At 57.5% G+C, this 110499-nt stretch carries 121 protein-coding genes (2 of these 121 running past the window's edge); 58 read left to right on the forward strand and 63 right to left on the reverse strand.

Features of this window, described 5'->3' with window-relative positions:
* The 8 genes from ACR0DY_RS05840 to ACR0DY_RS05875 all read left to right on the forward strand — a co-directional run.
* Window positions 1–279, forward strand: the 3' portion of a protein-coding gene (locus tag ACR0DY_RS05840) for a GNAT family N-acetyltransferase (RefSeq protein ID WP_480545903.1). It extends 120 nt beyond the left edge of the window; 279 of the gene's 399 nt are visible here — the last part of the coding sequence; its start codon lies beyond the left edge, outside the window; the stop codon is at window positions 277–279.
* A 158-nt stretch (window positions 280–437) separates the two neighbouring features.
* The gene (locus tag ACR0DY_RS05845) at window positions 438–1436 is read left to right on the forward strand and encodes a BMP family lipoprotein (RefSeq protein WP_480483186.1); all 999 of its coding nucleotides are present in this window, start codon (window positions 438–440) and stop codon (window positions 1434–1436) included.
* 95 nt (window positions 1437–1531) lie between these two features.
* Entirely contained in the window at window positions 1532–3061 is a 1530-nt protein-coding gene (locus ACR0DY_RS05850; protein ID WP_480897942.1) for an ABC transporter ATP-binding protein, read from the forward strand.
* A 1-nt stretch (window position 3062) separates the two neighbouring features.
* Window positions 3063–4157 carry an ABC transporter permease gene (locus ACR0DY_RS05855; RefSeq protein ID WP_209506472.1) on the forward strand — a complete coding sequence of 365 codons (1095 nt, stop codon included), beginning with the start codon at window positions 3063–3065 and terminating at the stop codon, window positions 4155–4157.
* Complete coding sequence (locus tag ACR0DY_RS05860; RefSeq protein ID WP_480475132.1) at window positions 4157–5125, forward strand: ABC transporter permease; 969 nt, start codon at window positions 4157–4159, stop codon at window positions 5123–5125. Before ACR0DY_RS05855 ends, ACR0DY_RS05860 begins: the two co-directional genes overlap by 1 nt.
* 90 nt (window positions 5126–5215) lie before the next feature.
* Window positions 5216–6139 carry a sulfite exporter TauE/SafE family protein gene (locus tag ACR0DY_RS05865; RefSeq protein ID WP_480483182.1) on the forward strand — a complete coding sequence of 308 codons (924 nt, stop codon included), beginning with the start codon at window positions 5216–5218 and terminating at the stop codon, window positions 6137–6139.
* Window positions 6140–6230: 91 nt separating this feature from the next.
* The gene (locus tag ACR0DY_RS05870; RefSeq protein ID WP_480475128.1) at window positions 6231–7151 is read left to right on the forward strand and encodes a sulfite exporter TauE/SafE family protein; all 921 of its coding nucleotides are present in this window, start codon (window positions 6231–6233) and stop codon (window positions 7149–7151) included.
* 2 nt (window positions 7152–7153) lie between these two features.
* Window positions 7154–7921, forward strand: a complete 768-nt coding sequence (locus ACR0DY_RS05875; RefSeq protein ID WP_480483180.1) for a TIGR02186 family protein — start codon at window positions 7154–7156, stop codon at window positions 7919–7921.
* Window positions 7922–7924: 3 nt separating this feature from the next.
* Here ACR0DY_RS05875 and ACR0DY_RS05880 read toward each other — a convergent pair whose 3' ends face one another.
* The 6 genes from ACR0DY_RS05880 to ACR0DY_RS05905 all read right to left on the reverse strand — a co-directional run bounded on the left by ACR0DY_RS05880 (window position 7925) and on the right by ACR0DY_RS05905 (window position 14833).
* Complete coding sequence (locus tag ACR0DY_RS05880) at window positions 7925–8653, reverse strand: SDR family oxidoreductase (protein ID WP_480486666.1); 729 nt, start codon at window positions 8651–8653, stop codon at window positions 7925–7927.
* Complete coding sequence (locus ACR0DY_RS05885; protein WP_480486664.1) at window positions 8635–10182, reverse strand: ATP-dependent DNA helicase; 1548 nt, start codon at window positions 10180–10182, stop codon at window positions 8635–8637. The genes ACR0DY_RS05880 and ACR0DY_RS05885 overlap by 19 nt, the downstream gene beginning before the upstream one ends.
* Before the next feature lie 60 nt (window positions 10183–10242).
* On the reverse strand, window positions 10243–10881 hold the full coding sequence (locus tag ACR0DY_RS05890; RefSeq protein ID WP_480483174.1) for an acyl-homoserine-lactone synthase: 639 nt from the start codon (window positions 10879–10881) through the stop codon (window positions 10243–10245).
* An 82-nt stretch (window positions 10882–10963) separates the two neighbouring features.
* Window positions 10964–11683, reverse strand: coding sequence for a helix-turn-helix transcriptional regulator (locus ACR0DY_RS05895; RefSeq protein ID WP_209506490.1), 720 nt, complete (start codon window positions 11681–11683; stop codon window positions 10964–10966).
* 367 nt (window positions 11684–12050) lie between these two features.
* Entirely contained in the window at window positions 12051–13334 is a 1284-nt protein-coding gene (gene ccrA / locus ACR0DY_RS05900) for a crotonyl-CoA carboxylase/reductase (RefSeq protein WP_480475116.1), read from the reverse strand.
* Window positions 13335–13489: 155 nt separating this feature from the next.
* On the reverse strand, window positions 13490–14833 hold the full coding sequence (locus ACR0DY_RS05905) for a 1-acyl-sn-glycerol-3-phosphate acyltransferase (RefSeq protein WP_480897944.1): 1344 nt from the start codon (window positions 14831–14833) through the stop codon (window positions 13490–13492).
* A 51-nt stretch (window positions 14834–14884) separates the two neighbouring features.
* Here ACR0DY_RS05905 and ACR0DY_RS05910 point away from each other — a divergent pair, with 51 nt between their 5' ends.
* The 3 genes from ACR0DY_RS05910 (at window position 14885) to deoD (ending at window position 18116) form a co-directional block, all read left to right on the forward strand.
* Entirely contained in the window at window positions 14885–16945 is a 2061-nt protein-coding gene (locus tag ACR0DY_RS05910) for a methylmalonyl-CoA mutase family protein (protein ID WP_480897945.1), read from the forward strand.
* Between the two features lie 124 nt (window positions 16946–17069).
* The gene (locus ACR0DY_RS05915; RefSeq protein ID WP_480483168.1) at window positions 17070–17387 is read left to right on the forward strand and encodes an H-NS histone family protein; all 318 of its coding nucleotides are present in this window, start codon (window positions 17070–17072) and stop codon (window positions 17385–17387) included.
* An 18-nt stretch (window positions 17388–17405) separates the two neighbouring features.
* Window positions 17406–18116: a purine-nucleoside phosphorylase gene (gene deoD / locus ACR0DY_RS05920; RefSeq protein ID WP_480486656.1), complete on the forward strand. Its 711-nt coding sequence runs from the start codon at window positions 17406–17408 to the stop codon at window positions 18114–18116.
* A 24-nt stretch (window positions 18117–18140) separates the two neighbouring features.
* Here deoD and ACR0DY_RS05925 read toward each other — a convergent pair whose 3' ends face one another.
* The 12 genes from ACR0DY_RS05925 to ACR0DY_RS05980 all read right to left on the reverse strand — a co-directional run bounded on the left by ACR0DY_RS05925 (window position 18141) and on the right by ACR0DY_RS05980 (window position 27285).
* Window positions 18141–19004 carry an urea carboxylase-associated family protein gene (locus tag ACR0DY_RS05925; protein WP_480483164.1) on the reverse strand — a complete coding sequence of 288 codons (864 nt, stop codon included), beginning with the start codon at window positions 19002–19004 and terminating at the stop codon, window positions 18141–18143.
* A gap of 290 nt (window positions 19005–19294) precedes the next feature.
* A complete protein-coding gene (locus tag ACR0DY_RS05930; protein ID WP_480483162.1) occupies window positions 19295–19435 on the reverse strand; it encodes a hypothetical protein in 141 nt (46 codons plus the stop codon).
* A gap of 122 nt (window positions 19436–19557) precedes the next feature.
* Window positions 19558–20337 carry a succinate dehydrogenase iron-sulfur subunit gene (locus tag ACR0DY_RS05935; protein ID WP_152456842.1) on the reverse strand — a complete coding sequence of 260 codons (780 nt, stop codon included), beginning with the start codon at window positions 20335–20337 and terminating at the stop codon, window positions 19558–19560.
* 31 nt (window positions 20338–20368) lie between these two features.
* On the reverse strand, window positions 20369–20995 hold the full coding sequence (locus tag ACR0DY_RS05940) for a sulfotransferase (protein WP_480483160.1): 627 nt from the start codon (window positions 20993–20995) through the stop codon (window positions 20369–20371).
* Window positions 20996–21091: 96 nt separating this feature from the next.
* On the reverse strand, window positions 21092–22897 hold the full coding sequence (sdhA, locus tag ACR0DY_RS05945; RefSeq protein ID WP_480897946.1) for a succinate dehydrogenase flavoprotein subunit: 1806 nt from the start codon (window positions 22895–22897) through the stop codon (window positions 21092–21094).
* 18 nt (window positions 22898–22915) lie between these two features.
* Window positions 22916–23287 (reverse strand): succinate dehydrogenase, hydrophobic membrane anchor protein, encoded by a 372-nt coding sequence (gene sdhD, locus ACR0DY_RS05950; RefSeq protein ID WP_267363812.1) that lies wholly within the window; start codon window positions 23285–23287, stop codon window positions 22916–22918.
* A gap of 13 nt (window positions 23288–23300) precedes the next feature.
* Window positions 23301–23687 (reverse strand): succinate dehydrogenase, cytochrome b556 subunit, encoded by a 387-nt coding sequence (gene sdhC / locus ACR0DY_RS05955; RefSeq protein ID WP_267363810.1) that lies wholly within the window; start codon window positions 23685–23687, stop codon window positions 23301–23303.
* Window positions 23688–23902: 215 nt separating this feature from the next.
* On the reverse strand, window positions 23903–24565 hold the full coding sequence (locus ACR0DY_RS05960) for a DUF1194 domain-containing protein (RefSeq protein WP_480483156.1): 663 nt from the start codon (window positions 24563–24565) through the stop codon (window positions 23903–23905).
* 54 nt (window positions 24566–24619) lie between these two features.
* Complete coding sequence (locus tag ACR0DY_RS05965) at window positions 24620–25648, reverse strand: MaoC family dehydratase (RefSeq protein WP_480545897.1); 1029 nt, start codon at window positions 25646–25648, stop codon at window positions 24620–24622.
* Window positions 25648–25854 carry a DUF1737 domain-containing protein gene (locus ACR0DY_RS05970; protein WP_480483152.1) on the reverse strand — a complete coding sequence of 69 codons (207 nt, stop codon included), beginning with the start codon at window positions 25852–25854 and terminating at the stop codon, window positions 25648–25650. Before ACR0DY_RS05970 ends, ACR0DY_RS05965 begins: the two co-directional genes overlap by 1 nt.
* 12 nt (window positions 25855–25866) lie before the next feature.
* The gene (locus ACR0DY_RS05975) at window positions 25867–26421 is read right to left on the reverse strand and encodes an NnrU family protein (protein WP_209506524.1); all 555 of its coding nucleotides are present in this window, start codon (window positions 26419–26421) and stop codon (window positions 25867–25869) included.
* A gap of 6 nt (window positions 26422–26427) precedes the next feature.
* Window positions 26428–27285 carry an HpcH/HpaI aldolase/citrate lyase family protein gene (locus tag ACR0DY_RS05980; protein ID WP_480483150.1) on the reverse strand — a complete coding sequence of 286 codons (858 nt, stop codon included), beginning with the start codon at window positions 27283–27285 and terminating at the stop codon, window positions 26428–26430.
* Between the two features lie 169 nt (window positions 27286–27454).
* Here ACR0DY_RS05980 and ACR0DY_RS05985 point away from each other — a divergent pair, with 169 nt between their 5' ends.
* Complete coding sequence (locus ACR0DY_RS05985; RefSeq protein ID WP_480545896.1) at window positions 27455–27760, forward strand: hypothetical protein; 306 nt, start codon at window positions 27455–27457, stop codon at window positions 27758–27760.
* On the opposite strand, the gene ACR0DY_RS05990 is transcribed toward ACR0DY_RS05985, so the two are convergent.
* Window positions 27761–28516, reverse strand: a complete 756-nt coding sequence (locus ACR0DY_RS05990) for a sulfite exporter TauE/SafE family protein (protein ID WP_267363195.1) — start codon at window positions 28514–28516, stop codon at window positions 27761–27763. It lies immediately after the preceding gene.
* Between the two features lie 161 nt (window positions 28517–28677).
* Between ACR0DY_RS05990 and mdh the strand changes: the two genes are divergently transcribed.
* The 10 genes from mdh (at window position 28678) to lpdA (ending at window position 40387) form a co-directional block, all read left to right on the forward strand.
* Window positions 28678–29640 (forward strand): malate dehydrogenase, encoded by a 963-nt coding sequence (gene mdh, locus ACR0DY_RS05995; RefSeq protein ID WP_267363196.1) that lies wholly within the window; start codon window positions 28678–28680, stop codon window positions 29638–29640.
* A gap of 308 nt (window positions 29641–29948) precedes the next feature.
* Window positions 29949–31142, forward strand: a complete 1194-nt coding sequence (sucC, locus tag ACR0DY_RS06000; RefSeq protein ID WP_267363198.1) for an ADP-forming succinate--CoA ligase subunit beta — start codon at window positions 29949–29951, stop codon at window positions 31140–31142.
* Window positions 31143–31239: 97 nt separating this feature from the next.
* On the forward strand, window positions 31240–32067 hold the full coding sequence (locus tag ACR0DY_RS06005) for a glycosyltransferase family 25 protein (RefSeq protein ID WP_480545895.1): 828 nt from the start codon (window positions 31240–31242) through the stop codon (window positions 32065–32067).
* Window positions 32068–32080: 13 nt separating this feature from the next.
* On the forward strand, window positions 32081–32962 hold the full coding sequence (gene sucD / locus ACR0DY_RS06010; protein WP_209506539.1) for a succinate--CoA ligase subunit alpha: 882 nt from the start codon (window positions 32081–32083) through the stop codon (window positions 32960–32962).
* A 3-nt stretch (window positions 32963–32965) separates the two neighbouring features.
* Window positions 32966–33646 (forward strand): hypothetical protein, encoded by a 681-nt coding sequence (locus tag ACR0DY_RS06015; RefSeq protein ID WP_480483141.1) that lies wholly within the window; start codon window positions 32966–32968, stop codon window positions 33644–33646.
* Between the two features lie 2 nt (window positions 33647–33648).
* The gene (locus ACR0DY_RS06020; RefSeq protein ID WP_480483139.1) at window positions 33649–34191 is read left to right on the forward strand and encodes a DUF805 domain-containing protein; all 543 of its coding nucleotides are present in this window, start codon (window positions 33649–33651) and stop codon (window positions 34189–34191) included.
* Window positions 34188–37145 (forward strand): 2-oxoglutarate dehydrogenase E1 component, encoded by a 2958-nt coding sequence (locus ACR0DY_RS06025; RefSeq protein WP_480483137.1) that lies wholly within the window; start codon window positions 34188–34190, stop codon window positions 37143–37145. Before ACR0DY_RS06020 ends, ACR0DY_RS06025 begins: the two co-directional genes overlap by 4 nt.
* Before the next feature lie 3 nt (window positions 37146–37148).
* Window positions 37149–38654 carry a 2-oxoglutarate dehydrogenase complex dihydrolipoyllysine-residue succinyltransferase gene (gene odhB, locus ACR0DY_RS06030; RefSeq protein ID WP_480486645.1) on the forward strand — a complete coding sequence of 502 codons (1506 nt, stop codon included), beginning with the start codon at window positions 37149–37151 and terminating at the stop codon, window positions 38652–38654.
* A gap of 2 nt (window positions 38655–38656) precedes the next feature.
* Window positions 38657–38926, forward strand: coding sequence for a hypothetical protein (locus ACR0DY_RS06035; RefSeq protein WP_480483134.1), 270 nt, complete (start codon window positions 38657–38659; stop codon window positions 38924–38926).
* 72 nt (window positions 38927–38998) lie between these two features.
* Complete coding sequence (gene lpdA / locus ACR0DY_RS06040; protein ID WP_480483132.1) at window positions 38999–40387, forward strand: dihydrolipoyl dehydrogenase; 1389 nt, start codon at window positions 38999–39001, stop codon at window positions 40385–40387.
* Between the two features lie 21 nt (window positions 40388–40408).
* Here the strand turns inward: lpdA and ACR0DY_RS06045 are convergent, their stop codons facing one another.
* Window positions 40409–40987, reverse strand: a complete 579-nt coding sequence (locus ACR0DY_RS06045; RefSeq protein ID WP_480483131.1) for a TetR/AcrR family transcriptional regulator — start codon at window positions 40985–40987, stop codon at window positions 40409–40411.
* Between the two features lie 102 nt (window positions 40988–41089).
* Here ACR0DY_RS06045 and ACR0DY_RS06050 point away from each other — a divergent pair, with 102 nt between their 5' ends.
* Complete coding sequence (locus ACR0DY_RS06050; protein ID WP_480483129.1) at window positions 41090–41683, forward strand: NAD(P)H-dependent oxidoreductase; 594 nt, start codon at window positions 41090–41092, stop codon at window positions 41681–41683.
* 19 nt (window positions 41684–41702) lie between these two features.
* Here the strand turns inward: ACR0DY_RS06050 and ACR0DY_RS06055 are convergent, their stop codons facing one another.
* Genes ACR0DY_RS06055 through ACR0DY_RS06070 form a run of 4 tightly spaced genes read right to left on the reverse strand, consistent with a single transcriptional unit; the run spans window position 41703 to window position 44608 of the window.
* Window positions 41703–42308 carry a pyridoxamine 5'-phosphate oxidase family protein gene (locus ACR0DY_RS06055; protein WP_480483127.1) on the reverse strand — a complete coding sequence of 202 codons (606 nt, stop codon included), beginning with the start codon at window positions 42306–42308 and terminating at the stop codon, window positions 41703–41705.
* Window positions 42295–43035 carry a lysophospholipid acyltransferase family protein gene (locus ACR0DY_RS06060; RefSeq protein ID WP_480538989.1) on the reverse strand — a complete coding sequence of 247 codons (741 nt, stop codon included), beginning with the start codon at window positions 43033–43035 and terminating at the stop codon, window positions 42295–42297. Before ACR0DY_RS06060 ends, ACR0DY_RS06055 begins: the two co-directional genes overlap by 14 nt.
* Window positions 43035–43934, reverse strand: a complete 900-nt coding sequence (locus ACR0DY_RS06065; protein ID WP_480545891.1) for a cell division protein FtsX — start codon at window positions 43932–43934, stop codon at window positions 43035–43037. Before ACR0DY_RS06065 ends, ACR0DY_RS06060 begins: the two co-directional genes overlap by 1 nt.
* Window positions 43931–44608, reverse strand: a complete 678-nt coding sequence (locus tag ACR0DY_RS06070; protein ID WP_209506709.1) for a cell division ATP-binding protein FtsE — start codon at window positions 44606–44608, stop codon at window positions 43931–43933. Before ACR0DY_RS06070 ends, ACR0DY_RS06065 begins: the two co-directional genes overlap by 4 nt.
* A 182-nt stretch (window positions 44609–44790) precedes the next feature.
* On the opposite strand from ACR0DY_RS06070, the gene ACR0DY_RS06075 reads away from it, so the two are divergent.
* Window positions 44791–45513 (forward strand): zinc-ribbon domain-containing protein, encoded by a 723-nt coding sequence (locus tag ACR0DY_RS06075; protein ID WP_480486637.1) that lies wholly within the window; start codon window positions 44791–44793, stop codon window positions 45511–45513.
* A 3-nt stretch (window positions 45514–45516) separates the two neighbouring features.
* Here ACR0DY_RS06075 and ACR0DY_RS06080 read toward each other — a convergent pair whose 3' ends face one another.
* The 4 genes from ACR0DY_RS06080 to argH all read right to left on the reverse strand — a co-directional run bounded on the left by ACR0DY_RS06080 (window position 45517) and on the right by argH (window position 51252).
* Window positions 45517–48000, reverse strand: coding sequence for a TIGR02302 family protein (locus ACR0DY_RS06080; protein WP_480545989.1), 2484 nt, complete (start codon window positions 47998–48000; stop codon window positions 45517–45519).
* A 96-nt stretch (window positions 48001–48096) separates the two neighbouring features.
* Window positions 48097–49362, reverse strand: a complete 1266-nt coding sequence (gene lysA, locus ACR0DY_RS06085; protein WP_480545890.1) for a diaminopimelate decarboxylase — start codon at window positions 49360–49362, stop codon at window positions 48097–48099.
* A gap of 304 nt (window positions 49363–49666) precedes the next feature.
* Entirely contained in the window at window positions 49667–49867 is a 201-nt protein-coding gene (locus ACR0DY_RS06090; protein ID WP_480486634.1) for an argininosuccinate lyase, read from the reverse strand.
* Window positions 49864–51252, reverse strand: coding sequence for an argininosuccinate lyase (gene argH / locus ACR0DY_RS06095; protein ID WP_480486632.1), 1389 nt, complete (start codon window positions 51250–51252; stop codon window positions 49864–49866). Before argH ends, ACR0DY_RS06090 begins: the two co-directional genes overlap by 4 nt.
* Before the next feature lie 21 nt (window positions 51253–51273).
* On the opposite strand from argH, the gene ACR0DY_RS06100 reads away from it, so the two are divergent.
* The 10 genes from ACR0DY_RS06100 to yddG all read left to right on the forward strand — a co-directional run bounded on the left by ACR0DY_RS06100 (window position 51274) and on the right by yddG (window position 59359).
* A complete protein-coding gene (locus tag ACR0DY_RS06100; RefSeq protein WP_480545889.1) occupies window positions 51274–51840 on the forward strand; it encodes a TlpA disulfide reductase family protein in 567 nt (188 codons plus the stop codon).
* 65 nt (window positions 51841–51905) lie between these two features.
* A complete protein-coding gene (locus ACR0DY_RS06105; RefSeq protein WP_480897949.1) occupies window positions 51906–52268 on the forward strand; it encodes a hypothetical protein in 363 nt (120 codons plus the stop codon).
* A gap of 134 nt (window positions 52269–52402) precedes the next feature.
* Window positions 52403–52789 carry a hypothetical protein gene (locus ACR0DY_RS06110; RefSeq protein ID WP_480483112.1) on the forward strand — a complete coding sequence of 129 codons (387 nt, stop codon included), beginning with the start codon at window positions 52403–52405 and terminating at the stop codon, window positions 52787–52789.
* Window positions 52786–53757, forward strand: coding sequence for a sterol desaturase family protein (locus tag ACR0DY_RS06115; RefSeq protein ID WP_480483110.1), 972 nt, complete (start codon window positions 52786–52788; stop codon window positions 53755–53757). The genes ACR0DY_RS06110 and ACR0DY_RS06115 overlap by 4 nt, the downstream gene beginning before the upstream one ends.
* Before the next feature lie 90 nt (window positions 53758–53847).
* The gene (locus tag ACR0DY_RS06120) at window positions 53848–54036 is read left to right on the forward strand and encodes a hypothetical protein (protein WP_480483107.1); all 189 of its coding nucleotides are present in this window, start codon (window positions 53848–53850) and stop codon (window positions 54034–54036) included.
* Between the two features lie 104 nt (window positions 54037–54140).
* Window positions 54141–54974, forward strand: a complete 834-nt coding sequence (locus tag ACR0DY_RS06125) for an EAL domain-containing protein (RefSeq protein WP_480486626.1) — start codon at window positions 54141–54143, stop codon at window positions 54972–54974.
* A gap of 190 nt (window positions 54975–55164) precedes the next feature.
* Window positions 55165–56340, forward strand: coding sequence for an acetyl-CoA C-acetyltransferase (locus tag ACR0DY_RS06130; protein WP_209598663.1), 1176 nt, complete (start codon window positions 55165–55167; stop codon window positions 56338–56340).
* A gap of 187 nt (window positions 56341–56527) precedes the next feature.
* A complete protein-coding gene (gene phbB, locus ACR0DY_RS06135; RefSeq protein ID WP_209506587.1) occupies window positions 56528–57250 on the forward strand; it encodes an acetoacetyl-CoA reductase in 723 nt (240 codons plus the stop codon).
* A 298-nt stretch (window positions 57251–57548) separates the two neighbouring features.
* Window positions 57549–58496, forward strand: coding sequence for a transcriptional regulator GcvA (locus ACR0DY_RS06140; protein ID WP_480483103.1), 948 nt, complete (start codon window positions 57549–57551; stop codon window positions 58494–58496).
* Window positions 58493–59359: an aromatic amino acid exporter YddG gene (gene yddG / locus ACR0DY_RS06145; RefSeq protein WP_480483101.1), complete on the forward strand. Its 867-nt coding sequence runs from the start codon at window positions 58493–58495 to the stop codon at window positions 59357–59359. The genes ACR0DY_RS06140 and yddG overlap by 4 nt, the downstream gene beginning before the upstream one ends.
* Here the strand turns inward: yddG and ACR0DY_RS06150 are convergent.
* The 3 genes from ACR0DY_RS06150 to ACR0DY_RS06160 form a co-directional block, all read right to left on the reverse strand.
* Window positions 59356–59520: a YdcH family protein gene (locus ACR0DY_RS06150; protein WP_083445267.1), complete on the reverse strand. Its 165-nt coding sequence runs from the start codon at window positions 59518–59520 to the stop codon at window positions 59356–59358. The genes yddG and ACR0DY_RS06150 overlap by 4 nt on opposite strands.
* Before the next feature lie 131 nt (window positions 59521–59651).
* Window positions 59652–60416: a tRNA1(Val) (adenine(37)-N6)-methyltransferase gene (locus ACR0DY_RS06155; protein ID WP_480897951.1), complete on the reverse strand. Its 765-nt coding sequence runs from the start codon at window positions 60414–60416 to the stop codon at window positions 59652–59654.
* Window positions 60413–60628, reverse strand: a complete 216-nt coding sequence (locus ACR0DY_RS06160; protein WP_050604033.1) for a putative signal transducing protein — start codon at window positions 60626–60628, stop codon at window positions 60413–60415. Before ACR0DY_RS06160 ends, ACR0DY_RS06155 begins: the two co-directional genes overlap by 4 nt.
* Window positions 60629–60684: 56 nt before the next feature.
* Between ACR0DY_RS06160 and ACR0DY_RS06165 the strand changes: the two genes are divergently transcribed.
* Window positions 60685–61683, forward strand: coding sequence for a polyprenyl synthetase family protein (locus tag ACR0DY_RS06165; RefSeq protein ID WP_480545987.1), 999 nt, complete (start codon window positions 60685–60687; stop codon window positions 61681–61683).
* Here the strand turns inward: ACR0DY_RS06165 and ACR0DY_RS06170 are convergent.
* From ACR0DY_RS06170 to soxR, 4 genes are all read right to left on the reverse strand, one after another.
* Window positions 61676–62497 (reverse strand): 4-(cytidine 5'-diphospho)-2-C-methyl-D-erythritol kinase, encoded by an 822-nt coding sequence (locus ACR0DY_RS06170; protein WP_480545887.1) that lies wholly within the window; start codon window positions 62495–62497, stop codon window positions 61676–61678. The two genes, ACR0DY_RS06165 and ACR0DY_RS06170, sit on opposite strands and share 8 nt — an antisense overlap.
* Window positions 62487–64157, reverse strand: a complete 1671-nt coding sequence (locus ACR0DY_RS06175) for a tetratricopeptide repeat protein (RefSeq protein ID WP_480545985.1) — start codon at window positions 64155–64157, stop codon at window positions 62487–62489. The genes ACR0DY_RS06170 and ACR0DY_RS06175 overlap by 11 nt, the downstream gene beginning before the upstream one ends.
* Before the next feature lie 145 nt (window positions 64158–64302).
* Window positions 64303–65949 carry an electron transfer flavoprotein-ubiquinone oxidoreductase gene (locus ACR0DY_RS06180; protein WP_480483095.1) on the reverse strand — a complete coding sequence of 549 codons (1647 nt, stop codon included), beginning with the start codon at window positions 65947–65949 and terminating at the stop codon, window positions 64303–64305.
* Window positions 65950–66085: 136 nt separating this feature from the next.
* Window positions 66086–66541: a redox-sensitive transcriptional activator SoxR gene (gene soxR / locus ACR0DY_RS06185; protein WP_209598669.1), complete on the reverse strand. Its 456-nt coding sequence runs from the start codon at window positions 66539–66541 to the stop codon at window positions 66086–66088.
* Window positions 66542–66622: 81 nt separating this feature from the next.
* Between soxR and ACR0DY_RS06190 the strand changes: the two genes are divergently transcribed.
* From ACR0DY_RS06190 to ACR0DY_RS06200, 3 genes are all read left to right on the forward strand, one after another.
* Window positions 66623–67003 carry a VOC family protein gene (locus ACR0DY_RS06190; protein WP_209598670.1) on the forward strand — a complete coding sequence of 127 codons (381 nt, stop codon included), beginning with the start codon at window positions 66623–66625 and terminating at the stop codon, window positions 67001–67003.
* Between the two features lie 234 nt (window positions 67004–67237).
* Complete coding sequence (greA, locus tag ACR0DY_RS06195) at window positions 67238–67708, forward strand: transcription elongation factor GreA (protein WP_209506599.1); 471 nt, start codon at window positions 67238–67240, stop codon at window positions 67706–67708.
* A gap of 14 nt (window positions 67709–67722) precedes the next feature.
* Window positions 67723–68718, forward strand: coding sequence for a hypothetical protein (locus tag ACR0DY_RS06200; RefSeq protein ID WP_480483093.1), 996 nt, complete (start codon window positions 67723–67725; stop codon window positions 68716–68718).
* Here ACR0DY_RS06200 and ACR0DY_RS06205 read toward each other — a convergent pair.
* The 5 genes from ACR0DY_RS06205 to fdhD are packed head-to-tail and all read right to left on the reverse strand — an operon-like array spanning window position 68715 to window position 73450.
* Window positions 68715–69308: a GNAT family N-acetyltransferase gene (locus ACR0DY_RS06205; RefSeq protein ID WP_480483091.1), complete on the reverse strand. Its 594-nt coding sequence runs from the start codon at window positions 69306–69308 to the stop codon at window positions 68715–68717. The two genes, ACR0DY_RS06200 and ACR0DY_RS06205, sit on opposite strands and share 4 nt — an antisense overlap.
* Window positions 69305–71374 (reverse strand): molybdenum cofactor synthesis domain-containing protein, encoded by a 2070-nt coding sequence (locus tag ACR0DY_RS06210; protein ID WP_480539015.1) that lies wholly within the window; start codon window positions 71372–71374, stop codon window positions 69305–69307. Before ACR0DY_RS06210 ends, ACR0DY_RS06205 begins: the two co-directional genes overlap by 4 nt.
* A complete protein-coding gene (mobB, locus tag ACR0DY_RS06215) occupies window positions 71371–71862 on the reverse strand; it encodes a molybdopterin-guanine dinucleotide biosynthesis protein B (RefSeq protein WP_480483087.1) in 492 nt (163 codons plus the stop codon). Before mobB ends, ACR0DY_RS06210 begins: the two co-directional genes overlap by 4 nt.
* A complete protein-coding gene (gene mobA / locus ACR0DY_RS06220) occupies window positions 71859–72515 on the reverse strand; it encodes a molybdenum cofactor guanylyltransferase MobA (RefSeq protein ID WP_209506605.1) in 657 nt (218 codons plus the stop codon). The genes mobB and mobA overlap by 4 nt, the downstream gene beginning before the upstream one ends.
* Entirely contained in the window at window positions 72512–73450 is a 939-nt protein-coding gene (fdhD, locus tag ACR0DY_RS06225) for a formate dehydrogenase accessory sulfurtransferase FdhD (RefSeq protein WP_480483085.1), read from the reverse strand. Before fdhD ends, mobA begins: the two co-directional genes overlap by 4 nt.
* Here fdhD and ACR0DY_RS06230 point away from each other — a divergent pair.
* Together ACR0DY_RS06230 and ACR0DY_RS06235 are read left to right on the forward strand one after the other, a co-directional pair.
* Window positions 73449–74159 (forward strand): AzlC family ABC transporter permease, encoded by a 711-nt coding sequence (locus tag ACR0DY_RS06230; RefSeq protein WP_480483082.1) that lies wholly within the window; start codon window positions 73449–73451, stop codon window positions 74157–74159. The two genes, fdhD and ACR0DY_RS06230, sit on opposite strands and share 2 nt — an antisense overlap.
* Window positions 74156–74488, forward strand: coding sequence for an AzlD domain-containing protein (locus tag ACR0DY_RS06235; protein WP_267364537.1), 333 nt, complete (start codon window positions 74156–74158; stop codon window positions 74486–74488). Before ACR0DY_RS06230 ends, ACR0DY_RS06235 begins: the two co-directional genes overlap by 4 nt.
* Here the strand turns inward: ACR0DY_RS06235 and ACR0DY_RS06240 are convergent.
* The 7 genes from ACR0DY_RS06240 to ACR0DY_RS06270 form a co-directional block, all read right to left on the reverse strand.
* Complete coding sequence (locus ACR0DY_RS06240) at window positions 74477–75109, reverse strand: hypothetical protein (RefSeq protein ID WP_480475007.1); 633 nt, start codon at window positions 75107–75109, stop codon at window positions 74477–74479. The genes ACR0DY_RS06235 and ACR0DY_RS06240 overlap by 12 nt on opposite strands.
* A gap of 17 nt (window positions 75110–75126) precedes the next feature.
* Window positions 75127–75261: an aa3-type cytochrome c oxidase subunit IV gene (locus tag ACR0DY_RS06245; RefSeq protein WP_267364539.1), complete on the reverse strand. Its 135-nt coding sequence runs from the start codon at window positions 75259–75261 to the stop codon at window positions 75127–75129.
* An 89-nt stretch (window positions 75262–75350) separates the two neighbouring features.
* On the reverse strand, window positions 75351–75890 hold the full coding sequence (locus ACR0DY_RS06250) for a hypothetical protein (protein WP_480483080.1): 540 nt from the start codon (window positions 75888–75890) through the stop codon (window positions 75351–75353).
* Window positions 75877–77718, reverse strand: coding sequence for a glycerophosphodiester phosphodiesterase (locus tag ACR0DY_RS06255; RefSeq protein WP_480483078.1), 1842 nt, complete (start codon window positions 77716–77718; stop codon window positions 75877–75879). Before ACR0DY_RS06255 ends, ACR0DY_RS06250 begins: the two co-directional genes overlap by 14 nt.
* A 56-nt stretch (window positions 77719–77774) precedes the next feature.
* The gene (locus ACR0DY_RS06260; RefSeq protein ID WP_209598676.1) at window positions 77775–78227 is read right to left on the reverse strand and encodes a DUF6173 family protein; all 453 of its coding nucleotides are present in this window, start codon (window positions 78225–78227) and stop codon (window positions 77775–77777) included.
* Between the two features lie 4 nt (window positions 78228–78231).
* Entirely contained in the window at window positions 78232–79260 is a 1029-nt protein-coding gene (locus tag ACR0DY_RS06265; RefSeq protein ID WP_480897953.1) for an MBL fold metallo-hydrolase, read from the reverse strand.
* Between the two features lie 17 nt (window positions 79261–79277).
* On the reverse strand, window positions 79278–80981 hold the full coding sequence (locus tag ACR0DY_RS06270; protein ID WP_480545880.1) for an acyl-CoA dehydrogenase: 1704 nt from the start codon (window positions 80979–80981) through the stop codon (window positions 79278–79280).
* A 138-nt stretch (window positions 80982–81119) separates the two neighbouring features.
* Between ACR0DY_RS06270 and ACR0DY_RS06275 the strand changes: the two genes are divergently transcribed.
* The gene (locus tag ACR0DY_RS06275) at window positions 81120–82070 is read left to right on the forward strand and encodes an L-threonylcarbamoyladenylate synthase (RefSeq protein WP_480483071.1); all 951 of its coding nucleotides are present in this window, start codon (window positions 81120–81122) and stop codon (window positions 82068–82070) included.
* Here the strand turns inward: ACR0DY_RS06275 and ACR0DY_RS06280 are convergent, their stop codons facing one another.
* A complete protein-coding gene (locus tag ACR0DY_RS06280) occupies window positions 82071–82625 on the reverse strand; it encodes a YqgE/AlgH family protein (RefSeq protein ID WP_480483069.1) in 555 nt (184 codons plus the stop codon). It lies immediately after the preceding gene.
* 157 nt (window positions 82626–82782) lie between these two features.
* Here ACR0DY_RS06280 and ACR0DY_RS06285 point away from each other — a divergent pair, with 157 nt between their 5' ends.
* Both ACR0DY_RS06285 and ACR0DY_RS06290 read left to right on the forward strand, forming a co-directional pair.
* Window positions 82783–83583, forward strand: a complete 801-nt coding sequence (locus ACR0DY_RS06285) for a protein-disulfide reductase DsbD domain-containing protein (protein WP_480483067.1) — start codon at window positions 82783–82785, stop codon at window positions 83581–83583.
* A 4-nt stretch (window positions 83584–83587) separates the two neighbouring features.
* Window positions 83588–84007 (forward strand): NUDIX hydrolase, encoded by a 420-nt coding sequence (locus tag ACR0DY_RS06290; RefSeq protein WP_480483065.1) that lies wholly within the window; start codon window positions 83588–83590, stop codon window positions 84005–84007.
* Here ACR0DY_RS06290 and ACR0DY_RS06295 read toward each other — a convergent pair.
* The 6 genes from ACR0DY_RS06295 to ACR0DY_RS06320 form a co-directional block, all read right to left on the reverse strand.
* Entirely contained in the window at window positions 84004–87405 is a 3402-nt protein-coding gene (locus ACR0DY_RS06295; RefSeq protein ID WP_480539019.1) for an efflux RND transporter permease subunit, read from the reverse strand. The two genes, ACR0DY_RS06290 and ACR0DY_RS06295, sit on opposite strands and share 4 nt — an antisense overlap.
* A 5-nt stretch (window positions 87406–87410) precedes the next feature.
* Window positions 87411–88859 carry an efflux RND transporter periplasmic adaptor subunit gene (locus ACR0DY_RS06300; RefSeq protein WP_480545877.1) on the reverse strand — a complete coding sequence of 483 codons (1449 nt, stop codon included), beginning with the start codon at window positions 88857–88859 and terminating at the stop codon, window positions 87411–87413.
* A gap of 106 nt (window positions 88860–88965) precedes the next feature.
* Complete coding sequence (gene moaB, locus ACR0DY_RS06305) at window positions 88966–89508, reverse strand: molybdenum cofactor biosynthesis protein B (protein WP_480897955.1); 543 nt, start codon at window positions 89506–89508, stop codon at window positions 88966–88968.
* Window positions 89509–89514: 6 nt separating this feature from the next.
* Window positions 89515–90135 carry a LysE family translocator gene (locus ACR0DY_RS06310; protein WP_480545875.1) on the reverse strand — a complete coding sequence of 207 codons (621 nt, stop codon included), beginning with the start codon at window positions 90133–90135 and terminating at the stop codon, window positions 89515–89517.
* The gene (locus tag ACR0DY_RS06315) at window positions 90132–90731 is read right to left on the reverse strand and encodes a metallophosphoesterase family protein (protein ID WP_480474980.1); all 600 of its coding nucleotides are present in this window, start codon (window positions 90729–90731) and stop codon (window positions 90132–90134) included. Before ACR0DY_RS06315 ends, ACR0DY_RS06310 begins: the two co-directional genes overlap by 4 nt.
* Complete coding sequence (locus ACR0DY_RS06320; protein WP_480545873.1) at window positions 90728–91495, reverse strand: uracil-DNA glycosylase; 768 nt, start codon at window positions 91493–91495, stop codon at window positions 90728–90730. Before ACR0DY_RS06320 ends, ACR0DY_RS06315 begins: the two co-directional genes overlap by 4 nt.
* 83 nt (window positions 91496–91578) lie before the next feature.
* Here ACR0DY_RS06320 and ACR0DY_RS06325 point away from each other — a divergent pair, with 83 nt between their 5' ends.
* The 8 genes from ACR0DY_RS06325 (at window position 91579) to ACR0DY_RS06360 (ending at window position 96891) form a co-directional block, all read left to right on the forward strand.
* Entirely contained in the window at window positions 91579–92193 is a 615-nt protein-coding gene (locus ACR0DY_RS06325) for a scavenger receptor class F, member 2 (RefSeq protein ID WP_480826584.1), read from the forward strand.
* A 59-nt stretch (window positions 92194–92252) separates the two neighbouring features.
* A complete protein-coding gene (locus ACR0DY_RS06330) occupies window positions 92253–93188 on the forward strand; it encodes an aspartate carbamoyltransferase catalytic subunit (protein WP_209598687.1) in 936 nt (311 codons plus the stop codon).
* Window positions 93185–93703 (forward strand): hypothetical protein, encoded by a 519-nt coding sequence (locus tag ACR0DY_RS06335; protein WP_480539025.1) that lies wholly within the window; start codon window positions 93185–93187, stop codon window positions 93701–93703. The genes ACR0DY_RS06330 and ACR0DY_RS06335 overlap by 4 nt, the downstream gene beginning before the upstream one ends.
* A complete protein-coding gene (locus ACR0DY_RS06340) occupies window positions 93688–94074 on the forward strand; it encodes a hypothetical protein (RefSeq protein WP_480486583.1) in 387 nt (128 codons plus the stop codon). Before ACR0DY_RS06335 ends, ACR0DY_RS06340 begins: the two co-directional genes overlap by 16 nt.
* Window positions 94071–95351, forward strand: coding sequence for a dihydroorotase (gene pyrC, locus ACR0DY_RS06345; RefSeq protein ID WP_480486581.1), 1281 nt, complete (start codon window positions 94071–94073; stop codon window positions 95349–95351). Before ACR0DY_RS06340 ends, pyrC begins: the two co-directional genes overlap by 4 nt.
* Entirely contained in the window at window positions 95351–95956 is a 606-nt protein-coding gene (gene plsY, locus ACR0DY_RS06350; RefSeq protein ID WP_209506631.1) for a glycerol-3-phosphate 1-O-acyltransferase PlsY, read from the forward strand. Before pyrC ends, plsY begins: the two co-directional genes overlap by 1 nt.
* Window positions 95953–96222, forward strand: coding sequence for a hypothetical protein (locus tag ACR0DY_RS06355; RefSeq protein WP_209506632.1), 270 nt, complete (start codon window positions 95953–95955; stop codon window positions 96220–96222). The genes plsY and ACR0DY_RS06355 overlap by 4 nt, the downstream gene beginning before the upstream one ends.
* A gap of 192 nt (window positions 96223–96414) precedes the next feature.
* On the forward strand, window positions 96415–96891 hold the full coding sequence (locus tag ACR0DY_RS06360; protein WP_480773364.1) for a YHS domain-containing (seleno)protein: 477 nt from the start codon (window positions 96415–96417) through the stop codon (window positions 96889–96891).
* A 128-nt stretch (window positions 96892–97019) separates the two neighbouring features.
* On the opposite strand, the gene ACR0DY_RS06365 is transcribed toward ACR0DY_RS06360, so the two are convergent.
* Window positions 97020–98003 carry a quinone oxidoreductase family protein gene (locus ACR0DY_RS06365; protein ID WP_209506634.1) on the reverse strand — a complete coding sequence of 328 codons (984 nt, stop codon included), beginning with the start codon at window positions 98001–98003 and terminating at the stop codon, window positions 97020–97022.
* A 193-nt stretch (window positions 98004–98196) separates the two neighbouring features.
* Between ACR0DY_RS06365 and ACR0DY_RS06370 the strand changes: the two genes are divergently transcribed.
* On the forward strand, window positions 98197–99054 hold the full coding sequence (locus ACR0DY_RS06370) for a DUF2189 domain-containing protein (protein ID WP_480545864.1): 858 nt from the start codon (window positions 98197–98199) through the stop codon (window positions 99052–99054).
* Window positions 99055–99084: 30 nt separating this feature from the next.
* On the opposite strand, the gene ACR0DY_RS06375 is transcribed toward ACR0DY_RS06370, so the two are convergent.
* The gene (locus tag ACR0DY_RS06375; protein ID WP_480539034.1) at window positions 99085–100071 is read right to left on the reverse strand and encodes an NAD(P)H-quinone oxidoreductase; all 987 of its coding nucleotides are present in this window, start codon (window positions 100069–100071) and stop codon (window positions 99085–99087) included.
* Between the two features lie 61 nt (window positions 100072–100132).
* The gene (locus tag ACR0DY_RS06380) at window positions 100133–100825 is read right to left on the reverse strand and encodes a COQ9 family protein (RefSeq protein ID WP_480483033.1); all 693 of its coding nucleotides are present in this window, start codon (window positions 100823–100825) and stop codon (window positions 100133–100135) included.
* 111 nt (window positions 100826–100936) lie between these two features.
* Between ACR0DY_RS06380 and rpsU the strand changes: the two genes are divergently transcribed.
* Complete coding sequence (gene rpsU / locus ACR0DY_RS06385; RefSeq protein ID WP_005614280.1) at window positions 100937–101143, forward strand: 30S ribosomal protein S21; 207 nt, start codon at window positions 100937–100939, stop codon at window positions 101141–101143.
* Window positions 101144–101441: 298 nt separating this feature from the next.
* Complete coding sequence (locus tag ACR0DY_RS06390; RefSeq protein WP_480483031.1) at window positions 101442–102569, forward strand: CAP domain-containing protein; 1128 nt, start codon at window positions 101442–101444, stop codon at window positions 102567–102569.
* A gap of 48 nt (window positions 102570–102617) precedes the next feature.
* Here ACR0DY_RS06390 and ppk2 read toward each other — a convergent pair whose 3' ends face one another.
* Window positions 102618–103535 (reverse strand): polyphosphate kinase 2, encoded by a 918-nt coding sequence (gene ppk2, locus ACR0DY_RS06395; RefSeq protein ID WP_209506639.1) that lies wholly within the window; start codon window positions 103533–103535, stop codon window positions 102618–102620.
* Window positions 103536–103808: 273 nt separating this feature from the next.
* Here ppk2 and ACR0DY_RS06400 point away from each other — a divergent pair, with 273 nt between their 5' ends.
* Window positions 103809–104648, forward strand: a complete 840-nt coding sequence (locus ACR0DY_RS06400; protein ID WP_480486571.1) for a CPBP family intramembrane glutamic endopeptidase — start codon at window positions 103809–103811, stop codon at window positions 104646–104648.
* A gap of 3 nt (window positions 104649–104651) precedes the next feature.
* On the opposite strand, the gene ACR0DY_RS06405 is transcribed toward ACR0DY_RS06400, so the two are convergent.
* Window positions 104652–105110 (reverse strand): Lrp/AsnC family transcriptional regulator, encoded by a 459-nt coding sequence (locus ACR0DY_RS06405; protein WP_209506641.1) that lies wholly within the window; start codon window positions 105108–105110, stop codon window positions 104652–104654.
* Between the two features lie 135 nt (window positions 105111–105245).
* On the opposite strand from ACR0DY_RS06405, the gene ald reads away from it, so the two are divergent.
* The gene (gene ald, locus ACR0DY_RS06410; RefSeq protein ID WP_480545862.1) at window positions 105246–106364 is read left to right on the forward strand and encodes an alanine dehydrogenase; all 1119 of its coding nucleotides are present in this window, start codon (window positions 105246–105248) and stop codon (window positions 106362–106364) included.
* Window positions 106365–106525: 161 nt separating this feature from the next.
* Here ald and ACR0DY_RS06415 read toward each other — a convergent pair whose 3' ends face one another.
* Both ACR0DY_RS06415 and mscL read right to left on the reverse strand, forming a co-directional pair.
* On the reverse strand, window positions 106526–107314 hold the full coding sequence (locus tag ACR0DY_RS06415; protein WP_480545983.1) for a mechanosensitive ion channel family protein: 789 nt from the start codon (window positions 107312–107314) through the stop codon (window positions 106526–106528).
* A 130-nt stretch (window positions 107315–107444) separates the two neighbouring features.
* The gene (gene mscL, locus ACR0DY_RS06420) at window positions 107445–107873 is read right to left on the reverse strand and encodes a large conductance mechanosensitive channel protein MscL (RefSeq protein WP_480483027.1); all 429 of its coding nucleotides are present in this window, start codon (window positions 107871–107873) and stop codon (window positions 107445–107447) included.
* 142 nt (window positions 107874–108015) lie between these two features.
* Between mscL and ACR0DY_RS06425 the strand changes: the two genes are divergently transcribed.
* Window positions 108016–108714 (forward strand): glutathione S-transferase family protein, encoded by a 699-nt coding sequence (locus ACR0DY_RS06425; protein ID WP_480483025.1) that lies wholly within the window; start codon window positions 108016–108018, stop codon window positions 108712–108714.
* Between the two features lie 47 nt (window positions 108715–108761).
* Here ACR0DY_RS06425 and ACR0DY_RS06430 read toward each other — a convergent pair whose 3' ends face one another.
* Both ACR0DY_RS06430 and ACR0DY_RS06435 read right to left on the reverse strand, forming a co-directional pair.
* Window positions 108762–109211 (reverse strand): YtoQ family protein, encoded by a 450-nt coding sequence (locus ACR0DY_RS06430; protein ID WP_480545861.1) that lies wholly within the window; start codon window positions 109209–109211, stop codon window positions 108762–108764.
* A 74-nt stretch (window positions 109212–109285) separates the two neighbouring features.
* Complete coding sequence (locus tag ACR0DY_RS06435; protein ID WP_480545859.1) at window positions 109286–109918, reverse strand: methyltransferase domain-containing protein; 633 nt, start codon at window positions 109916–109918, stop codon at window positions 109286–109288.
* A gap of 86 nt (window positions 109919–110004) precedes the next feature.
* Between ACR0DY_RS06435 and ACR0DY_RS06440 the strand changes: the two genes are divergently transcribed.
* Window positions 110005–110499, forward strand: the 5' portion of a protein-coding gene (locus tag ACR0DY_RS06440; RefSeq protein ID WP_480545858.1) for a LysR family transcriptional regulator. 390 nt of this gene lie beyond the right edge of the window; 495 of the gene's 885 nt are visible here — the first part of the coding sequence; its start codon is at window positions 110005–110007; the stop codon falls past the right edge of the window.

The raw sequence follows: 110499 nt of genomic DNA on the forward strand, positions 1-110499 counted from the left end.
TTTCAGGTGATCGCGGGTGAGGCAGAGTTGCTGACGATTGCGACTCACCCCGCGTTTCAAAGACAAGGTCTCGGGTTTCAGACCATGCGCAACTGGCACGACCGGGCAGTCACTTTGCAGGCAAACCGCGCTTTTCTGGACGTGGCTGCCGACAATGTTGCAGCAATCGCGCTGTATGGGCAATGCGGGTATCGCCAGTGCGGTCGGCGCAAGGGGTATTATTCCAGAAAAACAGGCCCAAAAATTGATGCTCTTGTGATGGAACGCGCACTGCCCTAACGGCAACCAAAGATTTTTTAGACCATTTGGTCAGAAATCAATTGACCATGACGGTTGCAAACGTCCTTAATTCCCGCCATCACAACACTTATGCTCGCTAAAAGTGGGTAAACGGGGCTAATCTGACTTCGTGCCAACAAAAAAAATGGGAGACTTAAATGACCCTGATGAAATCCTTGATGGGTGCTGCCGCTGCTGTCGCTCTGACCGCAGGTGCAGCTTTCGCTGAACCGGCGCTGATCTTTGACCTGGGCGGCAAGTTCGACAAATCTTTCAACGAAGCCGCATATAATGGCGCGCAGCGTTGGGCCGATGAGACCGGCGGCGAATACCGCGAGATCGAGATCCAGTCGGAAGCACAGCGCGAACAGGCTCTGCGCCGTTTCGCAGAATCAGGTGCCAACCCGATCATCACCATGGGCTTTGGTATGGCTGATCCATTGTCGGCCGTTGCAGGTGATTATCCTGAAACCAAATTCGTGGCCGTCGACGTGAACTGGCTGGACATCCCCAACATCCGCCAGATCGGCTTTGCCGAGCATGAAGGATCGTACCTGGTTGGCATGATGGCAGCGATGGCATCGAAATCGGGCACCGTTGGCTTTATCGGCGGTATGGACATTCCGCTGATCCGCCACTTTGGCTGCGGATACGCACAAGGCGCCAAAGCCGTGAACCCGGACATCAATGTTGTCGCCAACATGACCGGCACCACCCCTGCGGCGTGGAACGACCCTGTAAAAGGTTCGGAACTTACAAAAGCACAGATCAGCCAGGGTGCTGACGTGATCTATGCCGCAGCTGGTGGTACAGGTGTAGGCGTTCTGCAAACGGCAGCTGACGAAGGCATCCTGTCGATCGGCGTGGACAGCAACCAGAACCACCTGCATCCGGGCAAGGTCCTGACGTCGATGCTGAAGCGTGTGGACGTCGCGGTGTATGACGCGATGAAAGCAGGTGACGCCGTAGAAACCGGCGTGTTCACAATGGGTCTGGCCGAGGAAGGTGTTGGCGTCGCCATGGACGATAACAACAAAGAACTTGTTTCGGCCCAAATGAACGATGCGGTGGAAGAAGCCCGCAAAGCCATCATCAACGGCGATATCACCGTTGTCAGCTATTACGAGAACGACAGCTGCCCCGCACTGCAGTTCTGATACCGCGCGGGGCGGAAGGAACCCTTCCGCCCTGCCATCCACTCTGCCATCCGTGCCACCTGCCGGATGGGCTTTTCGGCAGTTGAGGGTAAGACATGACCGTCCCCGCCATTGAGCTCAAAGGGATTTCCAAATCCTTTGGGCCGGTTCAGGCCAACAAAGACATCTCAATCAGCGTCGCCCCCGGTACGATCCATGGGATTATCGGTGAAAACGGTGCGGGCAAATCCACGCTGATGAGCATCCTCTACGGCTTTTACAAAGCCGACAAAGGTGAAATTTGGATCAACGGGACAAAGACCGAAATCCCTGACAGCCAGGCGGCTATCGCCTCGGGCATCGGGATGGTGTTTCAGCATTTCAAGCTGGTGGAGAATTTCACGGTTCTGGAAAACATCGTTCTGGGTGCTGAAGATGGCGGCCTTCTGGCTCCGTCTCTGGCCAAGGCGCGTAAAGAACTGAAAGAACTGGAAGAAGAATACGAACTGTTCGTTGACCCCGACAAACGCATTGATGAGATCGGTGTGGGGATGCAGCAGCGCGTCGAGATTTTGAAGGCTTTGTATCGCAAGGCCGAGATTCTGATTCTGGATGAACCGACTGGTGTTCTGACCCCGGCTGAGGCTGACCAACTGTTCCGTATCCTGGATCGTCTGCGGGCCGAAGGGAAAACGATCATCGTGATCACCCACAAGCTGCGCGAAATCATGGAAAACACCGATACCGTTTCGGTCATGCGCCGTGGGCAGATGACAGCTACGGTAAAAACTTCGAACACCAGCCCTGAAGAACTGGCCGAGCTGATGGTAGGCCGCAAGGTTTTGCTGCAAGTCGACAAGGTGCCTGCGACGCCGGGCAAACCCATTCTTGAGATCGAAAAGCTGAGCGTTTTTGATTCCGCCGGTGTTGAACGGGTCAAAGGTATCGACCTGACCGTTCGTGCAGGTGAGATCGTCGGTATTGCCGGTGTGGCGGGCAATGGGCAGTCGGAACTGCTGGAGGTTCTGGGCGGGATGCGTCCGGGACAAGGCTCGATCAAGCTGAACGGCGAACCGCTGGCCCTAAGCGGTGCCGGATCAGACGGTCAGGCGCGTCGTGCACAGCGCATCGCGCATGTGCCCGAAGACCGTCAGCGCGAAGGTTTGATTATGGATTTCCACGCGTGGGAAAACGTGGCCTTCGGCTATCACCGCGACCCGGCCTATAAACACGGCATCTTTATGGACAACTCCGCTCTGCGCGCTGACACCGAAGCCAAGATCGAGAAATTTGATGTCCGGCCACCAGACCCTTGGCTTGCCGCCAAAAGCTTTTCGGGTGGGAACCAACAGAAAATCGTCGTTGCCCGCGAAATCGAGCGAAACCCTGACCTGCTGCTGGTCGGCCAGCCGACACGTGGCGTTGATATCGGGGCAATCGAATTCATTCACAAGCAGATCGTGGCCCTGCGCGACCAAGGCAAGGCGATCCTTCTGGTTTCGGTCGAGTTGGAAGAGATCTTCTCGCTGTCCGACCGGATCGCAGTGATGTTTGACGGGCATATCATGGGTGAACGGCTGCCCAATGAAACAGATGAAAAAGAACTTGGCCTGCTGATGGCCGGTGTTGCAGGAGAGGCCGCGTAGGATGGAAAAAATGCCTAAATGGGCCGATGTCGTTCTGATCCCGCTGATCAGTCTGATGCTGGCCGCTATCCTGTCGGCGCTGGTCATTCTCGCCATCGGAGAAAACCCCGTCGAAGCTGTAAAGCTGATGGTTTCGGGCGCGCTGGGGTCAACCTATGGGTGGGGCTACACGCTCTATTACGCGACAAACTTCATGTTTACCGGCCTTGCGGTCGCCGTCGCATTCCACGCCCGCTTGTTCAACATCGGTGGCGAAGGTCAGGCGATGCTGGGCGGTCTTGGTGTGGCCATGGTTTGCCTTTACGTCGACTGGCCGCATTGGAGCGTTGCATTGCTTGCAGCTTGCGCCGCATCAATGCTGTTTGGCGCGCTTTGGGCCGCTATCCCGGCCTATCTTCAGGCCAAGCGCGGCAGCCATATCGTGATCACCACGATCATGTTCAATTTTATTGCCGCTGCCTTTCTGAACTACATGCTGGTCAATGTCATGCGCCCGCAAGGGTCGCAGGACCCGGCAACCGCACGGTTCCCCGAGTCCGTCCATCTGCCAACGTTCCAGTCAATGTTCTCGACCGCAGAGAACACGGTGTTCCGGGGGGCTCCGGTAAACATTACGTTCTTCATCGCTTTGCTGGCCTGTGTCGTCGTCTGGGCGCTGATCTGGCGGACCCGGCTGGGCTATGAAATCCGTGCGTACGGCCACTCTGAAACCGGAGCGGTCTATGCCGGCATCTCACCGGTTCGCATTACTATTGTTGCGATGCTGATCTCGGGTGCACTGGCAGGTTTGATGGCCATCAACAACGTCATGGGCGAGGCGGAGCGCCTTGTTCTGAACTCGACAGAAGGCGCTGGGTTCATCGGGATTGCCGTGGCCCTTATGGGGCGCTCACACCCGTTCGGGGTATTGCTGGCCGCGCTTTTGTTCGGGTTCCTGTATCAGGGCGGTGCGGAACTGGCGCTGTGGGCATCGATCCCGCGTGAACTGATCGTGGTCATTCAGGCGCTGGTGATCCTGTTCACTGGGGCGCTGGACAACATGGTGCGGATGCCGCTTGAGAAACTGTTCCTTGGTATGCGGAAGAGGGCAGAGTAATGGACTTCTTTGTAACCCTCATCCAGGTTCTGGATTCGACCATCCGCCTATCTACGCCTCTTTTGCTGGCCTGTTTGGCGGGTCTGTATTCGGAACGGGCTGGCATTTTCGACATCGGGCTGGAAGGCAAAATGCTGGTGGCCGCGTTCTTTTCTGCGGCTGTCGCGGCGGTTACGGGTTCAGTCTGGCTGGGCTTGCTGGCAGGCATCGGATCCTCATTGGCGCTGTCAGGGCTGCACGGGTTGGCATCGATAACCTTCCGGGGCAACCAGCTGATTTCGGGTGTCGCAATAAACTTTCTCGCCTCGGGCCTGACAGTGCTCGTCGCCCAAAGCTGGTTCCAGCAGGGCGGTCGCACGCCCTCGCTCTTTGGTGGCGGCCGGTTCGAGCCTATCAACTTTCCATTTGCCGATGCGCTTGGAGGGGTTCCGATTGTCGGCCCGATCTATTCCGAACTGCTCTCGGGCCATTCGATCCTTGTTTATGTGGCATTCCTGATGGTTCCAGCAACGTGGTGGGTGCTTTTCCGCACACGGTTCGGCCTGCGCCTGCGGGCTGTGGGTGAAAACCCGGCAGCCGTCGACACGGCAGGTGTATCCGTGGTTGGCCTGCGCTTCGCAGCCGTCGCGATCTGTGGCGTACTTTGTGGTATCGCGGGCGCTTATCTGGCGACGGCTTTGCAGGCGGGGTTCGTCAAGGAAATGACCGCTGGTCGTGGCTTTATTGCGCTGGCCGCCTTGATCTTTGCCAAATGGCGCCCGTGGCACGCCATGTGGGCCTGTTTGCTGTTTGGCCTGCTTCAGGCGGTAGCACTTCGGTTCCAAAACATCGATCTTGGTGGCGTAGTGATTCCGGTCCAGGTGATGGACGCCCTGCCCTATATCCTGACAGTTGTTATTCTGGCCGGTTTTGTCGGCAAGGCCGTGCCACCACGGGCAGGCGGAGAGCCCTACATCAAAGAGCGCTGATAAGGCCAGTTCCGAATGGAGTTTCAGTCCTGTTCGCTGCAAGGCGGCATGCAGAGTTGATTTTGCATGCCGCAACCGTTCTAAGAGGGTATGCACGTATACCTTCCCATAGCCGAAGTTTCTGTCAGCCCATTCCTGCTGTTGGGGATCGGTGGGGTCGTCGGTGTTTTATCTGGCATGTTCGGTGTCGGCGGAGGATTTTTGATCACTCCGCTGCTGTTTTTTATCGGCATTCCCCCGGCGGTTGCCGTTGCGACATCAGCCAATCAGGTTGTCGCTTCCTCCATTTCGGGATTGTTGGCCCATCTCAGGCGCAAGACCGTGGACCTGAAAATGGGAAGCGTTCTGCTGACCGGAGGGTTGTTTGGCGCGGCCCTGGGTATGGTGGTTTTCAATTTTCTCAAGCATCTCGGACAGGTCGATCTGGCTGTACAGATTTGTTATGTCGTGTTTCTGGGGGCCATCGGAACCCTGATGTTCATTGAAAGCCTTGCCGCCATCCGAAAAGCCAGAAAGTCCGGGTATCAACCTGCCCCCAAGCGACGCCAGCGTACATGGGTTCACGCACTGCCCTTCAAGATGCGGTTTCGGGCATCAAGCCTGTACATCTCGGTCATACCACCTGCACTGGTCGGGTTTGGTGTTGGCATCCTGTCGGCGATCATGGGTGTCGGCGGCGGGTTCATCATGGTACCCGCGATGATCTATGTTCTTGGCATTCCGACCAAAGTGGTTATCGGGACATCCCTGTTCCAGATCATTTTCGTCGCCGGTTTCACAACCATGATACATGCGTCGACAAATTTCAGCGTCGACATAGTGCTTGCCCTGTTCTTGTTGCTTGGCGGCGTTCTGGGCGCGCAATTGGGGACGCAGATCGGTGCACGTCTGAAAGCCGAACAGCTGCGCATTTTGTTGGCGTTGCTGGTCATGGGCGTTGCCGGAAAGATCGGATTTGACCTTCTATTGCCGCCGTTGGAGATCTTTTCTCTGGCAGAGCCTGGAGGGGTATGATGTTGTTTTCCCCGTACCACGCGACAATAACCGCTCTTGAATTCGAGTTTGATAGAAGGCAAGCCAAGACCCAGAGCAAAGTGACGGTATCATGCATATTTACCTGCCCATAGCCGAAGTCTCGGTAAATGCATTTCTACTCCTTGGTCTGGGTGGAATGGTTGGAATTCTGTCGGGGATGTTCGGGGTCGGCGGCGGGTTTCTCATGACGCCGCTGCTGTTTTTCATTGGCATACCACCGGCTGTTGCGGTTGCGACAGAGGCCAATCAGATTGTTGCATCGTCCTTTTCCGGGGTGCTGGCCCATTTTCGACGAAAGACCGTTGACCTCAAGATGGGTACGGTTTTGTTGACAGGCGGTCTAGTCGGGGCTGCATTGGGCGTTGTTGTCTTTAACTATCTAAAAAGCCTGGGCCAGGTCGACCTTCTGGTAACCCTTTGTTACGTGGTCTTCCTTGGTATCATTGGCAGCCTGATGTTCATCGAAAGCCTGAGGGCGCTGCGCAAAGCCAAGAAAGGCGGGGCAGCTCCAGCCAAGCGCCGCCAACGTGGCTGGGTTCATTCGATGCCCTTCAAGATGCGCTTTCGCACATCAGGTCTTTATATCTCGGTCATTCCACCGGTTGTAGTTGGTCTAAGCGTCGGGGTCTTGTCCGCGATTATGGGGGTCGGTGGCGGCTTCATCATGGTCCCAGCGATGATTTACCTGCTGGGAATGCCCACGAAAGTCGTTGTCGGCACATCGTTGTTTCAGATCATCTTCGTAACCGCATTTACCACGATGCTGCACGCGACCACCAACTATACAGTGGACATTGTCCTGGCGGTTTTGCTGCTGGTCGGGGGCGTCATTGGCGCCCAGATCGGAACCGTAATCGGTTCGCGCATGCCGGCAGAACAACTACGCGTTCTGTTGGCGGCGCTGGTTCTGGTCGTCTGCGGCAAGCTGGCCCTTGATTTGCTTCTTGAACCATCCGAGCTTTATTCGCTTGGCAACAGCGGGGGGCATTAAGAATGCTGCGCTATGTCTTTGCCGCTTTGTGCCTGTTCTGCCTGCCCGCCGCAGCCGATGAAGAGCAGGTCGTCCTGGGCCTCAGCCAGGATCGTGTTGCGATCACTGCCGACTTTGACGGGTCTGAGATCCTCATTTTCGGGGCCATCAAACGGGAATCACCCATTCCGCCAGGCCCACCAGTCGCGGTTATTGTAGCGGTTGCAGGCCCGTCCGAGCCCGTAACGGTTCGCCGCAAAGAGCGAAAGCTTGGGATTTGGGTAAACACCGATAGCGTTCTGGTCGACCTGGCACCAAGTTTCTACGCAGTTGCCACCAGCGAACCGTTGGATCAAATTCTGACCGATACCGAAGACCTGCGTCACCGCATTTCGATCGAACGCGCGATCCGGTCGGTCGGAGCGGCGATGCACATCCGTGGTGCTCAGGATTTTGCAGATGCCGTGATCCGTATCCGTGAATCTGAACAGCTGTATTCCATCCGCGAGAACACTGTGGCCGTGGACGAACAAACCTTGTTCCGGACGTCAATTGACATGCCTGCGGACCTGACCGAAGGGGATTACTCAGCTCGGATCTTCCTGACCCGCGGAGGAGAGGTTGTATCGCAATACGAAACCAAAATCGACGTCCGCAAAGTCGGGTTGGAGCGGTTTCTGTACAATATGTCCCGTCAGCAACCCGTTTGGTACGGGCTGATGTCATTGGTTATCGCAATTGCCGCGGGTTGGGGCGCGTCGACAGCGTTCCGACTGTTGCGGGAAAACTGACACTCACCCCCTGCCGATATAGGGCATGGTCGTGGCCATGACCGTCATGAACTGCACATTCGCCTCGGGCGGCAGGGTGGCCATATGCAGAACGGAACGCGCGGCATCTTCAACCGCCATGGTTGGGTCCGGCGTCTGGCCTGCCGCCTGCGCCGCATCCACCAGATCCTGAACCATCTGCGTGCGTGCATTGCCGATATCGATCTGACCACATGCAATTCCAAAGGATCGCCCATCCAGTGAAAGGCTGCGCGTCAGCCCGGTAATGGCATGTTTGGTCGCCGAATAATGTACAGAATTCGGGCGCGGAACATGCGCAGCAATCGAGCCGTTATTGATGATCCGCCCGCCCTGCGGGCTTTGATGACGCATGATCCCAAAGGCCTCGCGCGCGCATAGAAACATACCGTTCAGGTTGACGTTGACGGTTTGATACCAATCGTCCAGCGCGATTTCGTCGACTGTGCCGCCGCGGGCAAAAATACCAGCGTTGTTAAACAGAACATCAAGTCGCCCTGTCCGATCCATGAAGGCGTGGAACGCCTGTTTGACGGCGTCCGGGTCGGTCACATCTGCGGGTAATGCTATGGCCGCCGGGTATTCCTGCGCGAGGGCATTCAGCTTGTCCGCGCTGCGCGCCAGCAGCCCGACCGTCCAGCCCTGCACCAGAAAAAGCTCGGCGGTGGCCCGACCTATGCCAGAGCTTGCACCAGTTACGATGATGGAACCCATGTCTCTTCTGTCTCCAGTGTGAGTGAAACTGCGGGGACCGCGCGCAAATCATCAATCTGCAACGGGTGGGTGGGTTTCGACAGCCGGTTACGGACCACCCAGATCAAACGCTCTTGTGCGCGGGTAATCGCAACATAAGCCAAACGCTTCCACAAAGGTTGCCCGGCCTCGGAACGGCCCATACGGGCCGCGGCGTAAATGTCAGGGGCAAACACCTGAACCGTGTCCCACTGTGATCCTTGTGCCTTATGTATAGTCACCGCAGCCCCGTGCAAAAACGTCGCCCCCATGCGGGCAGCAAAAGGAATGAAGGGCTCTTCCTCATCCGGTTTTTCGATCTGGACAATCGATGCAGCACTGACCTGAGGGTCTTCGGCCCCCATCACATGCAAGCGCGAAAACCCAGGCTTACGACCGGGACCAAGATAAACAACCTGGGCGCCTTTGATCAGGCCGCGCGCCTCAAGATCCAACCGCTTCTTGCGGTGCTTCAACGGCAACTCGATCCCGTCGCAGATCAGCGGCTCGCCTTCCAAAAGCTCCGTATCCAGTGCGCCGTGAACTTGCCTGAACGCCTGTATCAAACGAATGCGCGTGGCGTTACGCCAGACCAGAACCGGGCTGCGCGCCATCAGATCAACTTCGACCCGCTGCCCCCAAACGACCCTGTCATCCCGCCGGGCAGTGTCTTCGACCAGACGTTCAAATTCTTCAAATCCCATCGACGGATCGGCAAGAGCGTGCGCCAGATCCAGGATCGGGTTATCTGCATCCTGCCGATGCACACGCTGAAGCGTCAGCTTTCGCGGTTCGGGCAAGGCTTCAAACACCATGCTGCCGGACTGATTGACCGGAGCCAGCTGTGCGGGATCACCGAACAGTAGAAGGGTCGGGAATATCTCTTTCAGGTCCTCGAACTGACGATCATCCAGCATCGACGCCTCATCGACAAACCCGATATCCAGCGGTTCCTCACGTCGTTTCCAACCAGTGATGAAATCCGATCCGCGCAATCCGGCTGCGGCCAGCGCTCCGGGGATCGATTTGTTGTTACGATAAAACGTAGCAGCACGGTCCAAAGCTTCGTCTGTCAGACCTTCGATCTCGGGGCGTTCATCATTTCCGGCCAGCCACTCGGCGATACGCTCGTATTCCGGGTCATAGACCGGCGTATAAAGGATGCGGTGAATAGTAGTTGCCGGAACACCGCGAAGGCGCAAAACACTTGCGGCTTTGTTCGTGGGGGCCAGAATGGCAAGGCTGCGCTTGTCTCTGGATTTCCGGCTTTCGTAATCGCCGGACACGACCTGAACGCCGGTCTCCGCCAGCGCTTTGTAAAGTTCGGCCAGTAGCAACGTTTTGCCGGACCCGGCCTTGCCGATGACAGCCATCACGCCAGACTTCCCTGCCCCCGGCAGTTTGAGAAGGGCATCGTCCTCCAGGTCGACACCGGCTGAGCGCAGCATCTCGGCGATGCTGTCATACGCGGCGGCCTGATCATCTGAGAAGGTCACGTTGGGCAAAGACATGGCGCGACCCTACAGGGCCGCGCCAACCATCACCAGATGCGGAATTGCGTTTTCCGGTCCTTAGGCAGACAAGGCAAATCGGTGCAGTTTGGATCGCCCGAAAGCCGCCTTGAACCACATGCGCGAAAGCTCACGCGGGATCCCTGCCCGTTCAGCCACGCGGTTGCAATCATCCGCTGAATAGGGCCACAACCCAACCGAGATCTGGTCACGCCCTTTGCCTTGGGTTCCAAGAACCTTGGGGGACGACCCGATCAGACGATAGATCCGGATCATACGGGCATCAAAAACACCGGCAATATGCGTCAGGCCAAAGCCTTCCATCATCTCGCCCCCGCTTAGCATGATGGCCCCGGCAGTGTGCGGGCTGGCTGTGCGGGACAGGCAGAACCGGGTCACCTCCCAGATCAGCGGGCTGCAAATCGGCTTGCCGCCGTTGAGATGCCCAAACACCTCATTGATCATTACCCGACCTGTTGTCGGCAATACCCGCATCGACCCGCCATGGCTGCCATCCGGTTCTTCCCAGATGACATAAAGCGGGTTGAAGTCGTCGTACTCATCCCGCTCTTCTCCTTTTTTGTTGACATGGACATCCCACCCCAACCGGGTTTTGAACTGATCTGCGCGATCCTTGAACATCCCCTCAGCCAGAGTCGGAAATCTGTGTAACTCATCGGCATATAGATAACGCAACATGACTTTTCCCCTTGTCGTCCTGTGCAGGAACGAAGGGGGTACAGAGTCGTGGTTAATATTGCGTTTTGAGGACGCTCTGGCCTTAAACGACTATTAATCCCCGGCTGAGTGCCGTTGCGATTGCGTGGGTCGTGTTAAGGGCTCCGAGTTTCGACCGGGCGCTTTCAATGTAAACGCGTAGCGTGTGTTCCGAAATCGACAGGGAATGCGCCACCTGAGCACGGCTGTAACCCAGTGCCAAAAGGGTAATGGCGTCGATTTCACGGGGCGACAGGCCGCGCGTGGCATCCGGTTGCCTGTCCTTTTCAAACTCCAGCGCTTTGCGGTTGATGTAGTGCGCAACAAGAATCAACTCACGCCCGTAGGTCGAGATGAAGGTCTGCCAGGTTTGATCGTCGCAGCTGTGGTTAACGGTAAAAAGAGCGAACTGACCGTTTGGCCCTCGGATCGGGATCGAGTATCCCTGATTGCCGACCCCATGGTCGTGGGCATCCTGAAGGAATGATTTGGCCACCTTGCTGGACCAGTCCAGAGACTTCCAGTCAACTGGGTGAAATCGCTGGAAACACCCCAGAATTACAGGGTCGATACGATGATAGTTTTTTTCCCTGTATCGTTCGTCCCAGGCGTCTGAGTAGGTCGTATAGCCGTATTGGTCCCCCGCGCCGTCAACCCAATGATATGTCAGATGTGCGACCTTCAAAGTGTCTCGCAGACACTCGGCAACGATGCTGAGCTCTTCAAGCGTGCTGGTGTTTTCCAAATCCTGTAGGATTTGCCCCAAATCGGTTTTCGTTCCCATCCGCGGGCGCCCGTGCCTCGTTCTTCAGGGACGCAATCTCGGCCGCGGCAATCAGTCTTGTATCATCAAGCTGTTCTGCAAGCGCGCTCAACCCATTCGCAACGGCGAACGCATTGAGGTCCGATAGTACGTCCAATATCCACTCATTTTGCGCCATCAGGGTCTCTCTGAAACAGTTAACGAAGCGTTAACACAACCATAACATGTATGATCTTTTTCGACCTATTCACCGGTTTCTACTCCCCAAAAATAGCGGGAGTAAGAATCGCAAGCATTTGAAACCATGAAAAAGGTCTGCAAACAGCAAACCACCCGCGAACCGGCAGTGCGATTCGCGGGTGGTTTTTGTCTAACGTCCTTAACTTTATCAGCCTGCGTCCAAAACTTCTTCGAGAGTGCGCAGCCCGGTACGCGGCGCCTGAACAAGCACAGACATGTTGCCCGGCTTGTGTTCATTCCGCAGCATTTTCATATGTGCTTCCGGTAGGTCGTTCCAGGCAAACACCTCGGACATACAGGGATCCAGGCGGCGCTCGACCATCAGCTTGTTCGCCGCCGCCGCCTGTTTCAGATGGGCAAAATGCGAACCCTGCAGGCGTTTCTGGTGCATCCACATGTAACGCACATCGAATGTGCAGTTGAACCCGGACGTCCCCGCACAAATCACAACCATGCCGCCTTTTTTCACCACGAAAGTCGAGACCGGGAAGGTGCTCTCGCCCGGATGCTCGAACACCATGTCGACATTGTTGCCCTTGCCGGTGATGTCCCAGATTGCCTTGCCGAATTTGCGGGCCTCTTTGAACCACTCGGCGTATTCGGGCGTATTGACCGTGGGCAGTTGACCCCAGCAATTAAAGTCGCGGCGGTTCAGAACCCCCTTTGCGCCCAGACCCATGACGAAATCACGCTTGCTTTCGTCCGAGATCACCCCGATCGCGTTTGCCCCGGCTGTGTTGATCAACTGGATTGCATAAGATCCCAGACCGCCCGAGGCACCCCAGACCAGAACGTTCTGACCCGGTTTCAGGTCATGCGGTTCGTGACCAAACAGCATACGATAAGCTGTCGCGAGTGTCAGCGTGTAGCAGGCCGCTTCTTCCCAAGTCAGGTGCTTGGGGCGCGGCATCAACTGCTGAGCCTGCACGCGTGTGAACTGGCTGAATGAGCCGTCAGGTGTTTCATAGCCCCAGATCCGCTGGCTGGTCGAATACATTGGGTCGCCGCCGTTGCATTCTTCGTCGTCGCCATCGTCCTGGTTGCAGTGGATGACAACTTCGTCGCCAACCTTCCACCGCTTGACCTTGTCACCAACGGCCCAGACGATACCCGATGCATCAGAGCCCGCGACATGGTACGGTGCCTTGTGGCCATCAAAGGGGCTGATCGGCTGGCCCAGTGCAGCCCAGACACCGTTGTAATTAACGCCTGCAGCCATCACCAGAACAAGCACCTCATTGCTGTCCAGCGTGGGTACATCGACCACTTCCTGCTGCATCGCAGTGTTTGGCTCGCCATGGCGTTCCTTTCGGATGGCCCAGGCGTACATTTGTTTCGGGACATATCCCATCGGAGGGATCTCACCCATTTCATAGAGGTCTTTTTCGGGTGCCTCATACGACGCGATACCGGTTTCGGTGTCCAAAGCCATGCTGGCCTCCTTTTTCAATGCTTTTGCCGCGACGCAGAATCGCGTGCTTTATCAGATGAAATATTGGCCGCTGCGAAATATTGCAACCTGTTTCGGTGAAAAATTGTAATTTTATGACCCAGCAGTTGCAGAAATTATTTTGCAGACGCAGAATATTAGGGGCGCGCGGAAACCGGTACAGATGCCGCATAATACTCCAGCAGATCACCGCGTTGCCCAGATGCAGAAAGAATATCTCCCTGCCGCTTGAGTATCCGTCGTTCAATCAACTGGTCCAAAGCGCTTGATATGGCCGGCGCATTGTCTTGGGTCTGCCTACCGTCGCGTTCCATCATCGTCTGAATACAGGACCGCAGATCCAGTTCCGCCATCGGCCCATTGTCACGTATCAGCAAACAGGCCGCAGGGGCCGGAACCAACGGGATCGCGTTCTGGATACGTTGCATCAATGTGCGCGCCAGATCGGTCATCATGTCGTCACTGCCTTCGGCCCGGAACTCTTTCAGGGAAATCGGCATTCCGTACCGGACCGATGCCAGCCCAAACCGCTTGTAGCGTCCGATCACTCGCCGCCAGAACTGCTTGAAAATCCATCGCGCGATGACCCCGATCCGCGCCCGAAAACGACGCTCTTTTCCCAGTGCCGCACGGGTAAGAATAGTGTCTTCAAGCACACGGTCATAATTCAAAGCGACGGGAACAAATACGACATCACGCCCCTGCGACGTCGTCCCATCCATTATGTATTTGAGCAACCCAAGCTTTGGGCGGGCGAGCGCTCCTGTCAGGCTTAATCCACCTTCTGGAAACATGGCTTGCGTCACACCGGCTTCGGTCGCATGGCGCACATAGGTGGACAGAACCTGCCGGTAGAGCTCGCTACCCGACTTGCGCCGGATAAAGTAAGCCCCCATTGCCCGGATCAACCGGCTCAGCGGCCAAACCCGCGCCCATTCCCCTACTGCATAGGACAAAGCAGAATGCGGGGCCGCCAGATATGTAACCAACACGTAGTCCATATTGCTTCTGTGGTTCATCACAAAAACAACGGTTGCATCAGGGTCAATAGTCCTGACCGCGTCTTCGTCTTCGTAGCTAAGCCGCACTTCGTAGAATGTGTTGCTTAGCAGCCGGGCCAGCCGGATCGCAAAACTGAAATAGGCGAAGGCGGAAAAGGACGGTACGATCTCGCGGGCATAGCGGCGTGCCTGCTCGGACGCAACGGCTTCGGGTATTCCGGCTTCAAGGGCGTGATGCTGGACCGCTTTTCCGACCTGTGGATCATAAATCAGCCGTTGAATCATGTCGTGCCGGCGGGCCAGCTTGAACGGTTGGATCGGACGTTGCAAGCGCTGGTTCAATCGCGCCACGGCACGTTCCAACCGGCGGCGGAAGAACCACCGGACTGACGGGAACAGGAAATGTGAAGCGAAAGTAACCATGGCAAAGACCACGATCAGCACAAAAAGCCAAAGCGGAAGTTCCACGGTTTGCATCATGGCCGCACCTTGCCACCAATCTCAGCTGCTCACAATCTGAACAATTGCAGGATGCCGCAACGCAGCGAATTGACATGTCCCGAAAATTGCGCTTTAGAACCCGTAGACGTAATTTTATTGCCCACCGAAACGCGAGGCCCCTTCATGACGCAGATGCAGAAAGATCGCCCCTGGCTCATCCGGACCTATGCCGGTCATTCTACCGCCAAGGCCTCGAACGCGCTTTATCGTGGCAACCTTGCCAAAGGGCAAACCGGTCTTTCGGTTGCCTTCGATCTGCCCACCCAGACCGGATATGACAGTGACCACACGTTGGCACGTGGCGAAGTTGGCAAGGTCGGGGTCCCCGTTTGCCATCTGGGCGATATGCGGGTTTTGTTCGATCAGATTCCATTGGAACAGATGAACACGTCTATGACGATCAACGCCACCGCCCCTTGGTTGCTTGCCCTTTACATCGCCGCAGCCGAGGAACAAGGCGCTGACATTTCCAAGTTGCAGGGCACAGTCCAGAACGACCTGATCAAGGAGTATCTGAGCCGGGGCACTTATGTCTGTCCGCCAAAACCGTCGCTGAAGATGATCGCGGACGTGGCCGAGTATTGCTATTCCAATGTCCCCAAGTGGAACCCGATGAATGTGTGTTCCTATCATTTGCAAGAGGCTGGCGCGACACCGGAACAAGAACTTGCTTATGCGCTGGCAACAGCCATCGCCGTGCTGGACGAATTGCGCCCACGAGTACCTGCCGAGGATTTCCCCGCGCTTTGCGGCCGGATTTCCTTTTTTGTGAATGCTGGTATCCGCTTTGTCACTGAAATGTGCAAAATGCGCGCATTTGTCGATCTTTGGGACGAAATCCTGCAACAGCGATATGGTGTCGAGAACCCAAAGTTCCGCCGCTTCCGCTATGGTGTGCAGGTGAACTCTCTGGGGCTGACCGAGCAACAACCTGAGAACAATGTCTACCGCATCCTGATCGAGATGCTGGCAGTAACCCTGTCGAAGAATGCACGCGCCCGTGCGGTGCAGTTGCCTGCCTGGAACGAGGCGCTTGGCCTGCCACGCCCCTGGGACCAGCAATGGTCCATGCGGATGCAGCAGATTCTGGCCTATGAAACTGACCTGTTGGAATTCGATGACCTGTTCGATGGCAACCCTGCCGTTGATGGCAAGGTCGAAGAATTGAAAGCAGGCGCGCGGGCAGAGCTTGCGAATCTGGATGCGATGGGCGGTGCGGTTGCATCAATCGAGTATATGAAATCCCGCCTTGTGGATTCCAACGCTGAACGTCTGAACCGGATCGAACGCAACGAAACTGTGGTCGTCGGCGTGAACAAATGGATGGAAGGCGAGGCTTCGCCCCTTCAGACCGAAGATGGCGGCATCATGGTCGTTGATCCTGCGGTAGAACAGGAACAGATCGACCGCCTGAACGCGTGGCGGGCTGAGCGCGACGAAGCGGCTGTTACAGCGACCTTGTCCGCGTTGCGCCAGGCGGCTCAGACAGGAGCGAACGTCATGGAGCCGTCCATTGCCGCTGCCAAGGCGGGTGTGACAACCGGGGAGTGGGCCGAAGAGATGCGCAAGGTTTTCGGCACTTATCGTGGCCCGACCGGCGTTTCCGGTTCGGTCTCGAACAAGACCGAAGGGTTGGAGGACCTGCGCGCGGCGGTTGATGCCGTCAGCGACAAACTGGGACGGCGCCTGAAATTCCTGGTTGGAAAACCGGGGTTGGACGGCCATTCCAACGGCGCCGAACAAATCGCGTTCCGTGCCCGCGACTGCGGCATGGATATCAGCTATGAGGGTATCCGGCTGACCCCGGAAGAAATTGTCACCTCAGCCCGCGATGATGACGCACATGTCATCGGGTTGTCGATCCTGTCCGGTAGCCATCTGCCTTTGGTCGAAGATGTAATGGATCGGCTGCAAAAGGCTGGCCTGTCTCACATTCCCGTGGTTGTCGGCGGAATTATTCCGGATGAAGATGCCGCAAAATTGAAAGCCATGGGTGTAGCCAAGGTTTACACCCCCAAAAACTTTGAACTTAATGCGATCATGAGCGATATTGTAACGCTGGTTGACCCCAAAAACCTCGCAGCCGAGTAACTGAGGTTTTAGAACCTTAATTCCCCGTTTCTTCGCTTTGGATATTTGGGATGGAATAAACCATTCGCTAGAATTACGGTGCGCGCTCAAGTGTACCGTAAAACATATCCTTTGGAGATGAATGATGGGGTTCAATCTTGAACAGATGTCGCGCAAAGACCTTTTGGCATTGCGCGACGATGTCGAAAAAGCCTTGGTAGGAGCGGAAAAACGCGAGCGCCGTGAGGCTTTGAAAGCCGCAGAAAAAGCTGCCGCAGAATTCGGGTATTCGCTGTCCGAACTTTCAGGCGATGCACCCCGCGCATCCAAGCAAAAGAAAACAAAAGAAAAATACCGCAATCCTGGCAATCCGGAACAAACCTGGACAGGTCGCGGCCGCAAGCCGAAATGGGTGCACGATGCGTTGCAGGCGGGTACCGATATCTCCGATCTTGAAATCTGATCAGGGCGGATCAAAACAATGACAATTCATATCGGCGCTGAAAAAGGCGAAATTGCAGACACTGTCCTATTACCCGGAGATCCTTATCGGGCGAAATGGGCAGCCGAGACGTTTTTGGACGATGTGAAACAGGTCAATAACGTCCGGGGAATGCTTGGGTTTACCGGAAATTGGAAGGGAAATCCTGTAACGATACAGGGTAGCGGCATGGGAATGCCCTCGCTCTCCATTTACGTAAACGAGTTAATTCGCGATTACGGTGCAAAAACCCTGATCCGAATTGGGTCGTGTGGCGGAATGCAGGACAGTGTCAAAATTCGAGACGTCATTCTGGCAATGACTTCGACGACGCTGAGTACGCCGTCACGCGGTATCATGAAAGAACTGAATTTTGCGCCCTGCGCCGATTGGAGCTTGTTGCAGGCGGCCGCGAAGGTGGCGGCTGCCAAAGGAACCCCTACCCATGTCGGTGGGATTTATTCTTCGGACGTTTTCTATGATGAGCGCCCGGACCTGAACGAACAGATGGTGCGTCACGGGATTCTCGGCGTCGAAATGGAGGCGGCCGAGCTCTATATCCTGGCAGCGCGCCACAAATGTCGTGCTCTGGCAGTTCTCACCGTTTCCGATCACCTTCTGACGGGAGAGGCTCTGCCATCCTCGGAACGTGAAAGCAGCTTTGGAGACATGGTGGAAATCGCGCTACAGGCCGCATTCCCGGGCAACTAGCAGTAAGGTGGGTGCCCGCCGATCCTAACGCCCGTGCGTGCGATCATAGCCATTGCGCGCCGGGCTTTCCCAGCCATCCAGGTCTGTGACCGTCGCGGCAAATGTTTCGACCAACAAGGGATAACACGCGGCGGTGTCCGAGGAATGCTCGGACGAGCAATCCCCACCCGGACAGGCGCTGAGATTGCCAAGCAGATCGATTTCGGCAAAGAATTCCAGATAGTCGCCGGGGCGAACGGGCGATGCTTTCATGAAATACTGACCAGTATCCCGAGTGAAACCAGTACACATGAAGACGTTCAGAACGTCGTGCACCGCGGGTTCGGCCTCATCCATCGGGATATTCAGATGATCCGCCAACGCGCGGGTCAGGTTGGAATGGCAGCAATGATGATACTGCGTGCCGGACAGCAAATTGCCCGTATATGGATCACAACGCGTGCCAATCACGTCATGAACCGACCCCCCATGGGTATCGATCCCGTACCATTCCAGTGTATCCGCTATGATCGTGGCCATCGGCCGCAGATGTGGGAAACTGGACCACATCCGCTCTCCGGTGGTCAGGTGCGTGCCATGCAGAGCCCGCGTTTTTCCGGAATAAAAGCGCTCGGACAAATCATTGCGGTTCCACAGGTTCAAATCGCCAACCTGCGGTCCTTCAACCGATGTGATACGAAAGAAATGCCCGGCAGGTACATCAAAACAGCGCGCCTCACGCGGAGGAACCAGGACTTCGCCGGTTTGGACTGCCCGTTGGCGTACAGATCTGATCCAGGGCAAATCTGGTCGCGGCAAGGCATCGTTCGGATAACAAATGACAGGGGCGACCGAACGACGGGCTTCGGCATCTTCTGGGGGGCGGGCAGTATTCTCAGAACCGGTCATGGCGTGCAGAGTGGCGGATTCTATGGCTCGCGAAAAGCCCTATTCTCAACCATCACTTGCCTTAAGACAGCGCATAGGTTGGTCCGGCGCAGCGACTGCCGCTCCACAAAAGCTACACCGCCAGATGCCATGGCGTCTGTCCTGTCGCCAACGACAATCCCGTGTCAGCGTGGAATGGCGCGACCGCCAGAAAAAATAGGCGAACACTCCGGCGGCCAACAAAAGCAGAAGAACAGGCATTCCTCTGCTTTGCCGATTGACCGAAGTTTTTCAAGGGCTGTCGTATTGGATCAGGCCGCGTTTGCGTATTCGAACAGCTCGGGCTCTTTGTCGGCTTTAACCGGTTCCGGCGTGTAGTAGGCCCATGCCTGCTCCAGCAGTTTCAGCGCTTCTTTAGTGTCGATTTTTTGTTTGGATGTGTTTGCATTCATTGGAGTGATCCTGACTTAAACTCATCACTCCTCCCTGAGCGAAAAATAAGGCAATGCAGCCGGGGCTACATCGCCTTATTTTGCAAGATCGACATGCGTTTGCCGCAATTCGGTGCAGGTGATTATACCGCGCGTTCGACCATCATCTTTTTAATCTCGGCAATCGCCTTGGCCGGGTTCAGACCTTTGGGACAGGTCTTGGCGCAATTCATGATGGTGTGGCAGCGATAAAGCTTGAACGGATCTTCCAACTCGTCCAGGCGCTCACCCGTGGCCTCATCCCGGCTGTCGATGATCCAGCGGTATGCGTGCAACAGAGCAGCGGGGCCAAGATACCGATCGCCATTCCACCAATAGCTCGGGCACGAGGTCGAGCAGCTGGCGCACATCACACACTCATAGAGACCATCCAGCTTTTTCCGGTCTTCGATCGACTGCTTCCACTCCTTTGCAGGGCGGTTGGTCTTGGTTTCCAGCCACGGCATGATCGACGCATGCTGGGCATAAAAATGGGTCAGATCAGGGATCAGATCTTTGACCACAGGCATATGCGGCAGCGGATAGATTTTCACGTCGCCCTTGATCTCATCCATGCCATAGATACAGGCCAGTGTGTTGATCCCGTCGATATTCATCGCGCACGAGCCGCAGATGCCTTCACGGCATGATCGGCGAAATGTCAGGGTCGGGTCGATTTCGTTCTTGATCTTGATCAGCGCGTCCAAAACCATTGGCCCGCACGTGTCCATATCGACAAAGTAGGTATCGACACGGGGGTTCTGACCATCATCCGGGTTCCAGCGATAGATCTGGAACTTGCGCACATTGGTCGCGCCATCCGGCTTGGGCCAGGTCTTGCCGGTCGTAATCCGGGAATTTTTGGGCAGGGTCAGTTGAACCATGTCAATTCTCCATTCAGCACAAGGCCGCCTTTCAGCCTGTCCGGGCGCGCTGGGACGCCCCTCGGTTATAATGCCCCCAATGGGCGATGTTCACGTCAAAATCCGGCGCGAGCCAGTCCGCAACGCACTGCGGATCATCACAGTCGATATCAAAGCGCAGGAATCGCGAGTTGCCGTCGAAATAGGTCTCTACCTCGGCATGGTGCACATCATACATATGCGCCCAGCCGTGTTTCACTTCATCCGCACTCTGCCCATTGGCTTTGCAGCACCGATCCAGATACCCGCCACCGGAATGGTTGGCGCGCGAAGCTATCCAGTCATCCCTGTCCCTCGTGTTCAGCAAGAAATAGGCATTCGGGTAAGCTGCATGCAATTCACGGAAGAAACGCGCCCCGTCCAACATGAAGCGCGAACTGACAAAAGCGATGTCAGTGAAGGCCCGCACCGCTCCGAACCCGTCCAGTGGTCGTCGCCCCATTGCAATGTTGGTCAGCATGCGGTGCGCAAGATTTCGACCCTGGTCATCTTCCCAATGAACCGACGGTATCCCGCTTTTCTGAAACAGCCTGTGAAACGAGGTCGTCGCACAGCGGTTCAGCCCGATCAGGATGATCTTGGGATCGCCTGAACCGGATTGCAGGACCTCGACCGTCATGACAAACACCGGACACGGACCGACCCTTGGCCAATGGCCGTTGCGGTCTTCGTGGGTATTTGGCGCTTGCTCACCATTGCCTGCTGTCCGAGCCTTTTAGAACGTACGTGCCTTGGGCGCGATTTTCTTCAGGCTGATGCCACCTTCGTCTTCGGTCGTCAGCGGATCGACGATCACGGGACGATAGCTAAGCTCGACCTGGTTGTCTTCGACCCGGCTAACCGTATGGACGCGCCAATTTTCGTCATCACGTGCAGAGAAATCCTCGTGCGCGTGGGCACCACGGGATTCCTTGCGCGCCTCTGCGCCGACGATCGTGGCCAGCGCGTTGGGCATCAGGTTGGTCAATTCCAGCGTTTCCATCAGGTCACTGTTCCAGACCAGCGACCGGTCGGTGACTTTCAGATCGTCCATCTTGGCAGCGATTGCCGTCATCTTCTCGACGCCTTCGGCCATGGTCTTGGCGGTACGGAATACGGCAGCATCCGCTTGCATGGTTTTCTGCATCTCAAGCCGCAACTCGGCGGTCGGGATGGAACCGCTGGCATTGCGCACCGCGTCGAACCGATCAAAGGCCTTGTCGACCGATGCCTGGTTCAGAACTGGGTTCGCAGCTTCCGCATCCACGACTTTGCCTGCCCGGATCGCCGCCGCGCGGCCAAAGACCACAAGGTCAATCAGCGAGTTCGAGCCCAAGCGGTTCGCGCCGTGGACCGAGGCGCAACCGGCCTCGCCCACTGCCATCAGGCCCGGCACCACAGCTGTCGGGTTCTCGGCCGTTGGGTTCAGAACTTCACCCCAATAGTTTGTGGGGATACCGCCCATGTTGTAATGCACGGTTGGCAGAACCGGGATCGGTTCCTTGGTGACATCCACGCCGGCAAAGATCTTGGCGCTTTCCGAGATGCCGGGCAGACGTTCTGCCAAAGCCTCGGCTGGCAGGTGACTGAGGTTCAGGTGAATATGATCCCCCTCCGCACCGACACCACGACCTTCGCGGATTTCCAAGGTCATCGAACGCGAGACGTAATCGCGCGGTGCCAGGTCCTTGTACTGGGGCGCATACCGCTCCATGAACCGTTCACCTTCCGAGTTGGTCAGGTAACCACCCTCACCACGCGCACCTTCGGTGATCAGGCAGCCCGAACCGTAGATGCCGGTCGGGTGGAACTGGACGAATTCCATATCCTGCAGCGCCAAGCCCGCGCGGGCCACCATACCGCCACCGTCACCGGTGCAGGTATGGGCCGAGGTCGCGCTGAAATAGGCGCGGCCATACCCGCCGGTCGCCAGCACAACCATCTTGGCATTGAAGACATGCATCGTGCCATCGTCCAGCTTCCAGCAGACAACACCCTGACACTGACCGTCATCGGACATGATCAGGTCGATAGCGAAGTACTCGATATAAAACTCAGCATTGTTCTTCAGCGACTGGCCATAGAGCGTATGAAGGATCGCGTGGCCGGTCCTGTCCGCAGCGGCACAGGTGCGCTGTACTGCCGGGCCTTCGCCGAATTCAGTGGTGTGACCACCAAACGGGCGTTGATAGATCTTACCCTCTTCGGTTCGGCTGAACGGAACGCCATAGTGCTCCAGTTCGTAAACTGCCTTGGGCGCTTCCCGCGCGAGGTATTCCATCGCATCGGTGTCGCCCAGCCAATCCGAGCCTTTCACAGTGTCGTACATATGCCACTGCCAATGGTCGGGGCCCATGTTTGACAACGACGCGGCGATACCGCCCTGAGCCGCCACGGTGTGCGAACGGGTTGGGAAAACCTTGGTTACGCAAGCCGTGCGCAGACCCTGTTCCGCCATACCCAGCGTCGCCCGCAGACCGGCCCCACCGGCGCCGACAACGACCACGTCATATTCATGCGTTTCGTATTCGTATGCAGCCATTTCTTTCAGCTCCGGGAATTAAAGGGCAATGCGCGCGATAGCGAAGATACCAGCCGCTGCTGCGCCGTAGGACAGGCAGGTCAACAGAATGATCAGGACCTTTTCAAGCGTGCCGTGAACATAATCTTCCAGCATCACCTGCGCACCGTCCGCGAAGTGTTTGAAGCCAACCGCCAGCGTCAGTGCTGCCACGATGGCAGGAAAAGGTCGCGAGTAGTAGTCAAGAACGACCTCGAATGGCTGGCCCAGGATCGGACCAAATGTAAATACAAACAACGGCACAAGGATCAGCAAAGCAACCGAGCTGACTTTCATCGCCCAGAAATGGGCAGTGCCGGATTTCGCCGAGCCAAGTCCAGCGGCGCGTTTGCGGTCGGTCAGATAACGCATGTCAGGCCTCCAATCACGCGACGAGGACAAGGGTCAGAAGGGTCAAGACGACCGATCCGATGACAACGGCCCAACCCAGCTTGGTCGCCGTCGGGAGGTCCAGACCAACCGCGTTGTCCCAGATCAGGTGCCGCACACCGGCCAACGTGTGATACCAAAGCCCCCAAACGGATAGCGCCATCACAAGGTCTCCAAGCATCGAGGTTATTACCCCATTCGCTACCGCAAACGCCTCGGGCGAAGTTGCTGCGGCCAGAAACCACCAGACGATCAACAGAGCTGCGAGCAGAAGGGCGTTGCCGGTGATGCGCGTCAGGATGGACGTGATCGACGTCAACTGCGGGCGATAAATCGACAGATGCGGCGAAAGTGGGCGATTGCCCCGATTTACATCGGCCATGGCGGCTCCTTTTCGGTTGGCTACCGAACGTTTTACTGGTTTTTGCGACACTGTCACGTGCTGCGAGTGCAAAAACCATCAAATTGCGCTCAATTACACGGATAATTCGAATATGTGATCACACAAAATAATCTCGTGATCACATATCACATTCCGCGCTGTCAATGTTAGCGTTTTCAAGGCCAAAGAGATGTGATCACGAATCTCTCAAGCCGTCATTTCAGGTCTGCTGTTTGCTGCGTCACTTCGCGCAGCAGTTTTCGGCGAATTCGTTCCGGGTAATCCGCGAACCCGGTGGCGGAAACGACAAAAGCACCTTCGCCCACGATGACATTCTCAAAGAAATACGCCGTCAGATCCGGTTCGCTTTCCTCAATAGCCAGCGCGTTGACAACGATCCCCTCGGCGCGCAGGGCCGCATGTACCCGCGTCGGCTCAATCCCTTCATTGGACACACCGTCCCCTGACAGGTCTATCAGGTGCCGTCGGCAGTCTGAAACCGAATCGAATGAACTCAGGGTCATTTGAAGCGCCTCGCCGATTGCCGTCGAAAAATTCCGCCAGATGCGCGGATCGGCGGCGACCTGGTCTGAAAACTGATCCAGCGTGGCAAAGCTATCGATACGGGTCCAAGGAATAGTGATCCGCTGGCGCGATGAGCCGGTCCACTGCACCAGCATCAGCCGCGCCTGCCCCCGCACCAGCGCCTCGGACACGATCGGGTCGCGCAAACCTGCGGCCAACCCATCCATCTGAATGCGATATTCGCTGCTATCGACTGAACCAGAAACATCCACGGCTAAAGCCAAGGCCAGATCGCAGGCCTGAGCCGCCGGTGCCAGAGTGACGCTGGCCAATATTGCGCGTAGCAGGTTCATTGTGCAAACCTATCACGCCTTGCAAGCCGTGGCGTCACATATCCGTCAGATCACCTATTTGGGCATCAAAGCCCAATAATCGAGATCCAGCAGAACGTCTGGCAGGTAACGCCCTTCTTCGTTCTTCAGCTTGAACGGATCACCGCCTTTGGTCGCGACCAGACGCAATCGCACAGCGCCTATGCCGGCAACCCCGGTTTCCGCTTTGTCCAGAACTTCGGACCATGCCTTGATCGTATCACCCGCAAAACACGGGTTAGCATGGGCACCACCATTCAAGCCGACAATCATCTGCGCATTTGCAAGGCCATTGAAGGACAAAGTCCGCGCCATCGAGATTACATGCCCACCATAAATGAGCCGCCCTTCGGGACGGAACGTCAGGTCGTAATGCACCTTGGCGGTGTTCTGCCACAGACGTGTGGCCAGCATATGTTCGGCCTCTTCGACGGTGACACCATCCACATGATCGATGGTTTCACCGATCTCATAATCGCCCCAGCGATGCACCTCGCCCGCGAGGGCAAAATCGTAGTTTGCAAAATCGAGCCCTTCCGGCACGGTCAGGTCCTGCGGATCAAGTACAGCCTTCAAATCAGGAACAACCGTCTCGGGCGCGGGTGCATCCATGTTTGCCTTACGCACCATGACCCAACGCACATATTCAAGAACCACCTCGTCCAATTGGTTCAACCCGCGGGTGCGAACCCAGACAACACCGGTTTTTCCGTTGGAATTCTGCTTCAGGCCGATAACCTCTGATACGGATCGCAGCGTATCGCCAGCATAAACGGGCTTCAGCCAACGGCCTTCGGCATAGCCAAGATTGGCAACCGCGTTCAAGGAAATGTCAGGCACGGTTTTGCCGAACACGATGTGGAACGCGGCCAGATCATCAATCGGGCTTTCCGGCAACCCACAGTCCCGAGCAAACTCATCCGAAGAGTAAAGCGCATGACGTGCGGGATAAAGCGCGTGATACAAGCCGCGCTCTCCCTCGGTCACGGTGCGAGGTACTGCATGCTGCAACACCTGCCCTACAGAATAGTCCTCGAAAAATCGGCCCGGATTTGTTTTCGCCATTACTGCTGTCCCAGTTTCATGTCGGGGGAATAGTCGGCCTCGACCTCTTTGGTCACGGCCTGCGCACAACGCATTACGTTGCCGTTGGCATCAAAGACGTAAGCCGGGTCGCCATACAGCTCCCATCCCTTTGACAGGGCGTCGGACACCTTGTGACAGAAGGCCGAAGTGTCTTCTTCGGTCAGCAAGCGATAAAGTTTCGACATCAAATCAAATCCTTATGAGCCGAACGGAGATGGGCCAACCAGCCCGTGGATGTATCCGATAATTCCCATCAGAACGATCGAAGCCACGAAGAACATCGCATCCTTGCCGTAAGTGCCAGGCTCTGCCGGGGTCCACTCGGGTTCAGACTTGTTGATTACAATGACTTCGACCACCGCCCAGGCCAGAAGGCCACCAAACAGAATGATCGAGGCCAGATCGCCGTTCACCAACAGGTGCGCAAAAGCCCACAGCTTGAACCCGCCCAGCATCGGGTGGCGCAGCTTGTTCAGCAGCCGGCCTTTTGTGCCCGCAGGGCTCATCATATAAATCGCGATCAAAACCAACAGGTTGTTGACGTGAACCAGAAAGGTTGGCGGCGCCCAAACATGGATGAAGTCGGTCATGCGATACCCGAAGATCATCAGTAGGATCGACGCGACCAAAGCCAGGGCAACAGCGCCTTTACCCGCGTCACCCATTGCGGCGCGGCGTTCAGGTGCCACACGTTTGAACAGATGCGCCCCCCACCACAGCGCCACACCCAAGATCAGAAGAACAAAGCCCATGCTGGCCTACCCCGCTTGCAAAGCTAATATCGCCTCTGCTTTTGCCAGAATTTCGCGGGCAGTTACAACGTGCAGATTTTCAACAATCTTGCCATCAACAACGGCGACCCCTTGGCCAAGGGCTTCGGTCTCTTCAAAAGCCGAGATCTGGCGGCGAGCCAGGTCGATCTCATCCTCCGATGGCGCGAAGGCGGTATTTGCCACTTCGACCTGGGCCGGGTGGATCAGCGTTTTACCATCAAAGCCCATATCGCGGCCTTGCGCACATTCGAAAGCCAGACCTTCGACATCCTTGAAAGCGTTGTAAACGCCGTCGATGATGATCAGCCCTTCGGCCTTGGCGGCCAGCAAGCACAGCCCTAACGAGGTCATCATCGGAAGGCGATCTGGGCGGAAGCGGGTTTGCAGCTCTTTCGCCAGATCATTTGTTCCCATTACGAATCCAGCCATCAGCGGATGCCCGGCTATTTCTGCCGCGTTCAGCATTCCACGCGGGGTTTCCATCATGGCCCAGATCGGCAAATCTCCGGTGATCGCAGCCAGCGCATCCACGTCAGCCGCCGAATTCACCTTAGGCAACAGGACCACGTCGGCGTCCATGTTACGCACAGCCTCGGCATCCGCACGGCCCCATTCAGTGTCCAACCCGTTGATCCGTACGATTTTGACCCGCCCCCCGTACCCTCCGGCAGCCAAAGCCGCCTTGAGCGTTTCGCGCGCATTGTCCTTTTCGTCGGCTGCGACCGCATCTTCCAGATCAAAGATGATTGCATCTACCGGCAGAGTGCGAGCCTTTTCCAAAGCCCGATCCCGGGACCCGGGGATATAGAGAACCGAACGATAGGGGCGCTGACGAGGATCCATGGACCACTCCCATTGTAATAAAGTTGCGCGGAATGGGGCATTTTTTACCGGAAAGTTCAAGCCAAAAATTGCCGCACCGCAGCAAACTGGATGCAACGTGCTTTGCCTTAACTGAATTTCGGCCCCTGCGCCGCACCCTGACCGGCAGAGAGAACCGAAAGGATTCGGGATGCGAAAGACAATGTTCAAGATGACGATGGGGCTTGGGATCATGGTTCTGGCGGCACAACAGGTACAGGCCCAGGGACAAAACTGCGCACCGCGAGAAGACGTGCTGACAAGATTGACTGACACTTATAACGAAACGCGCAGGGGCTATGGTCTGGCCCAGCAAGGCACGGTCATGGAGCTTTTCGCCTCAGCTCAAAGCGGCAGCTGGACCATCACGGTGACCTTGCCCAACGGGGTCACCTGCCTCGTCGCTTCGGGGCAAGCTTTTGAGGCTGTAGCCGAAGCGCTGCCCCCGAACGCCTGATCAGGTAAGTGCGTCCCAGATCAGTTTACTGCCTGTGAGGGTCAGCAGCACATAAGCAATTCCAAAGAACAGGCGTTCGGACAACATGAAATGTGCGCGGACGCCCAGCCACGCACCGAGAACAGCAAACGGTGTTAACAGCATATCGGCCCATGCCGTCTGCCACGTGAACATGCCCAGATAAGCGTAGGGTACAAACTTCGCGATATTAATCACCCAGAAAACCAATACCGTACTGGCTTGAAACTCGGTCTTTGTCAGCCGTTGGGACAACAGGTAAACGGCAGCTGGAGGGCCTCCGGCATGGCTGACGAAGCTGGTGAAGCCCGCGACCAGCCCTGCAAACAGGCCAGCGGAGGGTGGCAACCGTCTGGCAAACCCGCGCACCCAGCCTTTTGACTGTGCGATGTGCCAGATCACGAACCCGACCGAGATGCCGCCGATCAGCAGGCGCAGCAGGTCATCATCCGTTGAGCGGTAAAGCCATGCCCCCATTGCCACACCGGGTACAGCACCCAGGATCAGCAGGCGCGCATCCCTCCAGCTCCACCGCTTCCAATAAGGGCCCAAAGTGGCCACATCGATCACCATCAGAATCGGCAGCATCAGGGCCAGGGCCTGCCCGGGCGTTAGGATCAAGGCCAGAATCGATGATGACGCAAAAGCCACGCCCGAGCCGAAACCGCCCTTTGAGATACCCGCAAATATCACCGCTGGGATCGCCACTGCAAAAAACATCAGGTTTAATTCAAACATGCACCGGTCCCGGTTTTGGCTTGTCTCAAAGGCCCTTTAGCGCAACCACATGGGGTCTCGCAAACGGTATGCGGTTGTATGCCACGTCGCAGAACTCTTGCCTAATGCCGTTTTAGCGACTAGCACAGCCGCGATTTCAAAACCGACCGGAGATATTCCAAATGGCCAGACCCAAGATTGCGCTGATCGGCGCGGGGAACATCGGCGGCACGCTTGCGCATCTTGCAGCTGTCAAAGAACTGGGTGACGTTGTCCTGTTTGACATTGCTGACGGATTGCCACAGGGCAAGGCGCTCGACATCGCCGAATCCGGCCCGTCCGAAGGCTTTGACGCTTCGATGAAAGGCACCAGCGACTATGCCGATATCGCTGGCGCGGATGTCTGCATCGTGACCGCAGGCGTAGCCCGCAAACCGGGCATGAGCCGCGATGACCTGCTGGGCATCAACCTGAAAGTCATGAAGTCGGTCGGCGAAGGTATCGCAGCGCATGCGCCCGATGCGTTCGTGATCTGCATCACCAACCCTCTGGACGCCATGGTCTGGGCGCTGCGCGAATTCTCGGGCCTGCCGCACAACAAAGTCTGCGGCATGGCTGGCGTGCTGGACTCAGCACGTTTCGCGCATTTCCTGTCGGAAGAGTTCAACGTCTCGATGCGCGATGTAACCGCGTTCGTATTAGGCGGACATGGCGACACCATGGTGCCGTCGGTTCGTTATTCGACCGTTGCCGGTATCCCGCTGCCTGATCTGGTTGAAATGGGCTGGACCTCGCAAGAAAAGCTGGATGCCATCGTACAGCGCACCCGTGATGGTGGCGCGGAAATCGTAGGCCTGCTGAAAACCGGGTCGGCTTATTACGCGCCCGCCACTTCGGCGATCGAAATGGCCGAAGCCTATCTGAAAGACCAGAAGCGTGTTCTGCCTTGTGCGGCGTACTGCAGCGGTGAGTTGGGTGTTAACGGCCTTTATGTCGGGGTGCCGACTGTCATCGGCGCTGGTGGCGTCGAGCGCATCGTAAACATCAAGCTGAACGAAGACGAGCAAGCCGGTTTCGACAATTCGGTCAACGCCGTGAAAGGCCTGATCGAGGCATGCAAAGGCATCGACAGTTCACTGGCGTAAAACTGCCAGACAATTTGAATTTGAGGCCGGCCCAATTGTGGGCCGGTTTTCATTTGCCACCGCGGAACCCGGCCGCATATGTTGGCGCAAACGTCGCAAATCCCTTTTTTCGAATGTGATTTCAAAAAACTGTGCAGGATTATCGAATCAATTGATGACACTCGAGCTTTTGTGATCACACCCTAAAAACCCGTGATCACAAATGTTGAAAATCTTCGGCAATTTCCCGTCACAGATCAAAAAACCCTTTAAATTTACCCGCTAGACACGCCTATAACGGTTAAACGCAGTCAGACGGGACAATTTCGATGAACATTCACGAATATCAGGCCAAGGCTCTTCTTCGCAGCTACGGCGCTCCGGTCTCCGATGGTCGCGCCGTGCTGCGCGCCGAGGAAGCCAAAACCGCAGCCGGCGAACTGGATGGACCGCTTTGGGTCGTCAAGGCGCAGATACACGCGGGTGGCCGTGGCAAAGGATCCTTCAAAGAAGCCGACGCTGGTGAAAAAGGCGGTGTCCGTCTGACGAAATCGGTCGAGGAAGCGGCCGAAGAAGCCAAGAAGATGCTGGGTCGCACTCTGGTCACCCATCAGACGGGTCCGGCAGGCAAGCAGGTCAATCGCATCTATATCGAAGCCGGTTCCGGCATCGAGCGTGAACTGTACCTGGCCCTGCTGGTAGATCGTCAGACCAGCCGTATCTCGTTTGTCTGCTCGACGGAAGGCGGTATGGACATCGAAGAGGTTGCTGCCGCGACGCCCGAGAAAATCCTGTCCTTCTCGGTTGACCCGGCCACCGGTTACCAACCCTACCACGGCCGCCGCATTGCGTTTTCGCTGGGTTTGGAGGGCGCGCAGGTCAAGCAATGTGTCAGGCTTATGGGCATCCTCTACAAGGCCTTCGTCGAGAAGGATATGGAGATGCTGGAGATTAACCCACTGATCGTATCCGACAGTGGCGACCTGAAAGTGCTGGATGCCAAGGTTGGCTTTGACGGCAATGCGGTCTACCGCCACCCGGATATCGCCGAACTGCGCGACACGACCGAGGAAGATCCCAAGGAACTGGAAGCCAGCAAATACGACCTGAATTACATCGCACTGGATGGTGAGATCGGCTGCATGGTGAACGGTGCCGGTCTGGCGATGGCTACGATGGACATCATCAAACTGTATGGTGCCGAACCTGCCAACTTCCTCGACGTGGGTGGCGGTGCAACCAAAGAGAAGGTGACCGAGGCGTTCAAGATCATCACCTCGGACCCGCAGGTCAAAGGCATTCTGGTCAATATCTTCGGCGGCATCATGCGCTGTGACGTCATCGCCGAGGGCGTGGTGGCTGCGGTGAAAGAGGTCGGTCTGCAGGTTCCGCTTGTCGTGCGACTGGAAGGCACCAATGTCGAGAAAGGCAAAGAAATCATCAACAACTCGGGTCTGGACGTGATCGCGGCGGACAACCTGAAAGACGGTGCCGAGAAGATCGTCAAGGCGGTTAAGGGGTAAGCAAGTTGCTGTGGAGTGGGCTACAGGCCGACCCCACGGCAACTACAATCCAACTTTATCCATTTCACGCGGGAAATCGAAAGAAACAATCGATCTGATGTCCATCCCCATCTTCCTCATAGGTCTTGAACGCGCCACCGGGCGGGCGCGTTTGATGGCACAGGAGCTGCAAAAGGCAGGCCTGTCGGCGACGCGCGTCAACGCTGTTGATTGCGACGCCGCCACCCGTGAGGATTTTCTGCGTGAATGCCGGTCCGAGGGACCTTGGGGTTATTTCCATACCAAGGACATGGCCTGCACCCTAAGCCATGCCAGGGCGTGGGAGGCCGTTGTCGCCTCCGGTGCGGAACAGGCCTTGATACTTGAGGATGATGTTTTCCTGTCGCCAGAACTGGCGGATTGGTTGAACGATGCGTCCTGGTGGCCAGAGGATGCCGATATCGTGCGGTTCGAACGCTGGCGCAGTACAAAGCTTTACCTCGCTCTTGGGCGCAAGCGTGTGTCTCATCTGGGTCGGGAGCTGTGCCTGATGCGCTCGCGCCACCCTGGCGGTGCCGCATATGCGTTGACCCGGCAAGCGGCAGAACACTTTCTGGCGCAAAGGCCCTATGACATCACGCTGGATGGCCTGTTGTTCAACCCGTCAGCCTCGGCTGCGGCGCGTCGGGTCAATGTCTATCAGGTGGTTCCTGCGATGGTCGAGCAAGGCAACGAAGCGCCGGGCGAAATCCAGATGGGTTTCCCCCGCGCACGCCCTACGGGCTGGCCGCTGGTCCGACAAAATATCAGGCGCGGTATCGCCGAAATCAGCAGCGGCCTGCGCACGATGGCCAACCTGGTCCTTGGTCGCGCCACGCTTCAGAAAATTACCTATGCGCCGCAGGTTCTTCCAGCGGCAGAACCCCATCAATCCAACACCGCCTAGAGAAAGGGACAAAATGGCAGTCCTCATCGACGAAAACACTAAAGTGATCTGTCAGGGCTTTACCGGCTCGCAAGGTACATTCCACAGCGAACAGGCCATTGCCTATGGCACCAAGATGGTTGGCGGCGTAACCCCCGGCAAAGGCGGGATGGAGCATTTGGGCCTGCCCGTGTTCAACTCGGTCCACGAGGCCAAGCACGTGACCGAAGCCAACGCATCGGTGATCTACGTACCGCCCCCATTCGCGGCGGATTCGATCCTCGAAGCGATTGATGCCGAGATGGAAGTGATTGTCTGCATCACCGAAGGTATCCCGGTTCTGGACATGATGAAGGTGAAACGCGCGCTGGAAGGCAGCAAGTCGCGCCTGATTGGCCCGAACTGCCCCGGTGTCATCACGCCTGACGCCTGCAAGATCGGTATCATGCCCGGCCATATTCACAAACGCGGGAGCGTGGGTGTCGTTTCCCGCTCGGGTACGCTTACTTATGAAGCCGTGAAACAGACAACGGACGTAGGACTGGGCCAGTCCACCTGTGTGGGCATTGGCGGCGACCCGATCAAAGGGACTGAACATATCGACGTGCTGGAATGGTTCCTGGCAGATGACGAGACCACGTCGATCATCATGATTGGCGAGATCGGCGGCTCGGCCGAGGAAGAAGCCGCGCAGTTCCTGGCCGATGAGGCCAAGAAAGGCCGCAAGAAGCCGGTTGCAGGCTTCATCGCAGGCCGCACGGCCCCTCCGGGCCGCCGCATGGGCCACGCGGGCGCGATTGTCGCCGGTGGCAAAGGCGGTGCCGAGGACAAGATCGAAGCCATGCGCTCGGCCGGTATCGTCGTGGCCGAAAGCCCGGCGCAGTTGGGTGAGGCCGTGCTGGAAGCGATTGGGTAAATTGTGAACTGGGGCACAAAAATCCTTTTTGGCCTTGTGGCTGCCATCTCGGCAGCCACTACTGCCCCTGCTGTTGCCGACAGCTCGAGCTTCGCTTCTGATACCGTTGCGGCTTGCCAGTCCGCAATTGATCTAGCGACAGTGACCGATACCCTAATCGAGATTGGCTGGTCTCCGGTGGTCCCAGCGGAACTTGACGAACGCGCAATAAAGTCTTTTGCCGCAACGTTACTTGCAGAACAGTTTGGCTATGGTGACGTTGCCAATCCGCGCATAACAAGAACATGGGAACTTGCACTCAAGAATGCCGCCGGGACTCGTAATCTAAAGATTGTCGAAAGCACACAACAAAAAGATCGTTGGTTTGTTAAACTTCAAACCGGAAGCGTTTTGCGCATCGACAGTTATGTGCATGACACCTACGGCCATCTAAGTTGCGTGATTGCGCTCAAAAATGAAGAATCGCCAGTGACATTTGAGCGTTTGCTTGGGGACACAGGACGTGATCCTGCGACCTTGCCTCCAGTGCATCGTCTTCGATCGCAATCATATGAAAGAAACGGCCTAAAACGGGTTCTGAACGGTGCGGTCCTGAACACCGAGCGCATTTCCGCCGTGTCGGGCATTGACATTGATGTGTCCTCTGTTTTCTCAACTTATGTCACGAAACAGTCAGAGAACTAAGAATGACCTTCTCCGACGCCATACGCACCTGCTTCTCCAAGTTCTTCACTTTCTCGGGCCGTGCTTCGCGGCCCGAATACTGGTTCTTTTTCCTGTTCATCGTGATCTGGAACATCATTGCCGGGATCATCGACTGGCAGTTCTTCACGCAGGTCGCGGTGACGGAAACCGAAACCTCGAAATCCGTGTCGACCACGTCCTCGCAACCGGTGCAGGGCATCGTCAGCCTGATCGTCTTCTTTCCCCATCTGGCAGTTGCTTTCCGGCGGATGCATGATACCGGTCGCAGCGGGCTGTATGCTCTGCTGCCGATCCTGTTGATCCTTGGCGCCGGAGCCGTGCTCGTTTTCGGTATCGGCCTGGCCTCTCATTTCCAGCATGGTGGCAGGCTGGATATCCTGTTTACCCGCGCCACGTTGCTCATCGTTCTTCCGACACTACTGGTACTGGTCGTGTCGCCCCTCCTGGTTCTATGGTGGCTGACACGCCCCAGCCAGCCAGGCACCAATCAATACGGTCCCAACCCAACAGAGGTAGCCCTATGACCGAACATTCGCCCAATTCCGCCTTTCATGCCTCAAGCTTCATGCAGGGGCATAATGCCGAATATCTGGAGCAGCTTTATGCGCAATACACAAAGAACCCCGGTGCGGTGGATGCCGCATGGGGCGCGTTCTTTGATGCCATGGGCGATGATGCCCCCGATGTTCAACGCGAAGCCGAAGGTCCGTCCTGGGCGCGCACCGACTGGCCGCCGATGCCAGCAGACGACCTGACTGGTGCGCTGACTGGTGAATGGGCCGAGATTGACGCCAAAGCGGCGGGCAAGAAGATCAAGGACAAGGCGGCTGAAAAAGGGGCTGAGGTCAGCGACGATCAGATCAAACGCGCCGTGCTGGACAGTTTGCGAGCACTGATGCTGATCCGGGCCTACCGCATCCGGGGCCATCTGGCCGCGGATCTGGACCCGCTGGGTATGCGCGCTGCCAGCACCCATCCTGAGCTGGACCCGAAGACTTACGGTTTCACCGATGCCGACATGGATCGCCCGATCTTTATCGACAACGTGCTGGGATTACAGGTCGCTTCCATGCGGCAGATCGTTGAGATCGTGAAACGCACATATTGCGGCACCTTTGCGCTGCAGTACATGCATATCTCGAACCCGGAAGAGGCCGCGTGGCTGAAGGAGCGGATCGAGGGCTATGGCAAGGAAATCGCGTTCACCAAGGAAGGCCGCAAGGCGATCCTGAACAAGATGGTCGAGGCCGAGGGCTTTGAGAAGTTCCTGCACGTCAAGTACATGGGCACCAAGCGGTTCGGTCTGGACGGTGGCGAGGCGCTAATCCCGGCGATGGAACAGATCATCAAGCGTGGTGGCGCGCTTGGCCTCAGTGACATCGTCATCGGGATGCCGCACCGGGGTCGCCTGAACATTCTGGCCAACGTGATGGGCAAGCCTTATCGCGCGATTTTCAACGAATTCCAGGGCGGTAGCTTCAAGCCAGAGGACGTGGACGGCTCTGGCGATGTGAAATATCACCTCGGCGCCTCAAGCGATCGCGAATTCGATGGCAACAGTGTGCACCTGTCATTGACCGCCAACCCCTCTCACCTTGAGGCGGTAAACCCGGTAGTTCTGGGTAAGGTTCGCGCCAAGCAAGACCAACTGGGCGACACGGACCGTACCAGGGTCATGGCGATATTGCTGCACGGTGACGCGGCCTTTGCCGGTCAAGGTGTTGTGGCCGAGGGCTTTGGCCTATCCGGCCTGAAAGGGCACAGAACCGGCGGCACCATGCACATCGTGGTCAACAACCAGATCGGGTTCACTACCGCGCCGCATTTCAGCCGCTCGAGCCCCTATCCCACCGATATCGCGCTGATGGTCGAGGCCCCGATCTTCCATGTTAACGGCGACGACCCCGAGGCGGTAGTTCACGCCGCGAAGGTGGCGACCGAGTTCCGCCAGAAGTTCCATAAAGACGTGGTTCTGGACATCTTCTGCTATCGCCGGTTTGGCCATAACGAGGGCGATGAGCCCATGTTCACCAACCCGATCATGTACAAGAAGATCAAAACCCATAAGACAACGCTTTCCTTGTATACCGAGCGGCTGGTCAAGGACGGGCTGATCCCCGAGGGTGAGATCGAAGATATGAAGGCCGCTTTTCAGGCCCACCTGAACGACGAATTCGAGGCCGGGAAAGACTATAAACCCAACAAGGCCGACTGGCTGGATGGGCGCTGGTCGCATCTTGACAAGAACAAGGATGACTATGTCCGGGGTGAAACAGCGATCTCGGCAGAGACACTGGCAGAAATCGGAGCCGCGCTGACCAAGGCTCCTGGCGATTTCGCAATGCACAAAACCGTTGAGCGGTTGCTGGAACATAAGAAACAGATGTTCGAGACTGGTGCAGGCTTCGACTGGGCCACGGGCGAGGCACTGGCGTTTGGCTCGTTGCTGACCGAAGGATATCCCGTGCGTCTGGCCGGACAGGACGCAACACGGGGCACCTTCAGCCAGCGTCACTCTGGGTTTGTTCATCAGGAAACCGAAGAACGGTATTACCCGCTTAACAACATCCGTGCCGGGCAATCCCAATACGATGTCATCGACTCGATGCTGTCGGAATACGCGGTGCTGGGTTTCGAATACGGCTATTCGCTAGCAGAACCGAACGCTCTGGTTCTGTGGGAGGCGCAGTTCGGCGACTTTGCCAACGGTGCGCAGATCATGTTCGACCAGTTTATCAGCTCGGGCGAAAGCAAGTGGCTGCGGATGTCCGGTCTTGTCACATTGCTGCCGCATGGCTTTGAAGGGCAAGGCCCGGAACACTCGTCAGCGCGTCTGGAACGGTTCCTGCAAATGTGCGGTCAGGACAACTGGATCGTGGCGAACTGTACGACACCCGCGAACTATTTCCACATCCTGCGCCGTCAGTTGCACCGTACTTTCCGGAAACCGCTGATCCTGGTGACACCGAAGTCGCTGCTGCGTCACAAGCTGGCCGTCAGCACGGCGGACGACTTCACCACAGGCTCCAGCTTCCACCGGGTGCTGTGGGATGACGCGCAGAAGGGCAACTCTGACACCAAGCTGGTGGCCGATGACAAGATCAAGCGCGTCGTCATGTGTTCCGGCAAGGTCTATTTCGACCTGCTGGAGGAACGCGACGCGCGTGGCATCGATGACATCTACCTGATGCGGATCGAACAATTCTATCCGTTCCCGGCACATTCACTGATCAACGAACTCGAACGGTTCAAGAATGCCGAGATGGTCTGGTGTCAGGAAGAGCCCAAGAACCAGGGTGCGTGGACCTTTATCGAACCCAACATCGAATGGGTCCTGTCCCGTATCGATGCAAAACACACTCGCCCGACCTATGCCGGTCGCGCCACATCGGCCTCGCCCGCAACGGGGCTGGCCAGCCAACACAAAGCCCAACAAGAAGCGCTGGTTAACGAAGCGCTGAGCATTGAAGGAAAGTAAGCGATGACGATTGAAGTTCGTGTTCCCACGCTTGGCGAATCGGTCACCGAAGCCACAGTTGCAACCTGGTTCAAAAAGCCCGGTGATGCGGTCGCCATGGATGAGATGCTGTGTGAGCTGGAGACAGACAAGGTCACCGTCGAGGTTCCTTCTCCCGCAGCGGGTGTAATGGGTGAAATCGTGGCAGCCGAAGGCGAAACCGTCGGTGTTGACGCCTTGCTGGCAACGATTGCGGCGGGCGAAGGCGCAGCCCCGGCGCCAGCCGCAGCCCCGGCAGCGGCACCTGCCGCATCAGGTAGGTCGGTTGACGTGATGGTGCCGACACTTGGTGAGTCTGTGACGGAGGCAACCGTTTCGACCTGGTTCAAGAAGGTCGGCGACAACGTCGCGCAGGACGAGATGCTGTGCGAATTGGAAACCGATAAAGTCTCGGTTGAAGTTCCCGCACCGACTTCGGGTGTTCTTGCGGAAATCGTTGCTCCAGAAGGATCGACCGTGGATGCGGCTGCCAAGCTGGCCGTCATCTCCGGAGCTGCCGCTGGTGCAGCAGCCGCGCCGGCCCAGGCAGCGGCGGCGGCGCCCGCAGCAACAAGCACCGGAAAAGACGTCGCAAACGCACCGTCCGCCCAGAAAGCAATGGCCGAAGCCGGACTGTCGGCTGATCAGGTCACCGGAACAGGCCGCGACGGTCGCATCATGAAGGAAGACGTAGCCAAAGCCGTTGCAGCAGTTTCAGCCCCGGCACCTGCGGCGACTGCGCCCGCCCCTGTGGCCCAAGCCCCTCGCGCCCCTGTGGCTGCCGAGGACGAGGCCCGCGAAGAACGCGTGCGGATGACCCGCCTGCGCCAAACCATTGCCAAACGTCTCAAGGACGCACAAAACACCGCTGCGATCCTGACCACCTACAACGAGGTGGACATGACCGAGGTCATGGCCCTGCGCAATCAGTACAAAGACCAGTTCGAGAAGAAGCATGGCGTGCGTTTGGGCTTTATGTCCTTCTTCACCAAGGCATGCTGCCACGCGCTGAAAGAAGTGCCCGAGGTCAATGCCGAGATTGATGGAACCGACATCGTCTACAAGAACTTCGTGCATATGGGCGTCGCCGCCGGTACGCCGCAGGGTCTGGTCGTTCCCGTGATCCGTGATGCCGACAGCATGTCCTTTGCCGCGATCGAAAAAGCCATCGCCGAAAAGGGCAAGCGCGCCCGTGACGGCAAGCTGAGCATGGCTGAGATGCAGGGTGGCACCTTCACCATCTCGAATGGTGGTGTCTATGGTTCGCTGATGTCCTCGCCGATCCTGAACCCCCCTCAGTCGGGTATTCTGGGCATGCACAAGATCCAGGACCGCCCGATGGTCATCAATGGTGAGATCAAGATCCGCCCGATGATGTATCTGGCCCTGTCGTATGACCACCGGATCGTCGATGGCAAAGGTGCCGTTACCTTCCTCGTTCGTGTGAAAGAGGCGCTGGAAGACCCGCGCCGCCTGCTGATGGACCTGTAAGCATGGCAACACATGTACTTTGGCAAGCCGACGTGGCCGATTTCAACGCCTGGCTGAAAGTGTTCCGCGAGGACAAACCGATGCGCAAGGCCGCGGGTATCCGCGACCTGCACGTCTGGCGCGACCCCGACCAAAAAGACCACGCCATCGCGATGTTCGAGGTTACAAACCTGGACAAGGCCAAAGCCTTCTTTGGTTCTGAAGAATTGGCGATGCATCACGAGCGGGGCGGAATTGCCCATATCTCGATCAAGCTGCTGGAACCTGTTTGACAATGACTATTTCCGACCCGCCAAATCGGGTCGGGGAAGCGCCGGTACGTCCGGTCGATTTAGGAGAATGTAATGGCAAATTATGACGTCATCGTAATCGGCGCCGGACCCGGCGGCTATGTCTGCGCGATCCGCTGCGCTCAACTGGGTTTGAAAACAGCCGTGGTCGAAGGGCGCGAAACACTGGGCGGTACTTGCCTGAACGTGGGCTGCATTCCCTCCAAGGCGCTGCTGCATGCCAGCCATCAGCTGCACGAGGCCGAGCATAACTTTGCCAAGATGGGCCTGAAGGGCAAAGCGCCTTCAGTCGATTGGAAGCAGATGCAAGCCTACAAGGACGAGGTCATCGACGGCAACACCAAGGGCATCGAATTTCTGTTCAAGAAGAACAAGATTGACTGGCTGAAAGGCTGGGGATCAATCCCAGCCGCAGGTCAGGTCAAGGTGGGTGATGAGGTCCACGAGACCAAGAACATTATCATCGCCTCTGGATCGGAACCATCTTCCCTGCCCGGTGTTGAAGTTGATGAGAAGGTCGTCGTGACTTCGACCGGTGCTTTGTCGCTGAACAAGGTCCCGAAGAAAATGGTTGTGATCGGCGCGGGTGTGATCGGGCTGGAACTGGGATCGGTTTACAGCCGCCTGGGCGCCGAGGTGACGGTGATCGAGTTCCTCAAGGAGATCACGCCGGGCATGGACCCTGAGGTGCAAAAAACCTTCCAGCGCATTCTCAAGAAACAGGGCCTGACCTTTATCATGGGTGCAGCGGTGCAGAAAACCGAAGCGACCAAGACCAAGGCCAAAGTTACCTACAAGCTGCTCAAAGACGACAGTGAACATGTGATCGACGCCGACACTGTGCTGGTTGCCACAGGCCGCAAACCCTATTCGGATGGTCTGGGGCTGGACGCTTTGGGCGTCGAGATGACCCAACGTGGTCAGATCAAGGTTGGTGCCGACTGGCAGACCAACGTGCCGGGCATCTATGCAATTGGCGACGTGACCGAAGGCCCGATGCTGGCACACAAGGCCGAAGACGAAGGAATAGCCGCTGCCGAACAGGTTGCAGGCAAGCACGGTCATGTGAACTATGGCGTGATTCCGGGCGTGATCTACACTTGGCCAGAAGTCGCGAATGTTGGTGAAACCGAAGCGACGCTCAAGGAACAGGGTCGTGCCTATAAGGTCGGTAAGTTCATGTTCATGGGCAATGGGCGCGCCAAGGCGAATTTTGCGGCTGACGGGTTCGTCAAGATTCTGGCCGACAAGGAAACCGATCGCATCCTGGGTGCCCATATCATCGGCCCGGGCGCAGGTGATCTGATCCACGAGGTTTGTGTGGCGATGGAATTCGGTGCTTCTGCCGAGGATCTGGCGCTCACCTGCCACGCGCATCCGACGTATTCCGAAGCGGTTCGCGAGGCTGCCCTGGCCTGCGGAGACGGCCCGATCCACAGCTAACACCCCTGACCCCTGCGGCGATCAGCTTGCCGGGGTCAGCCATGCATCCAGATATGTTTCCAGTCTGTCTGTGAACGTTGTCGCTGAATGCAGCGCGCAATACTGTAAGGACATGGCCTGAATGGCAAAGGCCTGCACGCCTTCTGCCAACAGCTCGGATGGTACATCCTTGCGTACCTCTGCGGTTTCAAGCCACATCATCACGACCCGGAAATACCGTTCAAAACAATAGGCAATCGGCCCAATATCTGCGATTGCCGTTGCCCCCGAGTATCTGATCAACAGATCGAACACGTACCGTTCGGACGTCATGAATTCGTGGACCGGTTCCAGCGAAGCGATAATCTCTGGTACCGTTTTGGGTGGGGTACCGGATTGGGCCTGATCCAGGCAAGCATTCAGCTTGTCCGCTATCAAGATTTCCATCAGCGCATCCTTGTCGCGGAAGTGTGCAAAGAAGGTCCCCTTGGCAACACCCGCGGCCTTTACAACTTCATCCACCCGCAAGGCTTCATATCCGCCATGTCGGATAACCTCTTCCGCAGCTGACAGAAGCTTGGCGCGGGTCTTGATGGTACGTTTCTGGATCGTTTTTTGCATAACGCCCAATCGCACATTTTTTGACCGTGGTCAAATTTAATATTGACCGTGGTCATTTTTTGATTCTATAAACTGACCGTGGTCATTTTTAGGAGAACCCCGATGCACCCCAAGAAAATCCTCATCCTCGATGGACATCCGGCAGAAAGCAGCTTGTCACGCACATTCGCAGAAACCTATGGCGAGGCAGCCCGCAAAAACGGACATGATGTCCGAATAGTCCACCTGAGCGACCTGCAATTCGATTTTGATTTCGGTCAGGGCAACTATCACGACTTCAAGCCGCTTGAACCAGTTCTGGAACACGTGTTGCAGGACTTCGAATGGAGCGACCATCTGGTCCTGACCACACCTATGTGGTGGGGCGGGCTGCCTGCAAAACTCAAGGGATTGATTGACCGGATGTTCATACCGGGGCGGACATTCGACACCCGCAACACCACGATGGCTGGCCTGCCAGCCCCGATGCTGACCGGACGCACGGCACGCGTTATCCTGACCTCAGATACGCCGGGCTGGTTCATGCGCCTGATGTACAGGCAAGCGCTTATTCGACAGGTTCGGGGCCAGATCCTCGGTTTTGTTGGCTTCAAACCAACGCGATTCACTTACTTTGCAGGCGCAAGCTATCCCAAACCGGGCAGCGTTGATCGCTGGATCAAAAAAGTGTCCAGAATCGGAGCCGCCGCAGCTTGACTGAACAACCGTCCGCTACCTACCACATTGTCTTGGCGGCGCGTGCAGCCCAGTCTTTGTCATATTGCGCGCCGCCCTCTTCACCCTCTGACGCCTCCGACAAAAGCTGCCCAATCGTCGGAAGGTCCTTGCTTTCGTCGCCACAAGTCCAAGTGCGGGCGCGCATCAGTGCACGCGCGCACTGACTGTAAATCTCGTCAATCTGCACGACGATAACCGTCGCCGGAACCTTGCCAGCCTTTTCGAACTGGTTGCGCAATGCCGCGTCTGCGGTCAATCGGGCTGTTCCGTTTACCCGAACGACATTGTCAGAACCCGGCACAAAGAACATCAGCGAAACGCGCGGGTCCCGAACAATGTTGCGCAAGCTGTCCAGGCGGTTGTTTCCCCGCCAGTCAGGCAACGCCAGCGTTTTTGGGTTTAACTCACGCACAACAGCACCGTCGTCCCCACGTGGGCTTCCGTCCACACCCTCGGGACCAACTGTACTGAGAACACAAAGGCGCGCGGCTTCAATCCACTTGCGATAGAGCGGAGTTAAGTGTCGAACGACCTTTCGCAACGAAGCAGCACCCGGCGTTCCGTACAACGCCTCGAGATCTTCTACTTTTTCAATGAATTCCATCAGGATCAAACCCCACTTCGCGCATCAATTCGTTCGAACGTGTTTCGATCACTTCCTCCAACCGCGCGAGGAACTCATCGCGGGCAACACCCGGTTTGATCGGCTCCAGAAAATCTACAATGGCAAGGCCGGGTTTACGCATCACGCCTGTGCGGGGCCAGAACACGCCAGCATTCGTCGCAACCGGAACGCATGGAAAACCAAGGCCTTCATACAGGACCGCTGTACCAACCTTGTAGGGTTTCTTTGCACCCGGCGCCACACGCGTGCCCTGCGGATAGATCACCAGCTGTCCGGGTTCGGAGAATTCTTTTGAGACGTCCTTGACCATTTTTGCCACAGCCGCACCGCGTTTGCCGCGATTGACCGGGATACAACCAAGGCGTCGTGCATACATGCCAATGACGGGTGTGAACAACAGCTCGCGCTTCATGATAAATTTGCCGTGCGGAATGGCGTCGAAAATCATGATGATATCAAGGAACGACTGATGTTTAGCCCCGATGACCACTTCATTCGTTGGGGCATTGCCCCGCACCTCACAGCGGATACCAACCATCCACCGGGCCAGCCACATGGTGCTTTTGGCGTAGGTTTTGCACGCTTTCAGGGCACCGTTTTTGGAAAACAGCGCATAAGGTAGAAACGCGATGCCAAGGATCAGCATCCAAGCATAGATCACAATCATGAAGATGAGGGAACGAACCCACTGAATTGCCATCAACATCAGGAAAGCTCCTTCAACTTGCGTCGGGCCGCGGCCCATGTGGCAACAAAGGCAACGGCTGCCCCAAGGACGGGGATAAGAACCGGCAATACCCAGTCTTTGCCCTGAAATCCAACTCCGGTCAGAAACCCGCCCGCGTCCGAAGCTTCGGGCAAAAGCAAGACACCTGTCATTCCCAGCAGAGTCCCAACCGAAGCGCCGAAAAACGCGCGATAGGTAAACCGCCGTACAAAAGCCCCTGCGATGAAACCATCCTGCGCGCCAACCAATCGCAGAACCTCGATAATCTGCGCATTGGCCGCAAGTGAGGCGTTGGCTGCAAGGGTAATCATCGCAGCGGTCGCGCCACCGATCAGCAGGATTGATATCCATCCCAGACGACGCAGGGACATCGCTGCATCGACCAGCGGTTCGCGCCATCGCGTGTGATCATCCAGAACCGCGCCGGGCACCTCGGCCCCCAATCGCAATCGCAGCCCGATCGCATCCAGCCCCGGTTCGCCCTCGATAATCTCGATCAGCTGCGGGGTTGGCAAAGTATCCAGCGGCAGGTCCGGCCCGAACCAAGGCGCCAGCAATGCGGCCTGTTCTTCTGTGCTAAGCGCACGGGCGGAGGCGACACCTGGCGTCTGGCTGAGGACGGTCAATGCCGCTTCTGTCTGGGCAGCAAGCTGCTCGGCCGGTGCGTTGATGCGCAAGGTCGCAGCGCCCGCCAGTTCCGAGGCCCACCGATCCGCGATGCGGCCAGAGGCGAGGGACAAAGCCAAAGCAAAAACAGCAAGAAATGCCATGGCACCAGCGACAAACAGCGTCAGATGCGCGGTGTAGCCGGTTGGCGGAACAACGCGGTCAGCACGGGTATCGCCGCGCAGCAGGTTTCGGATATCAGCCCCAGTCACAGGTCTGCCCCCGCCAGATGCAGCTTTCGCTGCGAAATCCGCAAAACACGGGCCTGAACATGACTTTTTGCCGCGCGGATCAGGCTCAGGTCATGGGTGGCAATCAGAACGGTCTTTCCCATACGGTTCAGCTCGACCAGCAGGTGCAACAAACGTTGCGACATCTCCCAATCGACATTGCCCGTGGGCTCATCAGCCAATATGACATCGGGCGACAGGATGACGGCGCGCGCCAGAGCCGCCCGTTGACGTTCACCGCCGGACAATTCCGGTGGCCGCGCTTCGAGACGTGCACCAAGCCCCACCCAGCTGAGCAGTTCGGTCAGATTGTCTTGCCCGGACGATTCCCCGCGCCCAGAGACCATCAGTGGCAAGGCGACATTCTCGGCAAGCGTCATATGGTCAAGGAACTGGCAATCCTGATGAACAACGCCAACACGGCGACGCAGCACGGCCAGCTGATCCCGATCAAGGGCCGAGATATCCTGATCAAACACGCTGAGACGTCCCGAGGTTGGTAACAGTGCCCCGTAACACAGCTTGAGCAATGTCGTCTTTCCCGCCCCCGATGGCCCGGTCAGAAAATGGAACGACCCCGGCTGCAATTGAACCGAGACATCGCTCAGCAACTCGCCACCACCGTAGGTATAGCTGACATTTTCCAGCTCGATCACACGTGCCCCCAATATTTTGCCGCTCTTCTTGCCCGAGCATGGCGACGGTTTCAATGGCTCTACCGAGTCCAATTGGTGACACTTGGCCCATGAAACCGAAAACGCCCTTTGCTGTTGGGTCTTAACGGAATATCATCCCTGAAAAAACTATTATCGGCCCTTCATCCGGCCGAGGAGGCAGTATGCGTCTTACATGTCCGAATTGCACTGCGCAGTACGAAGTTCCTGACGAGGTCATCCCCGAGGAAGGCCGCGATGTGCAGTGTTCGAACTGCGATCAGACCTGGTTTCAGGCCAAGCATCCATCCGAGCCGACGGATGAACCGAACGCGCCCGAGGACAAGCCTGTTGAGGCAGACACATCGGACACCGAGGTCGAGGCCCAGAAGGACGCCGAGCCCGCAGATAAATCAGCGCCAGAGGTTGAAAAACCTGCTGCATCTACAGGAAATGTTGCCCCATCAGTCGCCAGTATCCTGAAAGAAGAAGCCGCACGAGAAGCGGAGTTACGTGCGCAGGAAGGCGGTGGTCTGGAAAGCCAGCCCGATCTGGGCCTGGAAGCACCGCCAGAACCTAAGGTCAGGCCCAAACGCCCTGCAACTTCGGAAACCGCCGTAGATGCCGGGCAAAAGGATGCACTGCCGGATGTCGATGCCATCAACTCGAGCATGCGGTCGGACCCGGCAGAAGATGAGGCGCAGGCGCCTCGCAAGTCCGGTGGGTTCTTGCGCGGTTTTGCGCTGATGCTGATCATCGGCGTGGTTCTGTACCTGATCTACGGGAATGCCCGCCAGATCAGCGAGGCTGTACCGCAGGCCGATCCGTTGCTCAGCTCATATGTGTCGCTGGTGGATCAGGCGCGCATCTGGCTCGAAACTCAGGCAGGATCCGGTGCGCAGAACTAAGGGCTAGAACCGCTCCAGCAACCGCTTGAGGTATTCCAGCTCGATCTGGGGACGATCTGTTTCACCGGTCCGACGGCGGATTTCATCCAGCAACTCGCGCGCCCGGCGATAGACGTCTTCGCCCTGCAACAGGTTTTCATCGGTTGAAATCGAACCGGCAGCGCCTGGGTTTCGGCCCAGCGGATCGCGGTTGTTGGCCTGCATATCGCCGTCCTGCGTTCCCTGCCCCGGTTGGTTCTGCTGTTCCTGCGCCATGGCTTCACCCAGCGACCGCATCCCTTCGCGCAACGCTTCCATCGCTTCGGATTGACGGTCGATAGCTTCGGCGAGATCATCGCCACGCAGAGCTTGCTCAGCCTCATCCATGGCACGCCCGGCCCGATCCAGCGCTTCGCGCGCGGCGTCACCTTCGGGTGTGCCGACACCGGGGAGACCTTGTTGCTGACGACCCAACTCGTCTCTCAACGCTTGCTGTCGGTCGGCGAGCGAGCCTTGCCCCTGCTCACCGTCTCCAGCCTGATCCGAACCTTCACCTTGTCCGCCCTGACCTTCGTGGCTTTGCCCCCGACCTTGCCCGCCGTTGCGGCCTTCGTTCCCTTGGCTTTCACCTGATTGCGCGCCGGGGTTGAATTGTTCCTGCAAATCACGAAAGGCCTGATCGCTAAGACCCTGTTGTTCGCGCAGGGTTTCGGCAAGACCTTCCATGGCCTGCTGGCCTTCGGATTGCTGCCCTTGGCCCTGACCCTGAGTTACACGCATGTTCTCCATCATCTGCTGGAATTCTTCCAACGCCTGCTGGGCTTCGGCCATGCGGCCTTGTTCCATCAGTTCCTGAATGCGGTCCATCATGCGCTGCAGGTCATCCTGCGTCATTTGCAAAGATTCACCATTCTGGCCGGGCTGACGCTCGCCGTCTTCGCCATCTTGCTGTGCAAGGCGTTGTAGTTGCTGAAGGTAATCTTGCGTCGCCTCGCGCAACTCCTGCATCAGTTCGGCTATTTCTTCATCGCTGGCCCCGTTCTTCATCGCTTCGGTCAGACGTTCCTGCGCGCGGCGCATTCGTTCCAATGCATCCGCCAGCGTCCCGTCCTCGATCAGCACGGCAAGGTCCCACAGGGCCTGCGCAATCTCTTCCTGTTGTTTGGGCTTCAACCCGTATCGGTGAAACGTTTCCAATCGCCGCAGAACAACCCGCAGACGCAGATAGGCTGTGTCAGAACGAAACAGATCCTCGGGGCGGTGCGACACAGCCCTCAGCAATTGCGAGACACGAGGCGCATTGGATCGCGACCAAAGCAGATCGCGCCTTTGCTCAATCACGGCTGCCGCCAGCGGATCAAAGAAGCGCCGTGCTGGCAATGCTGTCGCATAGGGATCCGAAAACGTTTGCTGATCCGCTGCATCCGTCGCCATCAAGGTTATTCTGACCGGCAGATGCGCCCACGGATGCTGCGAGAAATCCTCGATCAGGTCTTCGGTAAAGTCCGCCCTGTCACCGGTGATCGGCATAGGTAATTCGATTTCGATCACCTCGCGCGGCTCTGGCTCGGCCGCCAGTCCGTACCGACGGTCAATCGCCGCCAGATCCAGCTCGATCCGGGCCAGACCCGAGACCACTCCGTAATCGTCGCTGGCGGAAAATGGCAGCTTCATCTGCCCGCCCGCTTCAGACTCGGCGGTACCGGAAACTTCGATCTTCGGAGCCACGTCATCAATGACCTGCACCGACCACTCCCGCCCCGCCGGTCCATCAATGCGAAACTGACCCGAGCGTTCGGCGACAAACTCCTGTTCCGGGTCTGTTGCCGCCTCGGTTCCGCTAGCAGAACTGCTCTCGGACAGACTGTGTGCGCCAACTTCACCATAAAGTCGCAAGGTGATGCGACTGCCCTTGGGAACAGAAAGCGCCGCGCCTGTCTGATCAGCAAGATATAAGGTCGGTAAACCTGTGTATCTGGGGGGTTCTACCCATCCTTCCCAAGTTGGGCCCTGTCCAGCGACGGCTGTGCCCGGGGCCATGTCCGCCACTGAACCCACGCGCCACAATGAACCAAAGATCAGCGCCACAACAAATGCCAGCAGAGCGGCATAGCGCAGCGCATACGGGTCGCGCGACGCAAGCCGAAGATCTGGTTTCACAGCCTCAGCAGTGGCCGCACGCTGTGCCATGCGGGCTTTGTGCGCCTGCCACAAGGCAACCGAGTCCCCATCGTTGGCACCGATTGCCTGATCATCGAGCAAAGCCTGAATCGGTCGACCGGGCAGAGCCTCATCCAGCCGCGCCAGCGCATCAGCGCGGGACGGCAGTTTGAATTTCGTGACACCCCGGACAGATGCTGCACCAAAAGATATCAACGACAGCGCACCAGCACCCCAGACAATTTCAACGGGCAGATGATCCTGCAACCCCAGCATCAGAGCGGCGAGCAAAGCCAGAACAATCGAGAACGCAGGCCAGAACGCGCGCAGCACCTGTTCAGCCACCATACCGAGATGGGTTAGCCACAGGGACAGGCGCGGAATGGGCGGGTTCGTTCTGTTGGTCAAGACGGGCCTCCGGGACGGGCCCGCGCGGTTATCGCGTCAAAGCCACGATGGTATGGTATCGCGGTTTATGATTTCGTCAAAGCTTGGCCGTTCACGAATGACTGCAAATTGATCGCCATTCACCAGAACTTCGGGGATCAACGGGCGGGTGTTGTATTCGCTGGACATCACCGCACCGTATGCACCCGCGCTGCGAAATGCGACCAGATCACCCGATTTCAGCGGCGGCATATTGCGCTGCTTGGCAAAGGTATCCCCGGATTCGCAGACCGGGCCTACGATGTCATAGGCTTGCTGTTCCACGCCAGCCGCCGGTTCTTGCACCGCTATGATATCGTGGTACGCTTCGTACATTGCAGGCCGGATCAGGTCATTCATCGCCCCATCAAGGATCAAAAAGTCGCGACCTTCGCCTGATTTCACATAGATGACCTTGCTGACCATGATCCCGGCATTGCCCGCGATCAGGCGGCCCGGCTCAATCTCGATCTCACAGCCCAGATGGCCCAGTGTTTTCTTGACCAGCGCACCATATTCAATCGGCAAGGGCGGTGCGTCGTTCGACCGGGTGTATGGAATGCCCAAACCACCGCCCAGGTCAAGGCGCCTAATGTTGTGACCTTCAGAGCGGAGGCGCTCGGTCAACTCGGCCAACTTTGTGTAGGCCAACTCATACGGTTCAAGTTCGGTCAGTTGCGAGCCGATGTGAACGTCGATGCCGATCACCTCCAGCCCCGGCAGGTCGGCGGCGTGAGCATAAACTTCCGAGGCGCGGGCTATCGGAATGCCAAACTTGTTCTCGGACTTGCCCGTGGCAATCTTGGCATGCGTCCTGGCATCAACATCCGGGTTCACCCTGACGGTAATCGGCGCGATCACGCCAAGCTCAAGCGCAATGGCGTTGATCACTTCCATTTCGGGCTCGGATTCGACATTGAACTGGCGAATGCCGCCGCTCAGCGCCATGCGTATCTCGTCCGCTGTTTTCCCCACACCTGAGAACACGATCTTGTCACCGGGAACACCAGCCGCCTTCGCACGCAGATATTCTCCGCCCGAGACCACGTCCATCCCCGCACCTGCTTGGGCCAATGTCTTAAGGATCGCCTGATTGCTGGCCGCCTTCATCGCGTAGCAGACCAGATGATCGGTGCCGTCCAACGCGTCATCGAACAGCTTGAAATGCCGCAGCAATGTAGCCGTGGAATAGACGTAGAACGGTGTTCCAACCGCGGCTGCGATTTCGGAGACGGGGACATCCTCGGCGTAAAGCGCGCCGTCGCGGTACAAAAAGTGATCCATGCTTGCGCGCTTAGACCATAAAAGGACTTCGGATCAATGGATTCTGTATCCTTAGTCCCGGTTTAGTTTTGCGTTGAAACACCAACTCGGCCATAGCCCGAGATTGAAATGCCGGTGCCCGATTGTTTTGGTTCGGCCGCAGGTTCCGGACGTCGCGCTGACGAAGGCTCGCAAGCCGCCAAAACAGCAAGAGCACAAACCAATCCCAGAATTTTCATTTCAATACCATTTCTTTGTGTGACAGGTAATCGATACGTGGACCCAACATGAGGTGCCGGGACCATGGGCGCAACATTCAAAAGGATCAGAATCCAAGATAAATGCCCAGCGGTCCGCGGCTTAGGCCGACACCCCCGCCAACATACGCGCCGCTTGATCCAACCCCAATGGTGGCACTGACCGTGGGTTGAGGGGCAGTTGGTTGATCAGGCTCGCCATCAGCCCCGCACCCGGCCAGCACCAGACCGGAAACCGCAATCAGGATCGCACGTAGCGCGGTTGTCATACCATTGCCTTCCATCGTTCGATCTGGGCCCGCACCTGATCGGGGGCGGTACCACCGTAGGACTGCCGCGAGTTTACCGAATTGTCGACGCCAAGGACAGAGTAGACATCATCCGAGATATCACCATGGACCGATTGCATATCATCCAGCGTCAGGTCGGGCAGATCACAATCCTTGCCTTCGGCCATGGCCACCAGTGATCCGGTGACGTGATGCGCATCCCGGAACGGCAGGCCCAGCACCCGCACCAGCCAGTCGGCCAGATCCGTAGCGGTCGAGAAACCCGAGCCGGCGGCGGCGGCAAGGCTGTCGCGGTTGGCGGTCATGTCCTTGACCATCCCTTCCATCGCAGCCAGTGCCAGCATCCAGTTGTCGGCGGCATCAAAGACCTGTTCCTTGTCCTCCTGCATGTCCTTTGAATAGGTCAGCGGCAGGCCCTTCATCACCATCATCAGCGCGGTATTGGCCCCATAGATACGCCCAACCTTGGCGCGGATCAGTTCGGCTGCATCCGGGTTCTTTTTCTGCGGCATGATCGACGAGCCGGTCGAAAACCGGTCGGACAGGGACACGAAACGGAACTGGGCCGACGACCAAATCACCAGCTCCTCGGCAAAGCGCGACAGGTGCACAGCGCAGATCGAGGCGGTCGACAGGAACTCCAGCGCGAAATCGCGGTCGCTGACGGCATCCAGCGAGTTGGCGGCGGGGCGATCAAAGCCCAACGCCTGCGCCGTCATATGGCGATCAATGGGGAAAGATGTACCCGCCAGTGCGGCGGCCCCCAACGGGGATTCGTTCATTCGTGCACGGGCGTCGCGGACTCGGCTCAGGTCGCGGCCGAACATCTCGACATAGGCCATCATGTGGTGGCCCCATGTTACGGGTTGCGCAGTTTGCAGGTGGGTGAAGCCGGGCATGACCCAATCGGCGCCTGCTTCGGCCTGTGCCAAAAGCGCGCGAATCAGAGCCAGCAGACCAGTTTCAGCCGCGTCTAGCTGATCCCGGACCCACAGTTTGAAATCCGTCGCCACCTGATCATTGCGCGAACGCCCTGTGTGCAAACGGCCAGCAGGCTCGCCGATGATCTCTTTCAGCCGCGCCTCGACATTCATGTGTATGTCTTCCAACGCAGTTGAAAACTGAAACGTGCCGCTCTGGATTTCTGACAAAACGGTGAGCAGCCCTTCCCGAATGGCCTGCGCATCACTATCACTTATGACGCCTGTAGCAGCCAACATGGCCGCATGGGCGCGCGAGCCTTCGATGTCTTGGGCTGCCATCCGCTGATCGAACCCGATCGAGGCGTTGATCGCCTCCATGATCGCGTCTGGACCGGCGGCAAAGCGGCCGCCCCACATCTGGTTCGAGGATTGATCGGTCATGTAAGAAAACCCGGAGTTGATATGCGCCTATTTCGTTTGATCCCCCTTTATATGGCCCTTGCGCTAGGTGCAAATGCCGCTTTGGCAACCGATGCCACGACACTGGGCCCCTTACGGGAAGGCAGTCTGAAGCGCCTAATCCTGCATGAAGAACCCAAACCGGCAAAAGTGATCGAGTTTCAGCTGGAAGATGACGGAGGTGTCGGCACGCTGGCCGATTATGAGGGCAAGTATGTTCTGCTGAACTTCTGGGCCACCTGGTGCGCCCCCTGCCGCAAAGAAATGCCTCAGATCGCCGAGTTGCAGGACGAGTTCGGGGGGGACAAGTTTCAGGTTCTGACCCTTGCCACAGGCCGCAACTCACCAGCAGGAATCAAGAAGTTCTTCGAAGAAAATGGCATATCCAACCTGCCGCGTCACCAGGACCTCAGCTCGGCTGCTGCGCGCGAATTCGGTATCATCGCATTGCCCATCACGGTCATTCTGAATCCCGAAGGTCAGGAAATCGCGCGGTTGATCGGCGACGCCGAATGGAACTCGGACAGCGCGAAGGCGATTATCTCAACGCTTGTTGGCGCAGAAAGCTGAGGGAACTGGCCCATTAAGCCCCAGAATCATGATACTCTTTTGATGCTTTGATAAGGAGAGTATTTATGAAGAGTTTTGTTGCATTCACCGCCGCGGCCTGCCTGGTTCTGGGTTCTGCCGTTGTTTCCGAGGCCAAACACATTAAGAAAGAAGCCCAGTTCGTCGCAGGTGTCGCCGGCAAGAAACTTGTCTCCGGTGACACCTGGTTGATCATCACTCCGGATGGAAAAATCGAGGGCGTGGGTCGCAACAACGCCAAGATCACCGGTGCATGGGTTTGGAACAAACAGTTCTGGTGCAGAAATGTTGTCGCCGGAGGAAAGAAATTCCCCGAGGATTGCCAGAAGGTCAAAATGGAAGGCAATCAGGTCGAGTTCGTGCGTAGCAAAGGCAAAGGTGACGCAATCGTTTACACGATCGCTAATTAGGCTCGCCCATCGGGCGCGACTGCTTTGGGTACCGATCCGGGAAATGAGCGGCACGTTCTGTTCTGCAAAAGCTGACGTCACGCCACCTTTGACAGTTTCCATCCTCCTTTGCACTCTGCGCTCAGGAGGATGGAATGCCGCTGGAAATTCTATTGGTGTTGGTCGTTGGGGGCATAGCCGGGATTACGGTATTGTTGCATCTGACGGGCAAGTCGCGGTTGCACGTGCTGACGCCAGACACGGCGCCACGTCAGTGGCTGCGGCATTTCCCTGATGACACGGTGATCGACGTGACAATCGCCCATGACGGTCACGCGGCGCTGGTAAGAACCCAGAACGGGGCTGGGTTGATCTGGTCCTTCGGCGCCGACACAGTAGCGCGGCGTCTTCAGGATTTCGACTGGTTTGAGACCGCCAATGGCATCGAAGTTCGGTTTCACGACTTCAGCACCCCGCGCGCGACCGTTCACCTTGACCAGACCGAACGCCAGCACTGGCAACACTTGATGAGGCCCGCATGACAGACCAGGTAAGCTTTCCCGATGCGGTGCAATGGGCCGTCCCGTTTTTCATCGCTGCTATTCTGGCAGAATTCCTGTGGATCGCAGTCAAGGGCAAAGGCGGGCGGTATGAAACGCGCGACGCTGTGACCTCGCTGATCATGGGGGCCGGGAACATCGCGTCGGGCTTTTTGCTGGGCTTTATTGCCTATGCGTTTTTCATGTGGCTGTGGCAGATCACTCCTTTGGACCTTGGCACGTCAATTCCCGTTATCATTCTGTGCTTTGTTCTGGATGACCTTCGCTATTACTGGGTACACCGTTTTGGGCATCGTATTCGCTGGGTCTGGGCCAGCCATGTCAACCACCACAGTTCACAGCACTACAATCTGACCACAGCTCTGCGGCAGACTTGGACCTATACCTTTACGTTCATGATGGTCGTTCGCGCGCCGCTGATCCTGCTGGGTTTCCATCCCGCCATGGTTCTGTTCGTCGGTGGATTGAACCTGATCTATCAGTTCTGGATTCACACCGAGGCCATCGGCAAAATGCCCCGATGGTTCGAAGCGGTCATGAATACCCCCAGCCATCATCGCGCGCATCACGGCAGGAACGCGCGGTACCTGGATTGTAATTACGCCGGAGTTTTCATCATCTGGGACAAGCTGTTTGGGACCTTTGTGCCTGAACTGGAAAACGACCGTGTCGACTACGGGCTGGTTCACAATATCGGCACCTTCAACCCGTTGCGCGTTGCGTTTCACGAATGGGTCGGCATTTGGCACGATACCACGCAGCCAGGCCTGACACTGCGGCAACGTCTGGCCTATTGTTTTGCACCTCCTGGGTACAGCCACGACGGCAGCCGCGACAACTCGGAACAGATAAAAGCCAAGCACTTGGCTCGCCACCCCGAGGACCGGGGAACGCCCGGTTTTGAGCAGGTCGACAAGATCCTGCCCAAAGGACAGGCAGAACAGGCCTGATACAGCCGTCAGGCCCCGCTAAACTTGAACTCCGGTCTTTGCACGCCATATCGGTCATTGAATGTGGCGCATAGTTGAGCGAGGGGCGGCATGAAACGTTTGGCAACCATTTCAACCTTCGTGGGGTTGTTTGGCCTGTTGCTGGCCATGCTTGCCGCGCTCGGCAGCTTTGTTGGCACTCTGATCGCACTGGGTTTTGTCCTGATGTTTCTGGGTGCGACAGGAGCCCTTCTTGGAGCCGCGGCATCACTGGCCCGTGCCGGGGATTCCGCGCGCTGAAAACCGCAATAAGCAACTTCATCTGACGCTTTAACCGCAGATTCATCTGTTTGCCCCGAAACTGTGTCAAAACACCTGTTCCGGACACACGGGAATCTGCGCCTATGGGAAACAAAAAGCTCACCAATCTTCCCGAAGGGTTGGACACCCCTTTGAATGCAGCAGTGTCAACACGGGATCGTTCGGTGGTTCAGATGGCAACCGATGCTGTAAAGCACAAGCAATGTCGGTTGGCCTTTCAGCCGGTTGTTCAGGCGCACCCGCCGCATGACATCGCGTTTTACGAAGGCTTCATTCGTGTATTGGATGAAACAGGGCGCGTTATCCCCGCGCGCGAGTTCATGCCACAGGTTGAAAACACTCCGATCGGACGTGATCTCGACTGCGTCGCATTGGAACTTGGTCTGCGCACGTTGGTGAAGAACCCCCAGATCCGCCTGTCGATCAACATGTCCGCCCGCTCAATCGGTTACTCCAACTGGTCCGGTGTACTGGACCGGTTTCTGAAACGGGATCCGCAGCTGGGCGAACGTCTGATCCTAGAAATCTCCGAAAGTTCTGCCATGCAGGTGCCGGAATTGGTGGTCGACTTCATGGACCGCCTACAGGATCGCGGCATCGCGTTTGCGCTGGACGACTTTGGTGCCAGCAACTTCAGTTTCCGCCACTTTCGCGAGTTTCTGTTCGACGCCGCCAAGATCGATGGTCAGTTTATCAGGGGCATCAGCAACAGCCCCGACAACCAGGCTTTGGTGCGGGCCCTGATTGCCGTAGCGCGTGAGTTTGAAATTCTGGTCACTGCCGAATCGGTCGAAACTCAGAAGGATGCGGCATTTTTGCTTGAAAGTGGCGTGGATTGCATGCAGGGCTTTTTGTTTGGCGCGCCCAGTGTTTCGCCCCCGTGGAAACAGGAAAAAATTTCAAAAACAGCAAGTTGACCCGTGGGTGATCGACATTTTTCCGCCATTTCCCAAGCTGAGACAAGCTGCCCGTTGCTGCAAGTGCAGCATTACGCTATTGCAGAAGTACTTGAGCGGGGGAAAACGGGGCGCTCTTGTTTCGAGAGGGAAACTCTCGGCCTGCGCCGTCAGACATTCCGCCAGACAATGACGGTAAAGGACTGATCATATGACCAACGTAGTAATCGCATCCGCCGCACGAACAGGTGTCGGCAGCTTTAGTGGTTCGTTTGCGAACACCCCCGCACATGATCTGGGCGCGGCCGTCCTGGAAGCAGTTGTTGAGCGCGCCGGGATTGAAAAAGGCGAAGTCAGCGAAACCATCTTGGGTCAGGTGCTGACTGCGGCTCAGGGCCAGAACCCGGCTCGGCAGGCGCATATCAACGCCGGTTTGCCGCAGGAAAGTGCCGCCTGGGGAATCAACCAGGTTTGCGGCTCGGGCCTGCGTGCGGTCGCATTGGGCGCTCAGCACATCCAACTCGGCGATGCCGACATCGTCGCCGCTGGTGGCCAAGAGAACATGACCCTGTCGCCCCACGCAGCTGCCCTGCGCGCCGGTCACAAGATGGGTGATATGAAATATATCGACACCATGATCCGCGATGGTCTGTGGGATGCCTTCAACGGCTATCACATGGGCCAAACGGCGGAAAATGTTGCCGAAAAATGGCAGATCAGCCGCGACATGCAGGATGAATTCGCTGTCGCCTCGCAGAACAAGGCTGAGGCGGCGCAAAAAGCTGGCAAGTTTGTCGACGAAATCGTGCCCTTCACCATCAAGACCCGCAAGGGTGACATCGTGATGGACAAGGACGAATACATCCGCCACGGCGCTACAATGGAAGCCATGGCAAAGCTGCGCCCCGCCTTCACCAAGGACGGATCGGTCACAGCTGCAAACGCTTCGGGCCTGAACGACGGCGCGGCCGCAACCCTGCTGATGTCAGCTCAAAACGCAGAGAAGCGCGGAATCGAACCTTTGGCGCGCATCGCGTCCTACGCAACTGCCGGGCTGGACCCGTCGATCATGGGCGTTGGCCCGATCTACGCTTCGCGCAAGGCATTGGAAAAGGCGGGTTGGTCCGTCGACGATCTGGACCTTGTTGAAGCCAACGAAGCCTTTGCCGCGCAGGCCTGCGCAGTGAACAAAGATATGGGCTGGGATCCGTCGATTGTGAACGTGAACGGCGGCGCAATTGCCATCGGCCACCCAATCGGCGCATCAGGTTGCCGCGTTCTGAACACGCTGCTGTTCGAAATGAAGCGCCGCGACGCAAAGAAAGGTCTGGCCACCTTGTGCATCGGCGGCGGCATGGGTGTCGCCCTGTGTGTGGAGCGCGACTAAGTGCGCCAATAACCAAATAGAAAAGGGCGTCCATGGGACGCCCTTTTTTGTTACACTGGGGTCGTACCCCTTAGATGCGACGATATTGCCATCCGAAATAAACACCTTAACGACGAAACAATATTGCGCACAAACATCTCTCAAAGTAACAGCATTACCAAGGCGACTAAAATTGGAGGAGTCCTAAATGGCACGTACAGCACTCGTTACCGGCGGTTCCCGCGGCATTGGCGCAGCAATTTCCAAGGCGCTCAAAGCCGAAGGATACAACGTTGCGGCCACCTATGCAGGGAATGACGAAGCCGCCGCGAAATTCACCGAAGAAACCGGCATCAAGACCTACAAGTGGAACGTCGCCGATTATGACGAATCCAAAGCGGGCATCGAAAAGGTCGAGGCCGAGGTTGGCCCCATCGACATCGTTGTCGCCAACGCAGGCATCACCCGTGATGCACCTTTCCACAAAATGACACCCGATCAGTGGAAAGACGTGATCGACACCAACCTGACCGGCGTGTTCAACACTGTGCACCCTGTCTGGCCCGGCATGCGCGAGCGCAAATTTGGCCGTGTCATCGTCATCAGCTCGATCAACGGCCAGAAAGGTCAGTTCGCTCAGGTGAACTATGCTGCGACCAAGGCGGGCGATCTGGGTATCGTGAAATCTCTGGCGCAGGAAGGCGCGCGGGCAGGCATCACGGCCAACGCGATCTGCCCCGGTTATATTGCAACCGAGATGGTGATGGCGGTGCCCGAAAAGGTACGCGAATCGATTATTGGCCAGATCCCCGCCGGTCGTCTGGGCGAGCCCGAAGAGATTGCACGCTGTGTGACCTTCCTGGCCTCGGACGAATCTCAGTTCATCAACGGCTCGACCATCTCGGCCAATGGTGCCCAGTTCTTCGTCTGATCTGCAATCAGAATTGTGAAAACGGGCCGGTCCATCAGGGCCGGCCCATCCTTATCCCGTAAGATCGCGCGCGCTGCGATCAGCGGGAACCCAATACCCAATTCCACAACTGCCGGACCACCTTGCCACGCTCTTCATGCGCGCGCAGGATCGCCACTTGGGCGGCGGGATTTATTGTCATCTCGATCATGGCAGCCGCCTTTCAATTCAGTTTTGCTTGACCTGATGTGAATATGAAGGTCACCTAGGATCATGACAAACGAAGTTTCCTGAACCTTCAGTTAAGAATTTCTTGACCATGAGTGATTATCTGCCCCCACTTACCGCGCTTCGGGCTTTTGATGCCGCGGCCCGGCACATGTCGTTCGCGAAAGCGGCGGAAGAGCTGCACGTGACGCCAGCGGCCCTGTCCTTTCAGATCAAATCGCTTGAGGAGCATCTGGGTCGCCCTCTGTTCCGCCGTCTGAACCGTGCTGTGGAACTGACTGATGCGGGCCGCGCCCTGGCCCCCGGCGCGGCAGAGGGCTTTGCCACATTGCAAAGCGCGTGGCGTGCTGTACGCAGGCAGGAGGATGACACCGGATTGACCGTCACCGCAGGTCCGGCACTGACTGCAAAGTGGCTCGCACCTCGCCTTTACGAATTCGCCCGTGCACATCCGGAAATCGACCTGAAATTCTCGGCCACATTGCGCAACATGGATCTGGAGCGAGATGATGTGGATGTTGCCATCCGGTTTGGCAATTCCGCCGATGAGGGGCTGTATTCCGTACCTGTAAGAAAAGAGTGGCTGACCCCGGTCATGACCCCGGAGCTAGCGGAGCAATTCACCACGCCAGACAGCCTGCGCGACGCACCGTTGATCCACGACGATTCGATCAATTTTCTGACCCCGCCCTGCGACTGGCCTGCCTGGTTCCGCGCTGTGGGTATCGATTTTATCCCCACTCATGGGGCGCATTTTTCCAACGCAGATCACGCGATTGACGCCGCTGTCGCCGGCGTTGGTGTCGCCCTTGGACGGCGCGCCATGATCCTCAAGGACTTGACCGAGGGTCGGCTGGTTGCCCCCTTCAAGGTCGCGCTGGAAACGCAGGGCCGGTTCCGGTTCCTGTGCCTTCCGGGGGCCGAAAAACGTCCTCAGATCTCAGCATTTCGGGATTGGTTCCTGACCGAGATTGAAAAGACCGCGCATATTTCGGATGAATTCGACATTATTCCGATCGAAGAGGTTTCCGGATCATGACCAAAACGCGCGCAACAGCCATCGGCTTTGGGGCCGTACTATTATGGGCTTTGCTGGCGCTTTTGACCGTCGGCTCTGCACCCACACCGCCATTGCTGTTGAACACGATCTGCTTTTCGATTGGTGGGGCACTTGGGTTGATTTGGACAGCCGCAACCGGTGGGTTTAGCGGGTTGAAACAGGTCCCCTGGACGACCTACCTGTTCGGTTCATTGGGTCTGTTCGGGTATCACGCATTGTATTTTTCAGCCCTGCGTATGGCCCCCGCGGCCGAGGCCGGGTTGATTGCCTATCTCTGGCCCCTTCTTATCGTTCTGTTTTCCGGCCTGCTGCCGGGCGAGCAGCTTCGCACTGGTCACTTGATCGGGGCATGCCTTGGCTTTGTTGGGGCTGCTTTGATCATCACCGGAGGCGGGAGCGCCGGTTTTCAGGCACAACACCTGCCGGGATATGCATTGGCCCTGCTTTGCGCCCTGACATGGTCAGGCTATTCGGTTTTGTCGCGCAAATTGGGGGGTACACCGACCAGTTCGGTTGCGGTCTTTTGTCTGATGGCTGCGATGGCTTCGGGTCTGCTGCATCTGGCCATAGAAGACACCGTGCTGCCCGACACGACACTGGGGTGGTTATCGGTATTGGCACTTGGCCTCGGGCCCGTTGGACTGGCCTTTTATGTATGGGATATCGGGGTAAAGCAGGGTGATATTCAAATGCTCGGGACCTCATCTTATGCGGCCCCGCTTTTGTCGACACTTGCTTTGGTGATGGCCGGGATCGCTGCCCCATCCTGGGGGCTGGCGATCGCGGCCTTTCTGATTACCGGCGGGGCCTTGATCGCGGCCCGTTCCAGTTTGAAATCTTAAGCAGACAGTCGCTCGATCTCTTCCTTCAGCTTGAGCTTCTGTTTCTTCAGCTGGGCTATGTGGAGATCATCGATGCCTGGCGAGCGTTGGGCTTGTTCTACTTCTAGACCGAGAGATTCGTGCTTTTTCTTCAGTTCTGTCAGATGTGCGCTCACGCTCATTGCGATCCTCCTTTTATACGTGTCTGAATGTCACGTAAGAAGTTGATCACATCGTTTCCACCCTGTCACGCTGCAGACGCACAGAATCTGAAACAAATCCGACAAAATCGGCTGGACATTGCCGGTCGTCGTCAAAACCCGGGCAGGGCAGCGGCCTTCCGGAGCACGGCCGAAACTGCATCCGTATAGCTTTCGCCGTCTTTTTCGTGACGTTCACCCGCGTGCACAATCAAAGGTGAGTGGAGGCGAAATGCCGCACGCCCTCCTTTGCGGGCGCGCAGAATGATCAGCTCAGCCTCTCGCCCTGTCCGTGGGCTTAGCGGCAACAACTCTACCGATCCCAGCAACCCCTGGCACGCTGCCAGCATGTCGGGCAGTCGATCGGCTTTCTGGATCATGTGCAGGTACCCTTTTGGCGCAAGGCGTTTGGCAGCCACTGCAATCCAGTCGGCCAACTGGGTGTCTTCGCTCAGGGCCACACTTCGTCCAGCATCCTTTGCAGGGCTATGCGCCCCCGCCCGATAATAGGGCGGATTCGCAATTACGTGATCGAACTGGCGCTGCCGAAACGCCTCAGGCAAAGCAGTCAGATCAGCTTGGACAACTTCCAGCTCTATCCGGTTGATTTCCGCATTTCTGCGGGCCAATTCCGCATAGGAAGGCTGTAGCTCGATACCTGTCAGGTGCAGACCGGGCACTCGGGAGGACAAGCAAAGAATGGCAGCCCCTGCGCCGCACCCCAGTTCCAACACGGACTGACCTGCGCTGGCCGGAACGGATGCGGCAAGCAATACCGGGTCGACCCCGGCACGATAACCCGACCGAGGTTGCAGCAATCGAACCCTGCCCCCCAAGAAATCATTGCAGCTGAGTTCGCTATCGGAAAACCGGGTCATCGGCCCAGCGGAATTTCATTGTCGCGCATCACACGTTCAGCACGGGTCAGGTCTTCGGCGCGAACCATCAGTCGGCGGGGAAAGATTCCGATCCCACCTTCGAGGATGCTCATATTTACGTCCATCTGAAAGCAGTCTATATCCTCGCCTTCAAGGAGAGCGGATGCAAAGGCCAGGATCGTCGGATCGGTACTGCGCAATAGTTCTTTCATGGGGATGGATGTAAGGGCAAGGCGGGGCGGAAGTCGAGCCTTGTATCAGGAGAATGATGACCGTCGGCATGATCTCAAAACCGCATGAGCGCCTCGCTGATATATTGGCGGGTGAAATGGAGGCTGTGAACACGTTGATCCGCACCCGGATGGCGTCGGACCATGCCCCACGTATCCCCGAAGTGACCCAGCATCTGGTCGAGGCGGGCGGAAAGCGCCTGCGCCCGATGCTGACATTGGCAGCGGCGCGGCTGTTTGGCTATTCGGGCGAGCACCATGTACGCCTTGCTGCCACGGTCGAGTTCATCCATACCGCCACCCTTCTGCACGACGACGTTGTGGATGAGAGCGCGCAGCGGCGCGGACGCCCGACCGCAAATCTACTTTGGGATAACAAATCCAGCGTGCTGGTCGGTGATTACCTGTTTTCCCGCAGCTTCCAATTGATGGTCGAAACGGGTTCGCTGCGGGTTCTGGATATCTTGGCTAATGCCTCAGCAACCATCGCCGAAGGCGAGGTGCTGCAAATGACCGCGGCAACCGACCTGCGTACAGATGAAAGCGTTTACCTACAGGTTGTGCGCGGCAAGACAGCAGCTTTGTTTTCAGCTGCGACCGAGGTGGGCGGCGTGATCGCCGGTGCATCGGAAGAACAGATCAAAGCTCTGTTCGATTATGGTGACGCATTGGGGATCGCATTCCAGATTGCGGACGACCTGCTGGATTATCAGGGTGACAGCAAGACAACCGGCAAAAATGTGGGCGATGATTTCCGCGAACGAAAGCTGACCCTGCCTGTCATCAAGGCTGTTGCACAGGCCACGCCCGAAGAGCGCGCTTTCTGGGAGCGCACGATCGAAAAGGGCCGCCAACAGGATGGCGATCTGGATCATGCGCTGGGCCTGATGGACAAATACGCAACGCTGGAAGAAACTCGGCAGGACGCATTGGGCTGGGCGAACAAGGCAAAGGCATCTTTGGATGTTCTACCTGATCATGAAATTCGCAGCCTGCTGCGCGAACTGGCCGATTACGTAGTCTCGCGCCTTAGTTAAGCTGCGTCGCGCGGCACCACCATTCAGGATGCTCCGCACCGATCTCATAGGCCGCGAAATGCGCGTCTTTCATTGTGGGGTACAGCGCATAACAGGTCGAGCCGGAGCCCGACATACGCGTTACAAGGGCACGATTGGTCATGTTCAACTCGTCCAGAACCTGCTCGATCTCACGTGCAACGCCCATGGCAGGTACCTGCAGGTCATTGCGTTGATCACGCAACCACAGGGCACAGACTTCAGCGTCTACAAAATCTGGGACTAACTCAGGCATCGGCGGATTGTCTCTGGACGACAATGCGTTGAAAACGGCATTTGTCGGCACCGGCACATTCGGGTTGACCAAAAGGGCGGGTAAGTGCGGAAGGTTCACCGCCGCCAAACGATCGCCAATGCCTTGCATTCTGATCGCCCGGCTTTCCAGGCAAACGGGCACATCTGCCCCCAGTGACAACGGCAAGTCAGGCGGGACGTCACATCCCTGCCCTGCCAATGTCCAAAGCGTGGCGGCCGCATCCGATGACCCACCCCCTATACCTGCCCCGTGGGGCAACGACTTGATCAGGTCTACATGCCCGGTCCAGCCGACGCCTTCGGCCGCTTTCCAGACCAGATTACGGTTGTCCGTGGGCACGCCTTCAGCAAACTCCCCAATCACGTCCATAGACAGCTCGGGGCCGGGTGTGAATGTCAACTGATCTCCCAGATCAGCAAAAACCACTAACGAATCCAACAGGTGATAACCGTCCTTACGACGTCCGGTCACATGGAGGGTCAGGTTGATCTTGGCGGGCGCAAACGCCTTAATTTCCATTTGCGACTTTCAAAGGTTCCGCACCCTCTTCGGCCAGAACGGCGCTTAGTCCGATTTCGATCTTGCGTCGAATGCGATCCGGGTCAGCCTCGCCATCCGTGTCTTCGGGGTCAACGAAGGACAGAGCCCGTTTCCACTGGAACTCGGCCTCGCGCGCACGTCCAACAGCCCAATAGACGTCCCCCAGATGATCATTGACGACCGGATCAACGGGCATCAGCTCGACCGCGCGCTCCATATGCTCGACCGCTTCTTCGTAACGACCCAGACGGAACAAAACCCAACCCAGACTATCCACGATGTAGCCACTATCCGGGCGGGCTTCGACCGCGCGTTGGATCATGTCCAGCGCTTCATCCAGCTTTTCTTTCCGTTCTACCAAAGAATAGCCCAAGTAGTTCAGCACCTGCGGCTGATCCGGATTCAACTCCAGCGCCCGGCGGAAATCGGTTTCAGCCTGATCCCACTGCTTCAGCCGCTCGTGGCTTATGCCGCGCGCGTAGTGCAGGAACCAATTCCCACCTGCCTGACTGTCCGTCAAAGCAATCGCAGTGTCGTAAGAGGCAACCGCAGCCGCATAGTTTTCCTGACGACGCTGAAGATCTGCCAGAGAAACATGCACGCTAGGCAAATCAGGGTTTTGCAGCGCCAGGTTTTGCAGAACTTCAATGGCCGCATCGGTTTTTCCGGATTTATCCAGGATTTCGGCCCGTCCAAGTTCTGCGGCATGGTGGTCATTGCTGCCTGCCGGGACCATACGATAGGCGGCAACAGCCAGATCATACTGTTGCAGCTTGTCCAGCAATTCCGCGCTCAGCAGAATGGCGTCCACGTGGTCAGGGCGCAGAAAGCTCGCCAGTCGTGCGTACAGCAGGACGTAGTCAGCCGAAGCCTCGCTGTTCAATGCGGCACCAACGGTAAAGAATATTTCCGCCATGCCATCCAGCGCAGAGCCCGCATGGGTGAACGGAAGCGTCTCGCCCGCGGTCAATTGGCCGGTATAGGCTTCAATGGTCGGATCGCTACCGGAAACAAACACATCGTCCAGAAATCGAATGGCGTCTTCGTTGCGATCCAGCTGTGACAGCACCTCTGTACGGGCCAGCGCGGCCCGACGCGAGAACCGCGCAACCGCGTCGTTATTATCCGCAAATATCACCTCGGCACCTTCGAAATCGCCGATAGAGGCCAATGCCATGGCTTTGTGATACAGCGCAAATTCCCTGAGGCCTTCCTGCGTGGCCACGGCATCGAACTGCTCCATGGCCTTTGTCATTTCACCTTGCCCCAGATGGGCCCATGCGATCATCAGTCCATCAACTAAAGGACCGATCCCCTGCGTTTCAGGGTCACGCGCCAGAAGTTCGTCAAACTTGCCGTCAGCAATCAAATTGGCCGAAATCGCCATGCGCGCGGCCTGACTGGGAAGGTTGGCTTCCTCGATCTGCTTTGCAACAGGCAAAGCACGGGCAATTTCCCCCAGCGCAAGGCGGGCGACAACAACGCTTTCCAAGAGCAGCGCGTTTTCCGGATCAAACCTGAGAGCCTGGGCGTAGTATCTTTCCGCCGCAGAATAGTCGCTTTCGTAGATCGCCTGACGCCCGGCCAGATATGAACCGGCACCCGAATCCGAATAGGCCGGAACTGCGACCGACGACATGAGCAGCACGGACAATGCCGCGCGACGAACCAGGGAAACCACCGAAATCCTGCCTTACTATCGTTGACTGACGGTTAAGCTAGGGCTTCGGTCGGCAAGAGGCAATGGCAGAGCCTTCACGACCCTGCCATTGCCGGTTTTTTGCTTACATGTTCGGATAGTTTGGTCCGTCGCCCCCCTGCGGTGTGGTCCAAGTGATATTCTGGCTTGGATCCTTGATGTCGCAGGTTTTGCAGTGAACGCAGTTCTGGAAGTTGATGACGAATCGCGGACCGTTGTCATCCTCGACCATTTCGTACACGCCTGCCGGGCAATAGCGCTGCGCCGGTTCGTCGAACTTGGGCAGGTTGACCTTGACCGGGATATCCGGGTCCGTCAGGCGCAGGTGGCAGGGCTGGCTTTCCTCGTGATTGGTTGCCGCAAAGGACACGTTGGTCAGACGGTCAAAGGACAGCGTGCCATCGGGCTTGGGATAATTGATCGGCTTGTGCTTGCTGGCTTCCTCGGTCGACTGGGCATCGTTCTTGCCATGTCCCAGCGTACCAAAGAGCGAAAAGCCCAATGTGTTGGTCCACATGTCCAGACCACCCAGCACCAGCGAAGGGATCATGCCCCACTTGGACCACATCGGCTTGACGTTGCGCACCTTCTTCAGGTCCTTGCCAATTGCGCCATTGCGGACATCGGCCTCGTAAGCGGTCAGCTCATCGCCTGAACGGTCAGCCTTGATCGCGTCATAAGCAGCCTCAGCCGCGGCCTTACCAGACAGCATCGCATTGTGGTTGCCCTTGATGCGCGGCACGTTGACCATGCCCGCGGAACAGCCCAGCAGCGCCACGCCCGGCGCCACCAGCTTGGGCATCGATTGAAGGCCGCCTTCGGTGATCGCACGGGCACCGTAAGCCACGCGCTTGCCGCCTTTCAGCAGCTCGGCCACCATCGGGTGATGCTTGAAGCGCTGGAATTCCATGTAGGGGTACAGGTGCGGGTTTTTGTAGTTCAGGTGAACCACAAAGCCGACATAGACCTGATTGTTTTCAAGATGATAGATGAACGACCCGCCGCCTGCGTTGCCGCCCAGAGGCCAGCCCATTGTGTGCGTGACCGTACCTTCCTTGTGCTTTGCCGGATCGATCTCCCAGATCTCTTTCATGCCGACGCCGTATTTCTGCGGCTCTTTGCCGGCAGACAAGTCGTATTTGGCGATGACTTCCTTGGACAGTGAGCCGCGCACACCTTCCGACAGGAAGACGTATTTGCCGTGCAATTCCATACCCGGCTCGGTGTTGGGGCCATAAGAGCCGTCCGCTTCCAGACCAAAGACACCGGCCACTACGCCTTTGACTTCACCGTTATCGCCGTAAACCAGTTCGGAACAGGCCATGCCGGGGAAGATTTCCACGCCCAGTTCCTCGGCCTGCTCGGCCATCCAGCGGCAAACATTGCCCATCGAAACGATGTAGTTGCCATGGTTGTTCATCAGCGGCGGCATCGGGAAGTTGGGGATGCGGATCTTGCCTGCCTCGCCCAGCATGTAGAAATTGTCTTCATGCACCGGCACGTTCAGCGGAGCACCCTTAGCCTTCCAATCCGGGATCAAAGCATCCAGCCCGCAGGGATCGAGAACTGCGCCAGACAGGATATGAGCGCCCACTTCCGAGCCCTTTTCCAGAACGACAACGTTCAGATCCGCATCCAGCTGTTTCAGACGAATGGCCGCCGACAGGCCCGCAGGACCTGCGCCTACGATCACCACGTCATATTCCATTGCTTCGCGTTCAATCTCGGCCATCGCGGGCTCCCTAGCTTACTTTCCGAATTGGCGCTGTCACTGCAGGATCTGCGCAATTTTGTTTCACGGCTGATTACATGGTCAGTAAGACTTTGGTCAATCGAAACACGGCGTAACAAGGGCGCTATTCGACACATCAGTCCTCTGGTGCATCACCCATAAGGTATCTGGGACCGCTACCATGGGATTTTGCCCTGTCATCGGGGTTATAAAGCTTGCATTTCGGCAAGCTGAGGCACCCACACCCGATGCAGCCGTCCAGATTGTCGCGCAATCGCATCAGTGTATCGATTCGCTGATCCAGATGAGTGCGCAACCGCACGCTTATGGCTTTCCAATCCTGTGGTGTCGGTGTTCGCTTTCCCGGCAAGCCCGACAAGACCTCGCGAATTTCAGGCAAGGTCAGGCCGAACTGCTGTGCGATCATGACAAAGCTCAGCCGCCGGATATCTGCCCGCTGGTAACGTCGCTGCCCACCTGCATTGCGCCAGGGCGCGATCAAACCCTGTGCTTCGTAATACCGGATCGCCGAAACGGCCAACCCCGTACGTCGGGCCAATGCCCCGATTGCCAACCCTTCTGAAACAGCCATGTCGCCCTCGAAGAAATACCTTGACCTAAAGTTAGGTTTAGAAATTACGGTGAGTCGAAACAAGCCAAAAAAGGAGATCCCATGATGGCAACGCTTGAACATACCAATTTCACTGTCAGCGACCCACAGGCCTCGGCCGCCTGGATGCAGCAGGTCTTTGGCTGGAAAACACGGTGGGAAGGACCCGCAATATCAGGCGGATACACGGTGCATGTCGGATCGGCCCACACCTATCTTGCGCTTTACAAACCAGATGCGCCGAAACCATTGGTCGAAAGCAGCTACGATATCGTCGGCGGGCTGAATCATGTTGGTGTTCTGGTCGAAGATATCGATGCAACCGAGGCCAAGGTGCGCAAGGCCGGGTTCGAACCCCATAATCATGCCGATTACGAACCGGGTCGTCGGTTCTATTTCAGGGATGACAACGGCATCGAGTTTGAAGTGGTTCAATATGATTGAGATGCTGTGGCTCTGCACGCCTTCAAAGCGATGGTGCAAGGGTGGGCAACCGGACCATCGCCATAGGCCACACCCGAAACAATCCCGCCGGCGCAATGTTGCAAATTGATCGCTGCACCTGCTGACACCCCTTGCAATTCACGTGGTATTTGGGTCAGGTAATCGTCAACCTAGGACTCGCCCCGACGCTTCTGTGCGGCGGGGCGAGTCAGTTTATGCGTGGACGTAGAGAGTATGGAAAAGATCCCGATGACGCCTGCGGGCAATGCCGCACTCGCAGCTGAGCTGAAGAACCTCAAATCCGTCGAACGCCCTGCGATCATCGAAGCCATCGCATCGGCGCGAGAACTTGGCGACCTGAAAGAAAACGCCGAATATCATTCAGCCCGCGAAAAGCAGGGGTTTATCGAAGGTCGCATCAAGGAACTGGAAGGTATCCTGTCACTGGCGGATGTAATTGACCCTGCAAAACTGTCTGGCGCGATCAAGTTTGGCGCAAAGGTTACATTGGTTGACGAGGATACCGACGAAGAAAAGACGTGGCAGATCGTCGGTGAATATGAAGCCAATATCGAAGCTGGCCTTTTGAATATCAAATCCCCCATCGCCCGCGCCCTGATCGGCAAGGACGAAGGTGACAGTGTCGAGGTGCGCACCCCTGGCGGCGTGCGCTCTTATGAAATTCTGAGTATCAAGTACGCCTGACCGGAGCGCATGTAATGTCGGGGCCCAAACCTGACCCGGAAACTGAAAGACCGACTTCGCTGGGCATCTATGACCGCCCAAAGGCGCCGTCTGTCACCGAGATTGAGATTGCCGCACTGGTGCTCAGCCTGATTTGGCTGGTGGTGTCGGTTGTTTTTCTGGTGTTGCCAGATAAGGCGCAGAGCGGTGGTTTTGTTGTCACCTTTCTGGCCGTTTTCATGCCTGTGGCGATGATCTGGGTCGCGGCCACTGCCATGCGTGCCAGCCGCGTGATGCGCGAGGAAAGCGCGCGGCTGCAAACTGCGATTGATGCGATCCGCCAGGCTTATGTGGCGCAGCAGCAGCGCGCATCCAGCACCTACGAACCTGCGGTAGCAAAGAAACTGGATGAGATCGCAGCCGCGACGCGAAAAACCGAAAGCGCGCTGGCAACATTTTCGACCAAGCGCACAACGCCCCCTTATGCCCCTGCAAAACCACTCGTTGCGGGTGCTCAAACCTCGCTTGAACTGGGCACGTCTGCGGAAGAAATTGCGCCTCCGCTGAGCACCGATATCTTTATCCGCGCCTTGAACTTCCCGGAAACTCAGAATGACACCGAAGGGTTCAACGCCCTGCGCGTGGCGCTGAAAGACCGCAAGACGGCGCAGATCGTGCAAGCCTCGCAGGATGTTCTTACACTGCTCAGCCAGGAAGGCATCTATATGGACGACCTGCGCCCTGACATGGCCCGGCCCGAAATCTGGCGTCAGTTCGCGCAGGGCACGCGGGGTCGCGCCGTTGCCGCGCTGGGGGGTGTACGCGACAGGTCTTCGCTGGCGCTGACAGCTGCGCGGATGAAACAGGATCCCATTTTCCGCGACGCCGCCCACCATTTTCTTCGCCGCTTCGACAAGATGATGGCCGAGTTCGAGCCCACCGCAAGCGATGCAGAACTGAGCGCTTTGGGTGAGACCCGCACCGCGCGGGCGTTCATGTTGCTGGGGCGCGTGGCCGGGACGTTTGATTAATCAGGCAAAACGATCCAAGACATCTTGGTCGCGCTGCTGAAACCAAACAAGTAACTTAAAGGCCCGGTTTTTTCTTCACCCACAGGCCGAAATCCTTCGCGCTTGTATAAAGCGCGGGCGCGGGGATTTGTGTCGATAACGTCAAGCTGAACCACTGACATGTTTTGTTTCCGCGCCTCACGCTTAACGGCATCCAGCAAGGCCGTACCAACGCCTTTTCCACGCGAGCCCGCGGCCACAAATATGCCATCCATCTGAAACACACCGGGTTTCAGTTCGCGTTCCAAAATGCTGAGGATGAGGGCCCGCCAAATGGCCCCAAACCAGCCATAGACCTTTGCTAGGTCTGACATTCTGCCTCCGGCCAATGCACCATCGCGTGTCTTGAAACCTGCAAGCCCCAAAATCCGGTCTTCCTTGTCCCGTGCAACAAGCGCGAAATCCGGGTTCAACGAAGTTTCGAAGAAAGCCAGCCCCTTTTCATCCGGACCCATGACTTTGTTCAGTTTCGCCGAAAATGCCTGCCAGAACAGGGTCGCCACCAGTGGGCGTTCCGCATCAGAAAAACCGCGTGAGACCGTGATTTTCACAACCCAAAACTGCCATACGGGATAAACCGAACCATATCCCCGGGTTGGATATGCCGGGCACCATCTTCTATTTCGACCAGCCCTTCGGCCCAGCTGAGCCCGCTGATCCGGCCTGATCCTTCTGACTTGAAGACTACAACCCGGCCTTCCCGTATGCGCGCGCGCAGGTATTCGCGGCGGCCCGGTTTCTTGCGCTTTTCAAAGGCAGCGGGCACTTCGAACCCTTGCGGCTTGATCCAGCCTTCGCCAGACATCAGGCCCAGCGCCGGTCGCGCAAAGATCAAGGTGCAGACCAAGGCGGCAACGGGATTGCCGGGCAGTCCAAAGACCGGAGTTCCGGACCACAACCCCAAAGCCAGAGGGCGACCGGGTTTCAAGGCGATCCGCCAATGTTGCATCGCCCCCGCCTGGCGCAGCAAGGCAGATACGTGGTCTTCGTCACCAGCAGATGCGCCACCACTCGTCAGTATCACATCTGCCTGTTCCGCAGCCTGGTCCAGCCGTTCCCGCAGGGCATCCCGATCATCTGACACACGCCCCATATCCACAGGTACAAACCCCAATCTCTCGACCAGAGACAGAAGCATCGGGCGGTTGGCGTCGAATATCTGACCCGGTCCGGCGCACTCTCCGGCGTCGACCAGTTCATCACCGGTCGATACCACGGCGACACGCAGCGGTTTGCGCACCTTCACCTCGGCAATGCCCAAAGCGGTGAGCAGCGCAAGATCAGCCGGTGTCAATCGGCGCCCTGTAGGCAGGGCCAGATCGCCCGCGGCCACATCCTCGCCCACTTGCCTGGTATTCGCCCCCTGTTTCAGCGGACCATGGAATGCGATATGCCCGTCTTTTACTGTGACATCCTCTTCCAGAATAACCGTATCCACTCCGTCAGGCAGCGCGGCACCCGTCAGAACGCGCACTGCCTGACCCTCGGGAACATCACCGTCGAACGGGATACCGGCTGCAGCACGCCCATCGACCAGCGGCAGGACCTGTGGCCCATCTGAAACCGGACCAGCGAACCCGAACCCATCCACGGCTGTATTCGGCTGCGGCGGGTTGGAACGTTGGGCTATCACATCCTCTGCCAGAATGCGCCCACTCGCCTTGTTCAGCGCGACCACCTCGACCGAGGTAATCGGATGCAACCTGTCGCGCAAACAGGCCAAGGCGTCATCAACCGGCGTCCACTCCACACCCGCTGGCAGCGCAAAACAGTCGTTGCGCAACGGTGGCGGGGCTATGTTCGGCTTGTTCTGTGTAACACCCAAAATCCAGCCTTCCTCTGCCGCTGAAACATCTAATTGCGCATTCAACTCCTGCTCTGTCAAACGCGACAGAGTCAAGGCGACCTGTTCGACCTGCCAGGCATCCTTGATCCGCCCGTCCGGTGGCGCACCCAAGGTGAGCGACGGCCAGATTTCCACAAAGGCGACGGGTTTATCCAACGGCTCGAACGGCCAGACCGCGACTTGTCCGGCAAAGCGATGGCGGAGCCTGCTCAGAACTGGAAGCCCCATCATCACCTGCCCACCGACCGCGCCGGCACCCGCCATCTGCCAGCAGGTGAAACTGCCTTTTGCCAAGGCTTCAACCGCACGTCGGTCGGAAAACGGATTGGAATAGCCCGTTTTGGTTCTCGGCAAACCATCAATGTCACGCCCGAGGCCATTCATCCAAAATGGGCCTCTTCCTCCGAATTGTCGATTGATCCGGCCTGCCAAGTCGAAACGATTGTTCGTTTTCGAACTGTCCTCGACATGCTGTTTGAACCAGTCCCACAAGGTCAAGGGGTCATCCGTACCGGTCATCGCGCGGGCAAAACCCTTCGGGTATCCAAAAGGGAAATCAAACCCCAGAAACAGGCGGCGACCTGCCTTCAGTTCGGTGCAGATCAGGGCATCCAGCCACGCTTCGGCAAGCGCCCGGTTGCGCAGGTATTCGGGTTCCTGTGCCTGCCCTTCACGCACAATACAGACCCAGATCGCGTCTTTGCGCGGCGTTGGTCCTGTGTCATTTCCACCAGACCAGTCCACCATGGCAAAGGTCTGGAACAGGGTCACAAACCGACCTCATCTAATATGAAGTCCGCGATCCTGACTGTGTCGTTCAGGTCGAAAACCGGGCGATCCAGTTCCAGCGCCGTGTCGCTGGCAACGGCTCGAACGGTATCGTTTTCAATCGCGATCAGAGGGTTTCCTGCCTCGGCGCGAAACGCCTCGATCTTTGGGTGGCCTTCCCGTTTGAAGCCTTCAACCAGCACCAGATCAACCGGAGAAAGCCGCGCCAGCAGTTCGCCCAATGGCGGCTCGGGTGCGCCGCGCAGCTCCTGCATCAAAGCGATGCGCTGCCCCGACGCAAGCAACACCTCGCTCGCGCCAGCAACGCGGTGACGATGACTGTCCGTGCCCGGCTGGTCCACATCGACGCCGTGATGCGCGTGTTTGACGGTTGAGACGGTAAAGCCCCGCCCCATGATCTCGGCCACCAGCCGTTCCATCAGCCCTGTTTTGCCTGCGTTTTTCCAGCCAGTGACGCCGTAGACTCTCATACCTGCTCCAACAATGTCCGGGCGCGGTCCAGATCGTCAGGCGTATTTACATTGAAGAACGGATCAAACGGGTCAGCCTGAAACAAAGCCTCGCGCCCGTCATGTTTATCAGTCCACAGCACGACCTTGCGCAACCCGTCCGTCAGAGCCGCCCGCAGATCATCGCGCAACGCCACAGGCCAGAGCCCAAAGGTCGGGTGCCGGTTGACCCGCCTGCCCCCACCGGATTTCAGCGCCTCGTCGCCCGTTCGCGGAGTAGTGGCCAAGACCAGAGGATGCACCTGCCCCGCTGCCGCCTCTTGCAGGCGCGCCACCAGATCACGTGGGAAGAACGGTGTATCTGCGGCAGCCGTTACGATGCTGTCGGCCCCCTGGTCTGCCGCCCAATCGAGCCCCGCCAGAACACCGGCCAAAGGGCCAGCGAAGCCTTCGATCGAGTCAGGCAGAACGGGTAGCGTCAGATCGCTGAAACGCTCGGGGTCGCCATTTGCGTTCAGGGCCAAACCATCGACTTGCGGAGACAGCCGGTCAACGACATGGGACAGCAAGCTCTGCCCACCAATCTGCAATAGACCTTTGTCACCGCCGCCCATCCGGGTGGCCTGCCCGCCTGCGAGGATGACGCCGAGGGGTTTCCTGTTTTCATCACTCATTGGCTACTCTTCCGCCGGTGTTTCCTGTCTTCGGCCACAACCGTCGACGGGTCCACATCACGAACCAACCGTTCCTCACCAGAAAGACAAACAAAGCGCTGTCCTCGCATCCGACCGATCAGCGTAAGGCCTACCTCACGCGCGATCTCAACACCCCAGGCGGTGAAGCCGGAACGGGACGCCAATACGGGAATGCCCATCATCGCCGTTTTGATCACCATCTCGGATGTCAGGCGACCGGTGGTATAAAGGATTTTGTCCTCTGCCGTCGCCCCCTCGGACAGCATCCAGCCTGCGATCTTGTCGACAGCGTTATGGCGACCCACGTCTTCCATATAAACCAGCGGGCGGTTTTCCCGGCACAAGACAGTCCCATGAATTGCCCCGGCTTCAAGATACAGCGACGGGGTGCGGTTGATCTTGGCCACCAGTTCGTAAAGCCACGAGGTCCGCACCTGCACTTGCGGCAGCTGAACGCCCTCAAGGCCCTCCATCATGTCCCCAAACACCGTTCCGACAGCGCAGCCACTGGTGCGTGTCTTTTTCTTCAACTTGTCTTCGTACGAAGTCGCGCGTGCGGTGCGGACAACTACGGTTTCAAGATCATCATCGTAATCGACACGGGTAATCTCATCACTAGCCAGCAGCATGCCCTGATTTCGCAGAAAACCCAGCGCCAGATATTCGGGATAGTCGCCAATGGTCATCGCCGTCACAATTTCCTGCGCGTTGAGGAAGATCGTCAGTGGGCGCTCTTCAACCACTGAAATCTGACTGACCTCGCCATTCTGGTCCACCCCCTCGACCGCACGGGTCAGGCGGGCCGCGCCCGGATCAGGAGCGATTACATAGTCTGACACGTCGGTTTCGGTGACCAATTGCAACCCCTCCACAAGACCGATACTGCTGCTGGCGTCACCATAGGATTTAGCCATGGCCTCTGCCACATCCAAGTCATACTTCTGGAAAGGTTTTCGCGACGGCACACCGTTTGTCTTCGTGGCTGTGCCTTTTGGTCTGTTGTTCGGTGTCTTCTCGACAGAAGCCGGGTTGAATATCGTGCAGACCATCGCCTTTTCCATCACCGTTTTTGCAGGCGCTGCGCAGTTTACAGCTCTGCAACTTCTGCAGGATGAAACGCCGACAATCATCGTTTTGATCTCAGCCCTGGCAGTGAACCTGCGGGTTGCGATGTATTCTGCATCACTGACGCCGTTTCTGGGTGCCGCGCCCTTGTGGCAGAGAGCATGTGCGGCTTACCTGATCGTTGATCAGTCTTACGCCTGTTCAATCGCGCAGTTCGAAAAAGAGCCTGATCTGACGATCCCCCAGCGAATGGCCTATTTCCTGGGTTCGGTCACTCCGATCACACCGCTGTGGGTTTTGGGAACCTGTCTGGGTGCCGTGCTGGGTGCTCAAATACCGGAAAGTTGGGCGCTGGACTTTGCCCTGCCGATCACCTTTCTGGCGATGATTGGGCCAATGATGCGTACGCTGGCCCATGTCATCGCCGCCCTGGTCGCCATTGTTGTTGCCCTGCTGACCGTGAGTGTGCCGTTCAATCTGGGCCTGCTGATCGCGGGCGCAGCAGGGATGATGGCCGGTGCGCAGGCGGAATTGATGCTAAAGCGGAACACGCTATGAACCAGATCGATCAGACAACAATATGGATCATCATCGCGGGTCTTGCGGTGGGCAGCTATGCTTTGCGCTTTACCTTCATCGGTCTCGTCGGTGATCGCCCGATGCCGCCCTGGTTGTTACGTCACCTTCGATATACAGCCGTGGCCATCCTGCCCGCACTGATCGCGCCGCTGGTGGTTTGGCCTGCAGCCACCGAAGGACAACCGGATATACCCCGTATGTCGGCCGCAGCGGTTGCACTGTCTGTGGGCATTCTAACCAAGAATGTGCTGGCCGCCATCTTTACCGGGGCGGCAACACTTTACATATTGCTGTATTTAGTTGGATGAAGCCGCGTCCAGCTGGTTCAGGCGCGCATTGTTGAACGCCAGTCCCTTTTGCAGGTCCGCGTCGTCGTTTTCACGGTACTCCGCCGTTTGAACGCCTTGCAGCGCTCCAAACTGATCCGACAGTTTGACCGGATAGAATGTGGTCGTGATCTGTTCGAACCCCGGAACCTGCTGCAACAGCTGCGAGGTAGAGTTCGCACAGAATGCACCAGCCACTGGGCCCATCTGCTTGGCCAGTTGCAATGCAATTTCGGCCTGTTGCGGAGTGACCTCGATCGTCTGGATGCGCGCATAATGTGTTTCGCGGGCGTGGCTGCTGCGATACGCACGTTCGACATTCGGGGTAATACCGTACAGCACATCGTTCCTGATCGGTACAACATCCGCCCGGAACGACCCTGCCGGGTCGAAAATAACCCGCTCACTGCCGCTGATCATCAACGACGTATGCGCGCCCGAACCGGTCCGGGTGCTGATCATCGTGTACAAGGTCAGGGTCGATGGTCCCGGATCGCGATAGGAACGGGACGTTATTTCAGTCTGATCCGCTTGCGGGCGCTGTGATGCAGCGCAACCAGCCAGCGTTGCGGCCACAAGGCACGCAGTCAATATCCTGAGCAAAGCCGCCCCCGAATTGCTTACGAGGCGAAAACTGCCAGGAACAGGCACAACAAGGCGATCGCGACCACACACCAGGTGGTGGCTTTGATGAAACCGTTGAAAGTTTTGGTTTGAACGTCGATGTTCATTTCGCCGTGCTTGTATTCAGCCATGAGTCTCAGAATCCCAATTCGCGTGTTTGATTTGTTGGATAATGGAAAACAAAACGCCTGTCACCACGTCATTCGCGCGCAGGGCGCGCTTACTTGAGGACCGAGCATCCGGGATAACCGAACCCCCATCGCCAGGGCAGGCCGCTGCACGGCCCGCCACCGAAACGAACCGCCCCATACATGGCATCCGCGGTGATCGCGTGAATGGTGCGGATCTGGTCAGGTTCCATATCATAGCGATCCGCGTATTCGTCGGCATACAGATCTCCATGCGCCTTAACACAGGCATGCAGGGCATCATCCGCCGCCAAACGCGCGTCATAGCTTTCCTCGGCCGAATCCGCGCCGCCGGCATTGTGATATGCCCGGTCGTGGATCACACAACAGTTTTCCCAAGGCGGATGTTCTTCAAAAAGCTCGCCAACCTGCGGGAACTGCTTTGCCACCCAGCGCCAGCTTGCGGACAACCCACCCGAACACCCGTCTGTTTCGAATGGTTGCAGCTCGGCGCTTTCGCTCTGGTCCATCAAGGCGCGATGGGCAGGCATTTCGAACCGGCGCATCAAGTCCTGTGCCAAGGCGGCGTGCGGAATAACGAGCAACAGCAGCGAAAGATTAAGGGCTTTCATCGCGCATCGCCTTGGTGTCGACCTGCAATCCGAAAGTCGTGGCCAACCACAACATCAGCCGCTCTGCTGGTCCCATTTCGGCACGCACGCGCAGAACCTCATTGGCCATGGCCGGGCGGTCGGTGATCAGACCATCAACGCCCATAGACGCCATTTTGGACATTTGCAGCGGATCGTTCACTGTCCAGACATAGATATCCTTACCGGCATCGTGAACCTTTCGGATCAGGCCCGGAGTTGCCATCCCTGCATTGATTGCGACAAACTCGCCCTCCAACCCCGACAGATCACCAATGGCTGTGGCCGCCAATACACCCGAACGCCAGTCCGGGCGCAGTTTCTTCATCTTTTGGACGGCCGGATATTTCAACGACATGGTGGCGACCTCGTCCTGCATCTCCAACTCTTCCACCAGATTGATCACCCGGTTTTCCAGATCAATATCATGGCCATAGTATTTCAGTTCGATAAGAACCCTGGACTTGCCTTTGGCCGCCTCCAGCACATCACGCAGAGTTGGCGTTCGTTCCGAGGCGTATTCCGGATCAAACCAGCTGCCGATGTCGATATCTGCCACATCCGCCATCGTTGCATCCCAGACCTTCAGGTTAACACCCGCCAGCTTCATGAAATCGCTGTCATGGGCCACGATGATCACATCATCCGCAGATTCCTGAACGTCGATTTCAACCCAATCCGCGCCGTCCTCGATGGCTTTCAGAACCGAGGCCATCGTGTTTTCCGGCCGCAAGGCCGCTGCACCCCGGTGGCCAATGACCTCGGCATGATCCGGGGCCTGCACACGTTCCAGCAGACTTTGACCTGACCAAAGGCCAATAACCAACGCGGCAAGGGATGCGCCCACTGTCACAAATACAGGCGCCCGAATTTTCCGGGGTTCTGGGTGGGCGATCTTTTTTGCGTCAATATCGAAAAACCCGTCCAACAAGACGGCCAACGCGCCCAGCGCCGTTGCCGCCAGAACCAGCCCCGCCAATGACCACAGCCCTGCGACGACAAAACTGAAGGTCAGGGCCAGCTTGAGGTTGCTGCCGTCCTGCACGGGTACGAAAGTAAACAAAAGGCTGGCCACTGCGGCAATCAAAGCGGCGATGACAAGGCGCATCCCCAGCCAAAGGGCAAGTTCGATCTTCAACCGCCCGCGCCTGCCTTCGATCTTCTGCGCACTTTGGGCAAACGCCGTTCGGGGCGCAGTTCGTTCGAAAAGGACCAAATGCAGGGCCAGCGCCCAGGCGGACAGGCGACGGATCAAAAGCCACGCCAGTACAAGAACAACCACTCCGATCAGAAGAACCGCCACCTTGAAGGCGGGGGGGCGGAAGGTCAGGTAATAGTTGATGTCGTATTCAGTCAGCGTCCACCAAGCGATCAAGCCAGCGACAGCCACGAATGGCAGGGCAAGCAACAGGACACGCAGGATGAAACGCACGGCAAATCCGAACAACGCAGGGAAACGGGACAGGATCAATGCGAGCGCCGCACTGCCAGCACGCCAGGGATCTTGTTCGCCCATACGCAGCGACCCGGCCATAACCGAGAACACAAAGACCTCGGCCAGTAGAAACAGGCTCAAAACTACAACTGACGAGATAAATCCGACCGGAGACAGCAGGAACATGGCAATGTCCTGATCGGTCAAGGCCGTCTGGTCAGACAGGGAAACTGCCAGATTGACCGCCAGCGCCACCCCTGGCGCGATCAGCGCAACAAGCAGCAATCGCACAGCGAAATAGATTGGCACAAAAACCCGACGCCGGGCCCAAGCCCCCGCGTAGGCATGTGTTACGGCATGGAAATATCTGCTCACGCGGTCGCCTCCGAACTGATACAGTCATTCAAAGGCGCGCAAACGTGAATTGCAAGTCAGCTGTCTTTCAGGTCCGCAGCCAGGCGGAACCCGATGCGGTTGGCTGGCTTGTCCTCAACCGATTTGGGAAGCGCACGCAACATCACGTTCAACTGGCTGACATGTTGCACCAGTTGCGTGCGGGCTCCGGTCCCATCTGACCCGTAAAAGGTTATCATGTCAGGGTCGAAATAACCCATCCCCTCGATCCGCATCACGCCCGCGTCGCCACCGGTGAACCCCATGGCGACCTCATGATCACCGTCCAGCGTCTGTTCGAAATTCTGGATATACAGGATTAACCGCTCGTAGGCCCATTGTGCAGGGCTTTTGCTGGCCACCGGTTTCTTCAACGTCTCGGGCAGTTTTTTGCTTCCGGATTCGGCTTTTGGATCGGCGTGCACCTCGTAACACCTTGGCAACGCTGCAGCTTCTGCGGCCTCGGCCGAGGTTTCGATCTGGTCCTGCATTCGTCTACCCTTTGCGCTGATATAACCATGCCCCATCCGCGCGTTGCGTCCGGGTTACTGCACCAATGTGGTAGAGGTGATTTACATGTGCAACCGCCTCAACCAGCGCAAGGCCATACTCACCCTCGCGAATTGTGCGTTTGAACAACGGCATAAAGCAGTCAGCAGCAGATTTGGGCTGATCCAGATGATCCAGCAGCCGTTCCAGCGCGCCATGGTGGTTATCAATCAGCTGCTTCATACGCAACGGCAGACCCGTGAAGGGCAGTTTGTGCCCGCCCAAAACCAGATGATCGGGACGGGCGAGCGCCTGAAGCCTCTCGCAGGCCTCCATCCATCCTGACACCGGATCGGCCATGGGTTCGGTCGCATAGACACCCAGATTAGGACTGATCGAACTTAAGATCTGATCGCCGCTGAGTACCAGATTGTCATCGCGGCTCCAGAAGGTGGCGTGTTCCGGTGCATGGCCATTGCCCATATGAACGTCCCAGTCACGTCCGCCCATACGGATCACGTCACCCTGCTTGATCCCGGTAAAACCCAGCGGCATGGGATAGACTGTGTCTGCAAAATTAAAGGGCCGGTCCGCCATCCGTTTGTTCAAAACTTCGGATGCCATGCCCGCGCTGCGATAGAAATCCAGCGTTTCTTGCGGCCAGGTTTCCTGCACATCCAGCGTCAGCATCCGCGCAAACAGCCACGAGGTGCGGCTTGTCGCCAGCTCGGTGCCGTGTTCCGTCTGAAACCATCCGGCATTGCCAACATGATCGGGATGATGGTGAGTCACCACCACCCGCCTGATCGGCTTGCCTTTAAGTGGCCCGGCCATCAACGCTTCCCAGATGCGCCGCGTCTTGTTCGAGGACAGCCCTGTATCGATCACGGTCCAGCTGTCGCCATCGTCCAGCGCATAGATATTTACATGATCCAGCGCCATAGGCAGGGGCAGGCGCATCCAGAGAACACCTTGGGCAATCTCGGTGGCTTGGCCCTGCACGGGCGGTTCAGCCCACGGATATCTGATCCCCAAGACGTGATCCCCATCCATCAGGCTGCGAACTCGTCCGTGCTCAGCGCGAAAAGGTCGTCCGCCCCGTTCTGCGCCCGCGCCAAAAGGCCCGTATGTTCTGGCAACAGGGCGTTGATGTAATATTGCGCCAGTTTCACCCGCGGCCCATCCGGATCGGCAAGGGCTGCGGTCAGGTGATAGTGCCCGCCCAGCACCCGGGCAAAAGCCTGCAGATAAGCAACCGCGCCTGCAAAACGGTTATTCAAATCGTCCTGTGCCACCAGCCATTCTGTCGCCTCGCGCAGCGTTTCGGTGGCTTCCCATACTGGCCCCGCCAGATCGGGCAGCGTTGCACGGGCGCGTTCGGCCTGATCTTCGATCTCATCCAGCAGGTTCGAAGCAGCCTCGCCCCCGTCCATCATCTTCCGCGCCACAAGGTCCATCGCCTGAATGCCGTTGGTGCCCTCGTAGATCGCGGTGACACGCGCATCGCGATAGAACTGTGCCGCTCCGGTTTCCTCAATATATCCCATGCCACCATGCACCTGGACCCCGGTTTCAGCCACACGCATCCCAGTCTGAGTACCAAACGCCTTGCTGATCGGCGTCAACAGCGCGGCCCGCGCAGCCCAATCGGCGTCACCAGTGGCCTCTGCCATATCAATTGCAACCGCATTGGCCAACAGGATCGCGCGCGCGGCATAAACATCAGCACGCATATCCAAAAGCATACGGCGCACATCCGCATGGTCGATAATCGTCCCGGACGGCGTTTTGCCTTGTTTCCGTTCCAGCGCATAGGCCAACGCGTGCTGATATGCACCTTCGGCCACACCCACGCCCTGTCCGCCCACACCCAGACGCGCATTGTTCATCATGGTAAACATGGCCGCCATACCGCCATGTTCGGCGCCCACCAGCCAGCCTTTGGCTTTGTCATATTGCATCACGCAGGTGGGCGACCCGTGCAAACCCATCTTGTGTTCCAGCGAAACCACTTTCAGATCGTTGGCCGCGCCCGGATCACCATTTTCATCAGGCAGGAATTTGGGGACAAGGAATAACGAGATCCCTTTGGTGCCGGGCACCCCATCGGGAAGGCGGGCCAGTACCAGATGGCAGACATTCTCGGTGAAATCGGTATCGCCCCACGAGATGAAGATCTTTTGACCGGTGATCGAATATGTCCCGTCACCGTTCGGCTCAGCCTTCGTAGACAACGCGCCGACATCCGACCCGGCCTGAGCTTCGGTCAGGTTCATGGTGCCCGACCATTCCCCCGTCATCATCTTAGGCAGATACAGCGCTTTCAATTCGTCGCTGGCGTGATGGTCCAACGCCTCGATCTGGCCCTGAGACATAAGCGGCGCAAGTTGCAGCGACAGGCAAGCGGCACTCATCATCTCGTTGACCGCCGTGGTGATGGTCATAGGCAACCCCATCCCCCCGTATTCAGGATTACCACTGATCCCGATCCAGCCACCTTCAGCAATAGCCTTCCAGCCATCTGCATATCCCGGAGAAGTTCGCAGCACGCCATTTTCAAGTCGTGCAGGTTCCAGATCACCGGGGCGCTGCAAAGGGGCCATCACCTCTTCGCACATTTTTCCAGCTTCGGTCAGGATCGCATTGACCACATCCCCGCTGGCATCAGCAAATTTATCCGTCGCAGCGACCTGGTCGAACCCGACCACATGGTCCAGCAGGAACTGGTAATCTGAAATTGGGGTGCGGTAGGGCATGATCACTCTCGAAGGCTAACAATTCAGAACATATCGGCAGGCTTGGAATTGTGGGCAAGCGCCGGTAAGCGTATGAGCTTGGATCAATTACCTACTGTCCCTTATGTTTCAAGCAACCAAAACGCGGCGTCACCAGTTATGATCTCAACCGGCACTCAGGAATTGACGGCGGATCCCGGCGGTATCGCGCGGGCTGCAGATATGTTGCGACAGGGCCTTCTGGTCGCTTTCCCGACCGAGACGGTCTATGGCCTGGGCGGCGATGCCCGCAACGGGCAGGCGGTGGCATCGATCTACGAGGCCAAGGGGCGGCCCAGCTTCAATCCGCTGATCGCACATGTCGCTTCGGTCGCCGCGGCGCAACGGTATGTGCAATGGTCAGATCAGGCCGAGCATCTGGCGCAGGCCTTTTGGCCCGGTCCGCTTACCTTGGTTTTGCCCTTGCGCGAAGGGCACGGGATTTCATCGCTGGTGACGGCAGGTTTGGATACGTTGGCCGTGCGCGTTCCGGCACATCCGACAGCGCGCGCGCTGCTGGCCGAATTTGATGGCCCGGTTGCAGCGCCTTCGGCAAACCCGTCGGGTCAGATCAGTCCGACCACGGCAAATCATGTCTGGTCGGGTCTTGGCGGCAAGATTGCGGCTGTTCTGGATGACGGGCCGTGCGATGTCGGGCTTGAGTCCACCATCATCGGCCTGGCTGGGGAACCTGCACTTTTGCGTCCAGGTGGCATCGCGCTGGAGCAGGTCGAAGAGACGCTGAAAACGCGACTGCATTTGCATCAATCCGGTGATCTTCTGACCGCCCCCGGCCAGTTGCAATCACACTATGCGCCGGACGCTCCGGTCCGTTTGAATGCCAAAACCCGTCAGGGTGACGAGGTGTTTCTGGGATTTGGGCAGGTAGAGTGCGACCTGAACTTGTCCGCCACTGGCAACTTGACCGAAGCGGCGGCAAATCTGTTTGCGTTTCTGCATCAGCTGAACGAAACCGGGCGACCGATTGCCGTTTCTCCGATCCCTGACACGGGTTTGGGGGCGGCAATCAATGACCGGCTGCGGCGCGCGGCGGCACCCCGTGACAGCTGATCACGCCCGCCCCGCGCTGGCAGAAAGGGTCAGCGGGTCCACGCCCAAAGAAGCCAACGCTGCCTCCCATTTCGCATCATCGGGCACATCGAAAACAAGTTTCGACGTTGCTTCGGTGGTTAGCCAGCCGTTCATGGCAATTTCATCCTCAAGCTGACCGGGCCCCCAGCCGGAATAACCCAGCGCCAGCATCGAGTTCAGCGGCCCAGTGCCTGACGCCAAATCCTCGAGCACATCAAGTGTCGCCGTCATGCTGAAATCCTCGGAAATCTGCATTGAATGCAGGTTGGCCTCGTAATCGGCGCTGTGAAGGACAAAGCCGCGTGACATCTCGACCGGCCCACCGAAATGCACAAGGCGTTCGCCGACAATCGGAACACGGCAGGCGATGTTCAGTTGACCCAGCAAAGTCTTGATCCGCAGGTCCGAGGGCTTGTTCACAATCAAACCCATGGCACCGTCGTCACCATGACTGCACACATACACCACCGAATGGTCGAATCGCGGATCTCCCATACCGGGCATCGCAATCAACAGTTTTCCGGTCAGGTCCATGGGCCGCCATCTCTTTCTCAGAACACCTCAACAATGGCCCCGCAGCATGTCTATTGGCAAGAGAACAACAGGTATTTTAGCGGATTTCATCCCAGTGAACAGAACGTGACTTGGAATCCGGGTCAACGCCGCGCATTTAAGAGGGATGAAGATGTCGATGAAACACACTGCTGTCGCCGCACTCGTTTGCCTGCATCTATCCGCCCCGGTTGCCGCTCAGGGTCTGGACGGCGTGGTTCAGCTGGATGTTCTGGATGGCGGACGGACTGCAAACGGCACTTATCTTACCGCCTTGAAGCTGACGCTTGAGGATGGTTGGAAAACCTACTGGCGCGCGCCTGGAGATGCTGGCATCCCGCCGGAAATCAACTGGAAACGCTCAAGCAATGTCGGGCGTGTTGAAATCACATGGCCTGCCCCCGATGTCTTCGATCAGAACGGGTTGCAGTCGATCGGTTACAAGAACCAACTGGTCCTTCCGATTGAGATTACGCCGCGCAACCCTGCCAAGCCGGTCCGATTGCAGGGCGAAATGGATCTGGGCGTTTGCAAAGACGTTTGTATTCCGGAACGTCTGGGCTTTGACCACACACTCGACGCCAATGCCGGGCGCCATCCCGCGATTGCCGCCGCACTGGCGCAACGCCCTTATTCCGCGCAAGAAGCTCGCGTGTCCAGTGCCACCTGTCGTCTGACGCCGACTAAAGATGGTATGCGTATCGAAGCACGAGTGACCATGCCATCGGCAGGTGGTCATGAAGTGGCTGTGATCGAACCCGGCAATCCCTCCCTCTGGGCGTCGCAGCCGGTTGCGCAACGGCAAGGTGATACGTTGGTGGCCGAGGCCGAGATTATCAATGCATCGGGCACACCCTTTGCACTGGATCGGTCTGAAATCCGGATTACAGTTCTGGGCGCCAATCACGCAGTTGATATTCAGGGCTGCAGCGCAGGCTGAATTCATGACCCAATCACCAAAAATCGGTGCCCTGGCCGTTGTTCTGCATCAGGATCAGGTTCTTCTGGTTCAGCGCAGCAAGCAGCCCGACGCCGGGCTGTGGGGGTTTCCCGGTGGCCATGTCGAATGGGGTGAAACCGTATTGGAAGCGGCACAACGCGAATTGCTGGAAGAAACCTCGGTGATCGCGCAGTCGTCACATTATCTGAAAAATCTGGACCTTGTGCGCCGAACCCCAGATGGGCTGATCGTGTCCCATTACCTGCTGGTCGGGGTCGCCTGCCAGTATCGCTCGGGCACGCCAAAGGCCGGTGACGACGCATTGGATGCCCGGTGGTTTCCCGTCGATCAGATACGCCAGGGCAACCTGCCCATGAGCGCGCGGGTCATTGAGCTTATGGAATATGCCTTGCGTACGGTTTAAGCATCTGCCGATTTCGTGAGGCGACCATAAAGCATGCCTGAGGCAGCAATGCTCAGAATCACAATCGGCACAGCTCCGGCAACAAACGCGCCCAGCCCCATTTTCAATGCGGCAATGCCATCATCACCGGGATAAAGACCTTGTAATATGGCAAGCGGTGCACCGTTGATGGCAGGCCAGATCATCGTCAAGGCAAACCAGACCCCAAGCATCGCGCCGGTTCCGGCCAACGCGCCACGAACAACCTTGTCAGGGGCCCGCGCCGCGCGGCGCATGGCTGTCATCGGACGTGCCACGTCATTGAGAACTCCCAGCAAGGCAGGCACAAGTACCAACACCAGCAACATTCCGAAACCAAGCCCGTAGACCAGTGTGATTACTGTCGGTTTCAGGAACTGCGCCTGTTGAGAGCCTTCATATAGTAAGGGCGCAAGGCCAAGAACCGTGGTCAGCGTGGTCAGCATGACAGGTCGCAACCTGTCCGCCGTGCCATCCAGAATAGACGGAATCAATCCGCGATCCTGCTGGTATGCGTCAATCGTGGTCACCAAAACGATCGAGTCGTTGATGATGATGCCTGTCATGCCCAGCAACCCGACCACCGTGAACATGCTAAGCGGCACCTCCCAGATGTAATGGCCCCAAATCGCCCCGACCAGGCCAAAGGGAATAATCGCCATAACCACAAGGGGCCGTGTCCAGCTGGCAAACACCCAGGCCAGTACAAGATAAATACCGGTCAGGCACAGGATCAGACCATTGCGGGCCTCGGACAGGAATTCGTTTTCCTGTTCGCTCAGACCCGACATGCGCCACTCAACCTGCCTTTCGGCTGCGATATTGGGCAGGATCTCGTCCTGCATCACGCGTTCAATTTCGGCGGCCCGTGCCGGATCGTCTTCCGAGATGTCACCTGTTACTGAAACCACCCTCAGGCCGTTTTCACGCCGAACCGTCGAAAACCCGGACTTGCGCTCGACCGAAACGATATCAGCCAAAGGTACGTAGACCCCATCAGGAGAACGCATCAGAGTTCGTTCCAGAAAATCTGCCGTCAGTTCACCTTCGGGCAGTTCGACACGGATCTCGGCACTGCGCGGCCCGTCGGGGAAGGTTGCGGCCTCAATCCCGTTCAAACGGTTGCGCAAAGCCCGCCCCAGCGTTTCGATCCGAAAGCCCAGCGCCTGACCCTGCGCTGTCAGGTCCAGAAGAAACTCTTCCTTGTCATATGCCAGAGTGTCTTCGAGCGCCGAGACTTCAGGAAACTTCGACAGCGCGGTTTGCAGATCTTCTGATGCGGCTTTCAGGACATTTACGTCCGAGCCATAGAACTGCACGTCGATGGCGTCGCCACCGGGGCCGGACCGCCAACCGCGGAAGCTGATCACCTCGACCTTGGGGTGGCGCGGTACGAAATCCTGTAGCTCCCCCACAAACTCAAAACTCGAATATGGGCGCAGATCGGCGTCGATCAGTTCAATCGAAATGCCCCCCAGCACACTGCCGTCCTTGCCGTCAGCCGCAGCAAGCGCACGCCCAGCATTGCCACCAACCTCGGCCAAGACATAGTCAATTGGATTTCGGCCATGACGCTCTTCGTAGATCCGGCCCAGCTCGTTGGTTGCGTCCTGTAGAATGCGCATCATTTCAAGCGTATCTGACCGGGTCGACCCCTCGCGCATAATAAACCCGCCGCTGACTGAACTGCGTTCAGGTGCGTTGAAGAACCGCCAGTTCACGTCGCCACGAATGAACAATGCGACCTGACTGGCCAGGATGGCGATCATCAGCGCGGCGACCACATAACGCGCCCAGATCACCCAGGCGATCAACGGGCGGAACAAGTGATCCCGAACCCAACGAAAACCACGATTGACGACACGGTTCGGCAGATCGTACCAGTGTTCCTTGGCCGAATGCGCAATTGCGTGCGCCATGTGATTGGGCAGGATCAAGAAGCATTCCACCAGCGATGCAACCAGAACTGCGATCACCGTGAAGGGGATATCGCGGATCAGTTCTCCGAAACGTCCTCCAACCAACGTCAGGCCGAAAAACGCAATCACCGTCGTTACCGTGGCGGCCAGAACCGGCATTGCCATTCGCCGGGCGGCACGCTCAGCGGCTTCCACAGGTGTCTCGCCCAATCGGCGTGCGCGATAATCGGCGTGCTCGCCCACGACAATGGCGTCATCTACGACGATCCCCAAGGTGATGATCAGACCGAACAGGGAAACCATGTTCAGCGACAGACCGCCCAGATACATCAGCGCGATCGCCGCCGACATCGCCACCGGGATACCCGCCGCGACCCAAAACGCAATGCGCGCATTCAGAAACAGGAACAACAGGATGACAACCAGCCCCAGCCCCATCAGCCCGTTATCCACGAGGATGTTCAGCCGGTCGGTAATCGCTTGCGCACGGGTACGGATCAGATCAATTCTCACACCTTCAGGCAGGCTGGCCTGCATCTCGCGGGCTACGTCCTCGACCGTGTGCTGAATACCTATCGCATCTCCGAGGTTCGACCGGTCCACTCTGATGGACATGGCGGGATTGTCGCCCACATAATAGCTGCGGTGCCGGGTGACGTCTTCGATCCGAAGTGTTGCTATGTCACCAACCTTCAGCTTCGACCCATCTTCGTTCACCCGCAGCGCGATGCCTTCGATCTGTTCGGGCGTGCGTTTCTCAGTCCCTGCCCGGATACGAGCCCCGGCGCCTTCCACATCACCCGCAGGATCCGTGGTGACTTCAGCCCCGATCGCCGCCGCGATTTCCGCCATTGAGATATCATTGGCAATCAATTGCGCTGTGGTGACTTCGACAACAAGGCGCGGTGCGGCAATACCTCGGATTGTCGTGCGGGTCACACCAGATGCGAATAAACGATTGATAAGCTCATCCGTCAGCTTCGCCAGTTGAGCAGTATCGGTCGGCCCCGTGATCACTACATCCGTCACCCGATCACGCCACGCCCCGCGTTGAATCTTGGGCTCCTCAGCGTCTTCCGGCAGATCTGTGACAGCGTCTACGGCGGTCCTAACATCCTCGACAGCGCGGGACACATCCCAGTTGGGTTCGAATTCCAGCCTGATCCGGGTCCATTCATGATGCGAGGAAGCCTCGGTGCTGATCACCCCTTCGACGGCCAGCAGCGCAGGTTCCAGCAACTGCACGATTCCGGCGTCCATGTCCTCGGGCCCGGCGCCTTCCCAGGTCACGGATACATCGACGCGTTCCAGAATGACGTCCGGAAAGAACTGCGCCCGCATGTTCGGGATTGCCGCCGCGCCAAGAACCAGCATGACAAGCAACAGCAGGTTGGCAACTGTCCGATGCCGCGTGAAGTAACTGAGAATGCCGCCCGCCGCGCCAGGTATCTCGCGCATCATGGCGTTTATCCCCCAGCCCTGGTTTCAATACTGCGCACCAAAGACGTCGGCACACGAGCTTCGCGCAGCCGGGTTAGAACCTGCGTCTTTTCCTTCGGAGGCATCGCACTATTCGCCTCGACTTGCGCCACAAGTTCGGCGCGCTTCTCGTCCGTCAGCTCGACCATTCCGGGGTCTGCACCCGCCTCAAACCGCAGGGGCCGCACCCGCACGCCCGACCCAAGCAGGGGGGTTCGCCCGACGACGACCTCTCGCCCTTCCAAACCGTCGCCCCGCAGCAGAACCTCGTCCCCCTGGCGGCGGATGAGTTGAACCGGCAGGCTTTCCAAACGGTCATCAGGGCCAAGCACCAGAACTGTTCCGGATGCATCAAGGGCCGAGGACGGCAACCGGTAAACTCCGGCAAGCGGTTGTTCCTGAACTGAAACCGTAACGAAATCCCCGGGTTTAAACCCCGATGCCTCTTGCAGACGGGCATAGATCAACCGCCCGGTCTGACCTTCACCGGCAGACCCGCTGTCGCGACTAATCTGGCCAATTGCGGTCAGATCGGTCCCTGTCACTTCGAGCGATATGGTGACCGGCGCGTTGATCAGACGATCACCGCCATCCAGAAGCCGCACATATTGCGCAGTTGACACCCGAAATGCCACCTCAAGGTCGTTGGGATCAACCAGTTCAGCCAGCTTTTCATTTGCCGATACCAGCCGCCCTTCCACAAGCGTCACATCCGTTAAAGTACCGCCAAAGCCTGCCCGGATTGTCATGTCGCCCAGATCACGTTCCGCAGCTTCCAGTGCTATCATGGCGCGGGCCAACAGGGTTGATGCCTGATCCACACGGGATTCAGCCTGTGCCAGCGCAATACGCCGCGCCAGTACGGCCTGTTGCGCCGCTGCGGCAGCCAGTTCGGCCTCTTCCACGCTAGCGGCGGCCCCCACGCCCCGAGATTCCAGATCGCGTTGACGTTGCAACGCCCTTTCCCGCAGTTCCGCCTGAGCCTCGGCCGATTTCAGCTCGTCCTGCGCCAGCAGCAATGAGCGTTCTGCATCGCGCTCTTCAAACTGAGCGTCCAAGAGATCAGACTTGGCCCGATCCAGCGCGGATTGTGCATCTGCCGGATCCAGTTCAACCAGCACTTCGCCTGCCTCAACAATTCCACCATCTTCAAAATCTTCTGCCAGCGCGACAACGCGACCACCAAGCGCCGCGCGCAACTCCAGTCTGCGGCGGCTTTGAACCTCTCCGAAAGCTTCAAGATATGGAGTGACGGTTTCCGCCTCGGCAGGCTGAACCGAAACAGCAAAGATCCTTTCTCGAGCGGGAGGTGTCGCGTTATCGTGCGTCAAAGCCTCCTGAACGGCCCCAACGATCATCTGTGCAGCAACGAACAACAAAGCCAGCGCCAGAAACGCCAGAAAAATACCGACAAGACTATGCCGCAGAAATCGCATCAATCAGTTACCCCGGTTGCACCACGCTGCCGTCCACAACATGTAGCTGGATCAGGAAATATGCCAAGCCACAAGGCGGTTATACGGAATGGAACGTATGACCAGTCTACTTCCGTCGCAGATGTTCGTCCAATCTGGGCATTATTTCCACAAAATTGCACGGGCGATGGCGATAATCGAACTGTTTTTCCAAAATACCGTCCCACGCGTCCTTGCAGGCCCCCGGGCTGCCGGGCAAGGCGAACAGGTATGTCCCCCCCGCAACGCCCCCCGTCGCCCGCGACTGCACCGCCGAAGTTCCGATCTTCTCCATCGAGATGATCGTGAAGACAGTGCCAAAGGCTTCGATCTCTTTTTCATAGACATCGCGATGCGCCTCGACGGTGACATCGCGCCCAGTCAGACCCGTGCCGCCGGTCGAAATCACGACGTCGATCTGTTCGTCCGCCACCCACGCGCGTAACTGCTCTGCGATCTGTTTGCGCTCGTCCCGAATTATTCTCCGATCCGCGACGACATGGCCAGCCTTTTCAATCCGGTCCACCAATGTCTGACCCGAGCGGTCCTCTTCCATCGATCTGGTATCCGAAACAGTCAGTACGGCGATCTTAACCGGGATGAACTCCATGGTTACGTCAATGCGCGACATGTGGTGTCAGGCCCTTTCCAGAATGGCAAGCCGGACCGCAAGGGCCGCAAAAATGCCCCCTGTAATCCAGCCCAGAATACGTGAGGCGCGCGGATTCGAGACCAGATGGCGCCCCGCGCTTCCGGCGAAAACACCAACCAGCCCGTTCACGACGAACCCACCGATGCCGATGATTGTGCCGAAGATCAAAAACTGCATCAGGACCGATCCCCGCGACGGGTCTACAAATTGCGGGATAAAGGCAAGAACGAACAGAATAACCTTGGGGTTCGTCAGATTGACAAGCATCCCATCCCGAAAGGACAACCGGGCCGGTTTGACGGGTGCCTCGGCTGACACTGCGCCATTTCGAACGGCACCCCAGGCCAAGTACAGCAGGTATGCAACACCAACCCAGCGAATGACATCAAACAGCCATGGCAAGGTCGCAACCGCCGCGCCAAGGCCCAGCCCAGCCAGAAGGACCTGTATCATTCCACCCGCGGATATCCCGGCACTTGCGGCAATTGCGGCGCGCGGACCTGATCGCAGGCCCTGACCGAAACAGAACATCATATCCGCGCCCGGTGTCAGGTTCAGCGCCAGCGCGGCGGGAATGAAGGCAAGCAGCGTTACCAACTCAATCATAAGGCGACCTCGAACCAGTTTACCTTGGGACCAAGGTTGGCGATCCGGGTGCGGCCGATCGAGCCGCGATATCCCCAGCTGTCGTGAATATGGCCGCAAAACGTGAAACGGGGCTGTATCCGCTCGATCGCGTTCCGAACAGCGATCGAGCCCACAGCCATGCCTTGCGAGGTCACATCCCCATGACCCTTGGGCGGCGAGTGCGAAATCAGGATATCTGCTCCGCCGCAGCGCGCCAGCAGTTCGGCGGCCTCACCTTCGGTAAGATCGCAGGACCAATCACCAAACGGTGTGGGTGGAACACCGTAGCCAAGCCCGAACAGGCGCAATCCATCCACTGTCATTCCCGTTCCGTGCAGAACATGCACACCCTCGGGCACCGCTTTGCCCAGATCCTCTGCGCTTTCGGCATTCCCGGGTATCAGGACCAGCGGCGCTGAAACGCCCGAAAGCATTTGCATCGCCTCATCCAGACCCTGCCGCATGTTGCAATAGTCCCCTGCGCCGATGACCAAGTCGGCATCAGCGCTGGCCGCCACCAGATCAGCGGCGCGGTTTCGCGCCATATGAAGATCGGAAAACGCCAAGACCTTCATGACTCACCTCGCAGCCGGGCTTTCAACTCCAGCAGATCAGCCCAAGCCTGCCGCTTCATTTGCGGCTGGCGCAGCAAATAAGCTGGATGAAACATCGGGATCACAGGCAGGTCCATCGCCTGATCCCACTGGCCGCGCAATCGGGTAATCCCGCGTTTCCCCAGAACAGCCTGACAGCTGATATTGCCCATTACCACCAGAACCTCGGGCCGGGCCAGCGCCACGTGACGTTCCAGAAAGGGCTTCATCATCCCTATTTCTTCGGGCTTTGGGTCACGGTTCTGTGGGGGCCGCCACGGCAGCACATTTGTGATATAGACGTTCTGCCTGCGATCCAGATCAATCGCGGCCAACATGCGATCCAGCAACTGGCCCGCGCGCCCGACAAAGGGCTTGCCCTCGCGGTCTTCGTCGCGGCCCGGCGCCTCACCAATGATCATCACCCGCGCACCGGGCGTTCCATCAGCAAAAACCAACTGCCGTGCCCCGCGCTTCAGCTCGCAGTGATCAAAAGCTTCCATTGCACCGCGCAGCTGATCCAGTGACCCCGCCCCCTTGGCTGCTGCTTGCGCAACCGTTACCGGGTCGGCCTGTCCGGGCTTTGACGGGATGGCTGCCGCAACCTCTGCCTTCTTGGGCTTTGGTGACGTGTCCGGCACCGAATATCGATCAACCGGAGCGTCCCCGATTGCCTCGGTCACGCCCAGTTCGACCTGCCATTCCAGCAAGGCCCGTGCAGAGTAATAGTCCAAGCCCGATTCCATATGGATAATTTACCCGCCTGAGGGCTGATGGAAAGCGAATTGGGCTTGATTGGTCGCTCTGTCGCGCCGACCATCAGGGCACGATGCTCAGAACCTTGCGAATCCTCCTGATCGGGCTTGGGCTGGTGCTTACCGGCGATCCGGTATTGGCGACGTTCCACGACGCACAGGGCCAATGCCGTGCGGGCCAGTTCAAATGCGGCACCACCTGTTGTTCAGGTGGTCAAAGATGCAGCTTTGATGGGCACTGCATACCGCTGGGCGGTACCTATTGCGGTGGCGGGCGCAGCTGCGGCCCGTTTGAACGCTGCGTGGCGGGAGGAGCGCGTTGTGCACCCGCAGGCGCGAACAAATGCACATCGCGTCTGGATTGCCCCGGTGACAGTTTTTGCAATGGGCGCGGCGAATGCGAACGGATCACACCAGATCCGGATACAGCCCCTCCTACGATATGCGAGGATGGCCGCACCTGCGCGCGCGGCTCGTCCTGCTTGCCGGGCGGGGGGTGTTCCCGTCCGGGATGGTTCCTGTGCGAGGAAACAGGCTCGCAGTGCCGTCCGGGATTCAAATGCTCGACCCATCAGGGTTGCGTGCCGATCAAAGCCATCGACTGCGGATACGGCAAATGGTGCAAACCGGGTGAACAATGCCTGCCAGAGGGTGGCTGTGAAAAACTGCCAGAGGGTTCTGATCCTTAGGTTGCTTTGCCCCGCGGGGCTTTCTATAAGCGGCCCGATTGTCAGACAGGAGCCCGCCCATGCGTTTCGCCCATCGTCACCTTCTTGGCATCGAGCATCTGTCGCAATCCGATATCACCGAAATTCTCGATCTGGCCGAAACCTATGTCGACATGAACCGCCAGTCGACCAAACATTCGGATGTGTTGTCGGGGCTCACCCAGATCAACATGTTCTTTGAAAACTCGACCCGAACGCAGGCAAGCTTCGAACTGGCTGGCAAGCGTCTGGGTGCAGATGTGATGAACATGGCGATGCAGGCCAGTTCGATCAAAAAGGGCGAGACGCTGATCGACACTGCGCTGACCCTGAACGCGATGCATCCCGACCTTTTGGTGGTGCGTCACCCGCATTCGGGCGCGGTCGACCTGCTGGCGCAAAAGGTCAACTGCGCTGTTCTGAACGCAGGCGACGGGCGGCATGAACATCCGACACAAGCTTTGCTGGACGCGCTGACGATCCGCCGCGCCAAAGGTCGCCTGCACCGTCTGAACATCGCCATTTGCGGCGATGTCGCGCACTCTCGTGTTGCTCGATCCAATTTGATCCTGCTGGGCAAGATGGAAAACCGCATTCGTCTGATCGGCCCGCCCACACTCGTGCCGTCGCAATTCGCCGAGTTTGGGGCCGAGGTATATGACGACATGAACGAAGGCCTCAAAGACGTCGATGTGGTCATGATGCTGCGCCTTCAGAAAGAACGAATGGATGGGGGCTTCATCCCGTCAGAACGCGAATACTACCACCGTTATGGCCTGAATGTGGAAAAGCTGGCGCTGGCCAAGCCCGATGCCATCGTCATGCACCCCGGCCCGATGAACCGGGGGGTTGAGATCGACGGAACCCTGGCTGATGACATCAATCGATCCGTCATACAGGAGCAGGTGGAGATGGGGGTCGCTGTCCGCATGGCCGCCATGGACCTTCTGGCCCGAAACCTGCGCGAGGTTGCATGAGCAATCTGACCGTCGCCCCTCATGAACGCGGCGTCCTGCGCCTGTTCGCGCTGGACATGCGCCCGGAAGAGGCGAAGTTCCTGCGCGAACCGGGGGCTGCCGAACAGGTGCTTGGCATCGACGGGCTGGACCCCGAGCACATCGACATCTTTCCGGTATCCGACCTCGAAGAACTTGGGCTTTACGGCTATCTGAACGAAGGGTGCGGCGTGTCCGAGGATCAGTTGGACCGTGCGGCGCTGGCGCAGATCGGCGGATGGGTCATGGTCTTGCGCAGCGCAGCGTTCAAAGACCAGGCCACGACACTTGAACCCGATCCCCGGCTTCACATGATTGGTCTTTTCACGGAAGAGGCGACCAATTGGACCGGCGGAACGATCGAGACCGAAAGCGCCAAGCCTTTCTCGGCCCCGCAAACCGCGCCGGTTGACAACAAACCGCTCCGCATAGGCTCGGCCGTTATGGCATTGGCAGTACTTTTGATCACCGGAGGGATTCTATGGCTGATCCTGTAGTCTTTGCCCCGGACAAGGGCGCGTATATCCGCACCAATGCATGGCTTGCGGCCGCTGCCATGGCCGGAGCAATGGCTGTCTTGTGGTTGACCGGCAACCCTTATGTCTGGACCGGAGCACCTGCCGGCCTCGCCGCAATTGGCATCCGCGCGTGGTATCTGGCGTCGGAAGAACTGGCTGCTAACTGGGAGATGACCGGCACTTTGTTGACCGGCCCCGGTCCACGCAAAGTACCGCTGAATCAGATCGAGGTGGTTAAAACCATGGGCAGTTTTGTCCAAGTCGTTACCAAGGGCGGCGACAAACACCTGATTAAGTATCAGACCGATCCCGCCGCCACGAAGGCCGCCATCGAAAGGGCTGTTCCATGACTTCCGTTCTTTTCGCCAACGCCCGCCTGATCGACCCCGAAGCCGGAACAGAGTCAACTGGCTGGTTGCAGGTAAACAATGGCCGGATTACCGCCCGAGGCGAAGGAAGCGCGCCGAGTACTGAAGGGCATATCGTAGATTGCAACGGCAAGTGCCTCGCCCCTGGCATCATCGATATTGGCGTCAAGGTCTGTGAACCCGGTGAACGTCATAAGGAAAGTTATCGGTCAGCAGGACTTGCTGCTGCAGCTGGCGGTGTCACGACGATTGTCACCCGACCGGATACTCTGCCAGCAGTCGACACACCGGAAACGCTGGAATTCGCGACACGCCGGGCGCAGGCCGATGCGCCAGTCAATGTTCTGCCGATGGCTGCCCTGACCAAAGGGCGCGAAGGGCGTGAGATGACCGAGATCGGGTTTCTGATGGACGCGGGTGCAATCGCCTTCACCGATTGCGATCACGTCATCACTAATACCAAGGTGTTTTCCCGTGCCCTGACCTATGCGAAATCCTGTGGCGCGCTTGTGATAGCCCACCCGCAAGAGCCGGGGCTGAGCGCCGGGGCCGCAGCGACCAGTGGCAAGTTCGCGGCATTGCGCGGCCTGCCCACAGTGTCACCGATGGCAGAGCGGATGGGGCTGGACCGCGACATTGCCCTGCTGGAGATGACCGGCGCCGCCTATCACGCCGACCAAATCACCACTGCCCGGGCGCTGCCTGCGCTGGAGCGCGCCAAGCGCAATGGGCTGGACATAACCGCAGGGACGTCGATCCACCACTTGACGTTGAACGAGCTTGACGTGGCCGACTATCGCACCTTCTTCAAGGTCAAGCCGCCGCTGCGATCAGAAGACGACAGGCAAGCGGTTATTGAAGCCGTTCGCACCGGGCTGATCGATATCATCAGCTCGATGCACACCCCTCAGGACGAAGAAAGCAAGCGGCTGCCGTTTGAAGAAGCGGCCTCGGGTGCGGTCGCGCTGGAAACGCTTCTGCCCGCGGCCTTGCGTCTGTATCACGCGGGTCAGCTGGATTTGCCGACGCTGTTTCGGGCCATGGCCCTTAACCCGGCCAAGCGGCTTGGACTGGACAGCGGTCGCCTGTCGAAAGGCGCGCCAGCGGATCTGGTTCTGTTCGACCCGGATGTGCCTTTTGTGCTTGATCGGTTTGCACTAAAATCGAAATCTCAGAACACTCCATTTGACGGCCAGCGGATGCAAGGTAAGGTCATTTCGACCTATGTAGCAGGTAATGAAGTGTTCCGGAGACCCTGATGCCCCCAATCGACAACTCAACTAGCGAACTGCTCCAATGGGCGGTGGTTGGATATCTGATGGGCTCTATTCCCTTCGGCCTGTTGCTGGCCAAGTTCATGGGGTTGGGAAATCTGCGCGAGATCGGTTCCGGCAATATCGGAGCAACCAACGTTCTGCGTACCGGCAACAAGACCGCTGCGGCGCTGACCCTGCTGTTTGACGCAGGCAAGGGCGCGGCAGCCGTTCTGATTGCGCGTGCCTATGCGGGTGAAGATGCGGCCCAGGTTGCTGCACTTTTGGCGTTTCTGGGCCATTGCTTTCCGGTTTGGCTGGGCTTCAAGGGCGGCAAGGGCGTGGCGACCTTCCTGGGGCTTTGGCTGGCACTGGACTGGCGCGTCGGTGTTGCCTGCTGCCTTACCTGGCTGGTCGCGGCGGCAATCTGGCGGATATCCTCGGTTGGTGCACTGGCAGCCGCTGCGCTTTCCACAACCTGGGTGCTGTTGCTGACAAACGGGACTACATTTATCCTTGGGATAATTCTGACACTTCTTGTCTACTGGCGGCACAGCTCGAACGTTGCGCGGATCAAGGCCGGAACGGAACCCAGAATCGGAAAGCCGTGACCGCATCAGGCGCATTTCTGTCTGCGCTTTTTGCACTGCCCTTGGGCAGTTTCACCGGAACCTCCGGCGGTCGGCGCTATGTTGTTGTGCGTCAACTAATGGCGGGTGGTAAATCCCACAAGCTGGTCGCGCACGAGCTAGGCGGAACCGACTATATCAGCCTGAACCTGTATCAGACCATGGGCAGCGGCGCGTTGCTGCGACCCTGTGAAATGCCCGCAAACAAAGTCATCGCATTTGTTCTGAACTTAAGGCCGGATGCCTGAGGTGGCTCGGCAAAAAAGAACAGTGGCTCTATCACCTGCGCACAATCACAAATCATTGTTTTGAACGTGATCAGCCCGCTTCCCAGATCGCTATCGTGACGGTCAATTACGGGCCACACAGGACAACAATCTGGGCCTTACGGCGGCAATTATTGCGGTGCTGAACGGGCTCATTTCACGAAAGGTGAAACAATGAACAAGTTTAAATCTCTGATCAGTGGCGTGGCACTGTCTGTCACTTTGGCAACCTCCGCACTGGCGGCTGGCGTCGAAATCAACGCAAGCTCGACCGGTCTAGCCATGCAGGGTTATGATCCGGTGGCGTACTTCACCGCTGGCGAAGCGACAAAAGGCGATTACCGCATCACTGCGCTGCATGATGAGGCCCTGTACCGTTTCGCGTCGGAAGAAAACAAAGCTGCCTTTGAAGCCAACCCCGAAGCGTACCTGCCTGCATATGGCGGCTATTGTGCCTTCGGCGCGGCCATGGGCTTTAAATTCGACGGCGACCCGAACCACTGGAAGATCGTTGACAACAAGCTGTATCTGAACCTGTCCAAAGACATTCAGGAGCGCTGGGAAGGCGACATCCCGGGTTTCATCGAAAGCGCGAGCGCAAACTGGGAAACGATTGCTGAAAAATCCCCGGCAGAGCTGCAATCGCAGTAAAACCTGATTTTTTTCAGGCACAGCGGCGGCGGTTTTTCCGCCGCCGTATGTCATTGAAGACCTCTTGTCCTTCCCATCCGGCGCATCAAGTATCCCAATTCTAAGGGCAATGGCGTTTCGGTACTGCGTTACAGGTCCAGAATTGTGCTGCCGGTCGTTTGCCGCGCCTCAAGCGCGCGATGCGCATCAGCAACCTGATCCAAGGCAAAGCGCTGATCGACATGGATTTTGACCTCACCCCCCTCGACTTTGCCAAACAGGCGACGCGACATTGCCTGACACACCGCATGGTCCGCGATATGTGTAAACAACGTGGGCCGGGTGATCTTGAGCGAACCTTTCTGGCCCAGAACTCCAAGGTTGAACGGTGGAACCGGGCCCGAGGCGTTGCCGAAGGAAATCATCATGCCCAGCGGTTTCAGGCAATCCAGTGATCCTTCGAATGTGTCCGCCCCGACCGAGTCCATCACCACGTCTACACCCTGACCCTTTGTAATCTCAGCCACGCGTTCTGCGAAATTCTCGGACCGGTAATTGATGCAATGCGCGGCCCCGTTAAACCGGGCAAGGCTGCATTTCTCGTCACTCCCCGCCGTTCCGATCAACGTGATGCCTTCTGATTTAGCCCATTGACATGCGATCAGCCCGACCCCGCCAGCTGCCGCGTGGAACAGAACCGTATCGCCCCGCTTCAATGGTGTGGTCCGGTGAAACAGGTATTCAACTGTCAGACCTTTCAGCATCATCGCTGCGCCGGCTTCGAATGTGATGCCATCCGGCAGCGGGCAAACCTGCGCAGCGGGCATCACACGCGCCTCGCAATATGCACCGGGCGGGGCTGCGGCGTAAGCGGCCCGCTGCCCCGGCTGAAGATGCGTTACCCCTTCCCCAACCGCTTCAACGGTACCCGCCGCTTCCATGCCTAAAGCATGTGGAAGATCAAGGGGATACAGGCCGGTGCGTTGATATACGTCGATGAAGTTCAACCCGCAGGCCTGATGCCGAATACGTATCTCACCCGGACCGGGGTCGCCCACTGGCCTGTCTTCGATCCGCAGAACCTCAGGCCCACCAAATTCATGAATCACAACCGTTTTCGCTGTTTGCTGCATCCTGATCTCCTCTTGCCTGCCATCAAGCTAACATGACTGTGACACAGGGCAATCCGTCCGATGCCGGAGTATTGATCCAGATTTCGCAAATTTATGTTATACTGAGGTATGGCGTTGCCGGTTGGACCGGCCACGGGCAACTGAATGCCGGATCCGTTCCGCGGCGCAAGTCTCGCCAGGGAAGGGTGAAGAAATGGCTAAGACAATCGGAAATCCGATCAGCTGGGCAGCCCAGGCACTGGGCGCCACAAGTGACCACGTCACCGAAAGCGTCTCGCAACTTGGCAGTGCAGATCCAACGCAAGTACCAATGGTGCAGACCTTGACCCTGCAAGACCTACGGGCCTGCCTGAGGGCGGGGTATCAGGATTTTCTCGAAACCCGAGCGGATGTCGTATTCATTGTCCTGGTTTATCCGATCGCCGGGCTTTTGATGTTCGGCTTTGCCCTGAACGCCAATCTGGTTCCGCTTCTGGCCCCTCTGGTCGCTGGCTTCGCGCTGATCGGACCTGTTGCGGCCGTGGGCCTCTATGAGATCAGCCGTAAACGTGAACAGGGCAGCGAGGTTCACTGGCTGGACGCATTTGGTGTGCTTCGATCGCCGTCGTTCGGAGCAATTCTGGTTTTGGGGTTTTACCTAGTAATGCTGCTGCTGCTTTGGCTAATGGTGGCGCAAAGCATTCACACCTACACGATGGGCCCCGAGGTTCCTGCGTCGCTCAGCGCATTTGCCACACAGGTGTTTACGACCTCTGCGGGCTGGACGATGGTCATTGTCGGAACTGCGGTTGGGTTTGTTTTTGCCCTTTGCGCTCTGGCGATCAGCGTGGTCAGTTTTCCCTTACTGCTGGACCGCAAAGTGGGCCTGCCGGTTGCTGTTGTGACATCATTTAGGGTGCTGCGTCACAACCCCGGAGTCATTCTGACATGGGGATTCATCGTGGCAGTGCTTTTATTCCTGGGGGCTTTGCCATTGCTGTTGGGGCTTATCGTGGTGATGCCCGTTCTGGGTCATGCCACGTGGCATCTGTATCGCCGCGCCGTTGCGTGAACGCGCGGGACACGCCCGCGCATTCAAAACTCAACCCGCGATCTTCAGAACAATCTTCCCAATATGGCCCGAGCTTTCCATGCGCGCATGGGCGGCGGCTGCCTCGGTCAGATCAAACTCGCTGTCCATCACGGGCGCAACTTTTCCGGCATCCAACAGAGGCCAGACAGCTTCGCGCAGGTCCTGCGCGATTTGCGCCTTGGCCAGATCGCTTTGCGGGCGCAGGGTGCTGCCGGTCAGGGTCAGACGCTTGACCATCATCAGGGCAAAGTTCAGCTCGACCACAGGCCCTTGCAGAAACGCGATTTGCACCAGCCGCCCATCCTCGGCCAGAGCTTTAACGTTGCGCGGAATGTAACCACCGCCAACCATATCAAGGATCAGGTTTGCCCCACCTTCGGCGCGCATGGCTGCTACGAAATCCTCGTTTCGATAGTTGATCGCCTTTTCCGCGCCCAGCTTGACGCAAGCCTCACATTTCTCATCCGACCCAGCCGTGGCAAAAACGCGCGCGCCAAAGGCATTGGCCAGTTGGATTGCCGTCGTACCAATCCCACTGGACCCACCGTGAACCAAAAAGCGTTCACCTGCCTTCAACCCGCCACGCATGAACACGTTGGACCAGACTGTAAAGAATGTCTCGGGCAGACACGCTGCCTCTTTCATTCCCATACCTGCAGGCACTGGCAAACAATGGGCCGCTGGGGTCGAAACGTATTCCGCATATCCTCCGCCCGGCAGCAGTGCGCAGACCCGATCGCCGACAGACAGTCCTTCAACCCCCGCACCAACTGAAACCACTTCGCCCGAAGCCTCAAGCCCCGGCAGGTCGCTGGCACCCGGCGGAGGATCGTAAGCGCCCGCGCGTTGCAAAGCGTCGGGGCGGTTCACCCCGGCATAGGCCACTTTCAATACAACCTGTCCGGCCCCCGGCTTAGGGATATGGCGTTCGGTCAGCTGCAAAACATCGGGACCACCCGGTTGAGTGATCTCAACAGCACGCATCATTTGGGTCATAGGCACCTCCTTTGCCCAATGCCTAACAGGCATCAGAGGCAAGGCCCAGCACCAAGACGCGTTACTTTCTGGGGTTCAACATGCCTGGCAGATCACCCCGCATCTTGGACGGTGCCCTCACCTGACCCGCCAGCCAGTTCGGAACTGCAAGAAAGGGTTTCAACACCGGGTTGTCACGCACCTGAGCCTTGAGCTTTTCGAACTCCATGACATTTGCGATCCGGCGATCCAGAAACTCCCACGTGCGCTGATGGTTCGGGCTGTCATCGCCCAGCCAGAACAGCAAGGTCGAGGAATAGACCCCCGACAAGGTTGCCCGTTTGGTGTACCAGTTCACATCTTCTGACGTATCGCCCAGCGTGTCCCAGATCAGATCGCAGGTCTGCCATAACGCCTTGGCCCCATCGGCCGCATATGCTGGCAGGGAAAACAGCGTCATGCCCCGGCGCACCAGCTCTTTGTCTTCAACAGCCTGCAACCGGAACCTGACCGCAGCGGCAATCTTATCGCGGAATTTTAGACCGCTCATGTCCTCGGACCTGAGGCGGTCCAGCATCACCTGATCGCCGCGCGCATGAAAGGCCAGTGCCAGATCAACCGCCCCGCGCGGGCAAATTGCACGTGCCAAACCGTCATCCAGACCACAATCGGAAACCGAGGCGCGAAAGCTGGTTTCCGACCAGCCGTCGAAAGGAACATGATTCAGCATCGCGTCCAAAAGCTGCCGTTTTGCATCTTCATATGTTGTGGTCATGACGGTTCTCCGGTTGTCAGGTCCAGTACTAGACAAGTTAGGGCGGCTTTGCTATACGGCCAACTCCTGCAATTTCCTTGCAACTCTATCTAGAAAGGTGGTGACAACCACATGCAGGTTAGTGTTCGCGACAATAACGTCGATCAGGCGCTTCGTGCCCTGAAGAAAAAGCTGCAGCGCGAAGGCGTGTTCCGTGAAATGAAGCTCAAGCAACATTTCGAGAAACCGTCCGAGAAGAAAGCGCGCGAGAAAGCTGAAGCGATTCGCCGTGCCCGTAAACTGGCGCGCAAGAAAGCCCAGCGCGAAGGTCTGCTCTGAGATCTTTGATTTCGTCCAGCTTTGGATGACACTATTTGACGACCCCCGAGGCATGGCCCCGGGGGTTTGTCGTTTCAGGGCTCGGATACAATCCGCCGACTCGTGGTTCAGGTTGTGCGGCAAGCTGCCATTTCCGTACAGGCAGTGTTTTGCCCGGCGCTTTGCAGCGCAGCGAATCTCGTCTCGGTAGCATCGGGCCGCCAAAACTCGCCTGAATTGCGCCGCCCTCTATCACCCGCGACGTCCCCGCCTCTAAGTGAGCCCGTCCGCAAGGACACAAACACAAACGGAGGCAAATATGTCGACTGCAAGTACAAACGAACGCGAGATGCTGGCGCTGATAAACCAGGAGCGCACGTCCCGCGGTCTCAACCCGCTGCAACTTGAAACGCAGCTGAACGACTCGTCCGAAGATCACAGCACCTGGATGCTGAATACAGACACCTTCAGCCACACCGGTTCAGGCGGTTCCAGCGCAACCCAGCGGATGCAAAACGCGGGGTTCGATCTTGAAGGAAGCTGGCGCACCGGGGAAAACATCGCATGGCAGTCCGAACGCGGCGCGCCGGGTATCAGCGACGATGTCGCCCAGTTGCATCAAAACCTGATGAACAGTCCGGGTCACCGCGCCAATATCCTAAACCCGGATTTCAAATATATCGGGATCGGGATCGAAGCCGGTGACATGCAGGGCTTCGATGCGGTGATGGTTACGCAAAACTTTGCCGCAACCGACGCGGCTGTCATGCTGGACAACGGCAATACAAACGCGCCGCCCGTTCCCCCGACAACACCGGATGAAGTTGCAGAGCCCGAGGAACCGGAAACCGAAACCCCAGATACTGACGTCACCGAGACCGAGGAGCCTGGGACTGAGACCCCCGAAACCGAGGAGCCGACACCCGAGACACCGGACACCGACGTCACAGAGACGGAAGAACCGGACCCCGAAACGCCTGATACCGACGTCACTGAGACCGAAGAACCGGAACCTGAAACCCCCGGTACCGAGGAACCAACACCCGAAACACCGGACACTGACGTAACCGAAGCTGAAGAACCGGAACCTGAAGCGCCCGATACTGACGTAACCGAAACCGGGGAACCGCAACCTGAAACACCCGATACCGAAGTCGTGGATGGCGGTGAGCCGGAAGCCTTCTGCTTTGACATTCAGGCCTTTCTGGATGAAATCGCCAGCTTCCTTGAAAACCTGCAAGCGCAGTTAGACGAGTTTGATTGGGCCGACGACATGAATGACGGCACTGATGTGGCAGATGTCGACGACGTCGATATCATGCCGACCCTAGATACCACCCCGGAGACCGAGATTGAGCCTGTCGACACCGAAACAGCCGAAGACGATGGCTGCGATGTCTTCATGATCAATATCTTCACCCATGACTGCATGATGGATGCAGCCTGATCACTTGAAATTGTGCGAGGTCGGCCCTGCCGGCCTCGCATGCGTTACTCAGTAAATCTTTGGGACGTAAAGCTCGTCTGGCAAAACCCGCCGCTCGTATTCAGGATTGTACCGACGGTCCGGCAAATTGACCTTTTCCTGTGGCACGTCTTCGTAGGGGATTCTGGTCAACAGATGCTCAATACAATTCAGACGTTCGCGTTTCTTGTCATTGCCCTCAACGATATACCACGGCGCTTCGGGTATGTTGGTTCGGAACAACATGTCTTCCTTGGCCTTCGTATACGCCTCCCAGCGAATACGGGATTCAAGATCCATCGGTGACAGTTTCCACTGTTTCATCGGGTCGTGAATACGCATGAGGAACCGCAGTTGCTGCTCTTCATCCGTGATCGAAAACCAGTATTTCAGCAGAATGATCCCTGACCGGACCAGCATCCGTTCAAATTCGGGAACGTCCTGAAAGAACTGTTCGACCTGATCCTCGGACGCAAAGCCCATCACCCGTTCAACCCCTGCCCGGTTGTACCACGAGCGGTCGAACAACACGATTTCACCCGCGGCAGGCAGATGCGGCACGTAGCGTTGAAAGTACCATTGGCTCTGCTCGCGGCGACTGGGCGCTGGCAGAGCAACCACACGGGCGACACGGGGGTTCAGACGCTGCGTGATCCGTTTGATCACGCCCCCCTTGCCCGCACTGTCACGGCCTTCAAACAGGATACAAACCTTGGCACCAGTGTGCTGCACCCAATCCTGCACCTTGATCAACTCGGCCTGCAATCGCAGCAGGTTTCGGAAATAGACCTTGCGATCCAGCATTTCGGGGTGCTGGTCCCGATAGATTTTGCGGACTTCCATCGACAGCATAGGCTCGCTGAACTCGATCTCGAAATCTTCGTCCAGCGTGTCTTCCAACTCGGCCTCAAGCCAGTTCTTGGTGCCCCCATCGTTTTCGTAAGCCAAGATCAGCTCCTTCTCAGTCATCGGGTTCGAACCATATCGGGCCTGTGTAACCGCCTGATGTCATCAGATAAATTGAAGCCGATCCGTTGCAGCAGTCTCAATCGGAAATCAGGGTCTGGACGGGTATATGGTCTTTTACCCGAATGTGTACGTCTGGCCCAAAGGATACAAGCACAAGAATTGACACAAGGCATCAGTCGCGCGCTTTCTAGTTGCTTGCATTGCCTTGTTTTTGTGCAGCATGACTGAGTCCACAATTCAGACGAGAACGCCGTGACGTTTTTCTTTTCGACATTGCCGGTCACCTGGCCCTGGCTGATCTTGATCACAGCGCAAGTCGCGGCGATGGGGCGACGATCCGGACTTGCGTATGCCCTGCTGATTCTGTTCGTCAGTGTCGCCTCGGTTACCGGACTGATGTCACCGACAGCAATCGTGGCAGTGGCGCTTGGTCTGATCGTGGCCTTCTTCCTCCCACGCCATACAGGTCTGCTGGCTATTGCGGGGCATACGCTGTTGATCCTGTGGTGCCTGGCATTGGGGGCACATCTGTTGCCAGGATTCAACAATTTGAAACTGCTGGATCAGGTGCAGGCAAGTGCCTCGAGCACAAGTTTCACACTGCACCTGAATCTGGACAAACCCATGGTCTTCTTTGCCGTTCTTCTGGCTTGGCCCGGAATGCTGAACAGCCCAATCAAGACCAGAATAAAACCTTTGCTAGCGGGTTTTCTGATTCTGCCCGGCCTGTTTCTGCTGGGTCTATCGCTGGGCGCCGTGCGCATGGACCTCTCAGCCCCTTATTGGTGGCTGGTATTTTGCCTGTCCAACCTGTTTCTGACTTGTCTTACGGAAGAGGCGTTCTTTCGCGGCTACTTGCAGTCGGCCATTACCTTGCGCCTTGGGGCAACAGGCGGTCTGGTCGCTGCCAGCCTGCTCTTTGGATTGGCGCATATCGGCGGAGGACCCGCGCTTGTGGTATTCGCATCCCTTCTCGGGCTGGGGTGCGGGTTGGGATATTTTGCAACCGGTCGGCTTTGGGTGCCTGTTGCGATGCATTTCGGGTTCAATCTGACCCACCTGCTGCTGTTCACCTATCCCGGCCCGTTATGACGGTCAGACCGGCAAGGCCGTGGTCTTGAACACGGTACGCAGCGCAAATGAACTTTGCATCTGCGCCACCCCAGGCAAGCGCGACAAGTATTGCCGGTGGATACGCGCGAAATCTTCTGTGTTTTCCGCCACGACCTTCAGAATGTAGTCTGCGGTTCCGGCCATCAGATGGCACTCCAGCACATCTGGTATTCGGGCCACCGCCTTTTCGAACACATCCAGAACCTCTTCGGCCTGGCCTTGTAGCGTGATCTCGACAAAGACGGTGGTAGGCACGTTCATTTTCCGCGCATCCAGCAGAGCCACGTAGTTGCGGATATAGCCGTCAACCTCCAACCGTTGAACGCGGCGGTGGCACGCAGACGGAGACAGGTTGACCTGTTCAGACAGTTCCGAATTCGACATCCGGCCATTCTTCTGAAGTGCGGCCAGAATCTTTCGATCAGTCGTGTCTAGGCTCATTCCTGCAATTCCTTTGCGAGTTTTCCGGATAGTACGGGAAATTCTTCCAAAGAAAAGTCCGTTGGCACGTTTTCTTTCACAGAAATTGCGCGGCAAAATGCACATAATTTAAGCAGCTTGTGAACGGAGAGCCCAATGAAAATCGGTTGCCCCAAGGAAATCAAACCTCAGGAATTTCGCGTCGGGATGACGCCCAATGCCGCTCAGGAAGCGGTCGCACGCGGACACCAAGTCCTGATCGAATCCGGTGCAGGCATCGGCGCAGGTTTCGACAACGACGCCTATGTCGCCGCTGGTGCGCAAATTATTGACACCGCGGAAGAGGTGTTTGCCACCGCTGACATGATCGTCAAGGTCAAGGAACCGCAGGCTGTGGAACGCAAGATGCTGCGTGAAGACCAGCTGCTGTTCACCTATCTGCACCTGGCTCCGGACCCGGATCAGACGCATGACCTGCTGGAGTCGGGCTGTACCGCAATCGCCTATGAGACCGTAACGGATGCCAACGGCGGTCTGCCGCTGCTGGCACCTATGTCCGAGGTCGCGGGTCGTCTGGCCCCTCAGGTCGGATCCTGGACCCTGCAGAAGGCCAATGGCGGCCGTGGGGTTCTGATGGGTGGCGTTCCCGGCGTCGGCCCGGCCAAAGTGGTTGTGATTGGCGGCGGTGTCGTAGGGACACACGCGGCCAAGATTGCCGCCGGAATGGGGGCTGATGTCACCGTTCTGGATCGGTCGCTGCCGCGTCTGCGCTACTTGGACGATGTCTTTGGCGGAACTTTCAAGAACCAGTATTCGACAGCAGGTGCGACCGCTGAACTGATCCAGGACGCCGATATGGTCATCGGTGCTGTTCTGATCCCCGGCGCAGCCGCACCAAAACTGGTGTCGCGTGCTCAGCTGTCGACGATGAAACCCGGCGCAGTACTGGTGGATGTCGCCATCGACCAAGGCGGTTGCTTTGAGACGTCAAAAGCCACCACCCATGCCGACCCCATCTACGATGTCGATGGCATCATGCATTACTGCGTTGCCAACATGCCGGGTGCTGTCGCGCGCACTTCGACCATCGCACTGGGCAATGCCACAATGCCGTTCATGTTGTCGTTGGCCGACAAAGGATGGAAACAGGCATGTCAGGACGATCCGCACCTGATGGAAGGTCTGAACGTTCATGCTGGCAAACTGACATACTATGCCGTTGGCAAGGCCCTTGGCATCGATGTTGTTTCGCCAAATGTGGTGGTCAAATCGTAAGTACCTCCACTCCTGAAGTTGCCTGTTGATGGCAATTTTCAAGATGGCGCGGTCGGTATCGAACCGACGGCTTTCACAAAAAAGGGCACCGCGTTTCTGCGCGGTGCCCTTTTCAACACGCGGAAGGGATGAATGCTCGCCCACACAATGAGCGCCAGCTGTCACCCCTGTTTTTGAATTTCGACCGAATGCGGATACGGAATCGAAACACCTTTGGCGTCAAACGCCTCTTTAACCGCCTTCGTAAGCTCGAACTTGACGTCCCAGTAATCGGCTGCGGCACACCATAGCCGCGCAGTCAGATCGACCGAACTGTCACCCAGATTCGTGACCCGAACCCAGGGTTCAGGGTCGCTGTGAATGCGCTGGTCGGCCTTGGCCACATCCAGAATGATCTGCATGGCGGTATCTGCGCTGTCCGCATAATCAATTCCAAACACCAGATCGACACGTCGTGTGTCATGGGCTGAATAATTGGTGATGATCGACCCCCATGCCTGACCGTTTGGAACAATGATCTGCACGTTGTCGGGGGTCACAAGCTCGGTCGTGAACAGGCTCAGGTCCATAACGGTTCCTGCCGTGCCACCGATATCCACATACTGTCCCAGCTTGTAGGGCCGGAAAACCACCAACATCACACCGGCCGCAAGATCACTCAGTGTACCCTGAAGTGCCAACCCAACAGCCAGTGACGCAGCGCCCAGAATGGCGACGATACTGGTGGCTTCTATCCCGAAGATCCCCAGAACTGCGACCAGAACTATGGCCAGAATTGCCCACTTGATCACACTGGCGGCAAAATTTCCGAGTGTCGGGTCGATCTGCGGCGTTCTGTTGATCCGGCGGCGTACAACACCCGCGATCATTCGGGCGGCGATCCAACCCAGAACAAGAACGATCAGAGCCTTCGCTGCATTCAAGGCAATGGGCAAGTATTGATTGGCCATACCAATCGCCTGCTCAGCCAAGTCGGCGGTTTGTTCCATCTCGAATTTCCTCGTGTTTTCTGTTCGTCAATTCTAATAAAACAGGCTCCGCGATTGGTGCGGAGCCCGATGTCGCAACGAAACGACAGATCTACTTCTTCAAAGCGTCCCGGATTTCCATCAGGATGTCCAGTTCGCTGGGACCTGCGGGTGCCTCTTCAACCGCTTCTTCCTCTGCTTCGGCAGCGTCTTTGACCTTGTTCACCATTTTTACCAACATGAAGACGACCCAGGCGATGATCAGGAAATTGATGATCGCCATAATAAAGGCACCATAGGCAAAGACGGATGCGCCTGCTTCACGTGCCGCTTCAAGGCTGGCACCTTCGGCCACGTCGCCTGCAAGAACGGCGTAATTGTTCGTAAAGTCGATACCCCCTGTGAACAATCCAATAAGCGGATTGATCAGATCGCCCACCAACGAGGTAACAATTGCGGTAAACGCGGCACCGATAATGATACCAACCGCCATGTCCATGACATTGCCCTTGGCAATGAATGTCTTGAATTCTTCCAGCATAGCATCCCTCTTGTTTTCTAAGACCACGCTTCTGTTCACGCATGAGCGCATAGGAATTGTGCGTTAAACGCATGAATAAGGGTATGTTTTTTAGGGGAAAGCCACCCTATTTTTCCCCAAATGGCATTTCTCAGGAGTTACCATGTCTCAACTTGCGCCTTTTTTCGTAACCGACAGATGGCCTGCAAAAGATCCCAAGGTCCTTCAACTCTACTCCTATCCAACGCCAAACGGCGTCAAAGCCTCGATCATGCTTGAGGAAACCGGCCTGCCCTATGAGGCGCATCTGGTGACCCTGGCAGACTCGGATGTCAAAAGTCCCGAGTTCCTGTCGCTGAACCCGAACAACAAGATCCCGGCGATAATCGACCCCAACGGACCCGACGGTGCACCGCTGGCCCTGTTCGAAAGCGGTGCAATCCTGCTGTATCTGGCCGAGAAAACGGGCAAGTTCCTTGGCCAAACCGCAGCAGACAAGCACCGGATCACCCAATGGCTGATGTTTCAGATGGGCGGCATCGGGCCAATGTTTGGCCAGCTCGGGTTTTTCTACAAATTCGCTGGCAGCGCGATAGAAGATCCGCGCCCGCGCGAGCGTTACATCAACGAAGCCAAGCGCCTGCTGAACGTGGTGAATACGCAACTGGAAGGACAAGACTGGATCGCGGGCGAATATTCCATCGCGGATATCGCGCTTGCCCCGTGGCTGAATGCACTGGATTTCTATGGCGCGAAGGATGTCGTTGATTGGGACGGCTATTCCAATGTCGTCGCTTATGTTGATCGTTTCTTCCAACGCCCAGCGGTTCAGCGCGGCAAAGCCATACCGGCACGAGACTGATAACAGTTGAAAGAAACGGGGCGCCAAACCGGCGCCCCTATTATCGATCAGCCAGGCAGAGCACCTGTCAGCACGTAACGCAGAATTTCGACCACCTGAGCGGGTTCTTCCGCCACGGCCAGTGCGGCGGCATCAACTTCTTTCAGCGCGTGCTGATGATCCGGGCCGTGCAGAACGATGATAGACTTGCCCAGTGCTGCAGCATAACCCGCGTCAAAGGCGGCGTTCCACTGTTTGTACTTGTCACCAAACCTGACGACGACAACATCCGCATCCGCAATCCCCTTGCGGGTCCGGATCGCATTGACCATCGCTCCCTTGTGGTCGTGCCAATACTTGTTCGGCTCGGCCCCAAGAATGGCCACACCACAATCATCACTGGCCGCGTGATCAGTAACAGGGCTGTTGAAGGTCACGTCCAAGCCTTGCGCCCCATCGATGATCTGTTCACGCCAGTCAGTGTGGATTTCTCCGGAAAGATAAACGTTCAGGCCCATGGCAAACTCCGCTGTTGTTTCCGACCAATTTAAGGGTCCCACACCCAAAGCCCAACGCGAATTCCGGAAGAACCTTACATTTTACGAGCCACTAGGAATCGGCGGGCGTCACGTAAGGGGAAACTGTCGCTCTCGATGATGCTGAACCCGGCGCGTTCAAGGGCCGCATCAAGATCCGCCTCAGGCAGGAATCGCACAAACGGAGCCTTACCAAAGAACTGCATGATCGGAAGCGCGAGACGAATAGCGTAATACTTCAGGCTCGCCGCACTGGACGGTCGGCAAAATGTTTTCGAAATAAACAGTCCGCCGGGTTTAAGGACCGAATGTACTTGGCTCAATGTCAGATCCAGATCTTCGACCAGGTGCAAAAGATTGAATGCCAGCGCCGCATTAAATGAACCCTCAGGCGGTCGATTTGCATCAGCCTCGGTAAAGGTGACGTTTTCGATGCTTTGCGAAGCGGCGTTTCGACGTCCAACGGCCAACATACCGGGGGACACGTCGGTTGCAGTGATAGATCCTACATATCCGGACAGCTTCAGAGCAGTCATACCCGTGCCGCACCCAAGTTCCAGAACATCATCGGTTTTCTTCAGGTAAGACGCTGTCCGTTCCAGCGTTTGCTCGTACGAAGCCATGTCTTTGATAGGCGAGCGGGCATATTTCTCGGCCACTCCATCCCAGAATTTCGCAGTGGTGGTCATTGAGGGGTCTCCTTTCGGAGAGAATTTATTCATGCGCAGACCGAATATAAATTGCCGAAATTTGCAGGTTTACTATACATTTTTGTATGAATGAGTTTGGCGATTTTGATTGGAACCACATCCGGGCCTTTCTGGCGACGGCTGAAACCGGGTCATTTTCCGCAGCGGCACGGCAGCTACGGCAAACCCAGCCTACGCTGAGTCGTCAGATAGCAGCGCTTGAACAGGACCTGGGCGTGATGCTGTTTGAACGGGCTGGCAGAACTCTTGAGATCACTCAGGCCGGATTGGAGCTGCTGGATCATACTCGCAAAATGGGGGACGCCGCCAACCGCATCGCGCTGACGGCGTCCGGACAGGCACAATCCATTGAAGGCCGGGTTCGCATCACCGCCAGTGACGTGATGTCGGCCTATGTCTTGCCCGACCTGCTGCGCGAAATCCGGGCGCAAGCCCCGCGCCTGCGGATTGACGTGATTGCCTCAAACGATATTCAGGATCTTATGCGGCGCGAGGCAGATATCGCGATCCGCCATGTCCGTCCTGATCAACCCGACCTAATCGCGAAGCTGGTACAGGAG

Source organism: Ruegeria sp. O6, assembly GCF_056535045.1.

Excerpts from the sequence above, each read along its gene's own strand:
- ACR0DY_RS06175 (WP_480545985.1), bottom strand. The coding sequence starts at position 64,157 with ATGTCGTCGGTCGCAGTTCCGGCCTATTCGGATTCGGGTGCCGGTTCA.
- ACR0DY_RS06130 (WP_209598663.1), top strand. The coding sequence starts at position 55,165 with ATGACCAACGTAGTAATCGCATCCGCCGCACGAACAGGTGTCGGCAGC.
- lpdA (WP_480483132.1), top strand. The coding sequence starts at position 38,999 with ATGGCAAATTATGACGTCATCGTAATCGGCGCCGGACCCGGCGGCTAT.
- ACR0DY_RS05935 (WP_152456842.1), bottom strand. The coding sequence starts at position 20,337 with ATGGTTCAACTGACCCTGCCCAAAAATTCCCGGATTACGACCGGCAAG.
- ACR0DY_RS05915 (WP_480483168.1), top strand. The coding sequence starts at position 17,070 with ATGGGGTTCAATCTTGAACAGATGTCGCGCAAAGACCTTTTGGCATTG.
- ACR0DY_RS05985 (WP_480545896.1), top strand. The coding sequence starts at position 27,455 with ATGCGAAAGACAATGTTCAAGATGACGATGGGGCTTGGGATCATGGTT.
- mobB (WP_480483087.1), bottom strand. The coding sequence starts at position 71,862 with ATGAGAGTCTACGGCGTCACTGGCTGGAAAAACGCAGGCAAAACAGGG.
- ACR0DY_RS06125 (WP_480486626.1), top strand. The coding sequence starts at position 54,141 with ATGGGAAACAAAAAGCTCACCAATCTTCCCGAAGGGTTGGACACCCCT.
- ACR0DY_RS06260 (WP_209598676.1), bottom strand. The coding sequence starts at position 78,227 with ATGCAGGACCAGATCGAAACCTCGGCCGAGGCCGCAGAAGCTGCAGCG.
- ACR0DY_RS06405 (WP_209506641.1), bottom strand. The coding sequence starts at position 105,110 with ATGAGCCTAGACACGACTGATCGAAAGATTCTGGCCGCACTTCAGAAG.
- ACR0DY_RS06120 (WP_480483107.1), top strand. The coding sequence starts at position 53,848 with ATGAAACGTTTGGCAACCATTTCAACCTTCGTGGGGTTGTTTGGCCTG.
- ACR0DY_RS06165 (WP_480545987.1), top strand. The coding sequence starts at position 60,685 with ATGACCGTCGGCATGATCTCAAAACCGCATGAGCGCCTCGCTGATATA.
- ACR0DY_RS06435 (WP_480545859.1), bottom strand. The coding sequence starts at position 109,918 with ATGACCACCACTGCGAAATTCTGGGATGGAGTGGCCGAGAAATATGCC.
- ACR0DY_RS06245 (WP_267364539.1), bottom strand. The coding sequence starts at position 75,261 with ATGGCTGAATACAAGCACGGCGAAATGAACATCGACGTTCAAACCAAA.
- ACR0DY_RS06230 (WP_480483082.1), top strand. The coding sequence starts at position 73,449 with ATGGCCTCTGCCACATCCAAGTCATACTTCTGGAAAGGTTTTCGCGAC.
- sdhD (WP_267363812.1), bottom strand. The coding sequence starts at position 23,287 with ATGCGTTATCTGACCGACCGCAAACGCGCCGCTGGACTTGGCTCGGCG.
- ACR0DY_RS06325 (WP_480826584.1), top strand. The coding sequence starts at position 91,579 with ATGCTCAGAACCTTGCGAATCCTCCTGATCGGGCTTGGGCTGGTGCTT.
- ACR0DY_RS05905 (WP_480897944.1), bottom strand. The coding sequence starts at position 14,833 with ATGATGCAAACCGTGGAACTTCCGCTTTGGCTTTTTGTGCTGATCGTG.
- ACR0DY_RS05960 (WP_480483156.1), bottom strand. The coding sequence starts at position 24,565 with ATGAACCTGCTACGCGCAATATTGGCCAGCGTCACTCTGGCACCGGCG.
- ald (WP_480545862.1), top strand. The coding sequence starts at position 105,246 with ATGAAAATCGGTTGCCCCAAGGAAATCAAACCTCAGGAATTTCGCGTC.
- ACR0DY_RS05965 (WP_480545897.1), bottom strand. The coding sequence starts at position 25,648 with ATGGCGAAAACAAATCCGGGCCGATTTTTCGAGGACTATTCTGTAGGG.
- ACR0DY_RS05870 (WP_480475128.1), top strand. The coding sequence starts at position 6,231 with ATGCATATTTACCTGCCCATAGCCGAAGTCTCGGTAAATGCATTTCTA.
- ACR0DY_RS06020 (WP_480483139.1), top strand. The coding sequence starts at position 33,649 with ATGACCTTCTCCGACGCCATACGCACCTGCTTCTCCAAGTTCTTCACT.
- pyrC (WP_480486581.1), top strand. The coding sequence starts at position 94,071 with ATGACTTCCGTTCTTTTCGCCAACGCCCGCCTGATCGACCCCGAAGCC.
- ACR0DY_RS06090 (WP_480486634.1), bottom strand. The coding sequence starts at position 49,867 with ATGACAACCGCGCTACGTGCGATCCTGATTGCGGTTTCCGGTCTGGTG.
- ACR0DY_RS06075 (WP_480486637.1), top strand. The coding sequence starts at position 44,791 with ATGCGTCTTACATGTCCGAATTGCACTGCGCAGTACGAAGTTCCTGAC.
- ACR0DY_RS06025 (WP_480483137.1), top strand. The coding sequence starts at position 34,188 with ATGACCGAACATTCGCCCAATTCCGCCTTTCATGCCTCAAGCTTCATG.
- ACR0DY_RS05910 (WP_480897945.1), top strand. The coding sequence starts at position 14,885 with ATGCCGCAACGCAGCGAATTGACATGTCCCGAAAATTGCGCTTTAGAA.
- sdhA (WP_480897946.1), bottom strand. The coding sequence starts at position 22,897 with ATGGCTGCATACGAATACGAAACGCATGAATATGACGTGGTCGTTGTC.
- ACR0DY_RS06330 (WP_209598687.1), top strand. The coding sequence starts at position 92,253 with ATGCGTTTCGCCCATCGTCACCTTCTTGGCATCGAGCATCTGTCGCAA.
- ACR0DY_RS06370 (WP_480545864.1), top strand. The coding sequence starts at position 98,197 with ATGGCTAAGACAATCGGAAATCCGATCAGCTGGGCAGCCCAGGCACTG.
- ACR0DY_RS06200 (WP_480483093.1), top strand. The coding sequence starts at position 67,723 with ATGTCGGGGCCCAAACCTGACCCGGAAACTGAAAGACCGACTTCGCTG.
- ACR0DY_RS06235 (WP_267364537.1), top strand. The coding sequence starts at position 74,156 with ATGAACCAGATCGATCAGACAACAATATGGATCATCATCGCGGGTCTT.
- ACR0DY_RS06390 (WP_480483031.1), top strand. The coding sequence starts at position 101,442 with ATGTCGACTGCAAGTACAAACGAACGCGAGATGCTGGCGCTGATAAAC.
- ACR0DY_RS06375 (WP_480539034.1), bottom strand. The coding sequence starts at position 100,071 with ATGACCCAAATGATGCGTGCTGTTGAGATCACTCAACCGGGTGGTCCC.
- rpsU (WP_005614280.1), top strand. The coding sequence starts at position 100,937 with ATGCAGGTTAGTGTTCGCGACAATAACGTCGATCAGGCGCTTCGTGCC.
- ACR0DY_RS05930 (WP_480483162.1), bottom strand. The coding sequence starts at position 19,435 with ATGAATGCAAACACATCCAAACAAAAAATCGACACTAAAGAAGCGCTG.
- ACR0DY_RS05865 (WP_480483182.1), top strand. The coding sequence starts at position 5,216 with ATGCACGTATACCTTCCCATAGCCGAAGTTTCTGTCAGCCCATTCCTG.
- ACR0DY_RS05860 (WP_480475132.1), top strand. The coding sequence starts at position 4,157 with ATGGACTTCTTTGTAACCCTCATCCAGGTTCTGGATTCGACCATCCGC.
- ACR0DY_RS05925 (WP_480483164.1), bottom strand. The coding sequence starts at position 19,004 with ATGACCGGTTCTGAGAATACTGCCCGCCCCCCAGAAGATGCCGAAGCC.
- ccrA (WP_480475116.1), bottom strand. The coding sequence starts at position 13,334 with ATGGCTTTGGACACCGAAACCGGTATCGCGTCGTATGAGGCACCCGAA.
- ACR0DY_RS06035 (WP_480483134.1), top strand. The coding sequence starts at position 38,657 with ATGGCAACACATGTACTTTGGCAAGCCGACGTGGCCGATTTCAACGCC.
- ACR0DY_RS05885 (WP_480486664.1), bottom strand. The coding sequence starts at position 10,182 with ATGTCTTTGCCCAACGTGACCTTCTCAGATGATCAGGCCGCCGCGTAT.
- ACR0DY_RS06105 (WP_480897949.1), top strand. The coding sequence starts at position 51,906 with ATGAAGAGTTTTGTTGCATTCACCGCCGCGGCCTGCCTGGTTCTGGGT.
- ACR0DY_RS06320 (WP_480545873.1), bottom strand. The coding sequence starts at position 91,495 with ATGGAATCGGGCTTGGACTATTACTCTGCACGGGCCTTGCTGGAATGG.
- ACR0DY_RS06155 (WP_480897951.1), bottom strand. The coding sequence starts at position 60,416 with ATGACCCGGTTTTCCGATAGCGAACTCAGCTGCAATGATTTCTTGGGG.
- mobA (WP_209506605.1), bottom strand. The coding sequence starts at position 72,515 with ATGAGTGATGAAAACAGGAAACCCCTCGGCGTCATCCTCGCAGGCGGG.
- ACR0DY_RS06300 (WP_480545877.1), bottom strand. The coding sequence starts at position 88,859 with ATGCGATTTCTGCGGCATAGTCTTGTCGGTATTTTTCTGGCGTTTCTG.
- ACR0DY_RS06290 (WP_480483065.1), top strand. The coding sequence starts at position 83,588 with ATGACCCAATCACCAAAAATCGGTGCCCTGGCCGTTGTTCTGCATCAG.
- ACR0DY_RS06170 (WP_480545887.1), bottom strand. The coding sequence starts at position 62,497 with ATGGAAATTAAGGCGTTTGCGCCCGCCAAGATCAACCTGACCCTCCAT.
- ACR0DY_RS06340 (WP_480486583.1), top strand. The coding sequence starts at position 93,688 with ATGGCTGATCCTGTAGTCTTTGCCCCGGACAAGGGCGCGTATATCCGC.
- ACR0DY_RS06310 (WP_480545875.1), bottom strand. The coding sequence starts at position 90,135 with ATGATTGAGTTGGTAACGCTGCTTGCCTTCATTCCCGCCGCGCTGGCG.
- ACR0DY_RS06150 (WP_083445267.1), bottom strand. The coding sequence starts at position 59,520 with ATGAGCGTGAGCGCACATCTGACAGAACTGAAGAAAAAGCACGAATCT.
- ACR0DY_RS06425 (WP_480483025.1), top strand. The coding sequence starts at position 108,016 with ATGTCTCAACTTGCGCCTTTTTTCGTAACCGACAGATGGCCTGCAAAA.
- fdhD (WP_480483085.1), bottom strand. The coding sequence starts at position 73,450 with ATGGCTAAATCCTATGGTGACGCCAGCAGCAGTATCGGTCTTGTGGAG.
- ACR0DY_RS06055 (WP_480483127.1), bottom strand. The coding sequence starts at position 42,308 with ATGGAATTCATTGAAAAAGTAGAAGATCTCGAGGCGTTGTACGGAACG.
- ACR0DY_RS06335 (WP_480539025.1), top strand. The coding sequence starts at position 93,185 with ATGAGCAATCTGACCGTCGCCCCTCATGAACGCGGCGTCCTGCGCCTG.
- phbB (WP_209506587.1), top strand. The coding sequence starts at position 56,528 with ATGGCACGTACAGCACTCGTTACCGGCGGTTCCCGCGGCATTGGCGCA.
- greA (WP_209506599.1), top strand. The coding sequence starts at position 67,238 with ATGGAAAAGATCCCGATGACGCCTGCGGGCAATGCCGCACTCGCAGCT.
- ACR0DY_RS06285 (WP_480483067.1), top strand. The coding sequence starts at position 82,783 with ATGAAACACACTGCTGTCGCCGCACTCGTTTGCCTGCATCTATCCGCC.
- ACR0DY_RS06180 (WP_480483095.1), bottom strand. The coding sequence starts at position 65,949 with ATGGCCGAGATTGAACGCGAAGCAATGGAATATGACGTGGTGATCGTA.
- ACR0DY_RS05980 (WP_480483150.1), bottom strand. The coding sequence starts at position 27,285 with ATGGATCCTCGTCAGCGCCCCTATCGTTCGGTTCTCTATATCCCCGGG.
- ACR0DY_RS05875 (WP_480483180.1), top strand. The coding sequence starts at position 7,154 with ATGCTGCGCTATGTCTTTGCCGCTTTGTGCCTGTTCTGCCTGCCCGCC.
- ACR0DY_RS06280 (WP_480483069.1), bottom strand. The coding sequence starts at position 82,625 with ATGGACCTGACCGGAAAACTGTTGATTGCGATGCCCGGTATGGGAGAT.
- sucD (WP_209506539.1), top strand. The coding sequence starts at position 32,081 with ATGGCAGTCCTCATCGACGAAAACACTAAAGTGATCTGTCAGGGCTTT.
- ACR0DY_RS05890 (WP_480483174.1), bottom strand. The coding sequence starts at position 10,881 with ATGTTGCGTTATCTATATGCCGATGAGTTACACAGATTTCCGACTCTG.
- ACR0DY_RS06415 (WP_480545983.1), bottom strand. The coding sequence starts at position 107,314 with ATGGCCAATCAATACTTGCCCATTGCCTTGAATGCAGCGAAGGCTCTG.
- ACR0DY_RS05855 (WP_209506472.1), top strand. The coding sequence starts at position 3,063 with ATGGAAAAAATGCCTAAATGGGCCGATGTCGTTCTGATCCCGCTGATC.
- ACR0DY_RS06080 (WP_480545989.1), bottom strand. The coding sequence starts at position 48,000 with ATGGTGGCTGAACAGGTGCTGCGCGCGTTCTGGCCTGCGTTCTCGATT.
- deoD (WP_480486656.1), top strand. The coding sequence starts at position 17,406 with ATGACAATTCATATCGGCGCTGAAAAAGGCGAAATTGCAGACACTGTC.
- ACR0DY_RS05970 (WP_480483152.1), bottom strand. The coding sequence starts at position 25,854 with ATGTCGAAACTTTATCGCTTGCTGACCGAAGAAGACACTTCGGCCTTC.
- ACR0DY_RS06190 (WP_209598670.1), top strand. The coding sequence starts at position 66,623 with ATGATGGCAACGCTTGAACATACCAATTTCACTGTCAGCGACCCACAG.
- ACR0DY_RS06060 (WP_480538989.1), bottom strand. The coding sequence starts at position 43,035 with ATGTTGATGGCAATTCAGTGGGTTCGTTCCCTCATCTTCATGATTGTG.
- ACR0DY_RS05940 (WP_480483160.1), bottom strand. The coding sequence starts at position 20,995 with ATGACGGTCGAGGTCCTGCAATCCGGTTCAGGCGATCCCAAGATCATC.
- ACR0DY_RS06275 (WP_480483071.1), top strand. The coding sequence starts at position 81,120 with ATGATCTCAACCGGCACTCAGGAATTGACGGCGGATCCCGGCGGTATC.
- ACR0DY_RS06115 (WP_480483110.1), top strand. The coding sequence starts at position 52,786 with ATGACAGACCAGGTAAGCTTTCCCGATGCGGTGCAATGGGCCGTCCCG.
- ACR0DY_RS05880 (WP_480486666.1), bottom strand. The coding sequence starts at position 8,653 with ATGGGTTCCATCATCGTAACTGGTGCAAGCTCTGGCATAGGTCGGGCC.
- ACR0DY_RS05990 (WP_267363195.1), bottom strand. The coding sequence starts at position 28,516 with ATGTTTGAATTAAACCTGATGTTTTTTGCAGTGGCGATCCCAGCGGTG.
- moaB (WP_480897955.1), bottom strand. The coding sequence starts at position 89,508 with ATGTCGCGCATTGACGTAACCATGGAGTTCATCCCGGTTAAGATCGCC.
- ACR0DY_RS05975 (WP_209506524.1), bottom strand. The coding sequence starts at position 26,421 with ATGGGCTTTGTTCTTCTGATCTTGGGTGTGGCGCTGTGGTGGGGGGCG.
- ACR0DY_RS06295 (WP_480539019.1), bottom strand. The coding sequence starts at position 87,405 with ATGATGCGCGAGATACCTGGCGCGGCGGGCGGCATTCTCAGTTACTTC.
- ACR0DY_RS05850 (WP_480897942.1), top strand. The coding sequence starts at position 1,532 with ATGACCGTCCCCGCCATTGAGCTCAAAGGGATTTCCAAATCCTTTGGG.
- ACR0DY_RS06140 (WP_480483103.1), top strand. The coding sequence starts at position 57,549 with ATGAGTGATTATCTGCCCCCACTTACCGCGCTTCGGGCTTTTGATGCC.
- ACR0DY_RS06430 (WP_480545861.1), bottom strand. The coding sequence starts at position 109,211 with ATGGGCCTGAACGTTTATCTTTCCGGAGAAATCCACACTGACTGGCGT.
- soxR (WP_209598669.1), bottom strand. The coding sequence starts at position 66,541 with ATGGCTGTTTCAGAAGGGTTGGCAATCGGGGCATTGGCCCGACGTACG.
- mscL (WP_480483027.1), bottom strand. The coding sequence starts at position 107,873 with ATGCTGGAAGAATTCAAGACATTCATTGCCAAGGGCAATGTCATGGAC.
- sucC (WP_267363198.1), top strand. The coding sequence starts at position 29,949 with ATGAACATTCACGAATATCAGGCCAAGGCTCTTCTTCGCAGCTACGGC.
- plsY (WP_209506631.1), top strand. The coding sequence starts at position 95,351 with ATGCCCCCAATCGACAACTCAACTAGCGAACTGCTCCAATGGGCGGTG.
- ACR0DY_RS06110 (WP_480483112.1), top strand. The coding sequence starts at position 52,403 with ATGCCGCTGGAAATTCTATTGGTGTTGGTCGTTGGGGGCATAGCCGGG.
- ACR0DY_RS06045 (WP_480483131.1), bottom strand. The coding sequence starts at position 40,987 with ATGCAAAAAACGATCCAGAAACGTACCATCAAGACCCGCGCCAAGCTT.
- odhB (WP_480486645.1), top strand. The coding sequence starts at position 37,149 with ATGACGATTGAAGTTCGTGTTCCCACGCTTGGCGAATCGGTCACCGAA.
- ACR0DY_RS06360 (WP_480773364.1), top strand. The coding sequence starts at position 96,415 with ATGAACAAGTTTAAATCTCTGATCAGTGGCGTGGCACTGTCTGTCACT.
- ACR0DY_RS06005 (WP_480545895.1), top strand. The coding sequence starts at position 31,240 with ATGTCCATCCCCATCTTCCTCATAGGTCTTGAACGCGCCACCGGGCGG.
- ACR0DY_RS05895 (WP_209506490.1), bottom strand. The coding sequence starts at position 11,683 with ATGGGAACGAAAACCGATTTGGGGCAAATCCTACAGGATTTGGAAAAC.
- ACR0DY_RS06365 (WP_209506634.1), bottom strand. The coding sequence starts at position 98,003 with ATGCAGCAAACAGCGAAAACGGTTGTGATTCATGAATTTGGTGGGCCT.
- sdhC (WP_267363810.1), bottom strand. The coding sequence starts at position 23,687 with ATGGCCGATGTAAATCGGGGCAATCGCCCACTTTCGCCGCATCTGTCG.
- ACR0DY_RS05845 (WP_480483186.1), top strand. The coding sequence starts at position 438 with ATGACCCTGATGAAATCCTTGATGGGTGCTGCCGCTGCTGTCGCTCTG.
- ACR0DY_RS06100 (WP_480545889.1), top strand. The coding sequence starts at position 51,274 with ATGCGCCTATTTCGTTTGATCCCCCTTTATATGGCCCTTGCGCTAGGT.
- mdh (WP_267363196.1), top strand. The coding sequence starts at position 28,678 with ATGGCCAGACCCAAGATTGCGCTGATCGGCGCGGGGAACATCGGCGGC.
- ACR0DY_RS06250 (WP_480483080.1), bottom strand. The coding sequence starts at position 75,890 with ATGAAAGCCCTTAATCTTTCGCTGCTGTTGCTCGTTATTCCGCACGCC.
- ACR0DY_RS06050 (WP_480483129.1), top strand. The coding sequence starts at position 41,090 with ATGCACCCCAAGAAAATCCTCATCCTCGATGGACATCCGGCAGAAAGC.
- argH (WP_480486632.1), bottom strand. The coding sequence starts at position 51,252 with ATGACCGATCAATCCTCGAACCAGATGTGGGGCGGCCGCTTTGCCGCC.
- ACR0DY_RS06270 (WP_480545880.1), bottom strand. The coding sequence starts at position 80,981 with ATGCCCTACCGCACCCCAATTTCAGATTACCAGTTCCTGCTGGACCAT.
- lysA (WP_480545890.1), bottom strand. The coding sequence starts at position 49,362 with ATGGATCACTTTTTGTACCGCGACGGCGCGCTTTACGCCGAGGATGTC.
- yddG (WP_480483101.1), top strand. The coding sequence starts at position 58,493 with ATGACCAAAACGCGCGCAACAGCCATCGGCTTTGGGGCCGTACTATTA.
- ACR0DY_RS06160 (WP_050604033.1), bottom strand. The coding sequence starts at position 60,628 with ATGAAAGAACTATTGCGCAGTACCGATCCGACGATCCTGGCCTTTGCA.
- ACR0DY_RS06380 (WP_480483033.1), bottom strand. The coding sequence starts at position 100,825 with ATGACCACAACATATGAAGATGCAAAACGGCAGCTTTTGGACGCGATG.
- ACR0DY_RS06315 (WP_480474980.1), bottom strand. The coding sequence starts at position 90,731 with ATGAAGGTCTTGGCGTTTTCCGATCTTCATATGGCGCGAAACCGCGCC.